At 71.0% G+C, this 104,478-nt stretch carries 109 protein-coding genes; 72 read left to right on the top strand and 37 right to left on the bottom strand.

Features of this window, described 5'->3' with window-relative positions:
- Positions 1-114: 114 nt before the first annotated feature.
- The 3 genes from AB0D67_RS22610 (at position 115) to AB0D67_RS22600 (ending at position 2,692) form a co-directional block, all read left to right on the top strand.
- Positions 115-1,272, top strand: coding sequence for a GAF domain-containing sensor histidine kinase (locus tag AB0D67_RS22610; protein ID WP_362938943.1), 1,158 nt, complete (start codon positions 115-117; stop codon positions 1,270-1,272).
- Entirely contained in the window at positions 1,269-1,964 is a 696-nt protein-coding gene (locus AB0D67_RS22605) for a response regulator transcription factor (RefSeq protein WP_362938928.1), read from the top strand. The genes AB0D67_RS22610 and AB0D67_RS22605 overlap by 4 nt, the downstream gene beginning before the upstream one ends.
- Before the next feature lie 230 nt (positions 1,965-2,194).
- Complete coding sequence (locus AB0D67_RS22600; RefSeq protein ID WP_362938925.1) at positions 2,195-2,692, top strand: MarR family transcriptional regulator; 498 nt, start codon at positions 2,195-2,197, stop codon at positions 2,690-2,692.
- 205 nt (positions 2,693-2,897) lie between these two features.
- Here the strand turns inward: AB0D67_RS22600 and AB0D67_RS22595 are convergent, their stop codons facing one another.
- The gene (locus tag AB0D67_RS22595) at positions 2,898-3,617 is read right to left on the bottom strand and encodes a hypothetical protein (RefSeq protein WP_362938922.1); all 720 of its coding nucleotides are present in this window, start codon (positions 3,615-3,617) and stop codon (positions 2,898-2,900) included.
- A gap of 67 nt (positions 3,618-3,684) precedes the next feature.
- On the opposite strand from AB0D67_RS22595, the gene AB0D67_RS22590 reads away from it, so the two are divergent.
- The 3 genes from AB0D67_RS22590 to AB0D67_RS22580 all read left to right on the top strand — a co-directional run bounded on the left by AB0D67_RS22590 (position 3,685) and on the right by AB0D67_RS22580 (position 5,733).
- Complete coding sequence (locus AB0D67_RS22590) at positions 3,685-4,479, top strand: ABC transporter ATP-binding protein (protein WP_362938919.1); 795 nt, start codon at positions 3,685-3,687, stop codon at positions 4,477-4,479.
- 214 nt (positions 4,480-4,693) lie between these two features.
- Positions 4,694-5,467, top strand: a complete 774-nt coding sequence (locus AB0D67_RS22585) for a sulfite exporter TauE/SafE family protein (RefSeq protein WP_362938916.1) — start codon at positions 4,694-4,696, stop codon at positions 5,465-5,467.
- Between the two features lie 29 nt (positions 5,468-5,496).
- Complete coding sequence (locus tag AB0D67_RS22580) at positions 5,497-5,733, top strand: hypothetical protein (protein WP_362938913.1); 237 nt, start codon at positions 5,497-5,499, stop codon at positions 5,731-5,733.
- Positions 5,734-5,890: 157 nt separating this feature from the next.
- On the opposite strand, the gene AB0D67_RS22575 is transcribed toward AB0D67_RS22580, so the two are convergent.
- From AB0D67_RS22575 to AB0D67_RS22560, 4 genes are all read right to left on the bottom strand, one after another.
- The gene (locus AB0D67_RS22575) at positions 5,891-6,802 is read right to left on the bottom strand and encodes a Rieske 2Fe-2S domain-containing protein (protein ID WP_362938910.1); all 912 of its coding nucleotides are present in this window, start codon (positions 6,800-6,802) and stop codon (positions 5,891-5,893) included.
- A 44-nt stretch (positions 6,803-6,846) separates the two neighbouring features.
- Positions 6,847-7,401 (bottom strand): HD domain-containing protein, encoded by a 555-nt coding sequence (locus tag AB0D67_RS22570; protein ID WP_362938940.1) that lies wholly within the window; start codon positions 7,399-7,401, stop codon positions 6,847-6,849.
- 255 nt (positions 7,402-7,656) lie between these two features.
- A complete protein-coding gene (locus tag AB0D67_RS22565; protein WP_362938908.1) occupies positions 7,657-8,331 on the bottom strand; it encodes a hypothetical protein in 675 nt (224 codons plus the stop codon).
- Positions 8,318-8,626, bottom strand: a complete 309-nt coding sequence (locus AB0D67_RS22560; protein WP_362938906.1) for a hypothetical protein — start codon at positions 8,624-8,626, stop codon at positions 8,318-8,320. The genes AB0D67_RS22565 and AB0D67_RS22560 overlap by 14 nt, the downstream gene beginning before the upstream one ends.
- Before the next feature lie 452 nt (positions 8,627-9,078).
- On the opposite strand from AB0D67_RS22560, the gene AB0D67_RS22555 reads away from it, so the two are divergent.
- The 3 genes from AB0D67_RS22555 (at position 9,079) to AB0D67_RS22545 (ending at position 10,672) form a co-directional block, all read left to right on the top strand.
- Positions 9,079-9,936, top strand: a complete 858-nt coding sequence (locus AB0D67_RS22555) for a helix-turn-helix transcriptional regulator (RefSeq protein ID WP_362938903.1) — start codon at positions 9,079-9,081, stop codon at positions 9,934-9,936.
- Between the two features lie 52 nt (positions 9,937-9,988).
- A complete protein-coding gene (locus AB0D67_RS22550; protein ID WP_362938899.1) occupies positions 9,989-10,195 on the top strand; it encodes a DUF397 domain-containing protein in 207 nt (68 codons plus the stop codon).
- Between the two features lie 294 nt (positions 10,196-10,489).
- On the top strand, positions 10,490-10,672 hold the full coding sequence (locus AB0D67_RS22545) for a DUF397 domain-containing protein (RefSeq protein ID WP_362938896.1): 183 nt from the start codon (positions 10,490-10,492) through the stop codon (positions 10,670-10,672).
- Between the two features lie 154 nt (positions 10,673-10,826).
- On the opposite strand, the gene AB0D67_RS22540 is transcribed toward AB0D67_RS22545, so the two are convergent.
- Positions 10,827-11,246 carry a Fur family transcriptional regulator gene (locus AB0D67_RS22540; RefSeq protein ID WP_362938893.1) on the bottom strand — a complete coding sequence of 140 codons (420 nt, stop codon included), beginning with the start codon at positions 11,244-11,246 and terminating at the stop codon, positions 10,827-10,829.
- A gap of 126 nt (positions 11,247-11,372) precedes the next feature.
- Between AB0D67_RS22540 and AB0D67_RS22535 the strand changes: the two genes are divergently transcribed.
- A complete protein-coding gene (locus AB0D67_RS22535) occupies positions 11,373-12,485 on the top strand; it encodes a CapA family protein (protein ID WP_362938890.1) in 1,113 nt (370 codons plus the stop codon).
- A gap of 152 nt (positions 12,486-12,637) precedes the next feature.
- Positions 12,638-13,285 carry a TetR family transcriptional regulator gene (locus AB0D67_RS22530; RefSeq protein WP_362938887.1) on the top strand — a complete coding sequence of 216 codons (648 nt, stop codon included), beginning with the start codon at positions 12,638-12,640 and terminating at the stop codon, positions 13,283-13,285.
- A gap of 141 nt (positions 13,286-13,426) precedes the next feature.
- Here the strand turns inward: AB0D67_RS22530 and AB0D67_RS22525 are convergent, their stop codons facing one another.
- Positions 13,427-13,909, bottom strand: a complete 483-nt coding sequence (locus AB0D67_RS22525) for a hypothetical protein (protein WP_362938885.1) — start codon at positions 13,907-13,909, stop codon at positions 13,427-13,429.
- Between the two features lie 170 nt (positions 13,910-14,079).
- On the opposite strand from AB0D67_RS22525, the gene AB0D67_RS22520 reads away from it, so the two are divergent.
- Entirely contained in the window at positions 14,080-14,616 is a 537-nt protein-coding gene (locus AB0D67_RS22520) for a hypothetical protein (protein ID WP_362938882.1), read from the top strand.
- Between the two features lie 96 nt (positions 14,617-14,712).
- On the opposite strand, the gene AB0D67_RS22515 is transcribed toward AB0D67_RS22520, so the two are convergent.
- The 6 genes from AB0D67_RS22515 to dnaK all read right to left on the bottom strand — a co-directional run bounded on the left by AB0D67_RS22515 (position 14,713) and on the right by dnaK (position 22,724).
- Positions 14,713-15,798 (bottom strand): hypothetical protein, encoded by a 1,086-nt coding sequence (locus AB0D67_RS22515; protein WP_362938879.1) that lies wholly within the window; start codon positions 15,796-15,798, stop codon positions 14,713-14,715.
- 122 nt (positions 15,799-15,920) lie between these two features.
- Positions 15,921-18,506, bottom strand: a complete 2,586-nt coding sequence (clpB, locus tag AB0D67_RS22510; RefSeq protein WP_362938876.1) for an ATP-dependent chaperone ClpB — start codon at positions 18,504-18,506, stop codon at positions 15,921-15,923.
- 87 nt (positions 18,507-18,593) lie between these two features.
- Entirely contained in the window at positions 18,594-18,941 is a 348-nt protein-coding gene (locus tag AB0D67_RS22505) for a helix-turn-helix transcriptional regulator (protein WP_362938873.1), read from the bottom strand.
- Between the two features lie 2 nt (positions 18,942-18,943).
- Positions 18,944-20,128, bottom strand: coding sequence for a molecular chaperone DnaJ (gene dnaJ / locus AB0D67_RS22500; protein WP_362938870.1), 1,185 nt, complete (start codon positions 20,126-20,128; stop codon positions 18,944-18,946).
- A 36-nt stretch (positions 20,129-20,164) separates the two neighbouring features.
- A complete protein-coding gene (gene grpE, locus AB0D67_RS22495) occupies positions 20,165-20,818 on the bottom strand; it encodes a nucleotide exchange factor GrpE (RefSeq protein ID WP_362938867.1) in 654 nt (217 codons plus the stop codon).
- Positions 20,819-20,846: 28 nt separating this feature from the next.
- Positions 20,847-22,724, bottom strand: coding sequence for a molecular chaperone DnaK (gene dnaK / locus AB0D67_RS22490; RefSeq protein WP_362938864.1), 1,878 nt, complete (start codon positions 22,722-22,724; stop codon positions 20,847-20,849).
- 205 nt (positions 22,725-22,929) lie between these two features.
- Between dnaK and AB0D67_RS22485 the strand changes: the two genes are divergently transcribed.
- Positions 22,930-23,535: an RNA polymerase sigma factor gene (locus tag AB0D67_RS22485; protein WP_362938861.1), complete on the top strand. Its 606-nt coding sequence runs from the start codon at positions 22,930-22,932 to the stop codon at positions 23,533-23,535.
- A complete protein-coding gene (locus AB0D67_RS22480; RefSeq protein ID WP_362938858.1) occupies positions 23,528-24,688 on the top strand; it encodes a CU044_5270 family protein in 1,161 nt (386 codons plus the stop codon). Before AB0D67_RS22485 ends, AB0D67_RS22480 begins: the two co-directional genes overlap by 8 nt.
- 83 nt (positions 24,689-24,771) lie before the next feature.
- Here AB0D67_RS22480 and AB0D67_RS22475 read toward each other — a convergent pair whose 3' ends face one another.
- Together AB0D67_RS22475 and AB0D67_RS22470 are read right to left on the bottom strand one after the other, a co-directional pair.
- Positions 24,772-25,275: a hypothetical protein gene (locus AB0D67_RS22475; RefSeq protein WP_362938855.1), complete on the bottom strand. Its 504-nt coding sequence runs from the start codon at positions 25,273-25,275 to the stop codon at positions 24,772-24,774.
- Positions 25,276-25,306: 31 nt separating this feature from the next.
- Complete coding sequence (locus tag AB0D67_RS22470) at positions 25,307-25,543, bottom strand: type II toxin-antitoxin system VapB family antitoxin (RefSeq protein WP_362938852.1); 237 nt, start codon at positions 25,541-25,543, stop codon at positions 25,307-25,309.
- Between the two features lie 173 nt (positions 25,544-25,716).
- On the opposite strand from AB0D67_RS22470, the gene proC reads away from it, so the two are divergent.
- The 7 genes from proC (at position 25,717) to AB0D67_RS22435 (ending at position 31,636) form a co-directional block, all read left to right on the top strand.
- Positions 25,717-26,511 (top strand): pyrroline-5-carboxylate reductase, encoded by a 795-nt coding sequence (gene proC, locus AB0D67_RS22465; protein WP_362938849.1) that lies wholly within the window; start codon positions 25,717-25,719, stop codon positions 26,509-26,511.
- Between the two features lie 278 nt (positions 26,512-26,789).
- The gene (locus AB0D67_RS22460; protein ID WP_362938846.1) at positions 26,790-27,953 is read left to right on the top strand and encodes an acetoin utilization protein AcuC; all 1,164 of its coding nucleotides are present in this window, start codon (positions 26,790-26,792) and stop codon (positions 27,951-27,953) included.
- Complete coding sequence (locus AB0D67_RS22455) at positions 27,950-28,852, top strand: phosphatase (protein WP_362938843.1); 903 nt, start codon at positions 27,950-27,952, stop codon at positions 28,850-28,852. Before AB0D67_RS22460 ends, AB0D67_RS22455 begins: the two co-directional genes overlap by 4 nt.
- A 322-nt stretch (positions 28,853-29,174) precedes the next feature.
- Entirely contained in the window at positions 29,175-29,378 is a 204-nt protein-coding gene (locus tag AB0D67_RS22450; protein WP_179820581.1) for a helix-turn-helix domain-containing protein, read from the top strand.
- Between the two features lie 262 nt (positions 29,379-29,640).
- Positions 29,641-29,739, top strand: coding sequence for an AURKAIP1/COX24 domain-containing protein (locus AB0D67_RS22445; RefSeq protein ID WP_018654693.1), 99 nt, complete (start codon positions 29,641-29,643; stop codon positions 29,737-29,739).
- 23 nt (positions 29,740-29,762) lie between these two features.
- Entirely contained in the window at positions 29,763-30,788 is a 1,026-nt protein-coding gene (locus AB0D67_RS22440; RefSeq protein ID WP_362938839.1) for an NAD-dependent epimerase/dehydratase family protein, read from the top strand.
- Complete coding sequence (locus tag AB0D67_RS22435; RefSeq protein WP_362938836.1) at positions 30,785-31,636, top strand: lysophospholipid acyltransferase family protein; 852 nt, start codon at positions 30,785-30,787, stop codon at positions 31,634-31,636. Before AB0D67_RS22440 ends, AB0D67_RS22435 begins: the two co-directional genes overlap by 4 nt.
- Before the next feature lie 170 nt (positions 31,637-31,806).
- Here AB0D67_RS22435 and AB0D67_RS22430 read toward each other — a convergent pair whose 3' ends face one another.
- The 3 genes from AB0D67_RS22430 to AB0D67_RS22420 all read right to left on the bottom strand — a co-directional run bounded on the left by AB0D67_RS22430 (position 31,807) and on the right by AB0D67_RS22420 (position 34,442).
- On the bottom strand, positions 31,807-32,688 hold the full coding sequence (locus tag AB0D67_RS22430) for an HAD-IB family hydrolase (protein WP_362938833.1): 882 nt from the start codon (positions 32,686-32,688) through the stop codon (positions 31,807-31,809).
- Between the two features lie 174 nt (positions 32,689-32,862).
- Positions 32,863-33,606 carry a DUF5667 domain-containing protein gene (locus AB0D67_RS22425; protein WP_362938830.1) on the bottom strand — a complete coding sequence of 248 codons (744 nt, stop codon included), beginning with the start codon at positions 33,604-33,606 and terminating at the stop codon, positions 32,863-32,865.
- Positions 33,607-33,800: 194 nt separating this feature from the next.
- Positions 33,801-34,442, bottom strand: a complete 642-nt coding sequence (locus AB0D67_RS22420; RefSeq protein ID WP_362938827.1) for a sigma-70 family RNA polymerase sigma factor — start codon at positions 34,440-34,442, stop codon at positions 33,801-33,803.
- Positions 34,443-34,645: 203 nt separating this feature from the next.
- On the opposite strand from AB0D67_RS22420, the gene AB0D67_RS22415 reads away from it, so the two are divergent.
- On the top strand, positions 34,646-36,319 hold the full coding sequence (locus AB0D67_RS22415; RefSeq protein ID WP_362938824.1) for an antibiotic biosynthesis monooxygenase: 1,674 nt from the start codon (positions 34,646-34,648) through the stop codon (positions 36,317-36,319).
- Between the two features lie 78 nt (positions 36,320-36,397).
- Here the strand turns inward: AB0D67_RS22415 and AB0D67_RS22410 are convergent, their stop codons facing one another.
- Positions 36,398-36,646 carry a glutaredoxin family protein gene (locus tag AB0D67_RS22410; RefSeq protein ID WP_362938821.1) on the bottom strand — a complete coding sequence of 83 codons (249 nt, stop codon included), beginning with the start codon at positions 36,644-36,646 and terminating at the stop codon, positions 36,398-36,400.
- A gap of 243 nt (positions 36,647-36,889) precedes the next feature.
- Between AB0D67_RS22410 and AB0D67_RS22405 the strand changes: the two genes are divergently transcribed.
- The 6 genes from AB0D67_RS22405 to AB0D67_RS22380 all read left to right on the top strand — a co-directional run bounded on the left by AB0D67_RS22405 (position 36,890) and on the right by AB0D67_RS22380 (position 43,548).
- Complete coding sequence (locus AB0D67_RS22405) at positions 36,890-37,597, top strand: redox-sensing transcriptional repressor Rex (protein ID WP_362938818.1); 708 nt, start codon at positions 36,890-36,892, stop codon at positions 37,595-37,597.
- Between the two features lie 106 nt (positions 37,598-37,703).
- Positions 37,704-39,008, top strand: coding sequence for a glutamyl-tRNA reductase (locus tag AB0D67_RS22400; RefSeq protein WP_362938815.1), 1,305 nt, complete (start codon positions 37,704-37,706; stop codon positions 39,006-39,008).
- On the top strand, positions 38,975-39,925 hold the full coding sequence (gene hemC / locus AB0D67_RS22395; RefSeq protein WP_362938812.1) for a hydroxymethylbilane synthase: 951 nt from the start codon (positions 38,975-38,977) through the stop codon (positions 39,923-39,925). Before AB0D67_RS22400 ends, hemC begins: the two co-directional genes overlap by 34 nt.
- Complete coding sequence (locus AB0D67_RS22390) at positions 39,922-41,502, top strand: bifunctional uroporphyrinogen-III C-methyltransferase/uroporphyrinogen-III synthase (RefSeq protein WP_362938809.1); 1,581 nt, start codon at positions 39,922-39,924, stop codon at positions 41,500-41,502. The genes hemC and AB0D67_RS22390 overlap by 4 nt, the downstream gene beginning before the upstream one ends.
- Positions 41,503-41,641: 139 nt before the next feature.
- Positions 41,642-42,628 (top strand): porphobilinogen synthase, encoded by a 987-nt coding sequence (gene hemB, locus AB0D67_RS22385; RefSeq protein ID WP_362938806.1) that lies wholly within the window; start codon positions 41,642-41,644, stop codon positions 42,626-42,628.
- A 275-nt stretch (positions 42,629-42,903) separates the two neighbouring features.
- Positions 42,904-43,548 carry a bifunctional DNA primase/polymerase gene (locus AB0D67_RS22380; RefSeq protein ID WP_362938803.1) on the top strand — a complete coding sequence of 215 codons (645 nt, stop codon included), beginning with the start codon at positions 42,904-42,906 and terminating at the stop codon, positions 43,546-43,548.
- A 112-nt stretch (positions 43,549-43,660) separates the two neighbouring features.
- On the opposite strand, the gene AB0D67_RS22375 is transcribed toward AB0D67_RS22380, so the two are convergent.
- The gene (locus AB0D67_RS22375) at positions 43,661-44,803 is read right to left on the bottom strand and encodes a TerC/Alx family metal homeostasis membrane protein (protein WP_362938799.1); all 1,143 of its coding nucleotides are present in this window, start codon (positions 44,801-44,803) and stop codon (positions 43,661-43,663) included.
- A 914-nt stretch (positions 44,804-45,717) separates the two neighbouring features.
- On the opposite strand from AB0D67_RS22375, the gene AB0D67_RS22370 reads away from it, so the two are divergent.
- Positions 45,718-46,305 carry a Uma2 family endonuclease gene (locus tag AB0D67_RS22370; protein WP_362938796.1) on the top strand — a complete coding sequence of 196 codons (588 nt, stop codon included), beginning with the start codon at positions 45,718-45,720 and terminating at the stop codon, positions 46,303-46,305.
- 35 nt (positions 46,306-46,340) lie between these two features.
- Here the strand turns inward: AB0D67_RS22370 and hemL are convergent, their stop codons facing one another.
- The gene (gene hemL, locus AB0D67_RS22365; protein ID WP_362938793.1) at positions 46,341-47,636 is read right to left on the bottom strand and encodes a glutamate-1-semialdehyde 2,1-aminomutase; all 1,296 of its coding nucleotides are present in this window, start codon (positions 47,634-47,636) and stop codon (positions 46,341-46,343) included.
- Between the two features lie 155 nt (positions 47,637-47,791).
- Here hemL and AB0D67_RS22360 point away from each other — a divergent pair, with 155 nt between their 5' ends.
- Entirely contained in the window at positions 47,792-48,244 is a 453-nt protein-coding gene (locus AB0D67_RS22360) for a MarR family winged helix-turn-helix transcriptional regulator (RefSeq protein ID WP_362938790.1), read from the top strand.
- Complete coding sequence (locus tag AB0D67_RS22355; RefSeq protein WP_362938787.1) at positions 48,241-48,603, top strand: nuclear transport factor 2 family protein; 363 nt, start codon at positions 48,241-48,243, stop codon at positions 48,601-48,603. The genes AB0D67_RS22360 and AB0D67_RS22355 overlap by 4 nt, the downstream gene beginning before the upstream one ends.
- Before the next feature lie 194 nt (positions 48,604-48,797).
- Here AB0D67_RS22355 and AB0D67_RS22350 read toward each other — a convergent pair whose 3' ends face one another.
- The 3 genes from AB0D67_RS22350 to AB0D67_RS22340 form a co-directional block, all read right to left on the bottom strand.
- Positions 48,798-49,439: a nucleotidyl transferase AbiEii/AbiGii toxin family protein gene (locus AB0D67_RS22350; protein WP_362938784.1), complete on the bottom strand. Its 642-nt coding sequence runs from the start codon at positions 49,437-49,439 to the stop codon at positions 48,798-48,800.
- Positions 49,440-49,444: 5 nt separating this feature from the next.
- Positions 49,445-49,786 carry a hypothetical protein gene (locus AB0D67_RS22345; protein ID WP_362938781.1) on the bottom strand — a complete coding sequence of 114 codons (342 nt, stop codon included), beginning with the start codon at positions 49,784-49,786 and terminating at the stop codon, positions 49,445-49,447.
- A gap of 610 nt (positions 49,787-50,396) precedes the next feature.
- Positions 50,397-51,353, bottom strand: coding sequence for an EamA family transporter (locus tag AB0D67_RS22340; protein ID WP_362938778.1), 957 nt, complete (start codon positions 51,351-51,353; stop codon positions 50,397-50,399).
- A 74-nt stretch (positions 51,354-51,427) separates the two neighbouring features.
- Between AB0D67_RS22340 and AB0D67_RS22335 the strand changes: the two genes are divergently transcribed.
- From AB0D67_RS22335 to ccsB, 6 genes are read left to right on the top strand one after another with little or no spacing between them, the layout of a single operon-like run.
- Entirely contained in the window at positions 51,428-52,327 is a 900-nt protein-coding gene (locus tag AB0D67_RS22335) for a LysR family transcriptional regulator (protein ID WP_362938775.1), read from the top strand.
- 39 nt (positions 52,328-52,366) lie between these two features.
- On the top strand, positions 52,367-53,005 hold the full coding sequence (locus AB0D67_RS22330; RefSeq protein ID WP_362938772.1) for a histidine phosphatase family protein: 639 nt from the start codon (positions 52,367-52,369) through the stop codon (positions 53,003-53,005).
- 56 nt (positions 53,006-53,061) lie between these two features.
- On the top strand, positions 53,062-53,646 hold the full coding sequence (locus AB0D67_RS22325; protein WP_362938769.1) for a TlpA disulfide reductase family protein: 585 nt from the start codon (positions 53,062-53,064) through the stop codon (positions 53,644-53,646).
- 30 nt (positions 53,647-53,676) lie between these two features.
- A complete protein-coding gene (locus AB0D67_RS22320; RefSeq protein WP_362938766.1) occupies positions 53,677-54,411 on the top strand; it encodes a cytochrome c biogenesis protein CcdA in 735 nt (244 codons plus the stop codon).
- A 34-nt stretch (positions 54,412-54,445) separates the two neighbouring features.
- Positions 54,446-56,140 carry a cytochrome c biogenesis protein ResB gene (locus AB0D67_RS22315; protein WP_362938764.1) on the top strand — a complete coding sequence of 565 codons (1,695 nt, stop codon included), beginning with the start codon at positions 54,446-54,448 and terminating at the stop codon, positions 56,138-56,140.
- Entirely contained in the window at positions 56,130-57,197 is a 1,068-nt protein-coding gene (gene ccsB, locus AB0D67_RS22310; protein WP_362938761.1) for a c-type cytochrome biogenesis protein CcsB, read from the top strand. The genes AB0D67_RS22315 and ccsB overlap by 11 nt, the downstream gene beginning before the upstream one ends.
- A gap of 175 nt (positions 57,198-57,372) precedes the next feature.
- Here ccsB and AB0D67_RS22305 read toward each other — a convergent pair whose 3' ends face one another.
- Positions 57,373-57,666, bottom strand: a complete 294-nt coding sequence (locus AB0D67_RS22305; RefSeq protein WP_362938758.1) for a PLD nuclease N-terminal domain-containing protein — start codon at positions 57,664-57,666, stop codon at positions 57,373-57,375.
- Between the two features lie 116 nt (positions 57,667-57,782).
- Here AB0D67_RS22305 and AB0D67_RS22300 point away from each other — a divergent pair, with 116 nt between their 5' ends.
- Together AB0D67_RS22300 and AB0D67_RS22295 are read left to right on the top strand one after the other, a co-directional pair.
- Positions 57,783-58,748 carry a hypothetical protein gene (locus AB0D67_RS22300; protein ID WP_362938755.1) on the top strand — a complete coding sequence of 322 codons (966 nt, stop codon included), beginning with the start codon at positions 57,783-57,785 and terminating at the stop codon, positions 58,746-58,748.
- 11 nt (positions 58,749-58,759) lie between these two features.
- Positions 58,760-58,999: a hypothetical protein gene (locus AB0D67_RS22295; protein ID WP_362938752.1), complete on the top strand. Its 240-nt coding sequence runs from the start codon at positions 58,760-58,762 to the stop codon at positions 58,997-58,999.
- Between the two features lie 139 nt (positions 59,000-59,138).
- On the opposite strand, the gene AB0D67_RS22290 is transcribed toward AB0D67_RS22295, so the two are convergent.
- Complete coding sequence (locus tag AB0D67_RS22290) at positions 59,139-59,378, bottom strand: BldC family transcriptional regulator (protein WP_179820504.1); 240 nt, start codon at positions 59,376-59,378, stop codon at positions 59,139-59,141.
- A gap of 282 nt (positions 59,379-59,660) precedes the next feature.
- Between AB0D67_RS22290 and AB0D67_RS22285 the strand changes: the two genes are divergently transcribed.
- A complete protein-coding gene (locus AB0D67_RS22285; protein WP_362938749.1) occupies positions 59,661-59,858 on the top strand; it encodes a DUF4229 domain-containing protein in 198 nt (65 codons plus the stop codon).
- Here AB0D67_RS22285 and AB0D67_RS22280 read toward each other — a convergent pair whose 3' ends face one another.
- The gene (locus AB0D67_RS22280; RefSeq protein WP_362938746.1) at positions 59,859-61,253 is read right to left on the bottom strand and encodes a hypothetical protein; all 1,395 of its coding nucleotides are present in this window, start codon (positions 61,251-61,253) and stop codon (positions 59,859-59,861) included. It lies immediately after the preceding gene.
- Positions 61,254-61,331: 78 nt separating this feature from the next.
- Here AB0D67_RS22280 and AB0D67_RS22275 point away from each other — a divergent pair, with 78 nt between their 5' ends.
- The 19 genes from AB0D67_RS22275 to AB0D67_RS22185 all read left to right on the top strand — a co-directional run bounded on the left by AB0D67_RS22275 (position 61,332) and on the right by AB0D67_RS22185 (position 81,984).
- Positions 61,332-62,057, top strand: a complete 726-nt coding sequence (locus tag AB0D67_RS22275) for a demethylmenaquinone methyltransferase (protein WP_362938743.1) — start codon at positions 61,332-61,334, stop codon at positions 62,055-62,057.
- Positions 62,058-62,203: 146 nt separating this feature from the next.
- Positions 62,204-63,481: a geranylgeranyl reductase family protein gene (locus tag AB0D67_RS22270; RefSeq protein ID WP_362938740.1), complete on the top strand. Its 1,278-nt coding sequence runs from the start codon at positions 62,204-62,206 to the stop codon at positions 63,479-63,481.
- 127 nt (positions 63,482-63,608) lie between these two features.
- Positions 63,609-63,968, top strand: a complete 360-nt coding sequence (locus AB0D67_RS22265) for an NADH-quinone oxidoreductase subunit A (protein ID WP_362938737.1) — start codon at positions 63,609-63,611, stop codon at positions 63,966-63,968.
- A 2-nt stretch (positions 63,969-63,970) separates the two neighbouring features.
- On the top strand, positions 63,971-64,522 hold the full coding sequence (locus AB0D67_RS22260) for an NADH-quinone oxidoreductase subunit B (RefSeq protein WP_179820475.1): 552 nt from the start codon (positions 63,971-63,973) through the stop codon (positions 64,520-64,522).
- Between the two features lie 58 nt (positions 64,523-64,580).
- On the top strand, positions 64,581-65,255 hold the full coding sequence (locus AB0D67_RS22255; protein ID WP_362938734.1) for an NADH-quinone oxidoreductase subunit C: 675 nt from the start codon (positions 64,581-64,583) through the stop codon (positions 65,253-65,255).
- Between the two features lie 68 nt (positions 65,256-65,323).
- Positions 65,324-66,580: an NADH-quinone oxidoreductase subunit D gene (locus AB0D67_RS22250; protein ID WP_362938937.1), complete on the top strand. Its 1,257-nt coding sequence runs from the start codon at positions 65,324-65,326 to the stop codon at positions 66,578-66,580.
- Entirely contained in the window at positions 66,577-67,266 is a 690-nt protein-coding gene (gene nuoE, locus AB0D67_RS22245) for an NADH-quinone oxidoreductase subunit NuoE (RefSeq protein ID WP_362938731.1), read from the top strand. Before AB0D67_RS22250 ends, nuoE begins: the two co-directional genes overlap by 4 nt.
- Positions 67,263-68,549, top strand: a complete 1,287-nt coding sequence (gene nuoF / locus AB0D67_RS22240; protein ID WP_362938728.1) for an NADH-quinone oxidoreductase subunit NuoF — start codon at positions 67,263-67,265, stop codon at positions 68,547-68,549. The genes nuoE and nuoF overlap by 4 nt, the downstream gene beginning before the upstream one ends.
- Complete coding sequence (locus AB0D67_RS22235) at positions 68,546-70,969, top strand: NADH-quinone oxidoreductase subunit G (protein WP_362938725.1); 2,424 nt, start codon at positions 68,546-68,548, stop codon at positions 70,967-70,969. Before nuoF ends, AB0D67_RS22235 begins: the two co-directional genes overlap by 4 nt.
- Positions 70,966-72,303, top strand: a complete 1,338-nt coding sequence (nuoH, locus tag AB0D67_RS22230; protein WP_362938722.1) for an NADH-quinone oxidoreductase subunit NuoH — start codon at positions 70,966-70,968, stop codon at positions 72,301-72,303. Before AB0D67_RS22235 ends, nuoH begins: the two co-directional genes overlap by 4 nt.
- Positions 72,304-72,346: 43 nt before the next feature.
- Positions 72,347-72,805 (top strand): NADH-quinone oxidoreductase subunit NuoI, encoded by a 459-nt coding sequence (gene nuoI, locus AB0D67_RS22225; RefSeq protein WP_229811920.1) that lies wholly within the window; start codon positions 72,347-72,349, stop codon positions 72,803-72,805.
- Positions 72,798-73,754: an NADH-quinone oxidoreductase subunit J gene (locus AB0D67_RS22220; RefSeq protein ID WP_362938719.1), complete on the top strand. Its 957-nt coding sequence runs from the start codon at positions 72,798-72,800 to the stop codon at positions 73,752-73,754. Before nuoI ends, AB0D67_RS22220 begins: the two co-directional genes overlap by 8 nt.
- On the top strand, positions 73,751-74,047 hold the full coding sequence (gene nuoK / locus AB0D67_RS22215; RefSeq protein ID WP_179820454.1) for an NADH-quinone oxidoreductase subunit NuoK: 297 nt from the start codon (positions 73,751-73,753) through the stop codon (positions 74,045-74,047). Before AB0D67_RS22220 ends, nuoK begins: the two co-directional genes overlap by 4 nt.
- A 70-nt stretch (positions 74,048-74,117) precedes the next feature.
- On the top strand, positions 74,118-75,986 hold the full coding sequence (gene nuoL / locus AB0D67_RS22210; RefSeq protein ID WP_362938934.1) for an NADH-quinone oxidoreductase subunit L: 1,869 nt from the start codon (positions 74,118-74,120) through the stop codon (positions 75,984-75,986).
- The gene (locus tag AB0D67_RS22205) at positions 75,986-77,515 is read left to right on the top strand and encodes an NADH-quinone oxidoreductase subunit M (RefSeq protein ID WP_362938716.1); all 1,530 of its coding nucleotides are present in this window, start codon (positions 75,986-75,988) and stop codon (positions 77,513-77,515) included. Before nuoL ends, AB0D67_RS22205 begins: the two co-directional genes overlap by 1 nt.
- A complete protein-coding gene (nuoN, locus tag AB0D67_RS22200) occupies positions 77,512-79,065 on the top strand; it encodes an NADH-quinone oxidoreductase subunit NuoN (RefSeq protein WP_362938713.1) in 1,554 nt (517 codons plus the stop codon). Before AB0D67_RS22205 ends, nuoN begins: the two co-directional genes overlap by 4 nt.
- A 14-nt stretch (positions 79,066-79,079) precedes the next feature.
- Positions 79,080-80,075 carry a polyprenyl synthetase family protein gene (locus tag AB0D67_RS22195; RefSeq protein ID WP_362938710.1) on the top strand — a complete coding sequence of 332 codons (996 nt, stop codon included), beginning with the start codon at positions 79,080-79,082 and terminating at the stop codon, positions 80,073-80,075.
- A gap of 278 nt (positions 80,076-80,353) precedes the next feature.
- Positions 80,354-80,776: a VOC family protein gene (locus AB0D67_RS22190; RefSeq protein ID WP_362938707.1), complete on the top strand. Its 423-nt coding sequence runs from the start codon at positions 80,354-80,356 to the stop codon at positions 80,774-80,776.
- 113 nt (positions 80,777-80,889) lie between these two features.
- Positions 80,890-81,984, top strand: a complete 1,095-nt coding sequence (locus AB0D67_RS22185; protein ID WP_362938931.1) for a winged helix DNA-binding domain-containing protein — start codon at positions 80,890-80,892, stop codon at positions 81,982-81,984.
- Between the two features lie 33 nt (positions 81,985-82,017).
- Here the strand turns inward: AB0D67_RS22185 and rarD are convergent, their stop codons facing one another.
- Positions 82,018-82,941, bottom strand: coding sequence for an EamA family transporter RarD (gene rarD / locus AB0D67_RS22180; RefSeq protein WP_362938704.1), 924 nt, complete (start codon positions 82,939-82,941; stop codon positions 82,018-82,020).
- A gap of 167 nt (positions 82,942-83,108) precedes the next feature.
- Between rarD and msrA the strand changes: the two genes are divergently transcribed.
- From msrA to AB0D67_RS22150, 6 genes are all read left to right on the top strand, one after another.
- Positions 83,109-83,768, top strand: a complete 660-nt coding sequence (gene msrA, locus AB0D67_RS22175) for a peptide-methionine (S)-S-oxide reductase MsrA (protein WP_362938701.1) — start codon at positions 83,109-83,111, stop codon at positions 83,766-83,768.
- A 164-nt stretch (positions 83,769-83,932) separates the two neighbouring features.
- Complete coding sequence (locus AB0D67_RS22170; protein WP_362938698.1) at positions 83,933-84,241, top strand: type II toxin-antitoxin system prevent-host-death family antitoxin; 309 nt, start codon at positions 83,933-83,935, stop codon at positions 84,239-84,241.
- A gap of 3 nt (positions 84,242-84,244) precedes the next feature.
- Entirely contained in the window at positions 84,245-84,763 is a 519-nt protein-coding gene (locus tag AB0D67_RS22165; protein WP_362938695.1) for a type II toxin-antitoxin system RelE/ParE family toxin, read from the top strand.
- 346 nt (positions 84,764-85,109) lie between these two features.
- A complete protein-coding gene (locus AB0D67_RS22160; RefSeq protein ID WP_362938692.1) occupies positions 85,110-85,340 on the top strand; it encodes a hypothetical protein in 231 nt (76 codons plus the stop codon).
- Positions 85,337-85,759 (top strand): PIN domain-containing protein, encoded by a 423-nt coding sequence (locus AB0D67_RS22155; protein WP_362938689.1) that lies wholly within the window; start codon positions 85,337-85,339, stop codon positions 85,757-85,759. The genes AB0D67_RS22160 and AB0D67_RS22155 overlap by 4 nt, the downstream gene beginning before the upstream one ends.
- 298 nt (positions 85,760-86,057) lie before the next feature.
- The gene (locus AB0D67_RS22150) at positions 86,058-88,130 is read left to right on the top strand and encodes a WD40 repeat domain-containing protein (RefSeq protein ID WP_362938686.1); all 2,073 of its coding nucleotides are present in this window, start codon (positions 86,058-86,060) and stop codon (positions 88,128-88,130) included.
- A gap of 376 nt (positions 88,131-88,506) precedes the next feature.
- On the opposite strand, the gene AB0D67_RS22145 is transcribed toward AB0D67_RS22150, so the two are convergent.
- On the bottom strand, positions 88,507-89,172 hold the full coding sequence (locus tag AB0D67_RS22145; RefSeq protein ID WP_362938683.1) for a TetR/AcrR family transcriptional regulator: 666 nt from the start codon (positions 89,170-89,172) through the stop codon (positions 88,507-88,509).
- Positions 89,173-89,277: 105 nt separating this feature from the next.
- Here AB0D67_RS22145 and AB0D67_RS22140 point away from each other — a divergent pair, with 105 nt between their 5' ends.
- On the top strand, positions 89,278-90,225 hold the full coding sequence (locus AB0D67_RS22140) for an SDR family NAD(P)-dependent oxidoreductase (RefSeq protein ID WP_362938680.1): 948 nt from the start codon (positions 89,278-89,280) through the stop codon (positions 90,223-90,225).
- Positions 90,226-90,368: 143 nt separating this feature from the next.
- Here the strand turns inward: AB0D67_RS22140 and AB0D67_RS22135 are convergent, their stop codons facing one another.
- A complete protein-coding gene (locus tag AB0D67_RS22135) occupies positions 90,369-91,301 on the bottom strand; it encodes an NAD(P)H-binding protein (protein WP_362938677.1) in 933 nt (310 codons plus the stop codon).
- A 21-nt stretch (positions 91,302-91,322) separates the two neighbouring features.
- Between AB0D67_RS22135 and AB0D67_RS22130 the strand changes: the two genes are divergently transcribed.
- Positions 91,323-92,081, top strand: coding sequence for a TetR/AcrR family transcriptional regulator (locus tag AB0D67_RS22130; protein WP_362938674.1), 759 nt, complete (start codon positions 91,323-91,325; stop codon positions 92,079-92,081).
- A 54-nt stretch (positions 92,082-92,135) separates the two neighbouring features.
- Here the strand turns inward: AB0D67_RS22130 and AB0D67_RS22125 are convergent, their stop codons facing one another.
- Positions 92,136-93,374 (bottom strand): iron-containing alcohol dehydrogenase, encoded by a 1,239-nt coding sequence (locus AB0D67_RS22125; RefSeq protein ID WP_362938671.1) that lies wholly within the window; start codon positions 93,372-93,374, stop codon positions 92,136-92,138.
- Between AB0D67_RS22125 and AB0D67_RS22120 the strand changes: the two genes are divergently transcribed.
- The gene (locus tag AB0D67_RS22120) at positions 93,373-93,561 is read left to right on the top strand and encodes a hypothetical protein (RefSeq protein WP_362938668.1); all 189 of its coding nucleotides are present in this window, start codon (positions 93,373-93,375) and stop codon (positions 93,559-93,561) included. The genes AB0D67_RS22125 and AB0D67_RS22120 overlap by 2 nt on opposite strands.
- Here the strand turns inward: AB0D67_RS22120 and AB0D67_RS22115 are convergent.
- The 6 genes from AB0D67_RS22115 to AB0D67_RS22090 all read right to left on the bottom strand — a co-directional run bounded on the left by AB0D67_RS22115 (position 93,537) and on the right by AB0D67_RS22090 (position 100,418).
- A complete protein-coding gene (locus AB0D67_RS22115; protein WP_362938665.1) occupies positions 93,537-94,997 on the bottom strand; it encodes an NAD-dependent succinate-semialdehyde dehydrogenase in 1,461 nt (486 codons plus the stop codon). The two genes, AB0D67_RS22120 and AB0D67_RS22115, sit on opposite strands and share 25 nt — an antisense overlap.
- A gap of 49 nt (positions 94,998-95,046) precedes the next feature.
- On the bottom strand, positions 95,047-96,123 hold the full coding sequence (locus tag AB0D67_RS22110) for an ABC transporter ATP-binding protein (RefSeq protein WP_362938662.1): 1,077 nt from the start codon (positions 96,121-96,123) through the stop codon (positions 95,047-95,049).
- Complete coding sequence (locus AB0D67_RS22105; RefSeq protein WP_362938659.1) at positions 96,123-97,190, bottom strand: ABC transporter ATP-binding protein; 1,068 nt, start codon at positions 97,188-97,190, stop codon at positions 96,123-96,125. The genes AB0D67_RS22110 and AB0D67_RS22105 overlap by 1 nt, the downstream gene beginning before the upstream one ends.
- Positions 97,190-98,101, bottom strand: a complete 912-nt coding sequence (locus AB0D67_RS22100; protein ID WP_362938656.1) for a carbohydrate ABC transporter permease — start codon at positions 98,099-98,101, stop codon at positions 97,190-97,192. The genes AB0D67_RS22105 and AB0D67_RS22100 overlap by 1 nt, the downstream gene beginning before the upstream one ends.
- Entirely contained in the window at positions 98,101-98,967 is an 867-nt protein-coding gene (locus AB0D67_RS22095; protein ID WP_362938653.1) for a sugar ABC transporter permease, read from the bottom strand. Before AB0D67_RS22095 ends, AB0D67_RS22100 begins: the two co-directional genes overlap by 1 nt.
- 80 nt (positions 98,968-99,047) lie before the next feature.
- On the bottom strand, positions 99,048-100,418 hold the full coding sequence (locus AB0D67_RS22090) for an extracellular solute-binding protein (RefSeq protein ID WP_362938650.1): 1,371 nt from the start codon (positions 100,416-100,418) through the stop codon (positions 99,048-99,050).
- 443 nt (positions 100,419-100,861) lie between these two features.
- On the opposite strand from AB0D67_RS22090, the gene AB0D67_RS22085 reads away from it, so the two are divergent.
- The 4 genes from AB0D67_RS22085 to AB0D67_RS22070 all read left to right on the top strand — a co-directional run.
- Positions 100,862-101,605 carry a GntR family transcriptional regulator gene (locus AB0D67_RS22085; protein WP_362938647.1) on the top strand — a complete coding sequence of 248 codons (744 nt, stop codon included), beginning with the start codon at positions 100,862-100,864 and terminating at the stop codon, positions 101,603-101,605.
- 87 nt (positions 101,606-101,692) lie between these two features.
- The gene (locus tag AB0D67_RS22080) at positions 101,693-102,262 is read left to right on the top strand and encodes a DJ-1/PfpI family protein (RefSeq protein ID WP_362938644.1); all 570 of its coding nucleotides are present in this window, start codon (positions 101,693-101,695) and stop codon (positions 102,260-102,262) included.
- Between the two features lie 19 nt (positions 102,263-102,281).
- Positions 102,282-103,091, top strand: a complete 810-nt coding sequence (locus tag AB0D67_RS22075) for an alpha/beta hydrolase (RefSeq protein ID WP_362938641.1) — start codon at positions 102,282-102,284, stop codon at positions 103,089-103,091.
- A 750-nt stretch (positions 103,092-103,841) separates the two neighbouring features.
- The coding region (locus AB0D67_RS22070) for a lectin (protein WP_362938638.1) at positions 103,842-104,478 on the top strand (637 nt) is incomplete at its 3' end.

The following is a 104,478-nucleotide window of genomic DNA, read 5'->3' as shown; positions in this document are numbered from 1 at the left end:
TGTGGATCCGAAGCCTTCAACCCGCCTGAAGATTCGAAGTCCGTACAGGCCCTAGGACCGCCGCCCCAGCCGCTTCACCAGGACGGACGTCTAGAGTTTCCATCTGTGGACGTGATGGGCGCCGGAGGCTCCGGAGACGAGGACCGGGACCAGGACAGGGACCGCGATGACGTCCTGCACGCGGTGAGCTCCGCCGTCCTCGCGGTCACCAGGCACCTGTCGGTCCGGGAGGTGCTGCAGGTGATCGTACGGTCGGCGCGCCGCCTGCTGGACGCCCGCTACGCCGCGCTCGGCGTCCCCGACGACGACGGGGCGTTCGCCGAGTTCGTCGCCGACGGCATCACCGACGAGCAGTGGGAGGCGATCGGGCCGATGCCCCGCCAGCACGGCATGCTGGGGGCGATGCTGCGCGAGGGGGCGCCCGTCCGGCTTCCCGACATCCGCAGGGACGCCCGGTTCGAGTACTGGCCGCGCGCCCACCCGGTGCTCAAGGACTTCCTCGGGGTGCCGATCCGCGACGGCGATCGGGTGCTCGGCATCGTCTTCCTGTCGAACAAGCGGACCCGCGGCGGCTTCACCGAGGCGGACCAGCGGCTGCTCACGTTGTTCGCCGCGCACGCCGCGATCGCGCTGACCAACGCCCGCCTGTACGAGCGCAGCCGGGAGCTGGCCCTGGCCGAGGAGCGCACCCGGATGGCCAGGGAACTGCACGACGCGGTGACCCAGAAGCTGTTCTCCCTCCGTCTCACCGCCCAGGCCGCGAACTCCCTGCTGGACCGCGACCCCGGCCGGGCGCGGCGGGAACTGGAGCGGGTGGAGCGGATGGCCGGGGAGGCGCTGGCCGAGCTGCGCGAGGTGATCGTCGAGCTCCGTCCGGCCGACCTCGACCGCCACGGCCTGGCCGAGACGCTGCGCAAGCACGTGCGGCTGCTGGATCGCCTGCACCCGGCGGCCTTCTCCTTCGAGGAGGCGCCGGGGTGCGAGTTCGAGCCGGCGGCGGGGGCGGCCGTGCTGCGCGTCGCCCAGGAGGCGCTGCACAACGCCGCCCGGCACGCGGAGGCCCGGACGGTCACCGTACGGCTCGGCTGCGAGGGCGACCGGCTGGTCCTGGAGGTGCGCGACGACGGGCGGGGGTTCGACGTGGCGGCCGCCGCCGGGCGCGGACTGGGCATCGCCTCGATGAGCGAGCGGGCCGGAGCCCTGGGCGGGGACGTGCGCGTGACGTCGCGACCGGACGCCGGCACGCTGGTGCGGATGGAGGTCCCCGCGTGATCCGCGTCCTGATCGCCGACGACCACCCGGTCGTACGGCAGGGCCTGCGCACGTTCCTGGATCTGCAGGACGACCTCGACGTGGTGGGCGAGGCCGCCGACGGCGCCGAGGCGCTCGCCCTGGTGGAGTCGCTCGCCCCGGACGTGCTGCTGCTCGACCTGAGGATGCCGGTCCTCGACGGCCTGGGCACGCTGGCACGCCTCGCCGGGCGGGAGGACGTCCCGCGGGTCCTGGTGCTGACCTCGGTCGGCGACCCGGAGGACGTCGCCCCCGCGCTGCGGGCGGGGGCGGCCGGATTCCTGTACAAGGACGTCGATCCCGGCACGCTGGTCCAGGCCATCCGGACCGTCCACGGCGGCCAGGTGCTGCTCGCCCCCGAGGCCGCCGGGGCGGTGCTGTCGGCCTCCCAGGTCCAGGGCCCCCAGACGTCCCAGGACTTCCGGACAGTCCCGGTGAACCCGGCCGCCCTCTCCCCGCCCCGGCGGGGAGAGGGCCCGGTGGCGCCGCTGACCGGTCGCGAGCGTCAGGTGCTCGCACTGATCGCCTCGGGGCGGTCCAACCGGGAGATCGCCCGCGAGCTGGCGGTGGCGGAGAAGACCGTGAAGACCCACGTCTCCAACGTGCTGATGAAGCTGGGCGTGCAGGACAGGACCCAGGCGGCCCTCTACGCCGTCCGCCACGGCCTGGCCTGAACGGCCGATATCCCGTCATGGTCTGGTCTGAGCGGTCGGATCGTGTCCGCCACGGCCTGGCCTGAGCGGTCGGATCACGTCCGCCGCGGCCCGGAGAGGAGCGCCGGTCCGTTCCGCTCCCCGGGCCTCGTTCCGCCTGATCCCCGTTCCGTCCCGGCCGGACGACCGGACCCGCCGATTGTTTCACTGCGGGATCATCTCGCAGCGGAACGATTTGTTAGGCTCGTAGCATGACGAGCGGTATGACGACGAGCGCGCCCCCGCGAACCGTTCGCGACCTCACCGGCATGCTCATGCACGCCGGCCATGTGCTGACGACCCGGTTGACCGCGGCCCTCGCCGAGATCGGCATCACCCCGCGCGAGCAGTGCGTCCTGTGGCACGCGGCCGAGGCCGAGCGCACCCAGATCCAGCTCGCCGAGCTGGCAGACCTCGACAAGACCACGATGGTCGTGACGATCGACAAACTGGAGAAGGCCGGATACGCCGAGCGCCGTCCGTCGAGCACCGACCGCCGGGCCCGGATCATCTCGGTCACCGAGGAGGGCATGCGGATCGTCTCCGAAGGCGCGAGGATCGTCGATCGCGTCCACGCCGAGGTGCTCGCCACGGTGCCCGAGGGGGAGCGGAAGGCGTTCGTCGACGCGCTGACGCGGCTCCTCGACGGTCCCCTCGCCGAGCCCGAGGAGGGCTGCGGACCGGTGCGGCGGTCCCGTCAGGCCCGCTGAACTCATGGCGACACTGCGTGTCGCGGCTCGGGGGCTGGTAACCGGTGCCTTCCCTCGTCTCTCCGCCGCTTCGCGGCTGCGTTCCTCAGTCCAGACACCGGCGCCCCCGAGCGGGTCCGGACACCGGCGTTCCTGAGCGGGTCCCGATACCGGCGTCCCCGGGTGGGCTCATGGCGGCGCTGCCGCCGGTGGCCTCGTAACGGGGTCAGACGAGTTCGGTGATGGCGTGGTGGGCGGCCACCCGTGCCCGCCGTACGGCGCGGTCGAGGTCGCGCAGCGCGGCGCCGCGGGCGGCGATCTGGCCGGAGGTGAGCCCCCGGTCGTCGGTGACCCGCAGCACCGCGGCCAGCCGGGCGGCGAGGGCCGCGACCCGGTGGGCGCGGGCCGGGTAACCCGGAGCCAGGCCGCCGTCGGCGGTGTTCGGCCGTGGCTGCCCCTGGACGGGGCCTCCCAGACCGAGCAGGGTGTCGGTGGCCGTGCGCATCGCCATGGTCAGGGCGTGCTCGGCCTCGGACAGGGAGGGGACGTCCGGGGCGTTGGCGCTGGCCGCGAGCGCGCTCCAGCGGACCCCGGCGTACGATGACCCGCGGCGGTCGGACGCGGGCACCAGCCCGACGCACCGGCCGGGGAGTACGGCGATCGCCGCCTGCCCGGCCTCGATGGCCGCGGAGTTGAGAGGGGGCGGCCCGGTGAGTCCGAGCGGGTCGCCCGGTACCGGGAGGGCCAGGCGCAGCGACTTCATGCCGTCCATCCGCAGGCCGGCGAGGAAGCCGCGCAGACCGGTGTCGCCGGTCTCGGTGGCGACGAGCTGGGGTCCGCCACGGCGCTCGACGCGGTCGACGGCGTCGTCGAGGCCGACCTGACCCGTCAGCCAGGCGTTGCCCCAGCAGACCAGGGTGGCCGAGATCTGTGAATCAGGGTGCACCGGTCCACGATATGCGCTTGTCCTGCAATAGGTTTTGTTCCAGCGATTCTCTAGGAGGGGTAGGGGCATGGGCGGTCAGGTGCTTCGGCTACAGGACGTCACCGTGCGCAGGGACGGTGCGGCGCTGCTTCGAGACATCGAATGGACCGTTCACGAGGACGAGCGGTGGGTCGTCATCGGTCCCAACGGTGCGGGTAAGACGACGCTGCTCCAGGTCGTCGGCGCGATGCTGTTCCCCACCGAGGGAGTGGTGGAGATCCTCGGTGAGCGCCTCGGGCAGAGCGACGTGTTCGACCTGCGTCCCCGCATCGGCCTGGCCAGCGCCGCGCTGGCCGAGAAGGTGCCGCCGGAGGAGAAGGTCATCGATCTCGTCCTCACCGCCTCCTACGCGATCATCGGTCGCTGGAACGAGGAATACGACTCCGGCGACGTCACCCGCGCCGTCGAGCTGATCGACCAGCTCGGCTGCGCCCACCTGATCCGCCGCCGGTTCGGCACGCTGTCGGAGGGCGAGCGCAAGCGGGTGCAGATCGCCCGCGCGCTCATGCCGGACCCCGAGCTGCTGCTGCTGGACGAGCCGGCCGCCGGGCTCGACCTGGGAGGCAGGGAGGACCTCGTCCGCCGTCTGTCGGCGCTCGCGCAGGACCCGAAGTCACCGACGATGGCGCTGGTCACCCATCATGTGGAGGAGGTGCCCGCCGGGTTCACCCACGTGCTGCTGCTGCGGCACGGCTCGGTGGTCGCCCAGGGTGAGATCGACCACGTGATGACCGCCGAGAACCTCTCCCGCACCTTCGGCATCCCGCTCAACCTGGAACGCGGGCGCGACGGCCGCTGGTACGCCCGCGCGTACGACTTCTGAGTCTCTCCACCGGCTCTTCTGAGCCTTTCTCCCATCCCCTCTGTCCACTTTTAGTCTCTCCGTCCGCTTCTGGGCCCGCTCCGGCCGTGTCCGCTACGGCCGCTGAGTGGCGGAGGACACCCCGCCGACCGCTCACCGGCGCTCCCCTCCTAGCATCCGGTGGAAGCCGTGCACCGATCACCGGGCGCGAGCCGTACGACCGAGGAGGGGCCAGATGACACCGTGGGAGGCAGTCGCCGTCCTGGCGGCGGGGGTCGCGGCGGGCGGCATCAACGCCGTCGTCGGCTCGGGATCGCTGATCACGTTTCCGACCATGGTGGCCGTCGGGTTGCCGCCGATCGTGGCGAACGTCTCCAACAACATCGGCCTGGTGCCGGGGACGCTGACCGGCGCGCTCGGCTACCGCGCCGAGCTGGAAGGTCAGCGCGGACGGCTGGTCCGGCTGGGGGTCGCCTCGACCCTGGGCGCGCTGGCCGGGAGCGTCCTGCTGCTGTTCCTGCCCGCCGAGACCTTCGACGTGGTCGTGCCGGTCCTGATCGGCCTGGCCTGCGTGCTCGTGGTGTTCCAGCCGAGGCTCAACCGGTTGCTGGCCGCCCGGCGCGAGCACGCCCACCCGCACGGCGGTCCCCTGCTGTGGATCGGGGTCCTCGCCGCCGGCGTCTACGGCGGCTACTTCGGCGCCGCCCAGGGCGTGTTGCTGATCGGGCTGCTCGGCAGCTTCCTCGACGACGGCCTGCAGCGTGTCAACGCCGCCAAGAACGTCCTGTCGCTGATGGTCAACGGCGCCGCGGCGCTTCTGTTCATCGGGTTCTCGCTGTTCTCGGGGCGGGACGTGGTGGACTGGCGGGCCGTCGCGCTGGTGGCGGTCGGCGCGTCGATCGGCGGGTTCCTCGGAGCGAAGGTCGGCAGGCGGTTGCCGGCGCCGGTGCTGCGTGGCTTCATCGTGTGCGTTGGCGTCGTGGCGATCGTCAAACTGGTGTACGGCTAAAATCCCTCACTTGCGGGAACAACACGGTCATGAAAGGCGACCGTGTAGAGATCGTCATCGATGCGGGCGACAGCTCGCGCACCTACGACGTCGTCGCGACCAAGGCGGGCCGCCGGGTCGAGATAGCCAATCGCCGGGGCGGCGTGGTCGAAGTCAGCGAGGTCACCCGCAGCGGGACGGCGGTCCGCACCGCGCGGTTCATGTCCAGCCGGGTCCTCGCCCTCGTCGAGCATCCCGCCGACGGCCAGCCGGACGACGAGGAGTGACGGCGGGCCCCCGGGCGTCCTGACCGGGGGCCGGAAGCCGTGGACGCCGTTGCGCGGGCCCTCTTCGCGAACCCGCTGGTTCGTTGATCAGTGAAGAGGGCCCGCGCAACGGCGCCTGGCGGAGCCGGAACCGGGACGGTGGGACCGGACGGAGGGGTCACGCCGGGATGGGGCGGACCTGCAGCACGCCGTCGCGGCGCAGCCTCGACTCGAAGGCCGGCTGCGGGGCGGTCGCGGGGCCGTGCATGACCGTGCCGTCGGACAGCCGGAACGTGCTGCCGTGCCAGGGGCACACCACGCAGTCGGCGCCCTGCACGGACGTCACGCGTCCCTGGTGCAGCGGCCCGGCCAGGTGCGAGCAGCGGTCGGCGAGCACGGTGACGTCCTCGCCCCTGCGCAGCACGAACAGGTCGATGTAGCCCAGCCGCCGGGTCACCGGCCGGCCGTCCGGCAGGTCCTTGAGATCGCACAGGTCGTGCCAGCCCAGCGGGACCAGGTGGGAGACCGACACGGCGTGGTTGGCCCCGGCCGCCTGCCGGTACGACATGTGGCCGCCGAGGTAGGCGCCCACGCCGCCGACGGCCAGTCCGGCGAACGACAGCATCCGGCCGCGCCGTTCGTCGCCCCGCACGCGCAGCAGCAGGGAGCCCGCGTAGAGGGTGAGCGCGGCCACGTTGGCCAGCGCGTGAACGAACCCGACCCGCTGCTGCTCGCGGTGGAGCGCCGACCAGTCGGTGATCCCGGACGCGGCCGTGGGAACGGACGCCACGAGGCCCGCCGCGAGCAGCGTCCGGGACGCCCGGGGGTCGGCGTCGGTCACATCCAGCAGCGACGCCGACATCCAGCAGCCCAGAGCGACGTCGGTGAGCGGTGGATGGAGGGGCTTGCCGGTGGGAACCCCGTGCAGCAGGTCGCGCAGGAACCCGGGGCCGAGCCGCCGCCGCACAGCCCTGGACACCGCCTGAATCGGGCGATCCAGCTTCGTCGAGCGCTCCACGTTGCCGACGAGGTCGACGGGTGGAACGAACTTGCGGAAGCTCTGGCGGTTCGTTTTAACGTTTTCCTTCACGATCGTCCCCTTTCCAAGCGATAGGGACCTACCCGGGAACGGCGTTATGCACGCGCCAGATGTCCCCGGCTGACCGAGAGCTCGACGATCTCCGTGGCGTAGGCGCCGAGCGTGGGCGAGCCCTCCTCGATGATCCTCACCTTCTCCAGCACCTGCTCGGCGGTCACCTTGTACAGCGACCAGGTGCCGCCCTCGTTGTGGTGGTTGGCCAGGATCGGGGCGATCCGGTCGAGAGCCTTGGCGAACTTGGCCTCGGGGGTCCGGCGCTCCTCGAACTCGTCCCACAGTGCCCGCAGCCGCGTGGCCTGGTCGTCCGGGAGCAGCCCGAAGATCCGGTCGGCGGCCTTGCGCTCCAGGTCGAGCTGGGCCTCCACGGCGGAGGCGTCGTAGATGAAGGTGTCTCCGGCGTCGATCTCGACGATGTCGTGGACGAGCAGCATCGCGACGACTCTGTCCAGATCGATGCCCGGTGGGGCGTGCTCGGCCAGCACCATCGCCAGCATGCCCACGTACCACGAGTGCTCGGCGTCGTTCTCGCGCCGGGAGCCGTCCATCAGGGTGTTGCGGCGCACGATGCGTCTGAGCTTGTCGATCTCCATGGCGAAGGCGAGCTGAGCGTGCAGACGGTCCTGTTCTGGAGGGGTGGTCACGCGCGTAAGCCTAATGCGCGCGGATCCCGCTTTTCCGAACGATCATCGGATCGGACGGGAACGGGAGGTGGCCGGATCGGCCGCCGCCCCCGGCGGCGCGCCGCCGCCCCACCGGCCGGCGATCCGGCGGCCGGCCCCGGCGACCTCGGCGAATCCGGCCGCGACCGCAGGGAACCTCCCGTGCCCGTTTCGGGCCGTACGGGTTCACGCCGCCCGGGGGACCTCGCGTGGCAGGGCGAAGGGCGGCTCGGGGGAGACGGTATCGGGTACCTCCTCACGGCCCCCGGCGGACCGCGGGGGCACCCAGTTCGCCGGCCCGGAGAGCCGGTCGAGGAGGACGGCGGGCTGGGTGGTCCCCTCCCTGCGAATGATCTCGAGGGTGACCAGGTCGGCCCGGCGGCGGTGACGGGCGACGACGACCCGGCGGGCGAAGCAGGCCGACTCCAGTTCCCCGGCGAAGGCGTCGAAGTCCTCCGCGCAGATCCCGGCCCGGGTGAGGATCAGCGCCTTCTCCCCGAGGGCCGTCGGGGTGATCCACAGGATGAGGGGGATCCGTCCCGCCGCCGTGTGCATGCCCGTCTCCAGGCACACCCGCTGGATGCGGTGCCGGGAGACCACGCACCACAGGTGGGCGCCGATCCGGTCGCGGACGGGCCGGAGGACGACGGCCAGCGAGACGGCGCCGGTCGCGACGAGGAAGGGACGCCAGTCGTCCCGCCCCAGGGCCGTGGCCGTGACGACGCCGGTCAGGAGGGCGGCGGACGTCAGGGCGATCTCCGTTCGCCACCGCCAGGCACGGACGAGCGGATTCGCCCCGCCGGGGGACGGCGCGGGCCCGCCCCGGTGGTGGGGGTTGTTGCGGGGGTTACGCGGCCACATCGTCCTCCACCTCCCCGGGCGTCGTCACGGTCCCGATGCCGCCTCCGGGGATGACCGTCACCTCACCGGTGAGGGCCTTTCCGGCTTCGGTCACGGCGGTGGCGCGGCCGGCCGCGGGCCGGTCGAAGCGGGGGTCCCGGTACGACCGGGCGCCGAACCCCTTCCTCGTCACGGTCCAGCCGAGCCTGTACGCCCATTCGTCCTGGTCCATGCACAGTTCACGGTCGGCCCGGTCGACGAGGTCGAGGACGAAGGCCTTGATTCCGTGAAGCCCGTTGATACGGTGGAAAGGCATGGGTTACTCCTTTTCGTGGCTGCGATGCGGAGTGCTTGTGTCAGCCGGGTCGGTGGCCGCCGACCCGGTTTTCCCTCCCCGAAGCGATGCGTGCGGACGCGACGGCGGAACGTCGCGATGGTCCCCGTTGTCCTCCTGGCGGCCTCCCATGTCTCCTCGGTGGCTGAGGGCGGCGCCGTTGCCGTCGGAAGGCGCGGGTTCCGAAGGCCGCGCCCGGTGAGAGGCCCGCGGGCCGCCTCACCGTGGGTTGGGCGGCTCCCCCGTCGGTCCTCTCGAAATCTTCCTGCTTCGATGGTCGCTCAGCATAGATTTGCCTGCAAGGCTTGGCGTAAGGAAAGAAGTAATAAACTTCTATAAATGCACTGCAATGTTCCATGCAACTTGCACTACCATTCAGATCATCCCTGCTAGGGGCATTGACTCCATCCATCCGAGATGACGAGGAGACCGGGATGCCGGAGCGCGGCAGTCCCCCCCTCCGCCGGCGTCGCCTGGGTCTCGAACTGCGCCGGATCCGTGAGGACCGGGGCATGACCGGCGACGAGGTGGCCTTCCTGCTGAAGTGGTCGGCCGCCAAGGTCAGCCGCATCGAGAACGCCAAGACGCTGGCCAAGGAGGCCGACGTCCAGGCGCTCGCGAACGTCTACGAGGTGGAAGGAGACCTTCGGGAGACGCTGATCGGCCTGCGCCGTGACGCCGAGTCGAAGGGCTGGTGGGAGAGATACGCCGCCTCCCTCCCCGATGACTACACGACGCTCATCGGACTGGAGGCGGAGGCGACCGTGGCGCGGAACTGGGAACCCCAGGTCATGCCGGGCCTGCTTCAGACGGAGGCGTACGCCTGGGCGGTCAACGCGGTGGGCCAGCACGCGGGCCATGTCCCGCCGAGCAGGCTCCAGGACAGGGTCGAGGTGCGGAGAAGGCGGCAGGAGACCCTGCTGTACTCCGACGACCCGCTGACCCTCCTGGTCGTGTTCAACGAGTCCGTGCTGAGAAGCCAGTACGGCGACGCCCGCGTCATGCGGGACCAGCTCCACCACCTGATCGAGGTCTCGGAGCTGGAACACGTGGAGATGCGCGTCCTCCCCCAGAATGTTCCGCCGCCGGTGGCGACGGGGCCGTTCGTGCACCTCGCCTTCTCCGACTTCCCCGACATCGTCTACCTGGAGTCCCTCTTCGGGGGGCGGTACGTCGAGGACGCGGAGATGGTCTACGGGTACGAGCGGGCCTTCGGCCACCTCATGGAGCGCGCGCTCGACGAGCCGGCTTCGCAGCGGCTGATCGCGGAAACGGCAGGGCACTGGAAATGAGGGTTCCGGTACATCGGCGGCTCGCCGGGTGCCGTCATCGGAAAGAACGAATATGGATGCGACAGATTTCGGCGCCGCGGCATGGAGGAAAAGCCGGAGGAGCGCTGTGAACGGCAACTGCGTCGAGGTGGCGCCGTTGGACGGGGGACGCGTCGGCGTCCGTGACAGCAAGGATCGGTCGGGGCCGGTCCTCGTCTTCACCCCTGACGAGTGGGACGCGTTCGTCGGGGGGGTCAAGGACGGGGAGTTCGACCTCTAGCGAAGTCGGAAGCCGGTCCCGCTTCGGCGGGGCCGGTCCCGGTGCCCGAAGGCCGGGGGCCGCCTCACACGATCACCCCGGATCACCCTGCCCGCGGGACGGACCGCCGGTCCGTCCCGCGGGCGGGGCCGGGGAACGGGGGATCGGGGGGACGGAGCCGGAGCCGGCATCACGCGACGCGCCCCCGTCACGCCGCCGACGCCTTGCACGTTCTCGCGCGCGTGCTCATCCTTGAAGTCCTCGTGGTGTTCCCGGGGAAGGGGTTGGGTTTTGTCGCAGATCGACCTTTCAGCGGTGGCGTGGCGAAAGAGCCGGCAGAGCACTGTCAACGGGAACTGCGTGGAGATCGCACGTCTCCCGGGGCGGAGCGTCGGGGTCAGGGACAGCAAGGACCCCGAGGGCCCCGTGCTCGTCTTCGGCCGGACGGAATGGGACGCCTTCGTTCACGGGGTGAAAGGCGGGCGGTTCGACCTCTGAGGCCGTACGGGACGGTCATGCGGGGCGGCGGTGCTGGGCGGCCGGGCGAGGCGGCTGGGCGAAGCGGCCACTGGACGGCGGCCCGTCGGAGGCGCCGTCGGCACGCGGTCCGTACGTCACGCGCAGGGGGATACCGCCTCGCCCGCCCGCGGGCTCATCGGGCCTCAACGGGACGGCAGGCGGGGCACACGCCCCAGTAGATGACGTCCGCCTCGTCCACCAGGTATCCGGCGGCGGAGACGGGGGCCATGCACGGGTCGTGCCCGACGGCGCAGTCGACGTCGGTGACCCTTCCGCACTCCCGGCAGACGAGATGGTGGTGGTTGTCGCCCACCCGCGTCTCGTACCGGGCGGGGCTGCCGGGAGGCTCGATCCTCCGCAGGAGCCCGCCGCGCTGCATGGAGTGCAGGGAGTCGTAGACGGCCTGCAGGGAGACCTGGCCGACCCGCTCCCGCACGCCCCGGTGGATGGCGTCCACGTCGAGGTGGTCGCCGTCCCGCACGGTCTGCATGATCGCCAGGCGGGCCGCGGTCACCCGCAGTCCAGCCCGTCGAAGCCGGTCCCTGTCGTCCACGCGGCACACGCTATGCCCCAAACCGGAATCATTCAAATATTTGATCCATACAAGTTTTGAGGAGATGACACTCCATCGGCCGGGTTGTGCCGGATATGGCCTCTGGGGTGGCATCCTCGGATACCGATGGACATCTACCTCCCCCGCCGACTCGGGGCGGTCGCCGCCCTCGCCGCCGCCGCCGTGCTCTCCACGGCCTGTACGGCGGCGCAGTCGGCGTCCCCGGAACCCGCATCGACGCCGGACGTCGCGGAGAAGCCCGCCTCCTCGGCCCCGCCCAAGCCCGAACGCCGGCCGTACACCATCTCCTTCGGCGGTGACGTGCACTTCGAGGGGGTGCTGCGGTCCCGGCTGAACGCGAACCCGCAGACCGCGCTCGGCCCGATCGCCAAGGTGCTCAGCCGGTCCGACGTCGCGATGGTCAACCTGGAGACCGCGATCACCACCGGCGGCACCCCCGCTCCGGGCAAGCAGTTCACCTTCCGCGCTCCCGCCTCGGCGCTGACCGCGTTGAAGGCCGCAGGGGTGGACGTCGCCTCCATGGCCAACAACCACGGCATGGACTACATGGAGAGCGGCCTCACCGACTCGCTGGCCGCGATCCGGCGCGCCAGGTTCCCCGTGGTGGGCGTCGGCGCGACCGAGGCCCAGGCGTACAAGCCCTGGCGGACGACCGTGAACGGCAACCGGATCGCCGTCATCGGCGCCACCCAGGTGATGGACGCCGAGTTCATCCAGCCCTGGACCGCGCTCGGCGCCAAGGGCGGCCTGGCCTCGGCCAAGCGGGAGGACCGGCTGATCCAGGAGGTGCGCAGGGCGCGCCGTACCTCCGACACGGTGATCGTCCACCTCCACTGGGGCACCGAGCTGCAGAAGTGCCCCAACGAGGCCCAGCGTTCCCTGGCGCCCAAGCTGGTCGCGGCCGGGGCCGACGTGATCGTCGGCGGACACGCGCACATCCTGCTCGGCGGGGGCTACCTGAAGAACGCCTACGTCAACTACGGCATGGGCAACTTCGTCTTCTACAACTGGGGCCCCCAGACCGGCCGGACCGGCGTGCTCACGCTGACGATCCAGGGGCGCAAGGTCCTGAAGGACCAGTGGACCCCGGCCACGATCCAGGGCGGCGTCCCCGTCCCGCTCACCGGCCCCGCCCGGCAGCAGGCCCTGACCGACTGGAAGGGGCTGCGCGGCTGCGCGGGCCTGTCCGCCCGGCCCGGCCCCGCCACGGAGAGCTGACCGTACGGCGAGCCGGCCGTACGGAGCGCCCGCCGCGGCAGGCGCGGAGGTCCGAGGGGCCGGAGGCCCGCCGCGTCGCGGGCCGGCCGCGGAAATCCGGTGATTGGCCGATACGGCCTGACCGGGCGGTGACGGAGGGGCAAGATGGGGGGATGTCCATCCTGCCTGCCGAGGAGCCCGGCGAGACTCCGCTGCGCCGCCGGCCCGCCCAGCGGAGGAGCGCGCGACGTGTCGAGAGGATGCTCGACGCCTGTGCCGACCTGCTCGACGAGGTCGGTTACGAGGCGTTGACCACCACCCGCATCGCGGAGCGCGCCGGGGTCGCAATCGGTTCGATCTACCAGTTCTTCCCCGACAAGCGGGCCATCGCCCAGGCGGTGACCCGGCGCCACGTGGAGGGTTTCATCTCCCGCATCGGCCGGCGCTTCCTGTCGGAGGAGTACGCCTGCTGGTGGGACGCCGTCGACGCGATCATCGACGAGTACGTCGAGATGCACCGGACCGTCCCGGGGTTCCGCTCCCTGCGGTTCGGCGACGTGGTCGACCTCAACCTGCTCGACCCCGCGTCGGACAACAACGCGGTGATCGCGGGCCGGCTGCGCGGCCTCCTCCTCCAGGAGTACGGCATGGCCGACAGCGAGGAGCTCGACCTGGCCATCCTGATCGGGGTCGAGGCGGGGGACGCGGTGCTCAAGCTGGCCTTCCGGCGCGACCCCGCCGGTGACCCGAAGATCGTGGCCGAGGCCAAGAGTCTGATCCGGGGCTACCTCAACCGCCAGTTCGCGGGGGCCTCGGCCTGAGCGGCCGGTCCTGGCGCCTCCGCCCGGAGGTCCACGCGATCCGCCGCCCACGTCCGGGGTCCGCGCGATCCGCCGTCCGCGTCCCGGGTCCGGCCGATCCCGGCGTGCCCGCCCGGAGGTCCGCGCGATCCGCCGCGCGTCTCACGAGGGCGGCCGGTCCGGGCGCACCTGCCCGGGTACGGCGGCGCGCTCCCGGTCCCGCCGTCCGCCGTGCCCGCGTTCGCGCGTCGCCGGCCTGCGCCGTACCTCGCCGTGCCTGCCGCCGGACCTCGCCGCGGACCCGGAGAACGCTCGGCCGGGGACGGTCCCGGGCGGTACGACCACCGGGTCCAGGGCCTCGACCGGCGCCGGGATGAGTCCGGCGGTCATCGGCGCGCCCCTCCGGCGGGGCTGCGGCTGGGCCATGACGGGGCAGGGGGCCGGAGCGGCGAGTGTCCGCAGCCACGACTCCTGACGGGCCGGGGTGATGAGCCGCTCCTCGCGCAGCCGGTTCTCCAGCGCCATGAGCCTGCGGTGAGCCTGTTCGACCGCGTCGATCCTCGCGGAGAGGTATCCGGCGGACCCCGGGACGATCACCGAGAGGCCGAGCAGGAACGTCAGCGTGAAGGCGGTCTGCTTGGACATGCCCATCGCAGCTCCTTCGGACGAGGTCGCCTCTCGGGCCGGGATCGCCTGGCATATGCCCGATTTCCTCCAGAAACACGCAGACTGTAATTAATAATGCACAGAGGGTGGCATAACAAATACCTGCCGTTGTGCGGGCGAAGTCGAGCGCCGCTCGGTACTCTCGCGATGTGGCGTATGTGACACACGGGCAACTGCACCGGCTGCTTGAACAGGCACTTCTGGCCGACGATCACGAGAATCTCGCCCGGCGCCTGGAGGCGCTGGCCGAGGACGACGTGTCCGGGGACGTCTCGCGGGCGGCGATCCTCGTGCTCGCCGGCGAGGAATGGCGGCAGGCCGGGCAGCCCGCCCACGCCCTCGACTGCTTCCAGCGGGCCGTGGACGACGGCGGCGAGGTGGGCGCCGACCCCCGCGCGGGGATCGCCGACACCCTCTTCGAGCTCGAACGGCCCGACGAGGCACGCGAGGTGATCGAGGCGATCCGGCTCGGCGGCTGCACCCCGGCCACCGCGCTCACCGTCGCCGAGACCCTCGTCGCCTACGGCGACCTGCGGGAGGCCCACGTCTGGGCCACCGACGGGGCCCGGCAGGCGGCGGAGGGCAGCGGCGAGCACGCCGCGCTGCTGCGCACCCGCTATCGGATCCGGGTGGACCTCGGTCTGCCCGAGGACGACCTCGACGCGCTGCTGGACGCCTCCCGCTGACGCGAGAAGGGCCGCGACCCGCTTACGGGTCGCGGCCCTTCTCCGGGCTGCCGGGCATGGCTCCTACCGGAGTCTTCCGGCGGCCGGGCATGGCTCCTACCCGAGCTGGACGCCTCCGCCGAGGACGGTCTCCTCCGCGGTGGAGGCGTCGCCGTCCTCCCCGGAGACCCGGGTCTCGTCGTCCGCCGCGGGCGTCTCCGCCGTCGTGGTGACCTCCCGCTCGACGACCGTGACCTCCCGCTCGACCACTGCGGGCAGCTCGCCGACCGGGGTCGCGGCGTCCCCGGCCGAGGCCGGGAGCGACTCCCCGGTGCCGGTGCCCGCCTGCGCGCCGGGCAGCCCCGCGCCGGCGGACGGCGCGTCAGCGGACGGCGCGCCGGCGGTCCCGGCCTGGTCGGCGGCGCCGGTCGTGCCGGCGCCCGTGGAGACCGGCGGCGCCGGCCGCACCGGAACCGGAGCCCGGTCGAAGCGGGTGTCCGGGGTGGACGGCAGGCCGGGCAGGTCGGGCGCGGCGGGCAGCGGCCCGGCGGCCAGGTGCTCCACGACATGCTCCGCGGCCGCGGTCGTCCCCGCCGCGGTCTCCGCGGTCTGTGCGGTCGCCGTCGTCTCCGCATCCGGTCGCACGGACAGGCCCGCGCCCCCCGCGACGCCCGCGGCGTCGGTGAAGCCGGCCACACCCGACGCCTGCGACAGGCCCGGCAGGCCGGCGATCCGTGCGATCCGCTCCGCGCTCATCGGCGCGGCCCCGGCCTGCCCGCCGAAGACCACCGGGACGCCCGTCGGGACGAACACCGGGACGCCCGACGGTATGACCGCCACCCGCGTGCCGGCCGTGTCCTGACAGCCGGCAACGGCCGTTCCGGCGGTCCCGGCCGTCCCGGGCGCCGCCACCGCGACCCCGGCCGCCGGGGACGTCTCCGGCCCGGTCGCCGCGATCCCGGTCACCCGGGTCCCCTCCGGTGCGGTCGCCGTGATCCCGGCGACCCCGGCCGTGCCCGTGGGCGTCTCAGCCCCTCCAGGCCCCTCGGGCCCGTACGCCGCCGAGCCGTGGCAGGCCGCGGCCGAGGCCGGGACCGCCCCGAGCCAGGACACACCGGCCGGAGCGGTCGACAGCCACGTCACGCCGGCCGTGAGCGTCGCCACCGCGAGGATGCCCTGGATCTTCCGTGATGGGTTCATCATGCACGTCCCCCTGTCGTTCGTTCTCGTGCCGGACGAGTGCCGAACGTATCCAGCGGGGGCCGCACCCGGGGCGGGCTTCACCCAACGGTGGTGAAGCCCTTACCGTCGCCGGGAAACGGTGGTCATGCCCTTACCGTCGGCGAGACGGTCAGGGCGTCGTTGCCCTCGGCCACGTCCACCGTGACCTCGTCGCCGTCCTGGACCTTCCCGGCCAGAACCTCTCTGGCGAGCTTGTCGCCGATCGCGGTCTGCACCAGGCGGCGGAGCGGGCGGGCGCCGTACAGCGGGTCGTAGCCGGTGAGCGCCAGCCAGTCGCGCGCCGCGGGGGTCACGTTCAGCGTGATCCGCCGGTCGGCGAGCCGCTTGGCCAGATGCGCCACCTGGAGGTCCACGATCTTCGACAGCTCCTCCATGCCGAGCGCGTCGAACATGATCACGTCGTCGAGCCGGTTGAGGAACTCCGGCTTGAACGCGCCCCGGACCGCGTCCATCACGGCCTTGCGCTGGGTCTCCCGGTCCAGCTTCGGGTCCACGAGGAACTGCGAGCCCATGTTGGAGGTGAGGATCAGGATCGCGTTGCGGAAGTCGACCGTCCGGCCTTGGCCGTCGGTGAGCCGTCCGTCGTCGAGCACCTGCAGCAGGATGTCGAAGACCTCCGGGTGGGCCTTCTCGACCTCGTCCAGCAGCACCACGGTGTACGGCCTGCGCCGCACGGCCTCGGTGAGCTGGCCGCCCTCCTCGTAGCCGACGTAGCCGGGCGGGGCGCCGACGAGCCGCGCCACGCTGTGCTTCTCGCCGTACTCGCTCATGTCGATGCGGACCATCGCCCGCTCGTCGTCGAACAGGAAGTCGGCCAGCGACTTGGCCAGCTCCGTCTTGCCGACGCCGGTGGGGCCGAGGAACAGGAAGCTGCCGGTCGGCCGGTCGGGGTCGGAGATGCCCGCGCGGGCCCGCCGTACGGCGTCGGAGACGGCCTGGACGGCCTCGCCCTGGCCGATGAGCCGCCTGCCCAGCTCGTCCTCCATCCGGAGCAGCTTGGCGGTCTCGCCCTCCAGCAGCCGGCCCGCGGGGATGCCGGTCCAGGAGGAGATGACCTGGGCGATGTCGTCCGGCCCGACCTCCTCCTTGACCATGGCGCTCTCCGGCTGGGCGGCCGCGCTGGCCTCGGCGAGCTCGGCCTCCAGCCTGGGCACCTCGGCGTACATCAGCCGGGAGGCGGCCTCGAAGTCGCCGTCGCGCTGCGCCCGCTCGGCCGCGCCGCGGGTCTCGTCGAGCTGCTTCTTCAGGTCGCCGACGCGGTTCAGACCGGCCTTCTCCCGCTCCCAGCGGCCGACCAGGGCGTTGAGCTCCTCCTGACGGTCGGCCAGCTCCTTGCGGAGCCGCTCCAGCCGCTGGAGGCTGCTCTCGTCGGTCTCCTTGGCGAGGGCCAGCTCCTCCATCTTCATCCGGTCGACGTTCCGCTGGAGCTGGTCGATCTCCACAGGGCGGGAGTCGATCTCCATGCGGAGCCGGGAGGCGGCCTCGTCCACCAGGTCGATCGCCTTGTCCGGCAGGAACCGGGAGGTGATGTAGCGGTCGGACAGCGCGGCGGCGGCCACCAGCGCGCCGTCGGAGATCTGCACCTGGTGGTGCGCCTCGTAGCGGCCCTTGAGCCCGCGCAGGATCGCGATGGTGTCCTCGACGGTGGGCTCGCCCACGTACACCTGCTGGAAGCGCCGCTCCAGCGCGGGGTCCTTCTCGATGCGCTCGCGGTACTCGTCCAGCGTGGTGGCGCCGATCATCCGCAGCTCGCCGCGCGCCAGCATCGGCTTGAGCATGTTGCCGGCGTCCATGGCGCCCTCGGCCGCGCCCGCGCCGACCATGGTGTGCAGCTCGTCGATGAAGGTGACGATCTGGCCGTCGCTCTCCTTGATCTCGCTCAGCACGGCCTTGAGGCGCTCCTCGAACTCGCCGCGGTACTTCGCGCCGGCGACCATCGCGCCCAGGTCGAGGGAGACCAGGCGCTTGTCGCGCAGGCTGGAGGGCACGTCGCCGGCGACGATGCGCTGCGCCAGGCCCTCCACCACGGCGGTCTTGCCGACGCCGGGCTCGCCGATGAGCACCGGGTTGTTCTTGGTCCGGCGGCTGAGAACCTGCACGACCCGGCGGATCTCCGAGTCGCGGCCGATCACCGGGTCGAGCTTGCCGGCCCTGGCCCGCTCGGTCAGGTCGACGCCGTACTTCTCCAGCGCCTGGTAGGTGTCCTCGGGCGTCTCGCTGGTCACCCGGGCGTGCCCGCGGACCTTCTCGAACGCCTCCAGCAGCGCGTTCGGGGTGGCGCCGCGCGACTTCAGCAGTTCGGCGACCGGCCCGCCGTCCGTGGCGAGGCCGACCAGCAGGTGCTCGGTCGAGACGTACTCGTCCTCCAGCCGGCGCGCCCGCTGGGCCGCGGTGTTCAGCACGGTCAGCAGCTGCCGGGAGCTCGACGGGGCGCTGACCGTGGCGCCCTGCGCCTTGGGCAGGGCCGCGAGCTGCTTCTCGGCCTCGGTGCGAAGCTGCTTCCAGTCGGCGCCGACCGCCTCCAGCAGCGGTACGGCGGTGCCGCCGGTCTGGGAGAGCAGCGCGGTGAACAGATGGGCCGGGGCGACCTCCGGGTTGCCCTCGGCGGCGGCGCGCCTGATGGCGGCGGAGACCGCCTCCTGACTCTTCTGCGTGAGCTTGTAATCCATGGCTATCGCCCAACTCCGTTCAGGCGTTCTGTACCGCGCCGGGGCACGGCGCGGCGAAAGATCCCCCCGGCCCTCGTTCGTGGAGTGTCAGGCGGGTGGCAACTGGTATCGGATCAGCGCGCGGATCATGGTCGTCTCGGCGCGGAGGCGGTGGTTCTCCTCGCGCAGCCGCATCGCCTCGTTCTCGAGCGCCAGTATCCGCTTTATGCCCGCGAGGTTGATGCCCTCCTCCTGGGAGAGCCGCTGGACCTCGCGGAGCATGATGATGTCGCGGGTGGAGTACAGGCGGCCGCGGCCGGCCGTACGGCCCGGACTGACCAGGCCGAGACGGTCGTACTGCCGCAGGGTCTGCGGGTGCAGGCCCGACAGCTGGGCGGCCACCGAGATGACGTAGACGGGGGTGTCGTCCGACAGATCGAAGTAGTTGGCTTCCATGGCTACTCGCTTCTGGCCTGTTGGATCAGCTCGGCCCGCGGGTCGCCTCCCGTGGTGGCGTCGCGGAACTCCTCCAGTGCGCCCCTGGCCTTGTCCTCCAGGTGCTGGGGCACCAGGACCTCGACCGTGGCGAGCAGGTCGCCCTTGGTGCCGTCCTTGCGGGTCACGCCCCGGCCCCGCACCCGGAAGGTCCGGCCGTTGGGGGTGCCCTCGGGGATGCGCAGCGTCACCGGCATCCCCTTGAGGATGGGCACCTTGATCTCCGCGCCGAGTGCGGCCTCGGTGAAGGTGACCGGAACGGTGACCGTGAGGTTCTCGCCGGTCCGGCCGAAGACCGCGTGCGGCTTGACGTGGACCTGGACGTACAGGTCGCCGGCCGGGCCACCGTTCTCGCCGGGGGCGCCCTTGGCCTTGATCTTGATGCGCTGGCCGTCGGCCACCCCGGCGGGGATGCGCGCCTGGATCGTGCGGGTGCTCTTGCCCCGGCCGCTGCCCTCGCACACCGGGCACGGGTCGTCCACCAGCAGGCCGCGGCCCTTGCAGTCGCGGCACGGCTCGGAGAAGGCGAAGTTGCCGAGGTTGCGGCTGGCCGCGCCGGTGCCCTCGCAGGTCGGGCAGACCCGCGGGGTGGTCCCGGCCTTGGCGCCGGTGCCGCCGCACGCCGTACAGGCGGAGGAGCTGGTCAGCCGGAGCGACACGGTGGTGCCCTGGACGGCCTCGGTGAACGAGAGCGTGACCTCGGACTCGACGTCCTGGCCGCGCCGTGCCCTGGTGGTGGTCCCGCCGGTCCGGGGGGCGGTGCCGCCCCGGTTGAACAGACCCCCGAACAGGTCGCCGATGCGCTCCCCGGTGCCCTGCTGGGTGCCGCCGAACAGGTCACCCAGGTCGAAGGCGAAGCCGCCACCACCGCGGGAGGCCCCCCCGCCCCCCGGGTAACCGCCGAGACCCGATCCGAACAGCGCCCGCGCCTCGTCGTACTCCTTGCGGCGCTTGGTGTCGGACAGGACGTCGTAGGCCTCGGAGACGTTCTTGAACTTCTCCTCGGTCTCCGTCTTGCCCTGGTTGGCGTCCGGGTGGTACTGCCTGGCCAGCTTCCGGTACGCCTTCTTGATCTCTTCGGCGGTGGCGGTCTTCGGCACACCAAGGACGGCGTAGTAGTCCTTCTCCAGGTAGTCCTTGGTGCTCATCGCTTTCCTTTTCGATCAAAGGGAATGGGGGTGTGTTCAGTTGTCGCCCGCGCCGGCCGCGTCGCCGGAGGAGGGCTCCTCGGGCTCGGCGACCGCGACCCGGGCGGGCCGCAGCACGCGCTCACCGATCCGGTAGCCCGGCTGCAGGATCTCCACGCAGGTCGGCTCGGCGACGTCGGGTGAGTAGCTGTGCATCAGCGCCTCGTGCACCGTCGGGTCGAACGGCTCGCCCTTGACGCCGAAGGTGCTCAGTCCCAGCTTCCCCGCGACCGCCTCCAGCGACTCGCTCACCTTGGCGAAACCGCCGGTGAGCTCCCCGTGGTCGCGGGCCCGGCCGATGTCGTCGAGGACCGGCAGCAGCTCGGACAGCACGCCGGCCACCGCCTGCTCCTTGACCATGGCCCGGTCGCGCTCGACCCGCTTGCGGTAGTTGGAGTATTCGGCCTGGAGACGCTGGAGGTCGGCGGTGCGCTCGCCGAGCTGGACGGCCAGCTCGGCCGAGGCCAGGCCGTCGGCCGCGGCGGAGGCGGCCTGGCCGGCTCCACCCGCCTCCCCGGCCTGCCCGGCCTGTGCCGCCCGCTCGGCCTGCTCACGCTCGGCCTGGCCGCGTGCCTCTCCGGTCTCCGGATCGATCTTGCGGTTGTCGCGGATCACCGGCTCCTCCCCGGAGCCGTTCTCACGCGTGTTCACGCTCGCGCTCCCCTCGGATCACGGTCCGTCACTTCGCGCCGTTGTCGCGCTTGGGCTCTTCGTCCACGATCTCGGCCTCGACCACGTCCTCGTCGGCCTTCTGGCCGGACGCGTCCCCGGCGTCGGCACCGGCGGCGGCACCGGCCGCCTCGGAGCCCTGCGACTGGGCGTAGATGGCCGAGCCCATCTTCTGGCTGACCGTGGCGAGCTTCTCGGCGGCGGTCCGGATCACGGCCGTGTCGGTGCCCTCCAGGGCCTTCTTCAGCTCGGCGACGGAGTCGGTGACCTCGGTCTTGACGTCGTCCGGGACCTTGTCGGAGTTCTCGCTGAGGAACTTCTCGGTCTGGTAGACGAGCGAGTCCGCGTTGTTGCGGGTCTCGGCCTCCTCGCGGCGCCGCTTGTCCTCCTCGGCGTAGGAGTCGGCCTCGCGCATCATGCGCTCGATGTCGTCCTTCGGCAGCGCGGAGCCGCCGGTGATCGTCATCGTCTGCTCCTTGCCGGTGCCGAGGTCCTTGGCGGAGACGTTCACGATGCCGTTGGCGTCGATGTCGAAGGTGACCTCGATCTGCGGGATGCCGCGCGGCGCCGGGGCGATGCCGGTCAGCTCGAAGGTGGCCAGCTTCTTGTTGTACGCCGCGATCTCACGCTCGCCCTGGTACACCTGGATCTGCACCGACGGCTGGTTGTCCTCGGCCGTGGTGAAGACCTCGGAGCGCTTGGTCGGGATCGTGGTGTTGCGCTCGATGATCTTGGTGAAGATGCCGCCCTTGGTCTCGATGCCCAGCGACAGCGGGGTCACGTCGAGCAGCAGGACGTCCTTGACCTCACCCTTGAGCACGCCGGCCTGCAGGGCGGCGCCGATGGCGACGACCTCGTCCGGGTTCACGCCCTTGTTGGGCTCCTTGCCGCCGGTCAGCTCCTTGACGAGCTCGGTGACGGCGGGCATGCGGGTCGAGCCGCCGACGAGCACGACGTGCGCGATGTCCGCGACCTTGATGCCGGCGTCCTTGATCACCTGGTGGAACGGGCCCTTGCAGCGCTCGAGCAGGTCGGCGGTGAGCCGCTGGAACTCGGCGCGGGTGAGCTTCTCGTCCAGGTGCAGCGGGCCCTCGGCGGAGGCCGTGATGTAGGGCAGGTTGATGCTGGTCTCGGACTGGCTGGACAGCTCGATCTTGGCCTTCTCCGCCGCCTCACGCAGGCGCTGGAGGGCCATCTTGTCCTTGGACAGGTCGACGCCGTGGGCGTTCTTGAACCGGTTGGCCAGCTCGTCCACGACGCGCTGGTCCCAGTCGTCGCCACCGAGGTGGTTGTCGCCGCTGGTGGCCTTGACCTCGACGAAGCCGTGGCCGTCCTCCTGGCCGACGTCGAGCAGGGACACGTCGAAGGTGCCGCCGCCGAGGTCGAAGACCAGGATCGTCTGGTCCTGGTCCTTGTCGAGGCCGTAGGCGAGCGCCGCGGCCGTCGGCTCGTTGATGATGCGCAGGACGTTCAGGCCCGCGATCTGCCCGGCCTCCTTGGTGGCCTGGCGCTGGGCGTCGTTGAAGTAGGCGGGAACGGTGATCACGGCATCGGTGATCTTCTCGCCCAGGTAGGCCTCGGCGTCCTGCTTGAGCTTCTGCAGGACGAAGGCGCTGATCTGCTGGGGGGAGAACTTCTTGCCGTCGATCTCCTGGTTCCAGTCGGTGCCGATCTCGCGCTTGACCGAGCGGATCGTCCGGTCCACGTTGGTGACGGCCTGCCGCTTGGCGACCTCGCCGACGAGGACCTCGCCGTTCTTCGCGAAGGCGACCACGGACGGCGTGGTCCGAGAGCCCTGAGCGTTGGCGATGACGGTGGGCTCACCGCCCTCGAGGATCGAGACGACGGAGTTGGTCGTCCCCAGGTCGATACCTACCGCACGTGCCATGAGTACGTCCTTGTAGTCAAAGTTGAGTCTGTCGGGCTCATATTGGAGTCTCGAGTGACGTTTGTCAAACGACTTGAGCCTACGTCACTCAACCTTTCGGCGCGTGAAAGCATTCCCGATCTCCGGGGAACAACGGGCGATCCCCCTCTCCCAACGAAGGAACCCCCGTGTCCGCTCCCCATCGCCCCGTCCCGCGGGACGGAGCATGATCGCTCCCCATCCCACGCCCGGCCGTCCCGGCCCCGAGACCGGCGGGAGCCCGCCGGACCTCGATTTCGACCGGATCTTCGACGACCACTTCGCCGAGATCCACCGCTACGTCGCCCGCCGCCTGGACGTCCACGCCGCCGACGACCTCGCGGCCGAGACCTTCCTCCGCGCCTTCCGCGACCGCGACCGCTTCGACGCCGCGCGAGGAGAGATCCGCCCCTGGCTGTACGGCATAGCCACCAATCTGCTCGCCAAACACCGGCGGAGTGAGGTCCGCCGGTGGAAGGCGCTCGCCCGCACCGCCGTACGCGACGCCGCCGACCGTCCCGGCGGCCACGCGGACGGCCACGAGGACAGGGTGACCGCGCGGGTCGCCGCGGGGCGGGTGACCGGCCGGCTCGCGGGGGCGCTGACCGGCCTGGCCGAGCGGGACCGGAACGTGGTCCTGCTCGTCGCGCTCGGCGGCCTCTCCCATGCCGAGGTGGCCGCCGCGCTGGATATCCCCTACGGGACCGTCGCGTCCCGGCTGAACCGGGCCCGCAGGCGGCTCCGCGAGGCGCTCGGCGACATCGACCCGCTGAAGGAGGACCACGATGGATGAGATCACCCTGCTGGCGTCGTCGCTTCCGGACGCCCCGCCGCCGTCGCCCGAGGTCGTCGCCCGCGCCCGCGCCCGGCTGTCCGCCGCAGAGACGACCCGGCCGGTACGGCGCCGCGTACGCCTCCGCCTCCGGCCGTGGACGTGGACCGTCGCCACCGCCGTCGCGACGGCCGCGGTGATCCTGGCCGTCACGGCCGGGGTCGGGGCCGGAGGAGGGCCCGGGGACGGCCCCGCGACGGCGGTGTCTGCGCCGACCGGCCCCCAGGCTCTGCTGGACATCGCCGCCAGGGCGGAGGCGCTGCCCGCGGAGACCCCCGGGGCGTACTGGCGGCGCAGGACCGTCAACGGCTCGCTCACCCGATGGGGGGACGGAGCCGGCCGCTACATGATGCTCTCCACCAGTGAGCTGGACTCGTGGACGCCTCGCGATCCCCGCGACCCCGGTTTCACCCGCATCGACAAGCTGGCGGACCGTCCCGCCACTCCTGAGGACGCGGCCACCTGGCGGGAGCGGGGCGCTCCGGGCCGCCGCGGCGGCGCTCCGAGCCCCGACGGCCCGATCGCGGAGTGCGCCGGGGAGGCGGACTGCGCGCCGAAGCGGGTGCGGTGCACCTACTCCTGGGAGGTCGACCCGAAGGGGATCCTCTACGACCGTAGGATGGGCGAGCTGACCTTCGCCGACCTGGAGGCGCTGCCCAGGGACGCCGACGCGCTGCTCGAACGGTTCAAGGCGATCCCGAGGCCCGATGGCCCGTCGCGGGAGGAGGACTGGTTCTTCTCCGCGGTCTCGCTGCTGAATCTGCCGAGTCCGCCGGGCCTGCGAGCGGCGGCGCTGCGAATCCTCGCCGGCCTGCCGGGCACCCGGATGGTCGGTGAGATCACCGACCCGCTCGGCCGCCCGGGGGTCGCGGTGCGGATCAACGCCGAAGGGGCCGGCGAGTCCGAAATAGGCGACGCCACGGTCCCCACCGACTACCAGGTCGTCCTCGACCCCGTCACCGGTGAGATGATCGGCGACCGCTCCACAGTCGTCCGGGACACCGAGGGCGTGTCCGCCGGCACGGTGATCGGTTACGCGGCCTACACCGAGCAGGGATGGACGGGCGAGCGGCCCGAGCGGCCGCAGGGATGCAAGGAGGGCCCGGTCGGGTGAGGCCGGCGCGCCCACGCCGAGGGCGTCTCGTGCCGGTGCGCCCCCAGGGCGGGCGGGCCCGGTGGGACCGGCGCGGGTCCGCGTCAGCGGGCCCCGTCGACCACCTTGCGCTTGCCCAGGGGGGCCTTGAGCTTGACGGTCGTCATCTTCTTGACGGCGATGTCGATGCAGGCGACGTTCTGCGCCTTGCTGCTCGGCCCCTCCCAGAGGGTGACGGTCACCCGCCGGGCCGTCTCCTTGACGCTCACCCGGTCGAGGACCGTACAGGGCTCCACCCCCGACCACCAGACGACCCGCAGGCTCCGGCCGTCCTTGGACGGCTTGGCCGTGAGCCATCGGGCCTTGCGGGGGTTGACGGTGTGGCCCTCGGGCCGCACCGGCTTGGGCGTGCCGTGCGTGGACTCGTCGCGGGGCGCCACGGGCGGCACGGTGTGCGAGACCGGCTGCGAGGGGCCGGTGGCCGTTCCGGCGCCGTGCCCCGCCGGGGCGGTCGTGGTGACCGAGGCCGCGGTGCCACCCTGCTCGACGCCGCAGGCCGCGGCGAGCAACAGGCTGCCGGCCAGGAGAGAGGTCGTGATCGTCCGCATACCCCTACAACGTCCCGGCCGCCGGACCGGTTCACGGAGACCGTTCATCCCGCCACGCCGCCTTGACGGACCGGCGAGCATGGATCGCTTCGTCGAACTCACCCCGTGCGGCGCGGGCCGAGAGCCTCTCCAGCGCTTGGACGCGTCTGACGCGGGCCACGTACTCCCGCAGGATCCGATTGACGGCTTCCTCCTTTGTCGTGGCGCCCAGCATCCGCATGGCCTCGGCGAGCACCTCGTCGTCGATATCGATCCGAGTGACGGCCATGTCGTCCTTCCACGCCGATGGACACCATGTATGTCATATGCTCTCGGTCTCGGCCCTGTCCTGCGAACCGCGCCAGATGACCAGGAGTGAACGCCGCCCGGTGCCATGCGGGCGGACCCCTTAGGCTGGGGATTCACTTCTCCCGATGGTCCTCTCACGCGAGGTGCGCCGAAATGATCGCGATTCTGGGAACCGGCAAGATGGGCGAGGCCCTGCTGTCCGGGCTGATCCGGGCCGGGGCAGGGCCGGACGAGGTGCTGGTCACCGCGCGCCGCGCCGAGCGCGCCGCGGACCTCAGGGAACGGTACGGCGTGCAGGTGGTCTCCAACGCCGAGGCCGCCAAGTCCGCCGACACGCTCATCCTCGCGGTCAAGCCCCAGGACATGGCCGCCCTGCTGACGGAGATCGCCCCGCACGTCCCGGGCGACCGCCTGGTGGTCACGGCGGCGGCGGGCATCACCACCTCCTTCGTGGAGTCCCGGCTGGGCGGCGAGATCCCGGTGGTCCGGGTGATGTCCAACACGCCGGTGCTGGTGGACGAGGCGATGAGCGTGATCTCGGCGGGCGCCCACGCCTCCGAGAGGCACCTGGAGCTCACCGAGAACCTGCTGCGGCCGGTCGGCAAGGTGCTGCGCATCCCCGAGTCGCAGCAGGACGCCGCGACCGCGCTGTCCGGCAGCGGCCCGGCCTACTTCTTCTATCTCGTCGAGGCCATGGTCGACGCGGGCATCCTGCTCGGCATGCCCCGCGCCGCGGCCCTCGACATGGTCACGCAGTCGATCGTCGGCGCGGCCATCATGCTGCGCGACTCCGGTGAGCACCCGGTGATCCTGCGCGAGGCGGTCACCTCCCCGGGCGGCACCACCATCTCGGCCATCGCCGAGCTGGAGCGCCACAGCGTCCGGGCCGCCTTCCTGGCGGCCATCGAGGCCGCCCGCGACCGCAGCCGCCAGCTCGCCGCCGGCTGACCGGCGCTCCGCCGTACCCACCGGCAGGCTGGGGTGTGGGGCGAATAAATATGGATATTTCGCTTAGATGAAAAGCGTTCGCTCCTCCGGAGTATCCGTACCGGTCCCCGCCCGCCGGGGTGCGGTAGCGTCGGCCGGAGCGGGGGGACCCCGGGGGAGCGCGGCATCGCCGCGCCCGGCGGGGGAGAACCCGTGAGCGAGCAGCCCGTGAGCGAGAGCGGAGGGCGGCCCGGGGAGCGCGGCGGCCCGCGCACCAGGCCGGCGAAGGAGGAGGACCCGTGAGCCGTTCCGTGCGGGTCGTCTGGGACGACGCCCTCACCTCCTACGACTTCGGCCCGGGGCACCCGCTCGCCCCCGTGCGGGTCGAGCTGACCATGGCCCTGGCGCGGGAGCTGGGCGTGCTGGACGCGGTCGAGGTGACCGGCTGCGCGCCCGCCACCGACGACGAGCTGGCGCTGGTCCACACGCGCGACTACATCGAGGCCGTCAGGCGGGTGTCCGTGACCGGGCGGCCCGACCTGTTCCACGGGCTCGGCACCGAGGACAACCCGGCCTTCACCGGGGTGCACGAGGCGTCCGCGCTGATCACCGGCGCCAGCCTGGCCGCCGCCCGCGCGGTCTGGACGGGCGAGGCCGAGCACGCGGTGAACGTGGCGGGGGGCCTGCACCACGCGATGCCCTCCGCAGCGAGCGGGTTCTGCGTGTACAACGACCCGGCGGTGGCGATCGCCTGGCTGCTCGACCAGGGCGCGACGAGGGTCGCCTACGTCGACGTGGACGTCCACCACGGCGACGGCGTCCAGGCGGCGTTCTACGACGACCCCAGGGTCCTGACCGTCAGCCTGCACGAGAGCCCGAAGACCCTCTTCCCCGGAACGGGCTTCCCCGGGGAGACCGGGGCGGAGGGCACGGCGGTCAACGTGGCGCTGCCGGCGGGCTGCGGCGACGGCGGCTGGCTGCGGGCCTTCCACGCGGTGGTCCCGCCGCTGCTGAGGGGGTTCGCCCCCGAGATCCTGGTCACCCAGCACGGCTGCGACAGCCACGCGCTGGACCCGCTGGCCCACCTGATGCTCAGCCTGGACGGCCAGCGCGCCGCCTACGCCGCGCTGCACGAGCTGGCCCACGAGACCGCGGGCGGGCGCTGGGTCGTCACCGGGGGAGGGGGCTACGAGCTGGTGCAGGTCGTTCCCCGGGCCTGGACGCACCTGCTGGCCGAGGTCGCGGGCCGGCCGCTCGACCCGGCCACCGCCACCCCGCCGGAGTGGCGCAAGGTCACCAAGGAGCGGACGGGTCAGACGGCGCCGCTGACGCTGACCGACGGCAGGAAGCCGGAGTTCGCCGACTTCTCCGCCGGATACGACCCGGCGGATCCGATCGACCGGGCCGTCATGGCCACCAGGAAGGCCGTCTTCCCCCTCCACGGGCTGGACCCTCTCCCGTGACCCGGCCGGACCCGTCCGCGACCTCACCGGGCCCTTCCACGGCCCGGCCGGGCCCCTCCGCGTCCCCGCCGGACCCGTCCGAGGCCCGGCCGGGTCCCTCCCCGGCGCCGCCGGATCGCGAGGCCCTCCGTGACCACCTCGTCCGCACCCGGATCGCCGGTGACGTGGCGACCAGCCGGGAGAACAACCTCGACCACTACCGGTCGCTGGCCAACCGCGACCCCTACCACCTGTTCGGGCTCACCCTGCGGGGCCGCTGGTCCTACCGGGACGTGCTGGAGCTGATGGCCGGGTCCGCCGGGGTGGTGGCCGACCCGGGGCACCGGGAGGGCCAGGACACCATCGACCCCGACCTGACGATCGCCGCGGTGGAGGCGATGGGCGACACGATCGCCGGGGTGCTGCGCCGCGGCGCCCCGCGGGTCCTGATGGCCACGGGCCACCCCACGGGCCTGCTCACCGTCCACCTCGCCCTGGCCAGGCTGCTGCGCCGGCACGGCGCGGTCATGATGAGCCCGGCCGAGGGCTGGTCCTACTGGGGCTCCGGGTACGGCCGCAAGCGCAAGATCCGGTACATGGACGACGTGGCCATGCTGGACGACCGGGGCGCCTTCGTGCACACCCACGACCCGGCCCCGATGGAGGCCATGCTCGATGGGATCACCGGGCCCGGGGCCGGCCGGCCGGACCTGGTGATCGCCGACCACGGCTGGGCCGGCGCGGCGGGTGAGGCGGGCCTCCTCACGGTCGGGTTCGCCGACAGCAACGACCCCGCGCTCTTCGTCGGGGAGGCGGAAGGCAAGATCGCTGTCACCGTGCCGCTCGATGACAATGTGCTACCGAGGCATTACGATCCGCTTACGAAGTATCTGGTCGAGAGGGTCGTGCGGGCCCTGTGAGGCGTGGGGGGCGTCGTTGCGGACGTCCCTATACCGGCTTTTCGCGCCTGCATTCCGCCCACCTCGCCGACCGTTTGTCAACTTTTTGGAGATTGTGGGCGACTCTAATAGGAGACAGTTGGTCCGTTCCAAGATCTAGGCGAGGGGCACGGTCCGGCTGCTGGCCAGCGAGTTTCTCCGTTTCGCTGACGTGGGACTGCGGGGGCTGACAAAATAGGGGGTTTGCGCACTCCGAGTCCCGACTTACGCTGACGGCAGTACACGTGCGTGAGCGATGGCACCAGTGGGGATAACCCGGAAACACGTGCGGAAGAGGCGTCCGATGGCTGCAGGCGAAAGACCTCTCAGTGAGGTGAAGTTCCTGACCGTGGCCGAGGTGGCCACCGTCATGAGGGTGTCCAAGATGACCGTTTACCGACTCGTGCATTCGGGCGAGCTGCCGGCCATCCGGGTCGGCCGATCCTTCCGGGTGCCGGAGCAGGCGGTTCACGACTATCTGAGGGACGCCTACATCGAGGCGGGTTGAAGCGGTGAGCTCCCCGGCGCCGGCCGGGGGGCGCCGGCCGCAGACCGTCCGGGAGAGGCGATCGGCCCGCCGGTCCCCGACCCCGGCCGGTGACGGCGGAGCAGGACGAGGTAGCGGCGCGCGCGGCGCGCCGTGAGTTCCCAAAACGTCCCCCGGGTCTCCCCCAGGGCCGATCTACCGTGGATCGCCGGTAGTCTGTTGAGCCGGTGTGTTGTTCGCGCACCGGTTTGACAATCTCGGCTACCAGCTACCTGGGGGTCCCGTGGGCTCTGTGATCAAGAAGCGCCGCAAGCGCATGGCGAAGAAGAAGCACCGCAAGCTTCTCAAGAAGACCCGCATCCAGCGGCGTAACAAGAAGTAGCGAAGCGGATCTGCGAGGCGTCGATGACCCACACCGTGCTCGTCACCGGGGTCTCGCGCCACATCGGCGCCCGGGTGGCGAGCGTTCTCGCGGCAGACCCGGAGATCGACCGGGTCATCGGAGTGGACACGGCGCCGCCGCCCTCGCTGTCAGGTGATGGCGGCGTCCCCCTCGGCCGGACGGAGTTCGTCCGCGTGGATCCGCGCGGCCCCGACATCGCCAAGGTGATCGCGGGCGCCGACGTCGACACGGTGGTCCACATGAGTCTGGTGAGCGCTCCCTCCCGGAGCGGCGGCCGGGCGCTCATGAAAGAGCAGAACGTCATCGGCACCATGCAGCTGCTCGGTGCCTGTCAACGGTCCGCCACGGTCCGCCGTCTCGTCGTGCGCTCGACCACGTCCGTCTACGGATCCTCTCCCCGAGACCCGGCGGTCTTCACCGAGGACGCCGAGCCGGCCGAGCCGCCGGCGCACGGTTACGCCAAGGACGCCTGCGAGGTCGAGGGCTACGTCCGCGGGTTCGTCCGGCGCCGCCGCGACGTGGCCGTCACCACCCTCAGGTTCGCCAACTTCATGGGGCCCGGCGTCGACTCGCCGCTGACCCGGTACTTCACCCAGCCCGTCCTGCCGACGGTGCTCGGCTTCGACCCCCGGCTGCAGTTCGTCCACGAGGACGACGCGGTCGAGGTGCTCAGGCGGACGGCCACCGAGGACCATCCCGGCACGTTCAACGTGGCCGGGGACGGCGTGCTCCTGCTGTCGCAGTGCGTCCGCCGGGCCGGGCTGGTCGCGGTCCCGGTGCCCTCTCCGGCCTTCCAGCTCATGGGCGAGCTCGCCCGGGGCGCCGGCCTGGTCGACTTCTCCCCCGAGCAGCTCCGCCTGATGCGCCACGGCCGCGTCGTCGACACCGCCGCGCTGACCGCGGCCCTCGGCCGGCGGCCGGTGTTCTCGACCGCCGCGGCCTTCGACGACTTCCTGCGGGCCCGCGACATCGCCGGCGGCCTGCCCGTGGCCGTGACGGACCTGCTCACCCGGGCGGCGACCCGGTGAGCGACGTCGACCGGCGCGTCGCCGAACTGCTGGCCCTCCTGCGCCGCCGCGTCACGGGCGACTACGAGGTCGACGAGTTCGGCTTCGACCCCGAGCTCACCGACAAGGTGCTGCTGGAGCTGATCCGCCCGCTGTACCGCGACTGGTTCCGCGTCGAGACCACCGGCATGGAGCACGTGCCGGCCGGCTCCGGGGCCCTCGTCGTGGCCAACCACTCGGGCACCATCCCGCTGGACGGGCTCATGCTCCAGGTGGCCCTGCACGACCACCACCCCGCCCGCCGCGCGCTCCGGCTCCTCGGCGCCGACCTGGTCTACCGCCTCCCGCTGCTCGGCCACCTGGCCCGGAAGTCCGGCCACACCCTGGCCTGCCGGGAGGACGTCGACCGCCTGCTGCGCAAGGGCGAGCTGGTCGGGGTCTTCCCCGAGGGGTTCAAGGGCGTCGGCAAGCCGTTCTCCGAGCGGTACCGGTTGCAGCGGTTCGGCCGCGGAGGGTTCGTCGCCTCGGCCATCCGCGCCCAGACGCCGATCGTGCCCTGCGCGATCGTGGGGGCGGAGGAGATCTACCCCAAGATCGGCGACCTGCGCCTGCTGGCCAGGGCCCTCGGCCTGCCGTACTTCCCCGTCACCCCGCTGTTCCCGTGGCTGGGACCGCTCGGCGCGGTGCCGCTGCCGTCCAAGTGGGTGATCGGGTTCGGCGAGCCGGTCCGGACCGACGAGTTCGACCCCGCCGACGCCGACGACCCCATGGTGGTCTTCCACCTCACCGACCAGGTCCGCGAGATCATCCAGCAGCAGCTCAACGAGCTGCGGCTGCGGCGGGGCCACGCCTTCCCGCCGTTCTTCTGACCCGCTCCCCCCGGAGACCTCCGGCGGACCCCCGGGGCCGCCCGGCGGGACGGCCGAGCCGTACGGGGCCGGTCCGTACGAAGGGCGGACCGACCGCACGGAACCCGCGCAGAGGCCGCACGGAACCCGCGCAGAGGCCGCACGGAACCCGCGCAGAGGCCGTACGGGGGTCAGCGGGCGCGGTGGAGGCGGCGCAGCGCGATGGCGGCCGCCACGCCGCCGGCCAGGGCCCCCAGGCCCGCGGCGATGGGCAGACCGATCATGGTGGCCTTGCGGCCGGTGCGGAAGTCCTTGATCGCCCACTGGTTCTGCCGGGCGTGGTCGCGCAGCTCGGCGTCGGGGTTGATCGCGGTGGCGTTGCCGACGATGGACAGCAGCGGCAGGTCGTTGGCCGAGTCGCTGTAGGCCGAGCAGCGGCTCAGGTCGAGGCCCTCCCGGCGGGCCAGCGCGCGCACGGCCTCCGCCTTGGCCGGGCCGTGGAGCAGGTCGCCGACCAGGCGGCCGGTGTAGACGCCGTCGCTGGTCTCCGCCACGGTGCCGAGGGCGCCGGTCAGGCCGAGGCGCTGGGCGATGACCCGGGCGAGCTCCACCGGGGTCGCGGTGACCAGCCAGACCCGCTGGCCGGCGTCGAGGTGGCTCTGGGCCAGGGCCCGGGTGCCGGCCCAGATGCGGTCGGCCATCACCTCGTCGTAGATCTCCTCGCCCAGCTGGACGATGTCCTCGACCTTGTTGCCCGCCACGAACGCCAGCGCGGCCTCCCTGGCCTCGGCGATGTGCTCGGGGTTCTCGCCGCCGCGGACCCGGAAGACCGTCTGGCCGAACGCGAACCTCAGCAGGTCGCGGGTGGTGAACAGGCCACGGGAGGCCAGGCCGCGGGCGAAGTAGTAAATGGACGCGCCGCGCATCATCGTGTTGTCCACGTCGAAGAAGGCGGCGGCGGTCGGGTCGGGCTCGACCATCGGCAGCGCGACCGCCGCAGCGGCCGCCACCTCTCCGGCTGCCACCTCTCCGGCCGTCCCCGCCTCGTCCCGGTTTCGTAGTAGCCGCCTCATGGACCTCAGCTTAACCGGCGCAGGCGGGTTAAACCGGTATACAACGCGGGGCCGGGAGGCGACGCGCGACGGGCCGGCGGCCCTCCGCCGACTCTTCGCGGCCACTCCGCGGGCCCGGTCACGGCCCGGCGGACGGCCCCCGTGGCGGCTCCGGGCGGGTCCCGCGCCGGTCCGTCAGCCGGGGGGAGCGAGCTGGATGATGTAGTGGAGGTAGCCGTTGGCCCGGCGCTGTTCCTCGACGTCCAGCCTGGGGAGCATGCCCTCGATCTGGTTCCGTTGCTTCTGGACGAAGCGCTTGAGCTGGCGGGATTCGCGGGAGTCGCGGCGGCGCACCCGGGTGAGGGAGGAGACCGCCGAGCGGGTCGTGTCCTCCATGTCCTTGAGGGTCTGCCGGATCAGGCGCTTCTCCCGCCGGGAGGAGCCGAGGAGCTCCTCGACCTCGTGGGCGCGGGTCTCGGCGTAGCCGAAGGAGCGGTCGGCCCGCTCGGCCTCGTCGGCGCTCAGGTGGAACAGCGTGCTCTCGGCGGCCCGCTTGAGGGGGTAGAGCGTCTCCCCGGGCATCGACCGGTAGGTGACCAGGGCCGCCGCCAGCATCGCCGTCACCAGTCCCGCGCTCACGAGCCGGTAGAGCCGGCCGGGCTGCGGGCGCCGCACCCGGACGCCCCGCCGGCCGCGCCTGCGGTGCCGGGCCTGGGGCGCCGGGACGACCGGCGCCGCGGGTTCGTCCGCCCCGGCGAGGTCCTCCTGGGCGGGGTCCGTCCCGGCGGGGTCCTCCCGGGCGGCGTTCGTCAGGCGCTCGCGCAGCCCGGCACGGAACTCCGGCCGGGGCACGCCGTCCATCCGGGTGCCGAGCCTCGTGACGTGGCTCCGGGCGCGTGCCCGGGACCCGCGCGAGATGCCGCGCAGCCACTCACCCATGAACGCTCCCTGCCGCCCCAGATCCGTGACGCATCGTGTCATCTGCCTAACGACGGCCCAGCGTGGCGGGTTACGCGCCGCACGGACCGGGCTTCGCGGGACCTCGCCGAAGCCTCACGGGGGCCTCAGGGGCCCCGGCGGGCTCGCGGGGTCCCCCCGCCGGGTTCGCGGGGCTCACGCCGCCACACACGGGTTCAGCCGAGATCCGACGGCAGCGCGCGGGCGAGGGCCCTGATCGCGCGGAACTGCAGCGCCTTGATGGCCCCGCTCTTCTTCCCCATGATCAGCGCGGTCTCCGCCAGCGACATGCCGTGCAGGAACCGCAGCACCACGCACTCCTGCTGCTCGGGCCCCAGGTCGCGGACCGCGCTGAGCACCCGGTCGCTGACCATGGCGGTGACGACGGCGTTCTCCGGGATGTGCGGGCCGTCGAGCGGGGTGTCGACCACCTCGGCGGTCGAGACCTCCAGCCGGTATCTGCCGGACTTGAAGTGGTCGGCGATCAGGTTCCTGGCGATGGTCACGAGCCAGGCCCCGAAGTCACGGCCCTGCCAGGTGAAATCGGTGATCCGGCGCAGCGCCCGGAGGAAGGTCTCGCTGGTGAGGTCCTCCGCCAGCGGATGGGAGCCGACCCGGAAGTAGACGTAGCGGTACACCAGGTCGAGGTAGCGGTCGTAGAGCGCGCCGAACGCGTCCGTGTCCCCGGTCTTGGCGCGCAGCACGAGCTCGCGGAGCTCCTCCACGGCGTCCGCGCGCGCGGCGGGCTCGTCGCCGCGGACGGGGAGCGTTCCGACGGCGGTGGGGAGGTGCCCGGCGAGCGGCCACGTGTCTGGCATCCGGTATCCCTGTGGGGGAGAGGGTGCGGCGTGCCCGCTCACTCTAGGAATCAAACAGGTGATTCCACAATCCAAACGACAAAATCGTGACTCACGGTAGTCATCTGATATCGCGGTACTCCGGGCCGATCCGGCCGCGGTGTCCGGAGGTTCGGCCGCCCGGCTACCGGTAGGGGGCCGATGTCCGGCAGCATGGGGGCACCATGGAAGTCCTCGTCGCTGTCATCGCATTCGCCGGATCACTCCTCGCGGCCGTCGCCACCGCCGCCCTCGTCGGCCGGTTCCGCAGCGAGCCCACGGGATGGGCGATCGCCTGGAGTCTCACGACGGCGGCGCTGTGCGTGTCACTCGGAGTGATCGGCGCAGGTCACCTGCTGGGATTCGGGGCGGCCACGTTCCGCGCGTACCAGCTGACCGGCTCCCTGCTGGCCCCGCTATGGCTGGCCGTCGGGGTCGTCCAGCTGCTGACGCGCGGGGCCGGCCTCAGATTCGCCTCATGGCTCGTGGGCGCCGGGTTCACGATCGTCGGCGCCGTGATCCTGGCGGTCGACCGGGTCGAGGAGGAGAAGAGCTTCGGCAAGTCCCTCCCGGTCGGAAGCGTCCACTGGGGTCTGCCGCCGACCTATGTGCTGCTGGCCGTCCACGTCGTGGCCGCGCTCGTCCTGGTGGCGGGGGTCGCGGTGGCGGTGCGGCGGTGGAGGGGCGGCGACGAGTACGACGCCGACAACATGCACGCCCTCCTCGTGCTGGGCCCGACCGGCCTGGCCCTCGTGGGGGCGATGAGCTTCGCCGTACCGGGGATGTTCACCGCGTTGCTGCTCTGCGTCGCCGCGGCCGCGATCTGGTACGGCCTGCTCCGCCCGCTCGCGCCGTACGAGGACGACGACGAGGACGAGGACGAGGGCGGATACGACGCCCCGGCGGGCGGCTCCGGCGGGCGCGAGCCGGCGGGCCGTCGCGCGGCCCTCGGGCGGACCGCCGCGGACGTCCCGGTCGTGGGGCGGACCGCCGCGGACGTCCCCGTCGCGGGGATGCGTGCCCTCGCCGAGGAGCCCCCGCGCCGCTCCGGCCTCGGCGACCTCGTCGCCGAGTACCGGGCGGGCGAGCCGGAGCCCGAGGGCGGGGGCCGCAGACGCCGGTCGGCGCAGCCCCGGCCCGCCGGGGACGACCCGTTCGGCGGCCCGGCCACCGGCATGTTCATGGCGGGCGAGTACGGCATGCCGCCCGGCGCGGGCGGGTACGACCCGCAGGCCGGACCGCACGACGGCCAGGCCGGCTCCACCGGCGAGTACGACATCCCGCTGAACGAGTACGGCAGGCGTCCCGCCGGCCCCAGCACGGGCGAGTTCGCCGTCTCCGACTCGCCGCTGCGGCCCATGGCGGCCGACCAGGCGTTCGGCGCTCCGCAGGCCCGGCACGGCCGCCCCGACGCGTCGTCCCCCGGCCTGCCGGGCGTCCCGGGCGGTCACGGCCGGGCGGCCGGGCCGCCGGAGACCGGCGCGGTGTACTCCGGGGCGGCGGCCGGACGGCCGGGCAGGACCGTACGCCCCTCGCCGAACGTCTTCGGGCTGCTGACCGTCTTCACCCTCATCGACGGCACCGGTGAGATGTTCGACCGGCTGGCCGAGGAGACGGTCGAGGCCGTCCGCGGCGCGGAGCCCGACACGCTGATCTACGCCTGCCACGCCGTGAAGTCGGCCCCGCTCCAGCGCATCGTCTACGAGATCTACCGGGACGAGGTGGCCTACGCCGAGCACCAGCGCCAGCCGCACGTCGAGCGGTTCGTCAGCGAGCGCCAGAACATGGTGCTCGCCACCAACGTGATCGACCTCAGGGTGAACGCCGCCAAGGTGCTCCCGCTGCCGACGTCCTTCTGACGGCCTGCCGACGGCCTTTTGGCCTTCTGGCGGCCGGTGCGGCGTCCTTCTGGCGGCCGGGCACGGCCCGGCCGCGTCTCAGGAGGCCAGCGCGGCGCGCAGCCTGGCCTCGTCGACGCGCCAGAAGTCGTGCTGCACGCCGTCGACCAGGGTCACCGGGATCATCTCCCAGTACTTCGCCTGGTCCTCGGCGGAGGCGGTGATGTCGCGCTCCTCCCAGGGGACGCCCAGCTCCGTGGCGACCCGCTCGATCACCGCCCGGGCGTCGTCGCACAGGTGACAGCCGGGCTTGCCGAGCAGGGTGATGCGGTGGTCCTGCGGTGCCATGGCAGTCACCGTAGCCGAGCCGTACGGCGGTGCCGCGCGCGGCGTGCCCCGGGCCGCCGCCCACCCGGACACGGCGGGACGCCCCAGGACGCCGACGACATCAGGGCCGCACGAGCGCGGATGCGTGAACTTTCACTTTGTGCATCGCTTCACAAAGGGACTAACCTGAAAGACAGTGGCCTCACCTCGTCATCCGCCGCGTTCCGGCCGCGCCGGTCGCCTGTCCCCCTGGAGCTCCGGCACGTGATCCGCCGTCCGTCCCACGCTCGCGAACGCGGCATACCCGAGGCGACCGTCGCCCGGCTGCCGCTCTACCTGCGAGCCCTCAACGGCATGTCCGAGAGGGGCCTGGCCACGGTGAGCTCCGAGGACCTCGCGTCGGCGGCCGGGGTGAACTCCGCCAAGCTCCGCAAGGACCTGTCGCACCTGGGCTCCTACGGCACCCGCGGGGTCGGCTACGACGTCGAGTACCTCATCTACCAGATATCCCGTGAGCTGGGTCTCACCCAGGACTGGGCCGTGGCCATCGTCGGAGTGGGTAACCTCGGTCGTGCGCTCGCCAACTACGGCGGGTTCGTTTCCCGTGGCTTCCGGGTCGCCGCCCTCTTCGACGCCGACCCCGAAGTGGTGGGCGACCACATCGCGGGATTGAATGTGGAGCACATCGACGATCTGGAGACCGTCATCAGGCGGCGGGGAGTGTCGATCGTGGTGCTCGCGACACCGGCGACGGCCGCACAGCAGGTGGCCGACAGGGTCATCGCCGCCGGGGTCACCAGCATCCTGAACTTCGCCCCCGTCGTGCTCACGGTGCCCGAGGGCGTCGATATCCGTAAGGTCGACCTGTCAATCGAACTTCAGATCCTCGCGTTCCACGAGCAGCGCAAGACGGATCGGATGAGTGGGGGACCCGCGATGGCCGAGGAGTGGCCCGAGGCGGTGGACTTGTGAGCGGCGGACCCGGAAGGCCCGGCAGGCTCCGGAGGCACGGCATCGCCCGGGCGGGCGCGGACATCGTGGCCGGCCGGCGCCGGCCGGTGAAGGAGGTCGGGACCCGGTGAGCGTTCTCGTCGTCGGTCTGAGCCACCGCACGGCTCCCATGGCCCTGCTCGAACGGGTGTCGGTCACGGGTGACGCGCTGGTGAAGCTGCTTCACGACGTCCAGCGCGACCCCGCCGTGGCCGAGGCGATGGTGGTCTCCAGTTGCAACCGGGTCGAGGTCTACGCCGTCGTCGACCGGTTCCACGCCGCGGTCAACGGGCTGTCGGAGCTGCTCGGCGTCCACTCCGGCGTCCCCCTCGACCAGCTCTCGGCCCACCTGTACGTGCACTACGAGGACCGCGCCGTCGAGCACCTGTTCTCGGTCGCCGCCGGGCTCGACTCGATGGTCCTGGGCGAGGGCCAGATCCTCGGGCAGGTCCGCTCGGCCCTGCGGCTCGCCCAGGAGGAGGGCACGCTCGGCGCGACGCTCAACGACCTCGTCCAGCAGGCGCTCCGGGTCGGCAAGCGCTCCCACGCCGAGACCGGCATCGACCGGGCCGGCGCGTCCCTGGTGAGCGTCGGCCTCACCCTGGCGGAGCGGGTGATCGGCCCGGTCGGGGACCGCACCGCGCTGGTCGTCGGAGCCGGCTCGATGAGCTCCCTGTCCGCCGCGACCCTGCAGCGGGCGGGCGTCACCGACATCGTGGTGGTCAACCGCACCCACGAGCGCGCCGTACGGCTGGCGCAGGCGGTCGGCGGCCGGGCCGCCGAGTTCGGCGAGCTGGCGGCCGAGCTGGACCGCGCCGACCTGGTCATCTCGTGCACCGGCGCCACCGACCTGGTCATCACCGCCGACATGGTCCCGGCCAGGGAGATGTTCCTGCTGGACATCGCGCTGCCGCGGGACGTCGACCCCGCGGTGCGCGACCTCCCCGGCGTCACCCTCGTCGATCTGGAGTCGATGCAGGACGGCATCGCCGATGCCGACACCGACGACGGCGGGCGCGCCGAGGCGATCGTCTCCGTGCGGGAGATCGTCGCCGATGAGGTCGCGGCCTACCTGTCGGCCGAGCGGGCCTCGCGGGTCACGCCGACCGTGGTCGCGCTGCGCAGCAAGGCCGCCGACGTGGTCGAGGCGGAGCTCGGGCGGCTCGTCTCCCGGCTCCCGGAGCTCGACGGGCGGGCCAGGGACGAGGTCACCCAGACGATCCGGCGCGTGGTCGACAAGCTGCTCCACGAGCCCACCGTGCGTGTCAAGCAGCTCGCGCAGTCCCCGGCGGGCGATCATTATGCCGAGGCGCTGCGCGAGCTGTTCAATCTGGACCCGAAGGTCCCCGCCGCAGTGAGATGCGCCGATGTCGAGAAGGAGGTGGGCAGGTGAGCGGCGTTTCCTCCCCGCTCAGGCTGGGAACGCGTCGTAGCCTCATGGCGACGACCCAGTCGGGCCTGGTCGCCGACCGGTTCACCGCGCTGACCGGCCGCTCCGTCGAGCTCGTCGGCGTCACCACCTTCGGCGACGTCTCCAAGGCCAACCTCACCCAGCTCGGCGGGACGGGCGTCTTCGTCAGCGCGCTGCGCGACAAGCTGATCGACGGTGAGATCGACTTCGCGGTCCACTCGCTCAAGGACCTGCCGACCACCCAGGACCCGCGGGTGACCATCGCCGCCATCCCGCCGCGCGACGACCCCCGGGACGCGCTGGTCGGTACGGCGAAGCTCGCCGACCTCCCGCCCGGCGCGAAGATCGGCACCGGCTCGCCCCGCAGGATCGCCCAGCTGCGGGTGCTCCGCCCCGACCTTGAATACGTCCCCATCAGGGGAAACGCCGACACCCGGATCGGCAAGGTGACCTCCGGTGAGCTGCACGGCGTCGTGCTGGCCGCCGCCGGGCTCGGCCGGCTGGGCCGGGAGGCGGAGATCGCCCAGATCTTCGAGGCCGAGGAGATGCTCCCCGCGCCCGGGCAGGGCGCGCTGGCCGTGGAGTGCCGGTCCGACCGGGCCGACCTCGTCGAGCTCCTCGGCGTGCTCGACGACGCCGCAACCCGGGCCGCGGTGACCGCCGAGCGGGCCGTCCTCGCCGCCCTGGAGGCGGGATGCGCCGCGCCGGTGGGGGCGTACTCCGCTCACCAGGGGGAACAACTCATTCTTACCGCCGCTGTCGTCGCCGTGGACGGCAGCCGCGCGGTGCGCAAGTCCACCGCCGGAGACCCTTCGGCGTCCGTGAACCTCGGTCGCGACCTCGCCTCCGAGATGATCGCCGAAGGGGCCGGCACGTTGATAGGGGAGCAAGCACATTGAGCTCCGGAAGTACCGCCTTCGAGAGCCCCGCGGGCTTCGTCGCCTTCGTGGGCGCCGGCCCCGGTGACGAGGGCCTGCTCACGCTCCGCGGCGCCGACCTGCTCTCGAAGGCCGACCTCGTCGTGCTCGACCGGGAGGCCTACGGTGCGCTGTTGCGTCACTGCCGTCCGGAGACCGAGGTCGTGGACGCCGCCGAGGAGGGCGCCGTCTCGCTGAGGGCCGTCACGGCGGCCAAGGACGGTCGCCGCGCCGTGCGCCTGTGCGCCGGCGACCCGATGTTCTTCTCCTCGATCACCGACGAGGTCGCGGCCTGCGCGAAGGCGGAGGTGGACTTCGAGATCGTGCCGGGCGTGCCCCCGGCCACGGCGGTGCTGACCTACGCGGGCATCCCCGCGGCGGTGTCGGTGCCGGAGTTCCGGGTCGTGGACGCCACCCAGGTCGAGGACTGGTCCGCCCACGCGGCCGGCGCCGGCACCCTGGTGATCTACAACGGCGTCGCCGAGGCCGTCCCGATCGCCAAGGCGCTCATCGCGGCGGGACGCCCCGACTCCACCCCGGTCGCGGTCAGCGGCGCGGGCACCACCACCGAGCAGTACACCGTGGTGAGCACCCTCGGCCGGATCGGCCCCGACCTGAAGCACGCCGGGGTCACCGAGCCCGCCCTGATCGTGGTCGGCGAGGCCGTCGGCATGCGCGACCGGCTGTCGTGGTTCGAGACCAAGCCGCTGTTCGGCTGGCGGGTCCTGGTGCCGCGCACCAAGGAGCAGTCGGCCGCCCTGGTCGAGCAGCTGCGTTCCTACGGCGCCGTGCCCGAGGAGGTCCCCACGATCTCCGTCGAGCCGCCGCGCACCCCGCAGCAGATGGACCGGGCGATCAAGGGCCTGGTCACCGGACGCTACGAGTGGGTGGCGTTCACCAGCGCCAACGCGGTCAAGGCGGTGCGGGAGAAGTTCGAGGAGTACGGCCTGGACGCCCGCGCGTTCGCCGGGCTCAAGGTCGCGGCGGTCGGCGAGGCCACCGCCGCCGCGCTCGTGGCGTTCGGCGTCAAGCCCGACCTGGTGCCGTCCGGGGAGCAGTCCTCGGAGGGCCTGCTCGCCGAGTGGCCGCCGTACGACTCCATGCTCGACCCGATCAACCGGGTGCTGCTGCCCCGCGCCGACATCGCCACCGAGACGCTGGTGGCCGGGCTCACCGAGCTCGGCTGGGAGTGCGACGACGTGACCGCCTACCGGACCGTCCGCGCGGCGCCGCCGCCCGCGCCGATCCGGGAGGCCATCAAGGGCGGCGGGTTCGACGCGGTGCTGTTCACCTCGTCGAGCACCGTGCGCAACCTGGTGGGCATCGCGGGCAAGCCGCACAACGTCACGGTCATCGCGGTGATCGGCCCGCAGACCGCCAAGACGGCCGAGGAGTTCGGCCTGCGCGTCGACGTCATGGCCGACAGGCCCTCCACGTCGGCCCTGGCGTCCGCGCTGGCCGAGTACGGCGCCAAGCAGCGGCAGGCCGCCGTCGGGGCCGGAGACGTCCCCCGCAGGCCCTCCCAGACCCGGAGGGGAGCCCGGCGCCGCGCCAAATAGACTGGGAACCGTGCCGCGAAAGCCGCCCGCAGGCCGGGGCGCCTGCGGCGGCTTTCGCGTTTCCAGCTTTCCAGCGGGCTGAAACCCCACACGCGTCCCCCGGCTCCTCGATCCCTGCGGCCGGGGAGAGGGAGGATCCATGACCGCCCAGTTCCCGGTCGCGCGTCCCCGCCGGCTCCGCCGTACCCCGGCGATGCGGCGGATGGTCGCGGGGACCAGGCTGCACCCGGCGGAGCTCGTGCTGCCGCTGTTCGTCAAGGAGGGCATCGACCGGCCGAACCCGATCGCCTCGATGCCGGGGGTGTTCCAGCACACCCGCGACTCGCTGCGGAAGGCGGCCCACGAGGCGGCCGAGGCGGGTGTCGGCGGTCTCATCCTCTTCGGCATCCCCGCGGTGAAGGACGCCCGCGGCTCGGCGGCCGACGACCCCGAGGGGATCGTCCAGAAGGCCGTCGCCGACCTGGTCTCCGAGGTCGGCGACGCGATGGTCGTGATGACCGACACCTGCCTGGACGAGTTCACCGACCACGGGCACTGCGGCATCCTGACCTCCGACGGCGAGGTCGACAACGACGCCACCCTGGAGCGCTACGCCGCCGCGGCGGTGGCCCAGGCCCGCGCCGGGTCGCAGTTCATCGCGCCCAGCGGCATGATGGACGGCCAGGTCGCGGCGATCCGCGCGGCCCTCGACGCCGAGGGCTTCCAGCAGCTCCCGATCATGGCCTACTCGGTGAAGTACGCCTCGGCCTTCTACGGGCCGTTCCGGGACGCGGCCGAGTGCGCGCCGCAGTTCGGCGACCGCAGCGCCTACCAGCAGGACGCGGCCGGGCCGGTCGGCGAGGCGCTGCGCGAGGCGCGGCTCGACCTCGCCGAGGGCGCCGACGCCGTGATGGTCAAGCCCGCCCTCGCCTACCTCGACATCCTGCGCCAGGTGCGCGACATGGTGGACGTGCCGGTGGCGGCATACCAGGTCAGCGGCGAGTACGCCATGGTCGAGGCCGCCGCGGCGAACGGCTGGATCGACCGCGACCGCGTCATCATGGAGTCGCTGACCGCGATCCGCCGGGCCGGGGCCGACACGATCCTCACCTACTGGGCGACGGAAGTGGCGCGTAAGCTCCGGTGAGACCGGCCGGCGGGGCCGGTGGAAACGGCGCGCGGGCTCCGCGGAGGCGGGCGGCGGGCCGGTGGGGAGCGGCGCGTGACGCCGGGTGAGACCAGCGGCACACCGTGAGAACTGGGAGTTTGTCACTTCGCCGTGGGGTGCGTGCGTTAGAGTGCGAGAACCGGTGCGGATGTGTCCCAGGTGGTGTAGACCCTGGCTGTCTGACTTCTCTTGCCCACCAGAATGCGGATACGTCCTCATCCGGGGGTGCGAGTATGGCGGAGACGGAGGACACAATGGTGGGGGTACCACGGACTCGTCGCGGTAAACGACGTGCTCATCCGAAGCAGACGGTCAACTCGGTGCTGGAGTACGCCTCCCTGGGCTGGGCGAGCTGCCCCGGCGCCCGGCCGATGCCCACGGGGCCCCGCGCGTGCTCCTGCGACCGCGTCGGCTGTCCCGACCCGGGCGCCCACCCGCTCTCCCGGGCCTGGCAGATGCAGGCGACCACCGACCCGGCCCAGCTGTCCCACTGGTGGCGGCACGAGCCCGAGGCGAACGTGATCCTGCCCACGGGACGGGTCTTCGACGTCTTCGACGTACCCGCCGCGGGGGGCCTCGCGGCCCTCACCGCCATGGAGTCCGGCGGATTCATCCCGGGCCCGGTCGCCGTCCACGGCGACCGGGTCCTTTTCTTCGTGACCACCCGCAACGTCGCCGAGGACGAGGACGAGTGGTGGTCCTGCCCCCTCGACTACGGTCCCTCGACGATCGACGAGATGCCCGGACTGCGCTGGCACTGCCGCGACAGCTACGTCCTCGCTCCGCCCTCCACCCTCCCGAACGGCGGGGCCGCCTCCTGGCTGCGCCCCCCGGACGGCCGCCCGCTGCCCGATCCCCTCCAGGTCCTGGACCGCCTCGCGGACGTCGTCTGCGACTGACGGTCCCGCGCGGTTCCTCCCTCTGTACGGTCCCGCAGTCCGTACGGCCTCACCTTCCGCACGGTTCCGCGGCGGTGCGCCTCCGCGCCCGCCGCGGCCTCGCGTCCGGCGCCTAATCCGAGGCGGCGGCTCTGGCGTCGCGGCGGTTGGCGTGGACGCTGGTGAGGGTGACGACGGCCAGGACCACGATGATGACCCCCAGCGAGAGCAGGGTGGGCACCTCCGGCACCCACGTCCAGACACCGTGCGCCCAGTGCAGGACCAGCTTGACCCCGATGAAGGCCAGGATGACGCCGAGCCCGTGGTTGAGGTGGCGCAGCTTCGCCAGGACGCCCAGCAGCACGAAGTAGAGCGCCCGCAGGCCCAGCAGGGCGAAGGCGTTGGTGGTGAAGACGATGAAGGGGTCCTCGGTCACGCCGTACACCGCCGGCACCGAGTCGACGGCGAAGACGATGTCGGTGGCGAAGACGGCCACGATGGCCAGTGCGAGCGGGGTGAGGGCGCGGCGGCCGTTCTGGTGGACGACCAGCCGGGAGCCGTGGTAGTCGTCGGTGACCGGCATGAAACGCCGCACCAGGCGGACCGCCCGCATCGACGAGACGTCGACGTGCTGTTCCTCGTCGCTCAGCGCCTCCTTGATGATCTTCACTGCGGTGAGGATGAGGATCGCGCCGAACAGCAGGAACGCCCACGTGCCGCTCTGCAGGACGGCCGCCCCGAGCGCGATGAAGATCGCGCGTAGCACCAGGGCGCCGATGATGCCGTACAGCAGGACCCGCTGGGCCAGCGCGGCCGGGACCGCGAAGGCGGCCAGCAGCAGCATGAACACGAACAGGTTGTCCACCGACAGCGACTTCTCCACCACGTAGCCGGTGAAGAACTCCACCGCCTGCCCGGAACCGAAGTCCATCCAGAGGTAGACCCCGAAGAGCAGCGGCAGCGCCAGGTAGAAGACGGACCAGGCGACGGCCTCGCGCATCCGCACCTCGTGCGGGCGCCGGGTCAGCACGAAGTCCAGCGCCAGCAGCAGCACGAGGACGGCGACGCTGATCCCCCACAGCTGCGGGGAGCCGATCGTCTGGAGGCCCGCGGAGAGCTGACCGGCGCCGGACGGCGCGCCGGAGGCTCCGAGGGCGGTGGCCGGCAGCGCGGCGGATCCCCCGAAGGCCGGGGCCAGGGTGGCGGTGGACGCCTCGAACGCCGTGGACGCCACGGGTGGCGGGTGGACGACGGGTATCGAGAGTACTGCGGGCATGACGGGCATGGGTCCTCCTCGAACGCGCTTGGCCGTTCGAGGTCTCCTTCACCCGCGTCGCGCGGGCGGCCGCCCGGGGACGTCGTGGGACGTCCGTACTGACCGGGTCGGCTCTTGGGAAGTACTCCCCTCGCCATCCCAGAGTAGGGCACCCACCCGGGACGGCGCACGTCCCTGTGCGGATCGTGACGTGGAGGGCGGGTCCACCGGCGCTTCCCAGGTTCGGGCGGGTCGCTGCTTGCCGTGCCGGTCGGATGTGCGTGCTCCGGCTGGGGCTTTTCGCGTCTTGGGGCGGTTCTCCGGGTTTGGGTGGGTCCGCGTTTGTCGGGCTGGTCGGTGGTTCGCGCTGCGGTGGGTGGGTGTTCCGGCCGGCGCTGTGGTCGCTGTCCGGTGCCGACCGGCCTTCGGCCTGGTCCCGGGCGCGACGGTTGCGGGCGTTTTGAAGCCGGCCGGAACACCCACCCACCTCCGCGCCAAGACCACCCCGGCCGTACGGATGACCCGCCGTAGCGTCTTCCTTTCCGAAAGCCCACGGCCCTCGCCGATGCTGAAGCGATCTGGTACTCCCGGCTCAGGGCGGGCCGCCGTAGCCTTGCGGCCACACTGGCGGGGGAGAGCGCAGGGCCGGGCGCCGTAGCCCCTCACTCCCGGACCGCCCATGGTGCCCGCCCGATCACCTGCGGCCTCGCTCCTCCCTGCGAGTCGTCCCTGATCTTCGCCCGGAAGGGACGGAGTCAGATCACTTGTGGGCTCCGGCGCGGGAACGGCGAGGTCGGGTGTAACGCCCGGGAGGCGAAGAAAGAGGGACCGGGGAGGGAAAGAGTGAGGACGAAGGGGGAGAGAATGGAGGGAGGGCAACGGAGATGGTTCGAATGAACACACCGGGTGACGGAGACGACGTTACGGTGACCGACGTGAGCAGCGCCCTGGAGTACTGGCCCTCTCCGCCCCCCTGGGGATGGACCGCCGACGACCTCGATCGTCTTCCGGCGGAGGGGCCCAATGGCGAGCCCGACTTCTTCGAACACGTCGAACTCATCGATGGAGCACTCGTCTTCATGTCCCCCCGGAAGCGGTTCCACCAGCGCCTGGTGCGCCTCCTCACGGAGGCACTCGACGACCAGGCGCCGGAAGGACTGGTGGCGGTGGACCAGATGGACGTCAGGCTCGGTCACCGGATGCGGCCCTGTCCCGACGTCTCGGTCGTCGACGCGCGGGCGGCCGCCGACGACGAGCGGACGTTCTACACGCCCGCCGAGGTCCGGCTCGTCGTCGAGGTCGTCTCACCCGAGTCCGAGGACCGCGACCGCAAGACCAAGCCGTTCCGTTACGCCGAGGCGGGCATCCCACACTTCTGGCGGGTGGAGAGCAAGGACGGCAGGCCCGTCGTGTACGTCCACGAGCTCGATCCGGCCACCGGCGCGTACGGGCTCACCGGCATCCACCACGGGCGTCTGACCGTCCCGGCGCCCTTCCCCATCGACATCGACCTGGACGCGTAGAGGATCCCCCCTCAAGGTCCGCCTGCGGGCGTTCCTCAGCCTGCCTGGGCGGCGGCCTTGGCGGCGAGGGGAAGCGCCTCGGCCACGCGGGTCAGCGCCTCGTCGTCGTGGGCGGCCGAGAGGAACCACGCCTCGTAGGCCGACGGCGGCAGGTAGACGCCCTGGTCGAGCATGGCGTGGAAGAACGCGCGGTAGGCGGCGGTGTCCTGCTTCTGGGCCGCGGCGAAGTCGGTGACCCGCTCCTCGGTGAAGAAGATCGAGAACAGGTTGCCCGCGCGCTGCAGACGGTGCGGCACCCCGGCGGCGGCCAGGGCGTCGGCGGCGGCGCGGCCGATCACCAGGGCGGCGGCGTCGATCCGGTCGTAGACCTCGTCGTCGCAGCCGCGCAGGGTCGCCAGACCCGCGGCGCAGGCCAGCGGATTGCCGGAGAGCGTGCCCGCCTGGTAGACCGGGCCCTCCGGGGCGAGGTGGGCCATCACGTCGGCCCGGCCGCCGAACGCCGCGGCGGGCAGGCCGCCGCCCATGACCTTGCCGAAGGTCATCAGGTCGGCGTCCACCGGGTCGAGGCCGTACCAGCCGGCCTCCGAGACGCGGAAGCCGGTGAGCACCTCGTCGATGATCAGCAGGGCGCCGTGCGCGGTGCACAGCTCGCGGAGCGTGGCGTTGAACCCCTCCAGCGGCGGGACGACGCCCATGTTGGCCGGGCACGCCTCGGTGATGACGCAGGCGATCTCGTCGCCGAAGGCGCCGAACGCCTCGGTCACCGCCTCGACGGAGTTGTAGGGCAGCACGACGGTGTCGGCGGCCGAGGCGCCGGTGACGCCGGGGGTGTCGGGCAGGCCGAAGGTGACCAGGCCGGACCCGGCCGAGGCGAGCAGGGCGTCGACGTGGCCGTGGTAGCAGCCGGCGAACTTGACGACCTTGGAGCGGCCGGTGAAGCCGCGGGCCAGCCGTACGGCGGACATGGTGGCCTCGGTGCCGGAGCTGACCAGGCGGACCTTCTCCACCGGCGCGACCCGGGCGACGATCTCCTCGGCGAGCTCGACCTCGCCGGGCGTCGCCGTACCGAAGGAGGTGCCGTCCGCCAGCGCCTCCTGCAGCGCCTCCACCACGGCCGGGTGCCGGTGCCCGAGGATCATCGGCCCCCAGGAGCACACCAGGTCGACGTAGCGGTTGCCGTCCACGTCGGTGATGTAGGGCCCCTGCCCCGACGCCATGAAGCGGGGGGTTCCCCCGACTGCGCCGAAGGCCCGGACCGGGGAGTTGACGCCTCCCGGGACGATCTGGCGGGCGCGGGCGAACAGGTCCTCGGACTTCTCAGTACGGCTCACGCCCTCCAGGGTAGCCACGCCCCACACCCCCTTCGCCGCCCATGTCGCCCTCGCGGCCCGCCACTCTCCACACCCACTTCACCGTCTCCGCAACAAACCCTTTGACGCATCAACTCTTGATTGGTTCAATGAATGATCGGATCAAGGAGGTGGTCGTGGAACGGGTCGGAACCCCCGAGGACAGGTTCTTCCAGGACCTGATGGGTGGCTGCGCCGAGGTACGGCAGGCGTTCGCCCGCCACGTGGGGATGAACGGGCACCGTCTCCACACGCTGATGCGGCTGTGGCGGAACGGCGAGACGAGCCACAGCGACCTGCGCCGGGCGCTCGCGATCGACGGTGCGAGCGTCACGCGCATCGTCAAGGACTTCGAGGCCGAGGGGCTGGTCGGTCGCCGCGTCGACCCGGCGGACAACCGCTACACCCTGGCCGGGCTGACCCCCGAAGGCGAACGGGTCGCCGCGGAACTGGCGCGTGCCCACCAGGACTACCAGGAGCGGCTCCTCGACGGCGTCACCGCCGAGGAGCGGGAGACCGTACTGCGGGTCCTGGGACGCCTGCGCGCCAACGTGGAACTCATACCCCCCGAGCAGGAGCGAACCAGATGACAGACGACGCGAAGGCCCTCGCTCACCGCATGTACGAGGCGTTCAACACCCGTGACGTCGCGGCGGCCGAGGCGATCTTCTCGGCGGACTTCGTGAGCCATCCCCTGGGCACCGTCGGCGTCGAGAGCGTCGTGAAGGCCTGGGCCGGGATGCACGCGATGTTCCCCGGCCTCAGGGTCGTCGTCGAGGACGTGCTCTCCGACCGGGACGGGGCCGCCGTCCGCACGACCCTGCACGGCACCCCGGCGGACCGGCCCCCCATGATGATGGAGTTCTTCCGGGTACGGCACGGCCGCATCACCGAACTGTGGGGCCTGTCCGCCCTCGCTCCTGAGCGCCGGTTTCGATCGTCTCCATGAGGTCACATCCCAGATGGCCTTGCGCCGACTCACCGGCGAACCTGCTGAACGGGATCCTGCCGGCGGCAAGACGCCATCGAGGGAAGACGCCCCGTCATCCGCGGGGGCATGGTCGTCGATGAGGGCGGTGGCACCGGAGAGCTGGTCTCCGGTGCCGCTGACCGTTCCAGAACCCGAATCCGTCGGCATGCCGGTCATTCACTGCTCGAACGCAGGAGCCTCTCCCAATCGCGAAAGCGACCGCGGAGCTCCCGGACCTCCTCGTCGCTGAGGCCGTGATGAGCCAGGGCCTCGTCAGGTATGCGGCCCAACGCGGACAGGGCCGTCGCGAACATCCCTGTATCGAATCCGGGATCCGCGTTCGTGGCCAGATGGATCAGTTGCTCAGGGGTGTAACGCCCGCTGCGTAGAACCGCGAACACGTCGACGAAATCTCGAACCTCGGCTCTGCCGTACAGAGCGGCGACCTTGTTCCCCACCGCGTCATCGGGATGGAGCACGGGACCGATCTCCAGCCGAACCGGCGGATGGGCACGCCAGTCCACTCCCATCTCGATTTTGACTGAGCGACCATCACCGTCCGTGACGAGCAGGCGGGCGAAGCCCGGAGCCGCGAGCGTCGTCTCGACTTTCAGCCCCGCATCACGATATGCCGCCGCAGCTGCGATCACCGCGGTGTCGAAGTCCCCGTCGGCCGAGGTGAACAAGTCGACGTCCTCCGACCGGCGTGCAAGGAAGCCGTGTGCCTGTACGGCGTAGCCGCCGGCGAGCGCGAATCCGAAACGCTCCGTCGCGGTCAGACCGATTCTTGTGGCGAGCTCATGCAGCGGGTCCATGGGCGCTACGCGGTCCGTAGCAGGTTCTGGAAGCACGCCTCCCAGGCCCTCCTGGCCTGAACAGGCAGGTAGAGGGACGGCCAGATGCGGACCAGCGTTTCACGGTTCAGATAGGTCCGCAGGTCATCAAGCTGGGAGGCTTCGCGGATAACGCGTTCGTACATGAGCCCGACATGGCTGTCGTCCGCGAGATCGTAGACACGCTGCTCGGACCAGTCCAAGTGGGTGGGAAGTTCTACGACGCCGACCATAGGCCCGATCAACTCGTCCAGATCGGCGGGCACGAGATACACGCGACGGCTGGCGTAGCGGGACCTGGGATTCACATTCCCAGTCTGCCTGCTCATCGAGGATTCCGCAGCATGGCGAACACATCGTCGGAGCTGATCAGAGGGGTTCTCGGCCCGCCGCCCGGGAGTCTTCCCATGCATCGGGCTTTCCGTCATCAGGAACCGGCGTGGATCTCCTGGCCGCGATGGGTTCTTACGCGCCCAGATCGATTGAGGCTGAGGAAGGCGCCGGGATGGTCGGAAGAGTGACCGGTGGGCACCATGGGCGGTCCGGAAGTGAGGGGCTACGGCGCCCGGCCCTGCGCTCTCCCCTGCCGGTGTGGCCGCAAGGCTACGGCGGCCTGCCCTGAGCGGGGAAGCAGGGTGGCTTCAGCGTCGGCGAGGGCCGTGGGCCGCCGGAAAGCAAGACGCTACGGCGGGTCATCCGTACGAACGACGCGGTCTTGGCGCGGAGGTGGGTGGGTGTTCCGGCCGGCTTCAAAACGCCAGAAACCCTCGCGCCCGGGACCAGGCCGAAGGCCGGTCGGCACCAGGGCCCGGCCACAACGCCGGCCGGAACACCCACCCACCGCAGCGCGCGCTGTCGTCCGGCCCGACAAGCGGTGACCCGCCCAAGCCCCGGAAGAACCGCCCCGCAAAGCGAAAAGCCCCAGCGGAGCCGTACGGGTCATCCCCCGGCGGTGGCGGCGCTGCCCGCGCGGGGCAGGTCGCCGTCCAGCCGTCCCTCCTCGCCGGAAGCCTCCCCGGAAGCCCCGCCGGAAGCCCCGCCGGGAACAGCCTTCCGGCGCGGGCGGGTGCCCGCGTACAGGACTCCGGAGACGATCAGCGCGGCGGCGGCGAGCTTCACCGGGGAGACGGGTTCCCCGGTGACCAGGAAGGCCGAGGACATGCCGAAGACCGGGACGAGCAGGCTGTAGGGCGCGACGACGGACGCGTCGTACTTCTTGAGCAGGAAACCCCACACCCCGAAGCCGCCGAGGGTGGCGAGCAGAGCGACGTACAGGACCGCCAGCACGCCCTCGGTGGAGAACCGCACCTGAGGGACGCCCTCGACCAGGAGTGACAGGCCGAACATGGGAACCGCCGCCACCGCGCTCAGCCAGATCATGAATCGCATGGTGCTGGGCGGCGCCGCCTTGCGCACCGCGATGTTGCCCAGCCCCCAGCCGAAGGCGCCGCCGACGACCAGGAGGAAGGCGCCGACCGGACCGCCCTCGCCGCCCAGGTCCGCGCCGATCAGCGCCAGTCCGGCGAGCGCGACGCCGAGGCCGATCGCCCGTCGCGCGGTGATCCGCTCCTTCAGCAGGAGCACCGCCAGGAGCACGGTGAACACCGGCTGGGCCTGGATGACGACCGAGGTCAGTCCGGCGGGCATGCCGGCCCGCATGCCCAGCAACAGGAGGCTGTACTGCGCGACGCCGAGCGTGGCCCCGGCGGCCAGGACCCGCCGCCACGGCACACCGGGACCCCCGATGAACAGCAACGCCGGGAAGGCCGCCAGGGCGAACCGCAGCGTCACGAAGAGCAGGGGCGGGAAGTGGCGCAGCCCCGCCTCCATGACGACGAAGTTGAAGCCCCAGACGGTGGCGAGGCCGACGGCCAGCAGGAGGTGTCTGGTTCTCATTTTTTCATCGTTGACCGTATCGATAATTCAGGACAAGCGAGACTTTCTTTGCTGATGGCTTTAGAATCGCTTACATGTTGGATCTCAACCGCCTCAAGGCCCTGCACGCCGTGGCGGTCTACGGTTCCGTGGGCGCGGCGGCCGAGGCCCTGATGGTGACCCCGTCGGCGGTCTCCCAGCAACTCGCCAAGCTGGAACGGGAGACCGGTGCGCCCCTGCTGGAACGCAACGGACGCGGGGTACGGCTGACCGACGCGGCCGGGCTGCTCGCCGACCACGCCGGGCGCATCCTCGCGCTGGTGGAGACCGCCGAGGCCGACTTCGAGGCGCTGCGCGGGGAGGTCGTGGGACGGCTGTGCATCGGCGCCTTCCCCACGGCGGCCCGCGGCCTGCTGCCCGGGGCGCTGCGCCTGCTGCACAGGCGCCATCCCGACCTGCGGCTGCAGATGATGGAGCGCGAACCCGCCCGGCAGATCCGCGAGGTGGCCAGGGGTGAGCTGGACCTCGCGGTGGCCCAGGACTGGTCGAACCGGCCGATGGCCATCCCCGAGGGGCTGTCGCGGGAGACGCTCCTCGACGACATCGCGGACGTGGTCCTGCCCGAGGCGCACCCGCTGGCCGGGCGGTCGGAGATCGAGCTCGCCGGCCTGTCCGGGGAGCGGTGGGTCAGCTCCTCGCCGGGCACGGTCTGTCATGACTGGCTGGTCCACACGCTGCGCGCGGCCGAGCTGGAGCCGGAGATCTCCTGCATGGCGGACGAGTACCCGACCCAGCTCGCCCTCGTCGCCGCCGGACAGGGATGCGCGATCATCCCGCGCCTCGGCCGCGACTTCGTGCCCGAGGGGGTCAGGATCGTCCCGCTGCGGCCCCGCCCGTCCCGCCGGGTCTACGCCCTGTGGCGCGCCGACGCGGCCCGCCGCCCGGCGATCCGGGCCGCGGTGGAGGCGCTCAAGGCGGTGGCCGCCGACCTCTGACGTGGGCCGTGCCGTACGGATGGGTAGGCTGATGACACCATGGCCGAGACCACCATCGTTCACTTACTGCGCCACGGCGAGGTGCACAACCCCGCCAACGTCCTGTACGGCAGGCTGCCCGGTTTCCACCTCTCGGAGACCGGCGTGCAGATGGCCGAGACGGTCGCCAAGGCGATCGCCACCCGCGACGTCGTCGCCCTGTTCTCCTCCCCGCTGGAGCGGGCCCAGGAGACCGTGGCCCCCCTGAGCGCCACCTTCGGGCTGGACGTCACGCTCGACGACCGGCTCATCGAGGCGGAGAACATCTTCGAGGGCCTGATGGTCGGGGGCGGTGACGGGATCTTCCGGAGCCCGAGCCGCTACCGCTACCTGTGGAACCCGCTCCGCCCCTCCTGGGGCGAGCGCTACACCGACGTGGTCCGGCGGATGAAGGCGGCCATCGACGTCGCCCGCGACACGGCGCGCGGCCACGAGGCCGTGCTGGTCAGCCACCAGCTCCCGATCTGGATCATCCGGCTCGCGGCGGAGGGCCGGCGGCTGCCGCACGATCCGCGCCGCAGGCAGTGCGGGCTGGCCAGCCTCACCACCCTGTCCTTCGAGGGCGACCGCCTGACCAGCGTGGGCTACAGCGAACCGGCCGGCGCGCTCTCCAGACGTCCCGCCGTACCGGGCGCGTGACCCCGCCGGTAGAGTGGCTGCTCTACCGGTTGTAGTACAGGGAGACCCCGCCACCGATGCGCGCAAAAATCTTCTCCGCTGCCGCGCTGTGCGCCGCCGTCGCCGTGTCCGCGTCCGGGTGCGCCGGGAACCAGGGGTCGCAGCCGCAGGCGGGGGACACCCGTTTCGTGGCCGGCGACGGCAAGATCACCGTGTTCGACGCGGCCTCCCGCAAGGCCGCCCCCGAGGTCGCGGGGGAGACCCTGGACGGCGGCCGGACCACGCTCGCCGAGCACCGGGGCAAGGTCGTGGTGCTGAACTTCTGGGCCTCCTGGTGCGCGCCCTGCCGGGCGGAGGCGCCGACGCTCAAGGACATCGCGGCCAGGACCAAGGACTCCGGAGTGGAGTTCGTGGGCATCGACTTCAAGGACCGCAAGGCCGACGCGCTGGCCTTCGAGCGGGGGCAGCAGCCGGGCTATCCCAGCATCTTCGACCAGCCGGGAAAGATCGCGCTCTCCTTCCAGGGCACGGTGCCGCCCGCGGCCATCCCCTCGACGCTGGTCATCGACCGTCAGGGCCGGATCGCCGCCCGCGCGCTCGGCGCGGTCAAGCACAGCGAGCTGCTCGCGACGGTCACCAAGCTGAGCGCCGAGTCACGGTGACCGGCGGCGGACCCGATGAACGCGGGCGTGATGAGCGCTGACCTGGCCGGGACGGTGGCGGGCGGGTCGCTCGCCCTGGCGTTGCCGATCGCGGTGGCGGCGGGGCTGGTGTCCTTCCTGTCGCCGTGCGTGCTGCCGCTGGTGCCCGGCTACCTGTCGTACGTGACCGGGATGAGCGCCGACCCCCGGCGCGGCCGGATGGCCGCGGGCATCGCCCTGTTCGTCCTGGGGTTCGCCGTGGTGTTCGTGGCGGGCGGCGCCCTGTTCGGCGGGCTGGGCTCGGTGCTGCTCGGCAACGCCGAGGTCATCACGCGGGTGCTGGGCGCGGTGACCGTCGTCATGGGCCTGGCGTTCATGGGTGCGATCCCCGGCCTGCAGCGGGATCTGCGCATCCACCGGGTCCCGGCGGCGGGCCTGGCCGGGGCGCCGCTGCTCGGGGTGGTGTTCGGCCTGGGCTGGACGCCCTGCATCGGCCCTACCCTGGGAGTGGTGCTGACCCTCGGGCTCAACGAGGGCAGCGCCGGGCGCGGCGCGCTGCTGGCGTTCGCCTACGCCCTGGGCCTCGGTCTGCCCTTCCTCGCGGCGGGACTGGCCTACGGCAAGGCGCTGCGCACGTTCAAGGTCTTCCGCCGCCACTCACGACTGATCACCCGGGTGGGCGGGGCCATGCTGGTCGCCGTCGGCCTGCTGCTGGTCACCGGGCTCTGGTCGGGGCTGATCGCGACGATGCAGACGTGGATCGGCGGATTCGAGCCGGTGATCTGATGGACCGGGCCGAGCGCGACGAAAGGGGGGTGCGGTGAGCGAGACCGAGCGGACCGGCCGGGCCGGCACGGCCGTGGAGACGCCGCCTCCGGCCGGGCGGGAGCCCGCCGTACGGCCGGCGTCGTTCGGCGCGGTGGCGTGGGCGCGGTGGTTCTGGCGCACGCTGACGTCGATGCGGACCGCGCTGATCCTGCTGTTCCTGTTCGCGCTGGCCTCGATCCCCGGGTCGCTGTGGCCGCAGCGCGGCATCGCCGACGCCAGGGTCGCCCAGTACTTCCGCGACGACCCCGGGCTCGCCGAGTGGCTGGACCGCCTCTGGCTGTTCGACGTGTTCCGCGCGCCGTGGTTCGCCGCGATCTACCTGCTGCTGTTCGTCTCCCTGATCGGCTGCGTGCTGCCCCGGGCCGCCGCCCACCTGCGCGAGCTGCGCAGGAAGCCGCCCGCGCCGCCGCGCAACCTCGTCCGGCTGCCGCACCACGCCTCCTTCGACGCCGGTCTGACCGTGGAGGAGGCGGCCGCGCGGCTGCGTGCCCGCCGTTACCGCGTCACCACCGGTCCCGGCTGGGTGTCGGCGGAGAAGGGGTACCTCCGCGAGACCGGCAACCTGCTGTTCCACGTCGCGCTGCTCGGCATGCTGGTCGCCGTGGCCGTGGGCGCGCTGTACGGCTACCGCGGCAACGTGCTGGTCGTGGAGGGGGAGGGGTTCTCCAACACGGTCGCCGCCTATGACCGCTACATCCCCGGTCAGCAGGTGAGCGCCGAGTCGCTGGAGCCGTTCTCGTTCACCGTGGACGACTTCCAGGCCACCTACGTCGCCCAGGGCCAGCGGCGCGGTCAGCCCCTTGACTTCTCGGCCGCGCTCAAGGTCACCGACGCCCCCGGCGCGCCCGAGCGCGACTACACCCTCAAGGTCAACGAGCCGCTGGACGTCAACGGCACGCTGACCTACCTGATCGACCACGGCTACGCGCCGACCTTCAAGGTCACGGACGGCAAGGGCCAGGTCGCCTACGACGGCCCGGTGCCGTGCCTGGTCGCCCAGCCGAGCACGTTCACCTCCGAGTGCACGATCAAGGTGCCGGACGCCCGGCCCGAGCAGCTCGGCATCCTCGTCGGCTTCCTGCCGAGCGGCGTGCCGATGGGCGGCGAGTGGGTGTCGGTCTTCCCCGGCGCGGCCAACCCCCTGGCCCAGATCTACGGCGTCTTCGCCGGTGATCTGGGGATGGGCGACGGACGGCCGCAGTCGGTGTACCAGCTCGACCCGGAAAGCCTGAAGAAGATGAGGCCGCTGGTCATGAAGGCCGGTCAGCCGCCCGCCGGCCAGCGGCCCGACCTGCCCGGCGGGGCGGGGGCGCCGGTCACGCGGGCCGACCCGCTGGCGGTCGGGCAGAAGCTCGACCTGCCCGGCGGCGCGGGCTCGATCGAGTTCACCGGCGTGAAGGAGTGGGTGGCCCTGCAGATCACCCACGACCCGGGCCGGATGCCCGCGTTCGTCTTCTCGGTGCTGGCCGTCCTCGGCCTGGTGCTGTCCCTGACCGTCCGCCGCCGCCGGGTGTGGGTACGGGTGAAGAACGAGGCCGTGGCCACCGGGCAGGGACCGGACGGGTCCGAGCCCGGCCTTCGGCACATCGAGGTGGGCGGTCTGACGCGCACCGAAGGCGGTGACTTCGGCGAGGAGTTCGCCGGGGTCGTCGCCGCCTTGAATCCAGGAGTTAAGGATGCCCGTTGAGAACAGCGGCCTCGCCGTACTGAGCGACCAGCTCGTCCTGGTGACGGTGCTGCTGTACGTCTTCGCAATGATCGGATACGCCCTGGACCTCGGCTTCGGCCGTCCCCGGTCCGCGGCCAAGGCCGCCGGGACGACGGCGGACGCGGGAACGGAGGTCAAGGCCGACGCCGTGCTCGCCACGGTCGGCGGCGGTACGGCACCGCCCGCGGCCGGGTCCGCCGGAGAGACCCCGGGGGCCATGGGGGCCGCGGAGGTCCTGGAGAGCTCGGAGGGCCTGGAGGGCCCGGAGGGCGTCGGGCGGGAGGCCCCCGCCGGGAAGGAGCCCCCGTCCTGGGCGTCGCGGGCCGGCACGGTCGCGGTCGCGCTCACCTGGCTGGGCTGGGCCGCCCACCTGTCGGCGGTCCTCACCCGGGGCATATCGGTGAACCGGTGGCCGTGGGGCAACATGTACGAGTTCGTGGTCGCCATGTGCCTGGCGGCGGTGACCGCGTTCCTGTTCATGGACCTGCGCTACCGGATCCGCTTCCTCGGGGCGTTCGTCACGGTCGCCGCCGCGCTCGGGCTGGGCTTCTCCGTGAAGTACCTGGAGGTGCAGGCCGGACCGGTGGTTCCGGCGCTCAACTCCTACTGGATCGCGATCCACGTGACGGCGGCGATCATCGCCAGCGGCCTGTTCACCATGGCCGCGGTCTGCGGAGTCCTCTACCTCGTCCGCAAGGACACCGCGCTGCGGCTGCCGTCCCGGGAGGACCTGGACCGGATCGCGCACCGGGCGATCGTGATCTCCTTCCCGATCTGGACCTTCGCCGTCATCGCCGGCGCGCTCTGGGCCGACAAGGCGTGGGGCCGCTACTGGGGCTGGGACCCCAAGGAGGTCTGGGCGTTCATCACCTGGATCGCCTACGCCGCGTACCTGCACGCCCGCGCCACCGCCGGCTTCAAGGGCCGGGCCGCCATGATCGTGCAGCTGATCGCGTTCGGCTGCCTGCTGTTCAACCTCGTCGGGGTGAACGTCTTCCTCGGCGGCCTGCACTCCTACGCGGAGGTGCCGGGCTGACCGGCGGGCGTCCGGTGACGGGGCGGTGCGGGGTGATCCCGCGCCGCCCCGTCCGCGTTCCGGCGGGTTCTCCGGCGGGCCCGGGGCCTTCCGGCCCTGGGTCTTCCGGCGGGCCCGGGGCATCCGGAGGGGGACCCTCTGGCGGGCCGGGAACGGTCCGCCGGGTGCCGTGCCGTCAGTCGTCGTCGCGCAGGCGCCGGTCGAGGTCGCGCAGGAAGTCGGGGTCGTCGTCCGGGCCCCGGGGGGCCTGCGGCCGCGGCGCCTCCGGGGGCAGGGGGACGCGGGGCGCGCGTGGGCCGGACGGCCTGCCGAGCAGGAGCCAGAACACCCCGCCGGCCAGGGGGACCAGCACGATGATGATCACCCACAGCAGCTTGGGCAGGTTTCTTGTCTCCTCGTCCGGCGTGGTGATGGCGTCGAACAGGCAGTACAGCCACAGGGCGAGCAGCGCCAGAGCTAGCAAGGGCATGTTCCGCACTGTAGGCCATCACCGGTCCGGGTGAGGCAAGAGCCCGGTTTCGGATGACTGGTGAAGATCCACGTCGTACGGTGGGATCCGTTGCCACTTCCCCTGGAGGGCATGCGATGGCGAGTTCCGCCGACAAGGGCCGCCACCGGCGGCGCTGGTGGCAGGGCGGCCTGTCATCCCGGCGCGTGGACGGCGCGGGGAGGGCGCCGCGCGAGGCGGGCCCGATGCCGCGCGAGGCCGACCCGGCGCACGACGGCGGCGCGGTGCGGGAGGCGGGAAGGGCGCGTGACCCCGGCGCGGTGCGGGGGGCGGGCGCGGTGCGCGAGACAGGGGCCGGTCCCGAGCGCAGGGCGGGTCCCGAGCGCAGGGCCGGCACCGTGACGGCGTCCGCGGAGGACCGCCCGCGGTACACCTGGCGTGACTTCGAGCTGGCGGACGAGCGGCCACGGGCCCGGCCCCACCCGCCCGACGCCCCAGGCTTCGGCGACGGCCTGCGGCACTGCGGACCCCTGGAGACGATCCTGCACCGCCAGTGGGACTCCCGGGAGGGTCCGCCCTCCCCGGAGACGGTGCGGGCGGTGGAGAGCCTCGCCCGGCTGCCGGACAGGCTCAAGGAGAAGCTGGCCGAGGGGCTCACCGGGATCTACGTCGGCGAGGGCGGGGTGCCCGACCTGGACGACATGGGCTACCTGCGGGGCGCGGCGCTGCCGTCGGGCCGCGCCACCTGGGACGTCTGCGCCGGCGCGTACGGTGACCGCAAGGTGGTCGTGGGGGACCGCCCCTCGCCCACGCCCGACGTGATGATGCACGAGATCGGGCACGCCCTGGACGACGTGGACATGCCCCACGACGGCTGGGTGTCCGACTCGGCGGAGTTCGTCGCCCTCTACGAGCAGTGCGTGCCGGTGCTGGCGTCGGGTTTCCACCTGCAGGCGGGGGAGCTGGGGCGCCGGGAGTTCTTCGCGGACGCGTTCGCCGCCATCGCCTCCCGGCAGCGGCCGGCCCTGGTGGACATGCTCGGCGGTGACACGCGGATGGCGCTCAATGTCATGTTGTTCTTCAACCGGCGCTACGGAATCTAGGTGATCTGGGGATGTACGTCATCAGGCTCGCTGACGGGACTCTGCGCGTGCCGCAGAGCCTGTCCAGCGATGACGGGCGTCTGATCGGCAACGCGTACGTGGAGATCTCGCCGGGGGACCCGGACTACGACCGTTGGCTGGCGGAGTCGCTCACCGAGGAGGAGTTCGCGCTCCGGCGGCGGCGCTGGCTGGAGGAGAACGACGAGTTGGAGCGGGAGTTCCTGGCGTTCAAGGCTGAGCAGGAGGGGTGAGCGGCGGGCCGACTCGCCGCTTCGCACGGGTACGCGGCCGACGGGCCGGTCCGTCCGTGGGCCGTGCGACTCCATCGGCGATCCTGCGGCATTCCGGGTAAGGCGCGCAGGACCACCGATGACGTGACGTCCTCAGTCGTCAGACACGCGGGGTCTCGCCTGCCGGCCGTTCGGCCGTCAGTACGTCCTCTCCGCGCAGGAGGGCGTGCACTTCCGACTCGCGGAACCGCCGGTGCCCTCCGGGGGTACGGATGCTGCTGATGCGGCCTGCCGCGGCCCACCGCGTGACCGTCTTTGGGTCGACCCGGAAGAGGGCGGCGACCTCTCCGGGCGTCAGCAGACGCTCGCTGCTACTCTCCACAATCTCTCCCCCTCGCATCCCGCTTCCTGCCAGCGGGCGGACAGGTAACCAGTGTGCCGAGCGAAGTCTGATTTATCCGTGGTTTCTTACAAAGATCACGGGTTGTTACCGACTGACTGCCCGATTGTTATATGATAGAGCCTCTTTGACGCTCTCGTGGGTGTTTCTTTACAAAACTGATCTGTTGGGCACACTAGCAGCGCCCGTGCTCGGTGCGAAGAGCGTCCGCTCTGTCTTTATGGCACCGTCATACGCCCGGGGGCACGGACCATACGTGGAGAGTGACGTAACCTCGACGGTGTGCATCCCGTCTTCGTTTACACCGTCTCCCGGCTGGGACTGTTCGCCGTGAGCTTCGGCGTGCTGTATCTCCTCGGCCTGCGTGAGCCCTTGATCCTGATAGTCGCCGCATTCCTGGTCAGCGGGGTGGCCAGTTACGTCCTGCTGTCCAAACAGCGGGACGCGGTGAGCGCGCGAATCGCCAAGAATCAGAAGTGATCACGGCAGCGGGAACATGCCGACTCGGGCATGGTACTCGTGACCGAGCCGAGTTGTGTCGCTACCAACGAGTAGTCCCCGGGGACAGGTGAGGAACGCCTTGACTCCGATTCCCCGCTCCCTGGTCGGGTTCCACGGTAAAGCCCGGCCGGTGCGCGGGTCGATCGCCCCGATCCCCGGCCTCGGGGCCGCCCCGGGCCCGGCCGAGTCGTGGCCCTCCGGGTTGTCGAGCCAGCGCTGGTGGCCGCCGACGTAGACCGCGGCCCCGGTCGCCGCCACCGCGTACAGCGAGTCGCCCCCGGTGTGGTTGACCCAGGTGGGGGAGACCTCACCCGAGGCTCGCGGCGGGCGGGTCTCGAAGCGGGCGGCGGTGTCGCACGGCCGCTCCGCCCCGCGCGGGCCGCCGGTCGTGACGACGGCGAAGTAGGAGCCGCCGGGCGCGAAGTCCAGGCCGCGCACGTAACCCGGGAAGTCGCGGGCGCACCGCGGCGCGTAGAAGGCGGTCCGCCAGGCGTCGACCCGGGCGGCGCGGACGTCCACCAGGCCGAGCTGGGCCCGCGGCAGCCCGCCCAGGGTGGTGAAGTCGCCGCCGACCGCCAGCCTCCCGCCGCCGAGCGCCAGCGCGTGGACCCGTGCCCGGGAGCCCCGCGGCGCGTCCGGCCGGATGTCGAACGCGGCGTCGGCGGCGCCGGTGGCGGCGTCCAGCCGGGCCAGGGCCGGGCGGGCCAGGCCGCCCGCGCGGGTGAAGCCCCCGCCCGCGTACAGCGCCGCGCCATCCCTGACCAGGGCGGTCACCGGGCCTCCGCTGATCCGGGCGGCGAAGCCGGCCACCGGCGAACCGTCGGACAGCCACAGCCGGGTCAGCGCACCGGTCCGGCCGCGGGCGGAGGCGCTCACCGTGGTGAACTCCCCGCCGGCGTAGACGGTGCCGTCGTCGCCCGCGGCCAGCGCCCGGACCGGGCGGTCGGGGCGCGGCGCGAAGCCCGGCAGGATCCGCCCGGTGGCCAGGTCGTAGGCGAAGAGGTTGCGCCGCTCCACCTCCCGGGTCGTGCCGGCCTCGCGCACCCGGCCGAACCTGCCGCCGACCACCACCGTGCCGCCGACCAGGGCGAAGGCGTTGACGATCCCGTCGAGGACGTGCGGGGTGGTGTCCACCGGGTCGGCCGAGACGACCGCGGGGTGCGGGACCGTACCGGCCGCGGCGGGCGGCGGAGGGGCGGCGAGGACGGAGAGGGCGGCGAGGGCGGCCGCGGCGGGGACGGCGGCCCGGCGGAGGGCGGGGACGGCCGCCGCCGGGGCCGGGACCGAAGGCGGCGCGGCGACCGGGGGCGGCGCTGTGAGCGGGGGCGGGACCGGAGCGGGGGCGGCCCGGGTGGGGGTGGTTTCGGGGAGCATTCCGCAATTACTAGCAGACCGTGAGTAACCGAGTGGCTACTTTCCGTGGAATGTCCCTGCGGCCCTAGTCTTGTCCTCATGACGCGCGCTTCGCTGGACAAGCAACCGCATGAGGTCGCCGCGATGTTCGATCGCACGGCCCGGCGCTACGACCTGGTAAACGACATCATCTCCCTCGGCCAGGTCCGGCTGTGGCGCAAGGCGACCGCGGCGGCCGTCGACGCGGGCCCCGGTGAGCTGGTCCTCGACCTCGGTGCGGGCACCGGCACCTCCACCGACGCCTTCACCGCCCTCGGCGCCCGCGCGATCGCCTCCGACTTCTCGCTCGGCATGCTGCGCACCGGGGTGCGGCGGCGGGGCGGCTCGGGCCTGTCCGGCGGCGGGGTGCGCGGGGTCACCTTCGTCGCCGGCGACGCGCTGCGGCTGCCGTTCGCCGACGACGTCTTCGACGCGGTGACGATCTCCACCGCGCTGCGCAACGTCCACGACACCGGCCAGGCGCTGCGCGAGATGCTGCGGGTGGCCAGGCCGGGGGCGCGCCTGGTGATCCTGGAGTTCTCCCACCCCACCAGCAAGGCGTTCGACCTCGTCTACACCCAGTACCTCATGAGGATGATGCCGCAGGCCGCCAGGCTGTTCGGCTCCAACGACGACTCCTACGAATACCTGGCCGAGTCGATCCGGGCCTGGCCGGACCAGCCGGGGCTGGCCGGGATCATCCGCGAGGCCGGCTGGGAACGGGTCGCGTGGCGCAACCTCGCCCTGGGGATCGTGGCGATTCACCGCGCGTACAAGCCGGCGTGAAGGATTCGCGGGCATTGACGGACCCCGCTGACACTTCAGGCCGTAAAGGGGCTAGACTTCGGGCCGACAAGTTTGTGAAGCACTTCACAAAGGAACGAAGGGCCGAATACTCAAAGGCCTCGAAGCTGTAGGACAGGACGGGTCCCGTGACCGTGCCAGCCGCCGCGCAGCGGAACGTCACCGAAATCGACGCCGACGTCATCGTCGTCGGTGCCGGACCCGCCGGCTCGACGACCGCATTCCATCTCGCACGAGCCGGCCTTGAGGTCCTGCTGCTCGAAAAGACGACCTTCCCCCGCGAGAAGGTCTGCGGCGACGGCCTGACGCCCCGGGCGGTCAAGCAGCTCATCGCCATGGGCATCGACCTCGACGCCCCCGGCTGGGTCAGGAACAAGGGCCTGCGGGTGGTCGGCGGCGGCCTGCGCTTCGAGCTCGACTGGCCCGAGCTGTCGAGCTACCCCGACTTCGGCCTGGTGCGCACCCGGCAGGACTTCGACCAGATCCTCGCGGCCAACGCCGAGCGCGCCGGGGTCCGCCTGCTGCAGGGTGTGAACGTCATCGCCCCGATCCTCGACGAGCGCAGCGGTCACGTCGTCGGCGTCACCGCGAAGAAGGACGGCGAGGAGGTCTCCTACCGCTCCCGTCTCGTGGTCGCCGCCGACGGCAACTCCACCCGGCTCTCCCTGGCGATGGGGCTGCACAAGCGCGAGGACCGCCCGATGGGCGTCGCCGTACGGACGTACTTCACCAGCCCGCGCCACGACGACGACTACCTCGAGACCTGGCTGGAGCTGTGGGCCGGCGACACCCTGCTGCCCGGCTACGGCTGGATCTTCGGCGTCGGCGACGGCACCTCCAACGTCGGCCTCGGGCTGCTGAACACCAGCGAGGCGTTCAAGGGCACCGACTACCGCGACCTGCTGCGGCGCTGGGTCGCGACCATGCCGCCCGAGTGGGGCTACGTCGAGGAGAACATGACCGCCCCCATCCGGGGCGCGGCGCTGCCGATGGGCTTCAACCGCCAGCCCCACTACACCCGCGGCCTGGTGCTCGTCGGCGACGCGGGCGGGATGATCAACCCGTTCAACGGCGAGGGCATCGCGTACGCGATGGAGACCGGCCACATCGCGGCGGAGACGATCGTCCAGGCGCTCGGCCGGGCGACCGCCGCCCAGCGCGAGCGGGTGCTGCGTGCATACCCGGGTATCCTCAAGGACGCCTACGGCGGATACTTCACCCTGGGCCGCGGGTTCGTGGAGCTCATCGGCCGTCGCGGGGTGATGGACTTCATCACCCGTCACGCGCTGCCGCACCCTCCGCTGATGAGGTTCGCCCTGAAACTCCTGGCCAACCTCACCGACCGGCGCGGTGACGCGTCCGACCGCATCATCAACGCCCTGTCGAAGGTGGCGCCACCGGCATGAACCCCTGCTTCACGAAGCCCGGCCAGCGGGAGGCGGACCTGACGACCGCCCTCCCTAGACTTGCACACCACACAGAAACGACCAGCTACGCGCCGGCGCGCGTGGAGATGGGAGAGGAGGCGTAGCGATGGACCTGTACGCGCCCATCCTGGTGCTCGCCGTTCTCGCGGCGGGATTCGCGATCTTCTCGGTGACGATCGCGCCCTTCACCGGTCCCAAGCGCTGGAACCGCGCGAAGCTCGACGCCTACGAGTGCGGTATCGAGCCGACGCCCCAGCCGGTCGGCGGCGGCCGTTTCCCGCTGAAGTACATGATCACCGCGATGCTCTTCATCGTGTTCGACATCGAGATCATCTTCCTCTACCCGTGGGCGGTCGCCTTCGACCAGCTCGGCGTCTTCGGGTTGGTCGAGATGGTGCTGTTCATCGTCACCGTGCTCGTGGCCTACGCGTACGTGTGGCGCCGCAAGGGTCTGGACTGGGACTAGATATGGGACTTGAAGAGAAACTTCCGAGCGGGTTCATGCTCAGCACGGTCGAGCAGGTCGCCGGCTGGGCGCGCAAGAACTCCGTATGGCCGGCCACCTTCGGCCTGGCCTGTTGCGCCATCGAGCTGATGTCCACCGGCGGTCCCAAGCACGACCTGGCGCGCTTCGGCATGGAGCGCGCTTCGGCGTCTCCGCGGCAGGCCGACCTCATGATCGTCGCGGGCCGTCTCTCGCAGAAGATGGCCCCGGTCCTGCGCCAGATCTACGACCAGATGGCCGAGCCCAAGTGGGTCATCGCCATGGGCGTCTGCGCCTCCAGCGGCGGCATGTTCAACAACTACGCCATCGTGCAGGGCGTGGACCACGTCGTGCCCGTCGACATCTACCTGCCCGGCTGCCCGCCGCGGCCCGAGATGCTCATCGACGCGATCGTGAAGCTGCACGACAAGATCCAGAACATGAAGTTCGGCGCGCACCGCGCCAAGCAGATCGACGAGCTCGAACTGCAGGCGCTGCGGACGCTGCCGCTGATCGACCAGGAGGCCGCGAAGTGACCGGCGGTTTCCCTGCGGCGGGCCCGCGCACGGCGGACGAGGAGCGGTAAGGCGACCGATGACTGACAACCTCCCCGAGATCCCGGAGGAGCCGATCGCCCGCACGGGCATGTTCGGCGCCACCGGCACCGGCGACACCTCCGGGTACGGCCGGCTGGTCGTGCGGCGCAAGCCCGAGCTGGCCACCCCGCGCCCCTACGGCGGCTACTTCGACACCGTCGCCGACGAGCTGGAGCGCGCGCTCGGCGCGGACTTCGGCGACGCGATCGAGCGCGTGGTCGTCGACCGCGGCGAGCTGACCTTCCACGTCCGGCGCGAGCGCCTGCCGGAGGTCGCCCGGACGCTGCGCGACGACCCGGCGCTGCGCTTCGAGCTGTCGCTCGGCGTCTCCGGCGTGCACTACCCCCACATGGAGGGGGCGGAGCTGCGCGCGGTGATCCACCTGTGCTCGATCACGCACAACCGGCGGCTGCGCCTGGAGGTCTCCTGCCCCGACGCCGACCCGCACATCCCGTCCACGGTCTCGGTCTACCCGACCCACGACTGGCACGAGCGTGAGACGTGGGACTTCTTCGGGATCGTCTTCGACGGTCACCCCGGGCTGACCCGCATCATGATGCCCGACGACTGGGACGGCCACCCCCAGCGCAAGGACTACCCGCTCGGCGGCATCCCGGTGGAGTACCGCGGCGCCGAGATCCCGGCACCGGACCAGAGGAGGTCCTACCAGTGAGTGCCTCATACGACGAAGAGGTCACCGAGGGCAGGGTGTACACCGTCTCCGGCAACGACTGGACGGAGCTGGTCGACTCCCTCAGCGGCCAGCAGGACCAGCAGCTCGTCGTCAACATGGGCCCGCAGCACCCGTCCACGCACGGCGTGCTCCGCCTGGTGCTGAACCTCGACGGCGAGACGGTCACCGAGGCCCGCACGGTCATCGGCTATCTCCACACCGGCATCGAGAAGAACCTCGAGTACCGGACGTGGACCCAGGGCACCACGTTCGTCACCCGGATGGACTACCTCTCGCCGATCTTCAACGAGACCGCCTACTGCATGGGCGTGGAGAAGCTGCTCGGCATCACCGACCGGGTCCCCGAGCGGGCCCAGGCCATCCGCGTGATGATGATGGAGCTCACCCGCATCTCCTCGCACATGGTGGCCATCGGCACCTTCGGCATGGAGCTGGGCGCGACCACGCCGTTCCTCTTCGGGGCCCGCGAGCGCGAGATGGTGCTCGACGTGATGGAGTACATCACCGGCCTGCGGATGAACATGGCCTACGTCCGGCCCGGCGGTGTCGCCACCGACCTGCCGGCCGGCGCCGTGGACAAGGTCGGCGAGCTGCTCAAGGTCATGCCGGGCCGCATCCGCGACTTCCGCAAGATGCTCGACGCCAACCCGGTCTACCTCGCCCGCACCAAGGACGTCGCCTACCTCGACCTCACCGGCTGCATGGCCCTGGGCGTCACCGGGCCGATGCTGCGGGCCGCGGGCCTGCCGTGGGACCTGCGCAAGACGCAGCCCTACTGCGGCTACGAGACCTACGAGTTCGACGTCCCGACCGAGCGCAGCGCCGACGTCTACGGCCGCTACCTCGTGCGGATGGCCGAGATGGAGGAGTCGCTCAAGATCATTGAGCAGGCCCTCGACCGGCTGTCCGGGCCGCTCAAGGGCGGCCGCGTGATGGTGGACGACAAGAAGATCGGCTGGCCCGCGCAGCTCGCGCTCGGCCCCGACGGCTACGGCAACTCGCCCGACCACATCGCGCACATCATGAGCGGCTCGATGGAGGCGTTGATCCACCACTTCAAGCTGGTGACCGAGGGCTTCCGGGTCCCGGCGGGTCAGGTCTACTCCTCGGTCGAGTCGCCCCGCGGCGAGCTGGGCGCGCACGTCGTCAGCGACGGCGGCACCCGGCCCTACCGCGTGCACTTCCGCGACCCGTCCTTCACGAACCTGCAGGCCATCCCCGCCACCTGCGAGGGCGGCATGGTGGCCGACGTGATCTCCGCGGTCGCTTCCATCGACCCGGTTATGGGAGGTGTGGACCGATGAGCCATGAGGAGGGCGCCGTCGTGGGCGCGACCTATCCGCCGGAGGTCCGCGAGCGTCTGGAACGGGACGCCAAGGAGATCATCGGCCGCTACCCGAAGCCGCGCTCGGCCCTGCTGCCGCTGCTGCACCTGGTGCAGTCGGAGGACGGCTACGTCTCCGACGCCGGCCACGAGTTCTGCGCCGAGATGCTCGGCCTGAGCAAGGCCGAGGTCGTGGGCGTCTCGACCTTCTACACGATGTACAAGCGCAGGCCGATGGGCGAGTACCACGTCGGCGTGTGCATCAACACGCTGTGCGCCGTCATGGGCGGCGACCAGATCTGGGACGAGCTGTCCGAGCACGCCGGGGTGGGTCACGACGAGACCACCCCGGACGGGAAGGTCTCGCTGGAGCGGCTGGAGTGCAACGCCGCCTGCGACTTCGCCCCGGTGATGATGGTCAACTGGGAGTTCTTCGACAACCAGACCCCGGAGTCGGCCAAGCAGCTCGTCGACGACCTGAGGGACGGCAAGGACGTCGTGCCGACCCGCGGCCCGAAGAGGCTGTGCACCTTCAAGGAGGCGTCCCGGGTGCTCGCCGGGCTGTCCGACGGCCTGGCCGGTGAGGGCCCCTCGGCCGCCGGCCCCTCGCTGGAGGGCCTGAAGGTCGCCAAGGCCAACGGATGGAAGGCGCCCGAGGCACCATGACCACTCTCACCCCGGTCCTGACCGCGAACTGGGACCAGCCCGACTCCTTCACCCTGGACGGCTACGGCGACTACGCCGCCGCCCGCAAGGCGCTGACCATGGACCCCGACGCCGTCATCCAGGCGGTCAAGGACTCCGGTCTGCGCGGCCGCGGCGGCGCGGGATTCCCCACCGGCATGAAGTGGGGATTCATCCCGCAGGGCGACGGCAAGCCCCACTACCTGGTGGTCAACGCCGACGAGTCCGAGCCCGGGACCTGCAAGGACATCCCACTGATGATGGCCAACCCGCACTCGCTCGTCGAGGGCGTCATCATCACCTCCTACGCGATCCGCGCCAACCACGCGTTCATCTACGTGCGTGGCGAGGTGCTGCACGTCATCCGCCGCCTGCGGGCGGCCGTGGCCGAGGCGTACGAGCGGGGCCTGCTCGGCAAGGACATCCTCGGCTCCGGCTTCGACCTGGAGCTGGTCGTCCACAGCGGGGCGGGCGCCTACATCTGCGGCGAGGAGACGGCGCTGCTCGACTCGCTGGAGGGTTATCGCGGCCAACCTCGGCTCAAGCCCCCCTTCCCGGCCGTGGCGGGCCTGTACGCCTCGCCCACCGTCGTGAACAACGTGGAGTCGGTGGCGAGTGTTCCCTCGATCATCGCCAACGGCGCCGAGTGGTTCGCCTCGATGGGCACGGAGAAGTCCAAGGGCTACGGCATCTTCTCCCTCAGCGGGCACGTCACCCGCCCCGGCCAGTACGAGGCGCCGCTCGGCATCACGCTGCGCGAGCTGCTCGACATGGCCGGCGGGATCCGCGCGGGCCACCGGCTGAAGTTCTGGACCCCCGGCGGGTCGAGCACCCCGATCTTCACCGACGAGCACCTGGACGTCCCGCTCGACTTCGAGTCGGTCGGCGCCAAGGGCTCCATGCTCGGCACCCGGGCCCTGCAGATCTTCGACGAGACCACCTGCGTGGTGCGCGCCGTACTGCGGTGGACCGAGTTCTACGCGCACGAGTCCTGCGGCAAGTGCACCCCCTGCCGGGAGGGCACCTACTGGCTCAAGCAGGTCCTCAAGCGGCTGGAGAAGGGTCAGGGCGGCGAGGAGGACCTGACCACGATCACCGACATCGCCGACAACATCCTGGGACGCTCCTTCTGCGCCCTGGGTGACGGCGCCACCAGCCCCATCCACTCGTCGGTGAAGCTCTTCCGCGACGAGTACCTCAAGCACTTCGAGATCGGCGGCTGCCCGTTCGATCACGCTCCGTCCACGGTGTGGGGGACCGCATGACAGTCGAAGCGACCACCCCGGCCCAGGCGCCGGTAGACCTGGTGACCCTCACGATCGACGGTTTCCAGGTCAGCGTCCCCAAGGGAACGCTGATCATCCGGGCGGCGGAGCTGCTCGGCATCCAGATCCCGCGGTTCTGCGACCACCCGCTGCTGGAGCCGGCCGCCAACTGCCGCCAGTGCCTGGTGGACATCACCGACGCCGGCAACGGCCGCGGCTTCCCCAAGCCGCAGCCGTCCTGCGCCATCGAGGTGGCCCCGGGCATGGTGGTGCAGACCCAGCTCACCTCCCCGGTGGCGGAGAAGGCGCAGCGCGGCGTCATGGAGCTGCTGCTGATGAACCACCCGCTGGACTGCCCGGTCTGCGACAAGGGCGGCGAGTGCCCCCTGCAGAACCAGGCGATGTCCAACGGGCAGGGCGAGAGCCGCTTCACCGAGAGCAAGCGGACCTTCCCCAAGCCGGTCGCGCTCTCCACCGAGGTGCTGCTCGACCGCGAGCGGTGCGTCCAGTGCGCCCGCTGCATCCGCTTCTCCGATGAGATCGCCGGCGACCCGCTCATCGACTTCTTCGAGCGCGGGGCCAAGGAGCAGGTCGGCGCCGCCGACGGGCAGCCGTTCGAGTCCTACTTCTCGGGCAACACCGTGCAGATCTGCCCGGTGGGCGCGCTGACCGGCGCCGCCTACCGGTTCCAGGCCCGCCCGTTCGACCTGGTCTCCACGCCCAGCGCGTGCGAGCACTGCGCCAGCGGCTGCTCGCTGCGCACCGACCACCGCCGCGGCAAGGTCACCCGCCGCCTCGCCGGGGACGACCCGGAGGTCAACGAGGAGTGGAACTGCGACAAGGGCCGCTGGGCGTTCGCCTACACCACCGCGGCCGACCGGCTGAAGACCCCGCTGGTCCGTGACGAGGAGGGCCGCCTGGTCCCGGCCTCCTGGCCGGAGGCGCTCGCCGTCGCCGCCGCCGGGCTGGCCGCCGCCCGCGGCCGCGCCGGCGTGCTCGTCGGCGGCCGGGTCACGGTCGAGGAGGCCTACGCCTACTCCAAGTTCGCCCGGACCGCGCTCGGCACCAACGACATCGACTTCCGCTCCCGCCCCCTGTCGGCGGAGGAGACGCTGTTCCTCGCGCACGCCGTCGCCGGCAAGGGCATCGAGGTCCGCTACTCCGACCTGGAGACGGCCCCGGCCGTGCTCCTGGCGGGCTTCGAGCCCGAGGAGGAGTCGCCGATCGTCTTCCTGCGGCTGCGCAAGGCGTGGCGCAAGAGGGGCCTGCCGGTCTTCTCGATCGCCCCGTTCGCGAGCCCCGGCCTGGCCAAGATGCGCGGCACGCTGCTGCGCGCGCTGCCCGGCGCCGAGGCCGAGGCCCTGGGCGAGCTGGTCTCCGGCGGCTCTCCGGCCGCCGAGGCCCTCCGCAAGCCGGGCGCGGTCATCCTCGCCGGCGAGCGGCTCGCCACCTCGCCGGGCGCGCTGTCGGCGCTGGTACGGCTGGCCGACGCGACCGGCGCCCGGCTGGCCTGGGTGCCGCGCCGGGCCGGTGAGCGCGGCGCGGTCGAGGCCGGCGCGCTGCCGAACCTGCTGCCGATCGGCCGCCCGGTCGCCGACGAGGCGGCCCGCGCCGAGGTGGCCCGGATCTGGAACGTCGCCTCGCTGCCGGACACCCCCGGCCGCGACACCTCCGGAATCCTGGGCGCGGCGCTGGACGGCGAGCTGGACGCGCTCGTCGTGGCCGGCGTCGACCCCTATGACCTGGCCGACCCCGAGGCCGCGCTGGCGGCCCTGGAGAACACCCCGTTCATCGTGAGCCTGGAGCAGCGCGCCAGCGCCGTCACCGACCGCGCGGACGTGGTGCTGCCGATCGCCGCGACGGCCGAGAAGTCCGGCACGTTCGTCGACTGGGAGGGGCGCGGCCGCACGTTCGAGCAGGCGCTCCGGGTTCCCGGGGTGATGAGCGACCTGCGGGCCCTGACCGCGATCGCCGACCACATGGACGTCCACCTCGGCCTGCCCGACCCGGCCGCCGCCCGCCGCGAGCTCGGCTCGATCGGCGCCTGGCGCGGCCCCCGGGCCGCAGCCCCGGACGTCGCCTCACGCCGGGTCCCGGCCCTGCGGCCGGGCGAGGCGACCCTCGCCACCTGGCACCTGCTGCTCGACGACGGGCGCCTGCAGGACGGCGAGCCGTACCTCGCGGGCACCGCCCGGGAGGCCGCGGCGCTGGTGTCGGCGGCCACCGCGGCCGCGTCGGGGGTCTCCGACGGCGACAAGATCGTCGTCACCGGCGAGCGGGGCTCGCTGAGCGTCCCGGTGCGCATCGCCGACCTGCCCGACGGGGTCGTGTGGCTGCCGTCGAACTCCGCCGGCCGCTCGGTGACCCGCGACCTGGGCGCCGTCGCCGGTGACACCGTAAAGATCGGGAGTGTCTCGTGAGGACTACCCTGCTGGCGGCGGCCGATCCGACCCTCGCCGACTTCGGCCATGACCCGCTCTGGATCAGCATCATCAAGGCCGTCGTCATCTTCGTCGTCCTGATGCTGGGCGTGCTGTTCGGCGTGTGGTTCGAGCGCAAGCTGATCTCCCGCATGCAGAACCGCTACGGCCCCAACCGGGCCGGCAAGTTCGGTCTCCTGCAGTCGGTCGCCGACGGCCTGAAGATGGGTCTCAAGGAAGACCTGATGCCCCGGACCGTCGACAAGGTGATCTACTTCATCGCCCCGGTGGTCCTGGCGGTCCCGGCGTTCCTGGCCTTCTCCGTCGTCCCGATGGGCCCGAAGGTCTCCATGTTCGGCGTCGAGACGCCGCTGCAGCTCACCGACCTGCCGGTCGCGGTGCTGCTGGTGCTGGCGATGGCCTCGGTCGGCGTGTACGGCATCGTGCTCGCCGGCTGGGGGTCGCGCTCGCCGTACGCGATGCTGGGCGGCCTGCGGGCCAGCGCCCAGGTGGTGTCGTACGAGATCGCGATGGGACTGTCGTTCGTCGGCGTGTTCCTGTACGCCGGGACGCTGTCCACCTCCGAGATCGTCGGCGCGCAGGCGGGCGGCAACGAGATCTTCGGCGTGCCGATGCCGTCGTGGTACATGATCGTCCTGTTCCCGTCCTTCGTCATCTACGTCATCACGATGCTGGGCGAGACCAACCGTGTGCCCTTCGACCTGCCCGAGGGCGAGGGCGAGCTGGTCGGCGGCTTCCAGACCGAATACTCCAACTCGCTGAAGTTCGCGGTCATCATGCTCGCCGAGTACGTCAACGTCTTCGTCGTCTCGGCCATGTCGATCACCCTCTTCATGGGCGGCTGGCGCGCCCCGTGGCCGATCTCCATGTGGGACGGCGCGAACAGCGGCTGGTGGCCGCTGCTGTGGTTCTTCGCGAAGATGGTGCTGGTCTTCGCGTTCTTCATCTGGTGCCGCGCCTCGCTGCCGCGAGTCCGCTACGACCAGCTCATGGCCCTGGGCTGGAAGATCCTCATCCCGGTCAACCTCGCCTGGATCCTGCTGATCGCCACCGCCAAGGCGTTCCGCCTGGCCGGCACGGACCGGACCCTCGTGTACGTGCTGGGCGTCGTGGTGCTGATCGGCTGCGCCCTCATCTGGTGGCGCTTCGACAGCGTCCTGCAGAGGCGCAAGGAGGAGCGGGAGGCCCAGGTCCAGGCCGAGTTCGAGGAGCTCGGCGCCGAGCCCGCCGCGGGCGGGTTCCCCGTGCCGCCGCTCGACCTGCCGCACTACCACGGAGTGGCGCGCAAGGAGGTTTCCAGTGGGAGCAACTGATTGGCTGAACCCCGTCAAGGGGTTCGGCGTGACCTTCCACACGATGTTCAAGAAGGTCGAAACGGTCAACTACCCAGAGGAGAAGCGGCCCACGGCTCCGCGGTTCCACGGCCGGCACCAGCTCAACCGCTGGCCCGACGGCCTGGAGAAGTGCGTGGGCTGCGAGCTGTGCGCCTGGGCCTGCCCGGCGGACGCGATCTACGTCGAGGGCGGCGACAACACCGACGAGGAGCGTTACTCGCCGGGTGAGCGCTACGGCCGCGTCTACCAGATCAACTACCTGCGGTGCATCCTGTGCGGCCTGTGCATCGAGGCCTGTCCGACCCGCGCGCTGACCATGACGAACGAGTACGAGCTCGCCGACTCCAGCCGCGAGAGCCTCATCTACACCAAGGAGATGCTCCTCGCGCCGCTCGGCCCGGGGATGGAGACTCCGCCGCACCCCATGCGCCTGGGCGAGACCGAAGAGGACTACTACCGGCTGGGACGCAACAATGGGTGAGACCGTCACGTTCTGGGTGCTGGCCGTCGTCTCGGTCGCCGCAGCCCTCGGCCTGGTCTTCAGCCGCAAGGCCGTCTACTCGGCGCTGATGCTGGGCGTCGTCATGCTGTCCCTCGCGGTGCTCTACGCCGTCCAGGACGCCCCGTTCCTCGCCGCGGTGCAGATCATCGTCTACACCGGCGCGGTCATGATGCTCTTCCTGTTCGTGCTCATGCTGGTCGGCGTCGACTCCGCCGACTCGCTGGTCGAGACGATCAGGGGACAGCGCTTCTGGGCCGCGATCGCGGGCCTGGCCTTCGCGCTCCTGCTCGCCCTGGGCGTCGGCAACGCCACGTTCGGCCGGGCGCCCGGCGTCGGGGGCGCGGTCAAGGAGGCGGGCGGCAACGTCCCGGCGCTGGCCCAGCTCATCTTCACCCGGTACGTCTTCGCCTTCGAGGTCACCTCGGCGCTGCTGATCACCGCCGCGCTCGGCGCCATGGTCCTGGCCCACCGCGAGCGGGTCCGGCCCAAGGCCACCCAGCGCGACCTGGCCCGCGCCCGGTTCGCCGGGCCGCAGCCGTCGCCGCTGCCCGGCCCCGGCACCTACGCCCTGCACAACGCCATCGACATGCCGGCCCTGCTGCCCGACGGCTCGGTGGCGGTCAAGTCGATCAACCGGGTCCTCGCCAGGCACGACCTGGAGGACGGCGTCCGGCCCACCGACCCCGAGAAGGCCGCGCTCATCCGCCAGGTCATCGGCAAGGAGGAGGCCGGCGAGCCCGACGAGGCGGCCGGTGAGGCCGCCTCGGGCGAGGGCTTCCGGGTCGAGGAGAGCGTCGCCGAGCGCAACCCCGCCGTCGAGAGTCCCGCGGCCGCCCAGGACGCCCCCGCCGAGGACGGCGTCGCCGAGCGCGACTCCGCCGTCGCCGGGCACGACAGGGAAGCGGCTCAACGAGAGGAAGGCCAGTGACCACCCACTACCTGGTGCTCTCCGCGCTGCTGTTCGCGATCGGCGCCGTCGGCGTGCTGATCCGGCGCAACGCGATCGTGGTGTTCATGTGCGTGGAGCTCATGCTCAACGCCTGCAACCTCGCGTTCGTGACCTTCGCCCGGCAGCACGGAAACCTTGACGGTCAGCTCATCGCGTTCTTCGTGATGGTGGTGGCCGCGGCCGAGGTCGTGGTCGGCCTTGCCATCATCGTGATGATCTTCCGAACCCGCAGGTCGGCGTCGGTGGACGACGCGAACCTGCTGAAGTACTAAGAGGTGGCCGGTGCAATCTCCCGTTGAGATCTTCCAGCACTCCGGTGGGGTGATCGGGGTCTCCTGGCTGATGATCGCGCTGCCGCTGCTCGGCGCCGCGGTCCTCCTGCTGGGCGGCCGCCGCACCGACCGCTGGGGTCACCTCCTCGGCGTGGCGATGTCGCTGGCCGCCTTCGTGGTGGCCGTCGCCGCCTTCGTCGAGCTGCTCGGCATGCCCGCAGGGGAGCGCCGCCAGGCGATCAGCCTGTACCAGTTCATCCCCGGCGTCGCCGACATGGGGCTGCTGATCGACCCGCTGTCGATCAGCTTCGCACTGCTGATCACCGGTGTGGGATCACTGATCCACATCTACTCGATCGGCTACATGTCGCACGACCCCGACCGGCGCAGGTTCTTCTCCTACCTGAACCTGTTCGTCGCGGCGATGCTGCTGCTGGTGCTGTCGGACAACTACCTCGGCCTGTTCGTCGGCTGGGAGGGCGTGGGTCTGGCGTCCTACCTGCTGATCGGGTTCTGGCAGTTCAAGCCCACCGCGGCGACCGCCGCGAAGAAGGCGTTCATCGTCAACCGCGTCGGCGACTTCGGGCTGCTGATCGCGCTGTTCACGATCTGGTCGGTCTTCGGCTCGTTCGCGTACAAGAACCTCGGGGCCGGCGCCGTACAGAACGCGATGAGCGGCGGCCACCTGTCCCAGGGCACGGTCACCGCGATCGGCCTGCTGCTGCTCCTCGGCGCGTGCGGCAAGTCGGCGCAGCTGCCGCTGCAGTCGTGGCTCCTCGACGCGATGGAGGGCCCGACCCCGGTCTCGGCCCTCATCCACGCCGCGACCATGGTCACCGCCGGCGTCTACCTCGTCGTCAGGTCCGGCGCGTTCTTCGAGGCCGCCCCGACCGCGCAGCTCGTCGTGACGATCGTCGGCGTGGCCACGCTGCTCGCCGGTGCGATCATCGGTTGCGCCAAGGACGACATCAAGAAGGGCCTGGCCGGTTCGACGATGTCGCAGATCGGCTACATGATGCTCGGCGCGGGCCTCGGCCCGGTCGGCTACGCCTTCGCGATCGCGCACCTGATCACGCACGGCTTCTTCAAGGCCAACATGTTCCTCGGCGCCGGCTCGGTCATGCACGCCATGAACGACGAGGTCAACATGCGCCGCTACGGCGGCCTGTTCGCGGTGATGAAGGTCACCGCGGTCACCTTCTTCATCGGCTACCTCGCGATCATCGGCTTCCCGCTGCTCTCCGGTTACTACACCAAGGAGGGCATCATCGAGACGGCCATGGAGCACAACCAGATCCTCGGCTGGCTCGCCGTGCTCGGCGCGGGTCTGACCGGCTTCTACATGTCGCGGATGGTCTTCATGACCTTCTTCGGCAAGAAGCGCTGGGCCGACGACGCCCACCCGCACGAGTCGCCGTCGGTCATGACCGTCCCGCTGGTCCTGCTCTCCATCGGCTCGATCGGCCTGGGCGCCTACCTGATCCTCGGCAACCGGTTCATGAAGTTCCTCGCCCCGGCCGTCGGCCTGCCGGCGGAGCTGCCCGAGACGCACATCTTCGGTGTCGGCACGGTCGGCCTGGCCACGCTCGCGCTGGTCGCGATCGGCGCCGCGTTCGCCTGGTTCCGGTACGGCGCCGCCCAGGTGCCCGAGGTCGCCCCGCGCGGCTCCTTCCTCACCGTCTTCGCCCGCCGTGACCTGTACGGCGACGCCCTGAACGAGGCGCTGTTCATGCGTCCCGGCCAGTGGCTGACCCGGATCGCGGTGTTCTTCGACAACCGCGGCATCGACGGCCTGGTCAACGGGCTGGCCGCGGGGATCGGCGGGACCTCCGGGCGGGTGCGCCGCATCCAGACCGGCTACGTCCGGTCCTACGCGTTGTCCATCCTCTTCGGTGCCGCCGTGGTCGTTGGCGCGCTGCTCTACGTAGGGACCATGTGATGCCCTGGCTCTCAACCCTGATGGCCGTGCCCGTACTGGGCGCGGTGGGTGTCTCCCTTGTCAAGAACGACAAGCTGGCCAAACAGGTCGCCCTGGCGGTCTCGCTGGTCGTGCTGGCGCTCACGGTCGTCATGGCGACCCGGTTCGACCCCTCCTCGGCCGAGCGGTTCCAGTTCGCCGAGGTCCACCAGTGGATCCCGCGCTTCGGCGTCCACTACGGCGTCGGCGTGGACGGCATCGCGCTGGTGCTGATCGCGCTGTCGGCGCTGCTCGTGCCGATCGTGATCCTGGCCTCCTGGCACGACGCGGACGGCACCGGGGCCGCGGCCCCGCCCAAGCGGTCGGTGCGGACCTACTTCGCGCTGCTGCTGGTGCTTGAGGCGATGATGATCGGCGTCTTCGCGGCGACCGACGTCTTCCTCTTCTACGTGTTCTTCGAGGCCATGCTGATCCCGATGTACTTCATGATCGGGTCGTACGGCGGTGTCCAGCGGTCCTACGCGGCCGTGAAGTTCCTGCTGTACTCGCTCTTCGGCGGCCTGCTCATGCTGGTCGCGGTGATCGCCCTCTACGTGATCGCCGAGAAGAACACCTTCATGTTCCCCGAGCTGATCGGGGCCATCCAGGACCCGGGCACCCAGAAGTGGCTCTTCCTGGGCTTCTTCATCGCCTTCGCGGTCAAGGCGCCGCTGTGGCCGTTCCACACCTGGCTGCCCGACGCCGCGGCGCAGGCCCCGGCCGGCGCCGCCGTGCTGCTGGTCGGCGTGCTGGACAAGGTCGGCACCTACGGCATGCTCCGCTTCTGCCTGGAGCTGTTCCCGGAGGCCTCGAAGTTCTTCACGCCGCTGGTGATCGTGCTGGCGGTGGTCGGCATCGTCTACGGCGCGATCGTGGCCATCGGCCAGACCGACATGAAGCGCCTGATCGCCTACACCTCGATCTCGCACTTCGGCTTCATCGCGCTGGGCGTCTTCGCGATGACCAAGGACGCCGGCGCGGGCGCCACCCTCTACATGGTCAACCACGGGTTCTCCACCGGCGCGCTGTTCCTGATCGCCGGGTTCCTGATCTACCGCCGGGGCTCCAGCCGCATCGCCGACTACGGCGGCGTGCAGAAGGTCTCCCCGGTGCTCGCCGGGACCTTCCTGATCGCCGGACTGTCCGGCCTGTCGCTGCCGGGCCTGTCGACGTTCGTCAGCGAGTTCATGGTCCTCATGGGCTCCTACGAGCGCTACAAGGTCGCGGCGATCATCGCCGCCTCCGGCGTGGTGCTGGCGGCCATCTACATCCTGTGGATGTACCAGCGGACGATGAACGGTCCCACGGCCGAGTCGGTCAAGGGCTTCACCGACCTCAACGCACGTGAGCGGTGGGTGGTGGGCCCCCTGGTCGCGCTCCTCATCGTCTTCGGCTTCTTCCCCAAGCCGATGCTCGACGTGATCAATCCCGCGGTGGACAAGACGCTCACCAGCGTCCACGTGACCCCGTTCACCCCGGCCGTCGCTGAGAAGAAGGGGGCCGGGCAGTGAACAACGGCACCATCCAGGCTCCGACGATCGAATACGCGCTGCTCTCCCCGATGCTGATCGTGTTCGGCGCGGCGATCATCGGAGTCCTGATCGAGGCGTTCGCGCCCCGTTACCTGCGCAAGTCGATCCACATGCCGCTGACGCTGCTGGCGCTGCTCGGCGCGTTCGCCACCACGGTCCTCGGGGCGGTGAACGGCCTGCCGACGAGCGCCGCCGCCATGGGCGCCATCGCGGTCGACGGGCCCTCCCTGTTCATCTGGGGCATCATCCTCATCCTCGCGTTCGTCAGCGTGCTGCTGATCAACGACGACGAGCAGTTCGTCGCGCAGGCGGCCGCCGTACCGGGCAGCCCCGACGAGGAGGAGGCGGTCCGCGGCGGCTACGCGCAGACCGAGGTCTACCCGCTGCTGCTGTTCGCGGTCGGCGGCATGCTGCTGTTCGCCTCCGCCAACGACCTGCTGGCGATGTTCGTCGGCCTGGAGGTCATGTCGCTGCCGCTGTACCTGCTGTGCGGCCTGGCCCGCCGTCGCCGCCTGCTGTCGCAGGAGGCGTCGGTCAAGTACTTCCTGCTCGGCGCGTTCTCCTCGGCCTTCTTCCTGTACGGCATGGCCCTGGTGTACGGCTACGCCGGGACGGTGAGCCTCAAGGGCATCGGCGACGCGCTCGGCGCGGTCTCCGGCCAGGAGACGCTGCTGCTGATCGGCACCGCGATGCTCGGCGTCGGCCTGCTGTTCAAGATCGGCGCCGCGCCGTTCCAGGCGTGGAAGCCCGACGTCTACCAGGGCGCGCCGACCGCGGTCACCGCCCTGATGGCCTCCACCGTGCTGGTGGCGGCCTTCGGCGCGGTGCTGCGCGTCTTCTGGGTCGCCCTGGGCGGCCTGGAGTGGAACTGGCAGCCGGTCATGTGGGGCGTGGCGATCCTGACCATGGTCGTCGGCGCGATCCTGGCGATCACCCAGACCGACATCAAGCGGATGCTCGCCTACTCCTCGGTCGCGCACGCGGGCTTCCTGCTCACCGGCGTGATCGCCACCGGCGCCGCCGCGCAGAACTCCAAGGCCCTGTCGGGCATCCTGTTCTACCTCGTCGCGTACGGCTTCACCACGGTCGGCGCGTTCGCGGTGGTCACGATGGTCCGCGACGCGGGCGGCGAGGCCGGGCACCTGTCCCGCTGGGCGGGCCTGGGCAAGCGGTCGCCGTTCCTGGCCGGCGTCTTCGCGTTCTTCCTGCTGGCCTTCGCGGGCATCCCGCTGACCAGCGGTTTCTTCGGGAAGTACGCGGTGTTCGCGGCGGCGGTCTCCGGCGGCGCGGTGCCGCTGGTCATCGTCGGCGTGGTGAGCTCGGCCATCGCCGCGTTCTTCTACGTCCGGGTCATCGTGCTGATGTTCTTCAACGACCCGGCCGCGGACGGCCCGACCATCGCCGTTCCCACTGTGGGGACCTCGGCTGTGGTCGCACTCGCGGCAGCGGCTACCGTAGTGCTGGGAGTCTTCCCCCAGCCGGTGCTCGATCTCGCGGACCAGGCTGCGTCCGCTCTGTTCATTCGTTAGAGGAGTAGTGCTTCATGGCTGCGCCACCGGTTGTTGATCTGGCTTTCACCGACGAGCGGCTGGCGCAGGACCTCACAGCGGGGCTGGCGGAGGTCGAGAAGCTGCTGCGGGCCTCGGTGGAGAGTGACGACGCCTTCGTGACGGAGGCGTCCAAGCACCTCATCGAGGCCGGCGGCAAGCGGTTCCGGGCGATGCTCGTGCTGCTGGCCGCCCAGTTCGGCGCCCCCGACGCCCCGGGAGTCGTGCCGGGGGCGGTGGTCATCGAGCTGACCCACCTGGCGACGCTCTACCACGACGACGTCATGGACGAGGCCCCGGTGCGCCGGGGCTCCCCGTCGGTCAACGCCCGGTGGGACAACACCGTGGCGATCCTGACCGGCGACTACCTGTTCGCCCAGGCGTCGGAGATCCTCGCCGACCTCGGCGCCGACATCATCCGCATCCAGGCGCAGACGTTCTCCCGCCTGGTGCGCGGGCAGATCCGCGAGACCATCGGCCCCCGCCCCGGTGAGGACGCGGTCGCCCACTACATCGGCGTCCTGGCCGACAAGACCGGCTCCCTCATCGCCACCTCCGGCCGGTTCGGCGCCCTGCTGAGCGGTGCCGCGCCGGAGGTCGTCGAGCGGCTGACCCGGGCCTGCGAGGCCATCGGTGTGGCCTGGCAGCTCAGCGACGACCTGCTCGACGTCGCCTCGGAGTCGGCCGAGTCCGGCAAGACCCCCGGCACCGACCTGCGCGAGGGCGTCCGGACGCTGCCGGTGCTGCACGTCCTGGCCTCCGACGACCCCGCCGACGCCCGGCTGCGCGAGCTGCTGGCCGGCCCGGTGGCGGAGGAGGACGTCGAGGAGACCCTGCGCCTGCTGCGTGCCAACCCCGCCATGGAGCGGGCCCGCGCCGAGCTCGTCGCCTGGGCCGACCGGGCCCGCGAGGACCTGTCGGGCCTGCCGGACATCCCGGCCCGCGCCGCCTACCTCGCGATGTGCGACTACGTGGTCGAGCGCTCGGGCTGACCGGCCGTACCCCGGCGCCGGAGCGCGGAACGGGGCGTGTCGCCGGGGACGGCCGGCGGCCGGCCCGGGTGGTGCCGCGGGCCGCGGGCGTTCGGCCGGAGATGACGCGCGACGGGCCGATTTCCGCCGTAGTACAGGACACAACCTGTCCTCCACCTTCGCGATGGTGGTACACGAGCCGTTCGAGAGATCGTCTTCCCTGGTTCCGGCGGTCGCCGTCACCAAGGGCCTGGACGGTCGCCGGCGGCGTGTTCATCCATCCAGGCAAGGAACATGACATGCCGGTCACGACCACCACCCACCTGAACTTCCGGGGCACCGCACGCGAGGCGCTGGACTTCTACCGGTCCGTCTTCGGCGGACGCACCGTCGCGGTCACCTACAAGGACGCGGGCGCCGTGCAGAACGAGAGTGAGGCGGACCAGGTGATGTGGGGCGAGGTGGTCGGCGACGACGGCTTCCACGTCATGGCCTACGACGTGCCCTCGCACCTGCTCTGGAACCAGGGCGAGAACCCGTTCTTCGTCTCCGTGCGCGGTGACGACGCCGAGGAGATCAGCGCCCTGTGGGGCAGGCTCGCCGACGGCTCGACCGTCGTGCGTCCGCTGGAGCCCGCGCAGTGGGCGCCGCTGTACGGCATGCTCACCGACCGCTTCGGCGTCACGTGGGTCCTGGACGTCGCCGTCCCCTACAACGGCTGAGCAGGCCGAACCGGGACGCCCGCGCAGTCCGGGCCGCCGCAGCCACACGGGCGGCCCGGACGGCGCGGGCGCCGAGCACGCAGCACAGGAAGGAAACGGAGCCCATGCGGACCATGACCGTCCTCGGCACCCGCGCCCTCAACCGCGCCACCCTCGCCCGTCAGCACCTCCTCGCGCGCACCGGCACGTCCGTGCCCGAGGCGGTGGCCCACCTGTGCGGTCTGCAGGCGCAGGAACCTCAGGAGCCGTTCATCGGGTTCTGGTCCCGCCTCGCCGGCTTCAGGCCCGAGCAGCTGGACGATGCTCTGACCGGCCGCACCGCGGTGCGCACCCACCTGATGCGCCGCACCGTCCACCTCGTCACCTCCGGCGACGCGCTCGCCTGGCGAGCCCGCCATGACTCCATGCTGCGCCAGCGAGTGCTGGGCACCTACCGGCACGAACTGGCCGGCGTCGACCTGGACCGGGTCGCCGCAGCGGGCCGCGCGGTCATGGCCGACGGGCGACCCCGCACCATGAGCGAGCTCGTACAGGCCCTCGGAGACCGCTGGCCCGGCCCGCCGCGCCGGGCCCTGGGTGAGCTGCTCGTCGCGGCCCTCATCCCCATGGTCCAACTCCCGCCCCGCGGCCTGTGGCGCCGGACTGCCGGCGTACGCAACCTGCCGTTGGCCACCTGGCTGGAACGGGACATCGACCCGCTGCCCGCCGGGGACGGAGATCCCGTCGGGCAGCGGCTGCTGCGCCGCTACCTCGCCGCCTACGGGCCCGCCGCCGGCGCGGACCTGCGCGCCTGGTGCGGTCTCGCCGGACTTCCCGCCGCCGTCAAAGCCCTCAGGGAAGAACTCGTCGTCTTCCGCGACGAGCGCGGCCGTGAACTGCTCGACCTGCCCGACGCGCCCCGCCCCCACCCCGACACCCCGGCCCCCGTCCGGTTCCTGCCGGCCTTCGACAACGCCATCCTCGGCTACCACGACCGCGGCCGCATCATCGACGCCCCCCACCTCGGTCTGTCCGTCGCGGGCCACCGCATGGTCCTCGTCGACGGACGCGTCACCGCCACCTGGGCCGTGCGCGACCACCGGCTTCACATCAGCCCCCTCCGCCCCCTCACCGCTCCGGAACAGGAAGCCGTCCGCGCCGAAGCTCAGGACCTGATCGCCTTTCTGGACGAAGGCATCGATCACATCCACCTCGGCGCCGGAAGCTGACGGCCGGTCTCCGTCCCGGCGCCCCGAGGTCCCCTACCCGGGCGTGCCCGCGGGCTCCAGGTCGCGGAGCGCGACGCGGCGCGCCCGGTGGGCGGCCCGGAGGCTGTCCCAGGTGAAGATCGACAGGGCCAGCCAGACGATGGCGAACCCGGCCCACCGGCTGGGCGGCATCGCCTCGTGGGCGATGAACACCCCGCACAGGAACTGCAGCACCGGGGCGATGTACTGCAGCAGGCCGATCGTGGTGAGCGGCACCCGGATCGCGGCGGCGGTGAAGCAGAGCAGCGGCACGGCCGTGATCGCACCGGCGCCGGCCAGCAGGAGGGCGTGGCCCGCGCCCGCGGTCGCGAAGGTGCCCTCGCCCCGGACCTGCAGGTAGACCAGGTAGGCGAACGCGGGCACCAGCAGCACCAGCGTCTCGATGGTCATGCTCTCCGCGGCCCCGACCCCCGCGATCTTCTTGATGAGGCCGTAGGTGCCGAAGCTGGCGGCCAGGACCAGCGCGATCCACGGCAGCCTGCCGTAGTCGACGGTGAGGACGACGACGGCCAGGGCGCCCATGCCGACCGCCGCCCACTGCAGGGGCCGCAGCCGCTCCTTGAGCAGGAAGACGCCGAACAGGATGCTGACCAGGGGGTTGATGAAGTAACCGAGCGCGCTCTCGACCACGTGGCCGGTGTTGACCGCGTAGATGTAGACGCCCCAGTTGACGGTGACGACCGCCGCGGCCAGGGCGAGCAGGCCGAGCTTGCGGGGGGTGCGCAGGAGCTCGCCGAACCACGACCAGTGCCGCCGGACCGCCAGGATGGCGGCGACGACCACCAGGGACCACACCATGCGGTGGGCGAGGATCTCCAGGGCGCCGGACGGCTTCAGCAGCGGCCAGTAGAGGGGGAAGAGTCCCCACATGGCGTAGGCGGCGATGCCGTACAGGACTCCTCGGCGCGATTCAGGCATGTATTACATTTTCGCTGCTTACCACATTTAATACAAATTAGCGATGCTTCGCTAAGAGTTAAGCGCCGCTTACGGGAACATCGGGGCGGGCACGCTGGTTTCCTCTGTAGCGACAGGTGAGGACGTTCGGGTTCTCCTGGAGCGACAGGTGAGGAGGATGTCGGCAAATGGGCTGGCTGTTCGGCAACAAGACTTCCATGGTGTCCCCGGACGACGCTCTGCCGGGCCGCGACACGAGGATGGCGGTGCCCGCCCGCCACGCCGTCCTCGACGCCCCCCTGGCTCCGCCGTACCCCGAGGGGACCGAGATCGCCGACTTCGGCCTCGGCTGCTTCTGGGGCGCCGAGCGGAAGTTCTGGCAGACCCCCGGCGTGGTGACCACCTCCGTCGGCTATGCCGGCGGGTACACCTCCAACCCCACCTACGAGGAGGTCTGCACCGGGCGGACCGGCCACACCGAGGCCGTCCGCGTGGTCTTCGACCCGGCCAGGATCTCCTACGAGGAGCTGCTGCGCGTCTTCTGGGAGGCCCACGACCCCACCCAGGGCATGCGCCAGGGCAACGACGTCGGCACCCAGTACCGCTCGGCGATCTACTTCCACTCACCCGAGCAGGAGAAGGCCGCCCTGGCCTCGCGCGACGCCTACCGGAAGGTGCTCGCCGACGCGGGCTACGGCGACATCACCACCGAGATCGCCCCGGCGGGTGACTACTTCTTCGCGGAGGAGGATCACCAGCAATATCTCTTCAAGAACCCCGGCGGTTACTGTGGCATCGGCGGCACGGGTGTCGCGTGTCCGGTCGGCCTGACCACCGGTGAGGCCTGACCTGCGGTAACCGACTGATCCTGGCCCTTGAGCGTCCGGCTGACCCCGGGTCGATCGAGGGCCGGAGTCGTTTTCAGTGAGGACCTTCACCACCAGGTCAAGGGCGGGTGGAAGGGCCGGCGCATCTCCTGATTGTTCTGTATAGATTGCTGTACAGTATTCGTATGGCCATGCTGCATGAAGCTGCCGAGTTGAGTGTCACAGAAGCGGCTCAGCGTGGGGTGGCCCGTCTGGTCGCTGACGCTGAGCGTGGGACCGATCTGGTGGTGACCCGTCGTCATCAGCCGGTGGCGGCGGTCGTCAGCATCCGGCGCCTGGAAGAGCTGGAGGAGGCCGCCGCCGATCTCCGGGACCTGGCGCTCGTACTCGCACGCTCGGTGACCGACGCCGGAGAGCGTGTCCCGCTCGATGATGTGCTCTCTGCTTTCGGGCATACCCGAGAGTCGCTGGCCGCGCTGCCGGACGAAGAGTAGCCCGTGTCCGACGTCGTCTTCACGGCCCCAGCGGTCGATGACCTGCGGCGAATCGGTCCGGACGCCGCGCCCAAGGTCCTCAAGAAGATCCTTCTTCTGCTGGAGAATCCGGAGGCCGGCTATCCGCTGGGCGGTGAACTGACCGGCTTTCGCAAGCTCGTGGTCGGACGTAACACCTGGCGGGTCGTCTATCGGATCACGGACGACAAGTCGATCGAGATCTGTGAAGTATGGACCGTGGGCGAGAGGGCCGATGGCGAGGTCTACGCCGAGGCGACCACCAGGGTTCGTGCCGCCGGCAAGGGACGTCCCGAGATGGTGGAGCTTGGCCGGATCATCGAACGCCTGGGCGCGCTGGTAGAACACATCCGCGTCGAGCAGCCGCCTCCCAGGGAGCCGGTGCCGGATTGGCTCGCGGATCGCTTGATCTACACGGTCGGTATGCCTCGGGAGGACGTCGCCGCCCTCGACCTGCGGCAGGCGGTCGACCTCTGGGCCGGTTTCCGCTCCGGTCCACGCTGACCGCGAATTCTTGCCGGCAGAGAACCGCTACCACCAGCAGTATCTTTTCAAGAACCCCGGCGGTTACTGCGGCATCGGCGGCACCAACGTCAAGCTTAGGTGACCCGTCCGAGTGGGCCGCCTGTCAGGCGGGCCTGGTCCCGACCGAGGAGTAGCGCCGACTTCACCGGCACAGCTCGCGCCCGGTTTCCGAGCGCGGGCTCGCTGTCATCCCTTCGTCGATCCCGAGAGTCGACGAAGCCGATCGCCCCAGACGAGGTGTCCGGGGAAGCTCAGAGCGCATTGCTTCGAGGCAAGGGCGCTGGTAGATCGGTGCTTTCCAGCCGGATTGGCGTAGACTCCGACTATGACCGCTGCTCCTGAAGAGTACGAGGACATGCATCGGCTGGTCGATCGACTGACACCGGATCAGCTCCATGAGGTGCGCGCGCATACCCTGCGTCTCGTCCACTCCGGTGAGGGTGAGTCGGGTCAGGAGTGGCCTCCCTCCTGGTTCGGATCGGTGACCACCGAGCGGAACGACATCGCCGAACGCACTGAAGATCTCCTGCGCCAGGGGTATGGTCACGAAATGTGATCGTTGTTGACACCGGCCCCATCGTCGCCGCTGCCATCCGAAATGACCGCAGGCACGATGCCTGTGTAGAGGTGTTCAACCAGTTTCGCAGAGAACGACGCGAACTCCTCGTTCCGGCTTTCGTGGCAGGTGAGGCCTCCTACATGCTCGGCAAGATCGGCGGAGCCAAGGTGGAGGCTGGATTCCTGCGCTCGCTGAGATCCGGAATCTTCGACCTGGTCGATCTCACAGACGATGATCTCAACCGTATCGCCGACCTGGTGGAGCGCTATTCAGACCTTCCTCTGGGATCGGCGGACGCCTCGGTGGTCGCCGTCGCCGAGCGCCTTCGCATCGCCGAGGTGTTCACCCTGGACACCAGGGACTTCTCCGTGGTGCGGCCCGCGCATGTCACCGCCCTCACCCTGGTCCCCGGCTGACTGCTCCATGCCACCGGCTACATCGCGTTGGTAGGAACGGGCGTCTCCTGCCCGGTCGGTCTGACCTCCGGCGAAGAGGTGTGACCTGACCTGACACGTAGCCTGGCCCAGGATCGTCCCATGACGGTCTTACTTACGCGCGGATCCATCGCGTGCGCGAATGCCGGGCCGAGGGTACGCGCACTCTGCATGGCACCCACATGCAGGGGTTCCCGGACGCCTTCATCGTGCAGCCGATACGGGGCGCGAATCTCAGATGCGGTCTATGCTTGCGAGCGATTCCGCGACGGGGGTTCGGATGTTCTTTCGACGGCTGCCACCCGTCCTCGCCATGCTGGTTCTGGCCGGGTCCGTGCCGCTGGCCTCGGCCGGGCCGACCGTCGTGAGATGGCCCCGGGCGGCCACCACCTGCCAGGAGACGTCACCCGGGGGCGTTCCCGCCTCGTTCGCGGCGCCCGTCGCGATGGACATGGGCGGCCACTCCGACGTGACATCGGTGGCCGTGGGTGAGCTGGACGGCCGACCCGTCGTGATCAGCGCGGGTGCCGAGCACACCATCCGGATCTGGGACAGGGCCACTCTGAAACCGATCGGTGATCCGATCCCCGGCGACGGTCCGGTGGCGTACGGCACCGTCGACGGCAGACCCGTCATCCTCGGCCGGAGCCACGGGGCGCTCCAGAGGTGGGACGCGTCCACTCGGCTGCCCGTCGGCGGACCGCTGCCCGCCGGGCGGTTCCGTGCCGTCGCGATCGGCGAGCTCGATGGCAGGCCGATCGCCGCCGCGGCGGGCACCGACGGCGCCCACGTGTTCGATCTGGCGACCGGTCGCCGGATCGGTCCGCCCATCGGCACCGGGAGCTTCGGCGCCGTCGCGCTGACCCGCGTCCACGGCGTTCTGCTCATGCTGACCGGACAGGGCGACGCTGTGATCGCCTGGGATCCGGTGTCCGGAGAACCCGTCGGGAAACCGCTCACTCTTGAGGACGAGTTCGTCCAGGGCGTGGACACGATCAGGACGACCACGATCGGCGGCCGTCCGGTGGCCCTGATACCCACGGACGATCTCGGGGTGATCCGCTGGGATCTGGCCACGCGTGAGGCGACCCACCACTCGCTGAAGGGGACGTTCGGCCCTTCGTCACTCGCCGTGCTGAACGGCCGGACCGTGTTCGTCTCGGTCGAAACCGTCGAGGGCATCGCCACCGACGATCACGGATCGAGGCGCCGAAGCTCGATCGCGGTCATCGATCCGGCCACCGGCGAGCGGGTGTCGTCCTTCGAGATCCCGGGCCACGTCATGTCGCTGGCGGTCGATGATCTCGGCGACCGTCCCATGCTCGTGACCGGCGGGCGCGACAACGCCGTCCGCGCCTACGATCTCGCCACCGGCCGGGAATCCGCTCCTCCCGCCACCGGGGGGCCCAACGGTGACATCTACGGGGTGAACGGCGAGCTGCGCGGCAGGCCGATCCTGGTGGCCCAAGGGAACGGTGAGGACAGATTCCCCGGCGTCTGGGATCTCGGCAGCGGCAGGCCGCTGGACGCGCCGGTCAGGCTGCCCGGGCGCATCACCTCGTTCGCGACCGGCGACTACGGCGGACGAGCGGTTCTGGTCGCGGGGAGCGGTTCCGGAGACTCCTCGATCCGGATATTCGATCTTGCCACTCGCCTGCCGATCGGCGAACCCCTCATCGGCCATGACGGCTTCTTCAGCGGGGTCGCGCTGACCGAAGCCGATCGCCGGACGCTTGTGGTCGGAGCGGTCGACGAGGACGACGCGGCCGGCGACCCTTCTTCTCGGGGCGCGGTACGCATCTGGGACTTTCCTTCGGGAGCGCTGCTGCACGATCTCGCCGTCGGAAACGGCCCGGTCGGACAGTTGGCCCTCATCAGCCTCGCCGGCCGGCCAGTCGCGGTGACCTTCAGCGCCACCCGCGCCCGGCTCTGGGACGTCGGCGCGGGAAAACGGATGGCATCGTTCCGCATCGCGAAGACGGAGCACTCGGCCCGGGTGGAGATCGCCTCGTTCGACTGCACGACGGTCGCGATCGTGGCCACAGGCAGGACCGTGGAACTCTACGACCTCGCCACGGGCAAGCAGGTCGAGCGTCCGTTGCTCGGCCATTCCAAGCAGGTGAACAGCATCGTCTCCGGACGGGTCGCCGGTGTCCCGATCGCGGTTACCTACTCGCCCCAGGACAGGAGCATGCGGGTCTGGGACCTCACTACCAGCCGGCAGGTCGGGACGCTTCAGCGTCCTTCCCGCTTCCAGGGCTCTCTCTCGATGAGCTACCTCGACGGCCGCGCTGTGCTTGTCGGCGGCGGTCGCGAAGCGCTGTGGATCTGGGATCTGGGGCCTACCACGTGATACAGGAAGACCGTCCCATGATCATCCGAGTGTCGTCGATGAGGTCTACGCCGAGGCAACGGCCAGGGTTCGCGTCACCGGCAAGGGGCGTCCGGAGGTGGTGAAGCTCGACCGGATCATCGAACGCCTGGGCGTGCCGGTCGATCACATCCGCGTCCACGCCGGCACGAGGACCGGATCTACGTGGCGCGCCTGCTCCGGATCGCCGACCTGATCATAAGCGATGCGGGACAGGATGATCGTCACGAAGAGTGACAGCGGCGACGGCTTCCATCGCAGGGTCAAGACGGCAGCGCTTCGCGTCGCCGCACGGCGGGGCGTGCCCGGCCGGATGGGCCGTGCCGTCGGCGGGCATTCCGCTGCCCGGTAGCTCCCATTAGCGGCGGGGGAGCACGCCCAGGAGGGTCGCGGTCAGGGCCAGCTTCAAGGAGTCCTTCAGGTCCACGTGGAAGCGGGCGAGGTCGGGCTCGGCCTGGTAGGCCGCCTGCAGGCTGGGCGGGGGTGTGCTGTACGCCGACAGCGCGCCGGCCATGACCATGGTCTGCAGGCTGAACAGTGTCGCGTTCTCGCCCAGTTCCGGCAGGTGGTTCCGGATCAGGGCGGTCATGGTCGTCAGGCGGTCCAGGGAGGCGCGCTTGTACCGTGCCACGACCTCGACGGAGACGTTGTGTTCCAGGACGCCGCCCTGCGCGCCGAAGAGGTCGCACAGCACCGTTCGGCTGGAGAGCGAGCGGCTGAGGATCTCTGCCACGGCTGCCGCCCGCTCGGCCATGGGGAGGTTTTCGTCGATGCCGGCGGCCAACTCGTCCGCCAGTTCCGTCAGCCACTCCTGCAGGAAGCGGTCCAGCAGTTCCAGCAGCACCGCCTCGCGGGACTCGAAGTAGCGCAGCACGTTCGGCTTCGCCAGGCATACCCGGCGGCTGAGCTCGTTCAGGGTGACCGCGGCCACGGGCATCTCGTGGAGCATCGCCGACGCCGTGTCGAGGATCGCCCGCCGGCGGATCTCCCGCTGCTCTTCGGTTCGCGCCCGCTGGAAGCCCACGATCGCCAGCCTATCTTAAGTACCTCCGGTACGTTGACAATGTACCGGAGGTACTTTAGCGTTGCGGGCAGAAGATACCTTCGGTACTTTAGATGGGAGTCCGGCATGGGCAAGAAGTGGACGACGGCGAACATCCCAGATCAGCGCGGGCGGATGGCCGTGGTGACCGGAGCCAACACCGGACTGGGATACGAGACCGCCAAGGCGCTCGCCGGACGCGGGGCGTCCGTGGTCCTCGCCGTGCGCGACGTCGAGAAGGGCGAGCGGGCCGCGGCCCGCATGACCGGCGACGTGACCGTGCAGGCCCTGGACCTGACCTCGCTCGACTCCGTCCGCACCGCCGCGGCGGCGCTGCGGTCCCGGTTCGACCGCATCGACCTGCTGATCAACAACGCCGGCGTGATGTACACCCCGAAGCAGACCACCCGGGACGGCTTCGAGATGCAGTTCGGCACCAACCACCTCGGCCACTTCGCGCTCACCGGGCTGCTGCTGGAGCTGATGCTGCCGGTGCCCGGCTCGCGCGTGGTGACGGTCAGCAGCACCGGCCACCGCATCCGGGCCGCGATCCACTTCGATGACCTGCAGTGGGAGCGGTCGTACAGCCGGGTCGCCGCCTATGGTCAGTCCAAACTGGCCAACCTGATGTTCACGTACGAGCTGCAGCGCCGTCTCGCCACGCGCGGCACCACCGTCGCGGTGGCCGCCCACCCCGGCGTGTCCAGCACCGAGCTCGCCCGCAACACCCCCGCGGCCTTCCGGCTTCCGCTCACCTGGCTCGCGCCGCTGATCACCCAGACGCCGGCGATGGGCGCGTTGCCGACCCTGCGCGCCGCCACCGACCCCGCCGTGCTCGGCGGTCAGTACTACGGTCCCGGCGGACGCTTCGAGGTCATGGGCCACCCCCGGCTGGTCGCCTCCAGCCCGGAGTCGTACGAGGTGGCCGTCCAGCAGCGGCTGTGGGCCGTCTCCGAAGACCTCACCGGGGTGAGGTTCCCCGCGGTCCGGTCCAGTCAGAACTCGTTTCCCTCCGGATCGGCCATCGCGAGGTAGCCCGCGCCGGCAGGAGGCGCCGGCTCGTCCCGGTGGTCGCTGCCTGATCGGTCTGGTCTCCGGCGAAGCCTGATCCGTGAGACGCGGGTCCCGGGGCTGCGAATTCGCGTGCCGTCAACGGTGGCATCGGCACAAGGTCTCGATCATGGTTGCGTGGTGAGTCCCTTCAGCACCGAATGGACCGACGTGGCCGGGTGCTGGAGGAGGTTCTCGAGTTCTGGTCCGGTGGCGGCGAATTCCCCTCGGCGTGCCGCGCGGAACATGCCGAGCAGCATGTTCGCCTGATCCTCGGGCACACCGTTGCCGATCATCGTGGCCGTCCACGCCGCGTCGTCGGCGACGACGCGGCGGATGGCGCGCCCGGTGAGTTCGGTGGCGATGCCGGCGATGTCGGCCAGATCGAGCGCTTCCGGTGCGGTGAGCGGCGGAGTCGGACCGTCGAATCGGCCCGGGTCCGCGAGGATGATCGCCGCCGCTTCGGCGAGGTCGGAATGCGTGGTCCAGGATATGGGCCCATCGGCCGGCGCGACGAGTTCGCCGGTCTCGAGGGCCCGGCCGAGCAGATGCCGGACGGTGTCGGCGTAGAACCCGTTGCGCAGCGCCGTGAACGGGGTTCCCGTCTTCGACAGGTGGTGCTCGGTGGCGGCGTGGTCGGGCATCGGCGCGAAGAGCGAATCCTCGGCGGCGCCCTGGTGGCTCGTGTAGAGGATGCGCCGGGCTCCGGCGTCGTGGGCGGCGTCGATCGCCGCGATGTGCTGGGCGACCGCCTCTTCGCCCGCCCGGTCCGTCGAGACGATGAGCACCTGCGTCGCGCCCTCGAACGCGTGGGTGAGTGAGCCGGGGTCGATGAAGTCGCCGTGACGTACGCGTACCCCGCGCCCGGCCAGGCCGGCGGCACGGCCGGTGTCGCGGACGCTCACGCCGACCCCGTCCGCCGGGACCCGGGTGAGCAGCCGGTCGACGATCTGAGAGCCGAGCCGGCCGGTGGCGCCGGTAATGATGATCATGGTCTGCCTCTTCGTCTGATAACGATGGAAACAAAAAGATGCTATCACTGTTAATAACCTAGATAGCAAGGGTGCGTTATCGTTGGAAGCGTGGCAGAGGTCAGAGCGGACAACGCTGGTAGGCACAAGACGCGAGCGAACATCGTGGAGTGCGCGGCGCGCCTCCTGCGGGAACAGGGCGCGAGCGCGGTCACCACTCGCGCGGTCGCGCAGGCGGCCGGAGTGCAGGCGCCGACCATCTACCGGTTCTTCGAAGACAAGGACGCGCTGCTCGACGCCGTCGCCGAACACGTCTTCGCCACCTACGTCGCCGGGAAGAACCTCATCGAGGCCGGCGGTGATCCGATCGCGGATCTTCGGGCGGGATGGGACGCCCATATCGGCTTCGGTCTCGCCAACCCGGCGCTGTTCGGTCTCCTCGCCGACCCCGTTCGCGGGGCTCGTTCACCGGCGTCGGCCGCCGGCCTGGAGGTTCTTCGCGCCCGGGTGCACCGCGTGGCGGCGATCGGCCGGCTCAGGGTCCCGGAAAAGCGTGCCGTCGACCTCATCCACGCCGCCGGGACCGGGACCGTGCTCACCTTGCTCGCCACCCCGCCGCAACACCGGGACCTCGACGTCGCGGACGCGATGTACGAGGCGGTGACTCGATCGATACTCACCGAGACGCCCACGCTCGCCGCGGACAGCCCGGTCGCGGCCGCCATCGCGTTCCGGGCCGTCGTACCGAGGCTCACAACGCTCACCGACACCGAGCGCGCCCTGCTGTCGGAGTGGCTGGACCGAGCCGGTGACAGCCCGGCCCCTCCTCGCGCCTCGGCCGAATCCGACCGGGATCGACCGCTGGCCTGACCGGCCCCGAACCACTGCGTGAAGCCAAGAACCCGTCGTCATGTGAAAGGCCCGTCACCGTCTCCGCTCCGGAGCCGGGACGTGCCGGGTCCGGTCCCCGATCCAGGCCGCTTCGAGGATCGCGGTCAGGCTGGCGGTGTCGGTCGGGCCTGGATGGTTCTGGATCAGGCGGGTGACGCCACCCGCCATCTCCGCGAAGCGCGGGAGGTCGGCGCGTGCCACGCCGATGTCCGCCAAGGTGGCAGGGATGCCGATGTCGGCGAGGAGCCCGTCGAGCCAGGTGAGGAACGTATCTGCGGCCTCGGCCTCCGAGGCGCCGGTCACGTCGAGCCCGCACACCCCGGCGAGGACGGTCAACCGGTCGCCGATGGCACCCTTGGCCGCGTCCAGCGCGTAGGGCAGCAGCAGCCCGACGCCCAGGCCGTGCGGTGTGTGGGTGGCCGCGCCGATGGGGTACTGGAGGGCGTGCGGAGCCGCGTTGCCCGCGTGGGAAAATGCGAGCCCGGCCAGCATGGACCCATAGGACATGTCCGCGCGCGCGTCCTTGTCGCCTCCGTCCTTGACGACACGGGGCAGGCTGCGGGCGATCCGCTCCGCGGCCAGGAGCGCGTAGTGATCGGTGATCGGGTTGCGGCCGAGGAAGACCTGCTCCACCGGGTCGCGCGGTCCGTGGACCCGTGGTCGCGCGGTGTAGCTCTCCACCGCGTGACAGAACGCGTCGATGCCGGAGTGGGCGGTGACGGCCGCAGGGCAGGTGTAGGTGAGCTCGGGGTCGACGATGGCGAAGTCGGGCACGATGTGGACGCTGGAGACTCCCACCTTCAGCTCGCGGTCCGGGTCGGTCAGCACCGAGACGGGCGTGAGTTCGGAGCCGGTGCCTGACGTCGTCGGGACCGCGACGAGGGGAATCGTCGGCCCAGGCACCTTCGACTCGCCGTAGAAGTCGCGCGGCGTCCCACCGTGGCACCGGATGACGCCGACGATCTTGGCCAGGTCGATCACCGTGCCACCCCCGATGGCGAGGATCACGTCGGCGTCCACCTCCGCGGCGACCGAGACGGCCAGGGCGACATCGGCGAGTGGCACATCCGGAGTCGCGTCGGCGAACACCCCGACGACTTCGGCCTTCTCCCGCACGGCGGCCACGATCTCGGCCACGCCCGGCTGCCCCAGAAGAACCCGGTCGGTCACGATGAGGACTCGCGAGCCGCACTCGGCCACCACCCGGGGGATGTTCTGCGCGACCCCTTCGCCCACTATCAGCTGGCGTGGTCCGCGGACGGTCTCAAGCATGTCGGTGCCTCCCTGGAACGTCGGCGGTGATTCGCTGGGCGGACGTCCGGGTCACCTGCGAGACCGGGACGGCGTCGGCAGGGTCGGCTGCCGGGTGGCGCGGGCGCGCGCCGGGCTCCCGGACGCGGTGACCCTCGGCGGGCACCCGGAGCGGCAGGCCGGTCACGGTAGGTCGATCGCCGCGTAGGTGACGTCGAGGTACTCGAGGATGCCCTCGTGCGACCCCTCCTTGCCGATCCCGGACTGCTTCACGCCTCCGAACGGAGCCGACGGGTCCGAGATCAGACCACGGTTGACGCCGATCATCCCCGTCTCCAGCCCCTCGGTGAACCGGAGTGCCCGCCGGAGGTCACGGGTGAAGACGTATCCGACCAGGCCGTGCTCGGTGTCGTTGGCCTTCGCCATCACCTCGTCGTCGGACGTGAACGAGATGATCGGCGCCACCGGGCCGAAGATCTCCGCCTCCAGTATCCGCGCGTCTTCGGGAACGTCGGCGAGGACCGTGGGCGGGTAGAAGTGGCCCGGCCCATCCGGACGCTCGCCGCCTGTCAGGACACGGGCGCCGCGATCGACCGCGTCGGCGACGAGCTCGTCGATCTTGGTGACCGCGGCCTCGTCGATCAACGCCCCGACGTCCACGCCGTCGTCGAGACCATGGCCCACCGAGAGCGCGCCCATCCGCTCGGCGAAGCGCGCCGTGAACTCCTCGCGCACCGGCTCCTCGACGTAGATCCGGTTGGCCGCGATGCAGGACTCCCCGATGTTGCGCATCTTGGCCACCATGGCACCGTCGAGTGCGACGTCCAGGTCCGCGTCGGCACACACGATCAGGGCCGCGTTGCCGCCCAGTTCCATGGAGGTGCGCAGCACGTTGTCCGCCGCCTGTCGTAGCAGCACGCGCCCGACCTCGGTCGACCCGGTGAACGAAAGCTTGCGGGTCCGGCGGTCGGCCAGCAGCGCTGAGACCACCTCGCCGGCACGCTCGGTCGTCACGACGTTGACGACGCCCGGGGGAACACCGACCTCCTCCATGATGCGGGCCAGCAACAGCATGGTGAGCGGCGTCTGGGCCGCCGGCTTGGTGATCGTCGTGCAGCCCGCCGCCAGCGCAGGAGCGATCTTGCGGGCGCCCATGGCCAACGGGAAGTTCCAGGGCGTCACGAAGACGCACGGTCCGACCGGCTTCGGCACGGTGAGGATGCGATATCCACCGGCGGGAGCGGTGTTGTAGCGCCCCTCGACGCGCACCGCCTCCTCGGCGAACCAACGGAAGAACTCGGCGCCGTAGGCCACCTCCCCCCGAGCCTCGGCGAGCGGCTTGCCCATCTCGAGCGTTATCAGCCGGGCGACCTCCTCGGATCGCCCGGTCAGTGCCCGGTACGTCGCGGTCAACAACTCCGACCGTTTTCGCGGCGGGGTCGCCCCCCACTCCGCCATCGCCTTGCTCGCCACGTCCAGAGCGGCGAGCCCATCGACGACGTCGGCGTCCGCCACCTCGGCGATGGTCCTGCCGGTGGCCGGGTCCTCGACGACGAAGGTGGCTCCGTCGGCGGCGTCGCGCCAGGCGTCGCCGATCCGGAGCCGCCGGTGCTCGGGGGCCAGGACGTTCATCGGGTCACTCATCGCGTCGCCTCCTGTGATGTTCCTGGTTCGACGTCGCCGTCCTGCGCGGTCACCTCCCGGCCTCGGACAGCGCCAGCCCGGTGGCCGCGTCGAACAGGTGCGCGCGGTCCAGGTCGACCGTGACGAGCAGTCGCTCGCCCGGCGTACCGGTGACGGTGGGTCGTGCCTTGACCTTGAGGATCTCCGCCCCCACCTGCACGTCGACCACCGTTCGGTCACCGAGCGGCTCAAGGCCGTAGAGCTCACCCGGCAACGACGCGTTCCCACGCCGCTCGACGGACAGGTCCTCCGCGCGCAGGCCCAGCAGCAGCGGACGACCGTCCTCAGCCGTGGTCCAGCGGGGCCGCGGCAGCGTCCAGCCTTCCGCCCCGACCAGACGATCTCCCTCGGCGCGGCAGGCGAGCAGGCTGATCGGCGGGCTCCCGACGAAGCCCGCGACCCACTGGTTGGCCGGACGCTCGTACACCTCGGCCGGTGTTCCGACCTGTTGCACCTTCCCCTCCTTGAGGACCGCGACCTGGTCGGCCATGGCCAGGGCCTCGACCTGGTCGTTGGTCACGTAGACGAAGGTCCCCCCGAGGCTCCGGTGGATGCGGGTGAGCTCGGTGCGCATCTCGACGCGGAGCTTGAGGTCGAGGTTCGTCAGCGGCTCGTCCATGAGAAACGCGCGCGGGCGGCGGACCAGCGCCCGGGCCAGGGCGACACGCTGCATCTCACCGCCCGACAACTGCGCGGGACGACGCTGCAGCAGACGTTCGATGTGCAGCAGGTCCGACATCCGCTCGACGGCGGCGGCGACCTCGCTCGAAGAACGGCGGCGTGCCCGCAGCGGCGAAGCGATGTTCTCGTACACCGTGTGTCGCGGGTAGAGGGCGTAGCTCTGGAAGACCATGGCCAGGTCGCGTGCGGCCGGGGTGTCACCGGTCGCGTCCCTCCCGTCCAGACGCACCGACCCGGCGTCAAGCCTCTCAAGACCGGCGATCGCCCGGAGGGTCGTCGTCTTGCCTGCCCCGGAGGGCCCGAGCACGACGAAGAACGAGCCGTCCGGCACGTCCAGCGTCACCCCGTCCAGGGCCTGGACCTTGCCGAAGGACTTGCACAGCCCGTGCACCGCCACGGTTCCCATCAGGCCACCAGTTCTTCCGTGCTCGCGTCGTAGACCGGCGGGGGCCCGCCGGTGTGCCGCAGCCCGACCGATGCGTCAGTGGCGAAACGGACGGTCGGTGGCATCCGAACCCGTACGTCGTGCCGGCCGCCGTGGTCGACCACGTAGATGATCTCGTCGCCCAGCCACTCCGCCGAGACCACGCGGGCCGGGACCGAACGTTCCGCCCCTGGTTCCGTGACTTCCAGCGCCTCCGGCCGGACTCCTGCGACCAGGCGACTGTCGCGCGGCAGGCCTGGCGGTGGCGTGAGGACCAGTCCGCCCTGACCGCGCAGCTTCCCGTCGGCCACCTCCACCCCGATCAGGTTCATCGGCGGGGAGCCGATGAACGCGGCGCAGAAAAGACTCGCCGGACGGTCGTAGACTTCCAGCGGCGTGCCGATCTGCTCGACGCGGCCCTTGTTGAGGATGGCGATCCTGTGACCGAGCGACATCGCCTCGACCTGGTCGTGGGTGACGTAGACCATCGTCGTCCCCAGCTCCCCCTGCAGGTGCTTGATCTCCGTACGCATGTCCGCCCTCAGCTCCGCGTCCAGATTGGTGAGAGGTTCGTCCATGAGGAACGCGCGCGGTCGTCGTACCAGGGCGCGAGCGAGCGCGACGCGTTGCTGCTCCCCGCCGGACAGCCGGTGCGGCCGCCGGTCCAGGAGCGGACCGAGCCGCATCAGCCGGGCGGCCTCGTCGACCCGCTCGTCCACCTCCGACCTGGGCAGTCCCTCGGCCCGCAGTGGGAACGCCAGGTTGTCGCGGGTTCTCAGATGCGGGTAGAGAGCGTAGAACTGGAACACCATGGCGATGTCGCGCTCGGGGGGCGGCAGGTCGTTGACCAGCGTGGTGCCGATGCGGATGTCGCCCGCCGTCTGCCTCTCCAGGCCGGCTATGGCCCGCAGTGTGGTCGTCTTGCCGCAACCCGAAGGGCCGAGCATCACGAACAGCTCGCCGTCGCCGATGGACAGGTCAACGTGCTCGACCGCGACCGTCCCGTCCGGGTAGCGCTTGTGCAGGGCGGTCACCTCGATGCCCGCCATCAGCGTCGCACCGCCCCGAGCGTCACACCGGCGACGAGATGCTTGCGCACCAGGTAGGCGAAGACGAGCACCGGCAGGGCGAACACCACGGAGGCGGCGGCCACGAGACCCCAGTCCACGGTGGTTCCACCGATGAGGCCGGCGATGGCGGGTGGGGCCGTCCGCACGGTGTCACCGGAGGTGAGGAAGATGGCGAACACGAACTCGTTCCACGAGAAGATGAGTGCGAAGACCGCCGTCGCGGCGATGCCTGGCACGAGCAGGGGAAGGGTGAACCGCCGGAACGCCTGCAAGCGGGTGTGGCCGTCGAGCATGGCGGCCTCCTCGTACTCCGCGGGCACCTCGTCGACGAACCCCTTCATCATCCAGATCGTGAACGGGACGTTGAACGCGGCGTAGATGAGGATCAGGCCGAGCTTGGTGTCGATGAGTCCGACCTGCCGGTACATGAGGAAGATCGGGATCACGACCACCACGGGCGGCATGAAGCGGGTGGACAGGATGAAGAACAGTTGGTCCTTCTTGGCCTTCACGGCGAAGCGCGAGTAGGCCCAGGCCGCCGGGACCCCCAGCACGGTGGCCAGCACCGTGGATGTCCCGGCCACCACGACGGAGTTGAGGAACGCGACGGACAAGGCCGAGCGACCGCCGCCGGAGGCGACGAACACGTCCTTGAAATGGTCCAAAGTGATCTTGAAGTCGAAGAACTTGGCCGGGACGGCATAGACGTCCCGGTTCTCCTTGATGGACGTCTCGATCATCCACAGCACCGGAAAGAGCATCACGACGGCCAGCACGGTCAGTAGCGTGACCTCCAGCACGGAGCGGCCCCGGCCGCCGAAGCGGCGTGTGGGGGGCGTGTGATCCCGGACAGGACCCGCGGACACGGCCTCGTCGACGGAGACGGCCATCAGTCCTCCTTGAGCTTGTTCAAGTAGCGCAGATAGAGCTGCGTGAGGACGATGACGACGAGGACCATGAGGATCCCGTACGCCGAGGCGGTTCCGGTGTTGAAGCCCAGGAACGCGACCTTGTAGACGTGGAACGACAACGTCTCGGTGGAGACCCCGGGACCTCCGCTGGTGAGGATGTAGACGAGGTCGAACAGCCGGAACGCCTCGATGGCCCTGAACAACACGGCGATGAGGAGCAGCGGCCACACCAGCGGAAGAGTGATGGTGCGGAACCGGAACCACTCGGACGCCCGGTCGATCGAGGCGGCCTCGTACAGGTACTTGGGGACCGCGGTGAGGCCCGCGAGTGCGATGAGCATGATGAACGGCGTCCATTGCCAGGTGTCGACCACGATCAGGGAGATCAATGCCGTTCGCTGCCGGGTGAGCCACTCCACCTGTCCCAGGCCGAGCGAGCCGAGCATGCTGTTGATCACGCCGAACTGCGCGTCGAGCATGAACCGCCAGAACAGCCCGACCACGACCTGCGACAGCATCATCGGAACCAGGAACAGGGTGGTCAGCAGTCCTCGCCCGTGCGTGCGCCGTGAGATCAGGTAGGCGATGGCGAAACCGAGCACGGTCTGCAGGGCGACCGCGCCGCACACGTAGATCAACGTCGTCAGGGCCCTCAGGTGGACCTGCGCCGAAGTCAGGATGGCGGTGTAGTTCTCGAACCAGACGAAATGGGCCGACCCCCCGCGGGTGGCCGAGTAGTCGGTGAAGGACAGGTACAACGCCCACAGCAGCGGGAACACCGACATCGCGAGCAACAGCAGCAGCGCGGGGGAGATGAAGGTCACGGCGAGCCCGCGGTCGCTCAACCGGCGGGACCGACCCGGTGCGGGCGGCGTCGCGGACGCCACCCGCCCGGGGTGATCGGTCGTCAGAGGGACGGGTTCACTCACAGCCCGCCGCCGCCCTTACGGCTGCTGGAGTCGAGCACGCCCTGCTGCTCCCTGGCGATGTCGTCGAGCGCCTCCTCCGGCTTCTTCGCGCCGTTGAGAGCCGCGTTCACGTTGGTGTTCTCGATGTCGACGAGGCGCGCGTACTCGGGGACGTTCCACATGTCCCGCATCCGCGTGACCGAGTCGGCGTACACCTGGTTGAACGGCCCGGCATTGAGGAACTCGGGCGACTCCAGGGCGTCCGTACGCGATGGCACGCCACCGGCCGCGGCCCACTTCTTCTGGATGTCAGCCTGCTCGAACCACTTCATGAAGTTCAGGGCCTCCGCCTGGTTCGCCTCGGGGGAGTAGGCCGACACGTGCATCCCCATGCCGCCAAGAGGCACCAGGTTCGTCTTCTGGCTCGGCAGGGTGGCGAAACCCAGCTTGTCGAGGATCTGCTCCCGCGTGGTGCCGAGCGTCGACTGCTTCGGGTCGAGCAGGCCACCGCTCGCGGCGATCCAGTTGAACGCGATGCATGCCTTGCCCTGGGCGACCGCCGCGTTCACCTCGTCGATGAACCAGTTGCCGGAGCCCTTGGCGGTCAGCGGCTTCATCTTGCCGACCAGGACGTCCATCGCCTCCTGGCCCGCCGCGTCGTTGATGACGCCGTCGATCTTGCGCGTCTTGGGGTCCCAGAGGTTGCCGCCGTAGACGCCGTTGACCGTGTTGTAGGTCACGGCCGCGGCGTCGGAGCCGTTGGCCTGGTGGAAAGCCAGCCCGCTGACGCCGGGGTTGTCCGCCTGGCACTTCTCGGCGACTGAGATCATTTCGTCCCAGGTCTGCGGTGGCCTGTCGCCGATCAGGTCCTTGCGGTAGATCATCGTCCAGGTGTCGCCGAGCAGCGGCAGCCCGTACAGGCTGGCGTTTTCGTCGCGCTTCCCGGTCTCCGCCTGGGGGTACTGGCCGTAGGCCGCCAGGAGATACGGGTTGTAGGCTTTGACGTCGATGTTCTGCTTAACGAAGTCGGTGATGTCGAGGATGTTGCCGTTCGTCACGGCCTCGCCGATGTGTTGCGAGTCCAGGATCGGGATGTCGAAGTCGGTCTTGCGGGCTGCGAACTGGGTGAACATCGCGTCGTGCCAGTTGGCGTTCGGCACGGTGTTGACCTTGATGGTCACATTCGGCCGCTCCTTGGTGTACTCCGCGTTCGCGAAGTCCTCCAGCGCGTGGGCGGGGGGCCAGTCGAACCAGATGAAGCTGAGGGTCAGCGGGTCCTTGGTGAGCTCCGGAATGGTCGCCGGTGCCTTGGGAGCGCTCGCCTCCGTGTCACCGCCGCAAGCCGCCACGGTCGTGGCCACCAACATGGCCGCCGTCGCCAGCTGCACCTTTCGGCCGGGAACGGATATTCGTCCTATTCGCTGTGGATACCGCATCCTCTTGCCTGCTTTCTGGGGGGTGGGGACTTCCCGAGCCTCGCGGCGTGCTTCGCCGAGCAGCTGCCGGGTTGTTCAGGCGCGTCACCGGCTGTCGCAGGGGCTGACCCGCGGACCGGCGTCACGGGTGCGCCGCGACGCGATGGGGCTTCAGGCAGTCGGGAAGTCCTTCGGTCCCTGTGCGACCCGGTGGCGACCCGAGTAGGACGTCGAGCATGCTCATGGGAGCTCCAACTGATCGAAGCGGAGCGATGGCGGACGGTTCCGCGATGGGTGAAGGATGGCTGGCATCCGCCACCTTTCCTATACGATCTGAGTAGGGGCGTCAATATCCCGCAGCGTTGCGGCCGATGTCGGCAGGTGCCCGAAGACGCAAGAAAGGACCTCGTGTCACGATGGACGACGAAGCGGTGATCGCGCGGCGCCAGGGGGCCGTGACAGGCGGAACGTCGCCGGGAAGATCTCGCGGCCGGCTCGCCGACGAGGTGTACGACACGCTGCTCGGACAGCTGATGTCGCTACGGATCGAGCCCGGCTCCCGCGTCACGATCGACGCCCTGGCGCGAGAGCTGGGGGTCTCGCAGACGCCGATCCGAGACGCTCTGAACCGCATGGAGGCCGAGGGCCTGGTCGTGCGTGTGCCCCATGCCGGTTATCGCATTCCCCCCCAGATCACCCGTCACCGATTCGAGGACATGCTCGAGGTCCGTCTGCTCCTCGAGCCGGCGGCGGCGCGCAGATCCGCCGAACGCGCATCCTCGAAGCAGGTGGCCGGTCTGCGGCGGATGCTGGAGGAGATGGCGGAGCTGGAGGGGGGCGACGGGCCCATGGCCTATGGCGCGTTCGGGCTGCGCGACGCCGCTTTTCACGATCTCGTCGCCCTGAGCACGGAGAACCAGGTCATCCGCGAAGCGCTCGCCCGCCTGCACGCGCACGTGCACCTGTTCCGGCTCCTCCACGACACCCAGGTCACCCACCTGGCCATGGCCGAGCACGAAGAGGTTCTGGCCGCGATCGCCGCGCGTGACCCCGACGCCGCCGCCTACGCCATGCGCCGGCACATCCTGCTGTCCGGCGAGCGGTTCCGGCGATTGTTCGACGAGGCCCAGGGCGCGGACGGAATGGCGGCAGAGGCTTGACGGGCGGGCTGGGCCAAGGAATGCTGACTCAATCGGATCGGATCGGATTGGATCCACCTCACCCGCCTCAGATGCGAGGAGAAGTAGGTGCCCAGAGCGCTGCTCCTGACCGGCGACGCCGCCGAGGAGCTCGACACCATGTATCCCTACTATCGCGTGCAGGAGGGCGGCTGGGACGTCGACGTCTCGTCGAGGACGATGCGTGACGTTCAGCTGGTCATCCACGAGTTCGACCCCAACTCCGACGCCTACGTGGAGAAGAACGGCCGGAAGCTGCCGGTCGACGTGCCCTGGGCCGAGGTCGACGTCGAGCGCTATGACGCCCTCATCATTCCCGGGGGACGTGCCCCCGAGTGGATCCGGGTCGACGCCGACGTCAGGCGTATCACCGAGCACTTCTTCGCGCGCGACCTCCCGATCGCGCTGGTGTGCCACGGCGCGCAGGTGCCGGCTGTGTACGGGCTGCTGAAGGGCCGGAAGACGGCGTGCTTCCCCCCCATCACCGGCGACATGGAGAACGCGGGTGCGACGGTCATCGACGCTCCCGACGTCGTGGACGGCAACCTCGTCTCCTGCCGGGGGTGGCCCGACATGCCGCAGTTCGGCAGGGCCATGATGGAGCTCTTCTCGAAGTCCGTCGACTCCGCGTCGGCATGAGCACACCTGGCCTGTCTCGGTGACGGCACTTCGGACCGTCACCGTCGACGGCTCCCCGGTCCACGTCATGGAGAGCGGCACCGGGCCCGCGGTGCTGATGCTGCACGGCTCCGGGCCCGGTACGACCGGATCCGGCGCCTGGGCGACGACGGCACAGGCGCTGGGCACGTCCTGGCGCCTGGTGGCTCCTGACCAGGCGGGGTTCGGCCGTACGCCGATCCCGGAGGGCTCCAGGGGCGGGCTCCGGCTGTGGACGGAGCAGGCCGCGGGCCTGATGGACGCTCTCGGTGTCGAGTACTACGCGGTGGTGGGCCACTCCATGGGCGGTGCCGTGGCGCTGGCGTTGGCGGCCGCGCGTCCCCGGCAGGTCACCCATGTCGTGGCGGTCTCGACGATGGGCGCCCCCGGAGCGCCGCTGTCCGCCGAGCTCGACGCGGTCTGGGCCGCCCCCGCCGGCCCGGTCGGGGCACGGGACATGTTGAGTCGCCTCGTCCTCGACCAAGCGCTCGTGACCGAGTCGGCCGTCGCCGCCCGGGCGGCTGCGATGCGGGCGGGGGCGGCCGCATTCGCGTCGTTGTTCCCTCCACCCAGGGCACGTTGGGCCGACGACCTCACCCTCTCGGCGCGAACGCTGGCGGGAATCCGCGCGCCCGTGCTGCTCGTCCACGGCGCCGAGGACCGGGTCACCCCGCTCGGGACGGCGGCCCTGCCCCTGCTCGAACACCTGGCCGATGTCCGTCTGCACGTGCTCGGCCGATGCGGGCACGTGCCGGCGCTCGAGCACCCGCACGACTTCAGGCGGCTCCTGTCGTGCTTCCTCGGCCGGTGACGAAGTCACTGATCACTGCGACAGGTCCGCAGTCCGTGCTCAAGCGGACCGGCATGAAGCGGGCGTGATCCACGCGGAAGCCGGCGCCCTCCCGGAGACCGCCCTTCCGCCCGAACGGCTCTGAACGCGGAGACCGGACGCGTCTCATGTCATGTACACGTAGCGGTCGCTGCGGCGCCGGTGCGAACTCGGTTGAAAGTTTCATCACCGGTCGTCTCGCGCGTGGTGAGGGCCGGGCCGGTAATGCCAGGTGGGTGCGTTCCGTGAGGTCGAAGCGTCGCGGGGTCTCCCGATCTTTCTCTTGACGCGTCCCGGTAAGTCCTAGTTTGATCCGCCATTAACAACTGTGGACGCGGCTCCTCGCGTCGCGGAAATGTGAGCGCTAACACTCGTGGCCCTGGGAAGGGGGTTCCATGATCGGAAGCGGTCCGCGGCTGCAGGCCGGGTGATGGGGCCGGACTCGTCACCACGCCCACCATCGGCCTTCCCCGCCGAGGGCGAGGTCCCGAAGGACACGGCGGGTCTCGAACTCCATCCGTGAACGACGACGAACCGGGCCGTGCGGAAACGATCCGCGAGCCCGCCGGCCTCTCGGCGGGGAGGCCCAGAGATCCGTCCCGAGTGAGATCACTGCGGTTTTCCCTGGTGTGGCCAGCTTCGCCACGCCCTCACCCCCAAGGAGAGCGAACAATGGATTCACCCCCCATTCGTGTGAGGAGCGGCGGGCGTCGTTCGCCGGCCGGTGCCGGCGTGCGCCTCGTGGCGGTGCTGGCCACGGTGCTGACGACGGTGATCGCGGCCGTTGCCACCTGGTCGGCGCCGGCCTCGGCGGCGGTGGCGCCGCTGGTGAGCGCGGCGTCGGGGCGGTGCCTGGACGTGGCGGGCAACACCGACGCTCTGGGCGCGAGCCTGCAGATCTGGGACTGCACCGGTCAGGCGAACCAGGCGTTCGAGTTCACCTCCGCGGGTGAGCTGCGGACGCTCGGCGGCACGCGGTGTGTGGACGCCTACGGCCAGGGGACCTCGCCGGGCACGAAAGTGGTCATCTGGTCCTGCAGCGGCCAGGCCAACCAGAAGTGGCAGCAGAACGCCGACGGCTCCATCAGGGGAACGCAGTCGGGCCTGTGCCTGGACGTGACCGGAGCCGGTACGGCCAACGGCACCGCGGTCACCCTGTGGACCTGCAACGGGCAGAGCAACCAGAAGTGGAGCGGCTCCGGAGGAAACCCGGACCCGACGTCCACGCCGACGTCGCCCGGTACGTGCAACCTCCCCACGAGCTACCGCTGGACCTCGACCGGCCCGCTGGCGAACCCCAAATCGGGCTGGGCGTCGCTCAAGGACTTCACCAACGTCGTCCACAACGGCAAGCACCTGGTCTACGCCA

This window comes from Streptosporangium sp. NPDC048047 (assembly GCF_040653115.1).
Lineage (GTDB): Bacteria > Actinomycetota > Actinomycetes > Streptosporangiales > Streptosporangiaceae > Streptosporangium.
This window is presented reverse-complemented; position numbering and strand designations above follow the sequence as displayed.

What these genes read in the sequence shown, in the direction of transcription:
- nuoE (WP_362938731.1), top strand. Translation starts at nt 66,577, where the DNA reads ATGAGCCATGAGGAGGGCGCCGTCGTGGGCGCGACCTATCCGCCGGAG.
- AB0D67_RS22190 (WP_362938707.1), top strand. Translation starts at nt 80,354, where the DNA reads ATGCCGGTCACGACCACCACCCACCTGAACTTCCGGGGCACCGCACGC.
- AB0D67_RS22525 (WP_362938885.1), bottom strand. Translation starts at nt 13,909, where the DNA reads ATGTCCAAGCAGACCGCCTTCACGCTGACGTTCCTGCTCGGCCTCTCG.
- AB0D67_RS22330 (WP_362938772.1), top strand. Translation starts at nt 52,367, where the DNA reads ATGGCCGAGACCACCATCGTTCACTTACTGCGCCACGGCGAGGTGCAC.
- AB0D67_RS22140 (WP_362938680.1), top strand. Translation starts at nt 89,278, where the DNA reads ATGGGCAAGAAGTGGACGACGGCGAACATCCCAGATCAGCGCGGGCGG.
- AB0D67_RS22280 (WP_362938746.1), bottom strand. Translation starts at nt 61,253, where the DNA reads ATGCTCCCCGAAACCACCCCCACCCGGGCCGCCCCCGCTCCGGTCCCG.
- AB0D67_RS22555 (WP_362938903.1), top strand. Translation starts at nt 9,079, where the DNA reads ATGCCGGAGCGCGGCAGTCCCCCCCTCCGCCGGCGTCGCCTGGGTCTC.
- AB0D67_RS22275 (WP_362938743.1), top strand. Translation starts at nt 61,332, where the DNA reads ATGACGCGCGCTTCGCTGGACAAGCAACCGCATGAGGTCGCCGCGATG.
- AB0D67_RS22255 (WP_362938734.1), top strand. Translation starts at nt 64,581, where the DNA reads ATGACTGACAACCTCCCCGAGATCCCGGAGGAGCCGATCGCCCGCACG.
- AB0D67_RS22295 (WP_362938752.1), top strand. Translation starts at nt 58,760, where the DNA reads ATGTACGTCATCAGGCTCGCTGACGGGACTCTGCGCGTGCCGCAGAGC.
- AB0D67_RS22610 (WP_362938943.1), top strand. Translation starts at nt 115, where the DNA reads ATGGGCGCCGGAGGCTCCGGAGACGAGGACCGGGACCAGGACAGGGAC.
- AB0D67_RS22530 (WP_362938887.1), top strand. Translation starts at nt 12,638, where the DNA reads ATGTCCATCCTGCCTGCCGAGGAGCCCGGCGAGACTCCGCTGCGCCGC.
- AB0D67_RS22425 (WP_362938830.1), bottom strand. Translation starts at nt 33,606, where the DNA reads ATGGGTGAGTGGCTGCGCGGCATCTCGCGCGGGTCCCGGGCACGCGCC.
- AB0D67_RS22110 (WP_362938662.1), bottom strand. Translation starts at nt 96,123, where the DNA reads ATGGGAACCGTGGCGGTGCACGGGCTGTGCAAGTCCTTCGGCAAGGTC.
- AB0D67_RS22470 (WP_362938852.1), bottom strand. Translation starts at nt 25,543, where the DNA reads ATGGCCGTCACTCGGATCGATATCGACGACGAGGTGCTCGCCGAGGCC.
- AB0D67_RS22380 (WP_362938803.1), top strand. Translation starts at nt 42,904, where the DNA reads ATGGTGGGGGTACCACGGACTCGTCGCGGTAAACGACGTGCTCATCCG.
- proC (WP_362938849.1), top strand. Translation starts at nt 25,717, where the DNA reads ATGATCGCGATTCTGGGAACCGGCAAGATGGGCGAGGCCCTGCTGTCC.
- AB0D67_RS22235 (WP_362938725.1), top strand. Translation starts at nt 68,546, where the DNA reads ATGACAGTCGAAGCGACCACCCCGGCCCAGGCGCCGGTAGACCTGGTG.
- AB0D67_RS22375 (WP_362938799.1), bottom strand. Translation starts at nt 44,803, where the DNA reads ATGCCCGCAGTACTCTCGATACCCGTCGTCCACCCGCCACCCGTGGCG.
- AB0D67_RS22160 (WP_362938692.1), top strand. Translation starts at nt 85,110, where the DNA reads ATGACCGCTGCTCCTGAAGAGTACGAGGACATGCATCGGCTGGTCGAT.
- AB0D67_RS22505 (WP_362938873.1), bottom strand. Translation starts at nt 18,941, where the DNA reads ATGGAAGCCAACTACTTCGATCTGTCGGACGACACCCCCGTCTACGTC.
- AB0D67_RS22560 (WP_362938906.1), bottom strand. Translation starts at nt 8,626, where the DNA reads ATGCCTTTCCACCGTATCAACGGGCTTCACGGAATCAAGGCCTTCGTC.
- AB0D67_RS22420 (WP_362938827.1), bottom strand. Translation starts at nt 34,442, where the DNA reads ATGCCAGACACGTGGCCGCTCGCCGGGCACCTCCCCACCGCCGTCGGA.
- AB0D67_RS22125 (WP_362938671.1), bottom strand. Translation starts at nt 93,374, where the DNA reads ATGCTTGAGACCGTCCGCGGACCACGCCAGCTGATAGTGGGCGAAGGG.
- dnaJ (WP_362938870.1), bottom strand. Translation starts at nt 20,128, where the DNA reads ATGAGCACCAAGGACTACCTGGAGAAGGACTACTACGCCGTCCTTGGT.
- AB0D67_RS22355 (WP_362938787.1), top strand. Translation starts at nt 48,241, where the DNA reads ATGACAGACGACGCGAAGGCCCTCGCTCACCGCATGTACGAGGCGTTC.
- AB0D67_RS22100 (WP_362938656.1), bottom strand. Translation starts at nt 98,101, where the DNA reads ATGGCCGTCTCCGTCGACGAGGCCGTGTCCGCGGGTCCTGTCCGGGAT.
- AB0D67_RS22450 (WP_179820581.1), top strand. Translation starts at nt 29,175, where the DNA reads ATGGCTGCAGGCGAAAGACCTCTCAGTGAGGTGAAGTTCCTGACCGTG.
- AB0D67_RS22115 (WP_362938665.1), bottom strand. Translation starts at nt 94,997, where the DNA reads ATGAGTGACCCGATGAACGTCCTGGCCCCCGAGCACCGGCGGCTCCGG.
- rarD (WP_362938704.1), bottom strand. Translation starts at nt 82,941, where the DNA reads ATGCCTGAATCGCGCCGAGGAGTCCTGTACGGCATCGCCGCCTACGCC.
- AB0D67_RS22120 (WP_362938668.1), top strand. Translation starts at nt 93,373, where the DNA reads ATGTCGGTGCCTCCCTGGAACGTCGGCGGTGATTCGCTGGGCGGACGT.
- AB0D67_RS22485 (WP_362938861.1), top strand. Translation starts at nt 22,930, where the DNA reads ATGATCGCTCCCCATCCCACGCCCGGCCGTCCCGGCCCCGAGACCGGC.
- nuoL (WP_362938934.1), top strand. Translation starts at nt 74,118, where the DNA reads ATGATCGCGCTGCCGCTGCTCGGCGCCGCGGTCCTCCTGCTGGGCGGC.
- AB0D67_RS22590 (WP_362938919.1), top strand. Translation starts at nt 3,685, where the DNA reads ATGGGCGGTCAGGTGCTTCGGCTACAGGACGTCACCGTGCGCAGGGAC.
- AB0D67_RS22105 (WP_362938659.1), bottom strand. Translation starts at nt 97,190, where the DNA reads ATGGCGGGCATCGAGGTGACCGCCCTGCACAAGCGCTACCCGGACGGG.
- AB0D67_RS22340 (WP_362938778.1), bottom strand. Translation starts at nt 51,353, where the DNA reads ATGAGAACCAGACACCTCCTGCTGGCCGTCGGCCTCGCCACCGTCTGG.
- AB0D67_RS22300 (WP_362938755.1), top strand. Translation starts at nt 57,783, where the DNA reads ATGGCGAGTTCCGCCGACAAGGGCCGCCACCGGCGGCGCTGGTGGCAG.
- hemB (WP_362938806.1), top strand. Translation starts at nt 41,642, where the DNA reads ATGACCGCCCAGTTCCCGGTCGCGCGTCCCCGCCGGCTCCGCCGTACC.
- AB0D67_RS22410 (WP_362938821.1), bottom strand. Translation starts at nt 36,646, where the DNA reads ATGGCACCGCAGGACCACCGCATCACCCTGCTCGGCAAGCCCGGCTGT.
- AB0D67_RS22170 (WP_362938698.1), top strand. Translation starts at nt 83,933, where the DNA reads ATGGCCATGCTGCATGAAGCTGCCGAGTTGAGTGTCACAGAAGCGGCT.
- AB0D67_RS22205 (WP_362938716.1), top strand. Translation starts at nt 75,986, where the DNA reads ATGCCCTGGCTCTCAACCCTGATGGCCGTGCCCGTACTGGGCGCGGTG.
- AB0D67_RS22415 (WP_362938824.1), top strand. Translation starts at nt 34,646, where the DNA reads ATGGAAGTCCTCGTCGCTGTCATCGCATTCGCCGGATCACTCCTCGCG.
- AB0D67_RS22350 (WP_362938784.1), bottom strand. Translation starts at nt 49,439, where the DNA reads ATGGACCCGCTGCATGAGCTCGCCACAAGAATCGGTCTGACCGCGACG.
- dnaK (WP_362938864.1), bottom strand. Translation starts at nt 22,724, where the DNA reads ATGGCACGTGCGGTAGGTATCGACCTGGGGACGACCAACTCCGTCGTC.
- AB0D67_RS22580 (WP_362938913.1), top strand. Translation starts at nt 5,497, where the DNA reads ATGAAAGGCGACCGTGTAGAGATCGTCATCGATGCGGGCGACAGCTCG.
- AB0D67_RS22195 (WP_362938710.1), top strand. Translation starts at nt 79,080, where the DNA reads ATGGCTGCGCCACCGGTTGTTGATCTGGCTTTCACCGACGAGCGGCTG.
- hemC (WP_362938812.1), top strand. Translation starts at nt 38,975, where the DNA reads ATGCGCCGATGTCGAGAAGGAGGTGGGCAGGTGAGCGGCGTTTCCTCC.
- AB0D67_RS22600 (WP_362938925.1), top strand. Translation starts at nt 2,195, where the DNA reads ATGACGAGCGGTATGACGACGAGCGCGCCCCCGCGAACCGTTCGCGAC.
- AB0D67_RS22150 (WP_362938686.1), top strand. Translation starts at nt 86,058, where the DNA reads ATGTTCTTTCGACGGCTGCCACCCGTCCTCGCCATGCTGGTTCTGGCC.
- AB0D67_RS22550 (WP_362938899.1), top strand. Translation starts at nt 9,989, where the DNA reads ATGGATGCGACAGATTTCGGCGCCGCGGCATGGAGGAAAAGCCGGAGG.
- msrA (WP_362938701.1), top strand. Translation starts at nt 83,109, where the DNA reads ATGGGCTGGCTGTTCGGCAACAAGACTTCCATGGTGTCCCCGGACGAC.
- AB0D67_RS22335 (WP_362938775.1), top strand. Translation starts at nt 51,428, where the DNA reads ATGTTGGATCTCAACCGCCTCAAGGCCCTGCACGCCGTGGCGGTCTAC.
- AB0D67_RS22430 (WP_362938833.1), bottom strand. Translation starts at nt 32,688, where the DNA reads ATGAGGCGGCTACTACGAAACCGGGACGAGGCGGGGACGGCCGGAGAG.
- clpB (WP_362938876.1), bottom strand. Translation starts at nt 18,506, where the DNA reads ATGGATTACAAGCTCACGCAGAAGAGTCAGGAGGCGGTCTCCGCCGCC.
- AB0D67_RS22345 (WP_362938781.1), bottom strand. Translation starts at nt 49,786, where the DNA reads ATGAGCAGGCAGACTGGGAATGTGAATCCCAGGTCCCGCTACGCCAGC.
- nuoF (WP_362938728.1), top strand. Translation starts at nt 67,263, where the DNA reads ATGACCACTCTCACCCCGGTCCTGACCGCGAACTGGGACCAGCCCGAC.
- AB0D67_RS22585 (WP_362938916.1), top strand. Translation starts at nt 4,694, where the DNA reads ATGACACCGTGGGAGGCAGTCGCCGTCCTGGCGGCGGGGGTCGCGGCG.
- ccsB (WP_362938761.1), top strand. Translation starts at nt 56,130, where the DNA reads ATGCCCGTTGAGAACAGCGGCCTCGCCGTACTGAGCGACCAGCTCGTC.
- AB0D67_RS22480 (WP_362938858.1), top strand. Translation starts at nt 23,528, where the DNA reads ATGGATGAGATCACCCTGCTGGCGTCGTCGCTTCCGGACGCCCCGCCG.
- AB0D67_RS22325 (WP_362938769.1), top strand. Translation starts at nt 53,062, where the DNA reads ATGCGCGCAAAAATCTTCTCCGCTGCCGCGCTGTGCGCCGCCGTCGCC.
- AB0D67_RS22440 (WP_362938839.1), top strand. Translation starts at nt 29,763, where the DNA reads ATGACCCACACCGTGCTCGTCACCGGGGTCTCGCGCCACATCGGCGCC.
- AB0D67_RS22290 (WP_179820504.1), bottom strand. Translation starts at nt 59,378, where the DNA reads ATGCGAGGGGGAGAGATTGTGGAGAGTAGCAGCGAGCGTCTGCTGACG.
- nuoI (WP_229811920.1), top strand. Translation starts at nt 72,347, where the DNA reads ATGTTCAAGAAGGTCGAAACGGTCAACTACCCAGAGGAGAAGCGGCCC.
- AB0D67_RS22515 (WP_362938879.1), bottom strand. Translation starts at nt 15,798, where the DNA reads ATGATGAACCCATCACGGAAGATCCAGGGCATCCTCGCGGTGGCGACG.
- AB0D67_RS22185 (WP_362938931.1), top strand. Translation starts at nt 80,890, where the DNA reads ATGACCGTCCTCGGCACCCGCGCCCTCAACCGCGCCACCCTCGCCCGT.
- AB0D67_RS22220 (WP_362938719.1), top strand. Translation starts at nt 72,798, where the DNA reads ATGGGTGAGACCGTCACGTTCTGGGTGCTGGCCGTCGTCTCGGTCGCC.
- AB0D67_RS22535 (WP_362938890.1), top strand. Translation starts at nt 11,373, where the DNA reads ATGGACATCTACCTCCCCCGCCGACTCGGGGCGGTCGCCGCCCTCGCC.
- AB0D67_RS22265 (WP_362938737.1), top strand. Translation starts at nt 63,609, where the DNA reads ATGGACCTGTACGCGCCCATCCTGGTGCTCGCCGTTCTCGCGGCGGGA.
- AB0D67_RS22565 (WP_362938908.1), bottom strand. Translation starts at nt 8,331, where the DNA reads ATGTGGCCGCGTAACCCCCGCAACAACCCCCACCACCGGGGCGGGCCC.
- AB0D67_RS22320 (WP_362938766.1), top strand. Translation starts at nt 53,677, where the DNA reads ATGAGCGCTGACCTGGCCGGGACGGTGGCGGGCGGGTCGCTCGCCCTG.
- AB0D67_RS22570 (WP_362938940.1), bottom strand. Translation starts at nt 7,401, where the DNA reads ATGGAGATCGACAAGCTCAGACGCATCGTGCGCCGCAACACCCTGATG.
- AB0D67_RS22305 (WP_362938758.1), bottom strand. Translation starts at nt 57,666, where the DNA reads ATGCCCTTGCTAGCTCTGGCGCTGCTCGCCCTGTGGCTGTACTGCCTG.
- AB0D67_RS22085 (WP_362938647.1), top strand. Translation starts at nt 100,862, where the DNA reads ATGGACGACGAAGCGGTGATCGCGCGGCGCCAGGGGGCCGTGACAGGC.
- AB0D67_RS22475 (WP_362938855.1), bottom strand. Translation starts at nt 25,275, where the DNA reads ATGCGGACGATCACGACCTCTCTCCTGGCCGGCAGCCTGTTGCTCGCC.
- AB0D67_RS22260 (WP_179820475.1), top strand. Translation starts at nt 63,971, where the DNA reads ATGGGACTTGAAGAGAAACTTCCGAGCGGGTTCATGCTCAGCACGGTC.